At 62.8% G+C, this 107,645-nt stretch carries 93 protein-coding genes and 2 pseudogenes; 33 read left to right on the forward strand and 62 right to left on the reverse strand.

Annotation, left to right across the window (positions count from 1 at the left end):
- From ABDX79_RS15990 to ABDX79_RS16015, 6 genes are all read right to left on the reverse strand, one after another.
- On the reverse strand, positions 1-351 hold a 351-nt coding region (locus ABDX79_RS15990), incomplete at its 3' end, for a GTP-binding protein (protein WP_346221311.1).
- Between the two features lie 57 nt (positions 352-408).
- Positions 409-2,499: an elongation factor G gene (fusA, locus tag ABDX79_RS15995; RefSeq protein WP_346221312.1), complete on the reverse strand. Its 2,091-nt coding sequence runs from the start codon at positions 2,497-2,499 to the stop codon at positions 409-411.
- A gap of 30 nt (positions 2,500-2,529) precedes the next feature.
- Positions 2,530-3,000 (reverse strand): 30S ribosomal protein S7, encoded by a 471-nt coding sequence (rpsG, locus tag ABDX79_RS16000; protein WP_346221313.1) that lies wholly within the window; start codon positions 2,998-3,000, stop codon positions 2,530-2,532.
- Positions 3,001-3,034: 34 nt separating this feature from the next.
- Positions 3,035-3,406, reverse strand: a complete 372-nt coding sequence (gene rpsL, locus ABDX79_RS16005) for a 30S ribosomal protein S12 (protein ID WP_116681349.1) — start codon at positions 3,404-3,406, stop codon at positions 3,035-3,037.
- 793 nt (positions 3,407-4,199) lie between these two features.
- On the reverse strand, positions 4,200-5,555 hold the full coding sequence (locus tag ABDX79_RS16010) for a cation:proton antiporter (protein WP_346221314.1): 1,356 nt from the start codon (positions 5,553-5,555) through the stop codon (positions 4,200-4,202).
- 1,004 nt (positions 5,556-6,559) lie between these two features.
- A complete protein-coding gene (locus ABDX79_RS16015; RefSeq protein WP_346221315.1) occupies positions 6,560-8,782 on the reverse strand; it encodes a methyl-accepting chemotaxis protein in 2,223 nt (740 codons plus the stop codon).
- A 571-nt stretch (positions 8,783-9,353) separates the two neighbouring features.
- Here ABDX79_RS16015 and ABDX79_RS16020 point away from each other — a divergent pair.
- The 9 genes from ABDX79_RS16020 to ABDX79_RS16060 all read left to right on the forward strand — a co-directional run bounded on the left by ABDX79_RS16020 (position 9,354) and on the right by ABDX79_RS16060 (position 19,870).
- Positions 9,354-11,102 carry a methyl-accepting chemotaxis protein gene (locus tag ABDX79_RS16020; protein WP_346221316.1) on the forward strand — a complete coding sequence of 583 codons (1,749 nt, stop codon included), beginning with the start codon at positions 9,354-9,356 and terminating at the stop codon, positions 11,100-11,102.
- A gap of 354 nt (positions 11,103-11,456) precedes the next feature.
- On the forward strand, positions 11,457-12,317 hold the full coding sequence (locus ABDX79_RS16025; protein ID WP_346221317.1) for an STAS domain-containing protein: 861 nt from the start codon (positions 11,457-11,459) through the stop codon (positions 12,315-12,317).
- Between the two features lie 4 nt (positions 12,318-12,321).
- Positions 12,322-12,702 carry an STAS domain-containing protein gene (locus ABDX79_RS16030; protein WP_346221318.1) on the forward strand — a complete coding sequence of 127 codons (381 nt, stop codon included), beginning with the start codon at positions 12,322-12,324 and terminating at the stop codon, positions 12,700-12,702.
- Positions 12,703-12,710: 8 nt separating this feature from the next.
- Positions 12,711-13,103 (forward strand): ATP-binding protein, encoded by a 393-nt coding sequence (locus tag ABDX79_RS16035; protein WP_346221319.1) that lies wholly within the window; start codon positions 12,711-12,713, stop codon positions 13,101-13,103.
- A complete protein-coding gene (locus ABDX79_RS16040; RefSeq protein WP_346221320.1) occupies positions 13,100-14,101 on the forward strand; it encodes an ATP-binding protein in 1,002 nt (333 codons plus the stop codon). The genes ABDX79_RS16035 and ABDX79_RS16040 overlap by 4 nt, the downstream gene beginning before the upstream one ends.
- Positions 14,098-15,240, forward strand: coding sequence for an ATP-binding protein (locus ABDX79_RS16045; protein ID WP_346221321.1), 1,143 nt, complete (start codon positions 14,098-14,100; stop codon positions 15,238-15,240). The genes ABDX79_RS16040 and ABDX79_RS16045 overlap by 4 nt, the downstream gene beginning before the upstream one ends.
- Before the next feature lie 130 nt (positions 15,241-15,370).
- The gene (locus ABDX79_RS16050; RefSeq protein ID WP_346221322.1) at positions 15,371-16,531 is read left to right on the forward strand and encodes a molybdopterin-binding protein; all 1,161 of its coding nucleotides are present in this window, start codon (positions 15,371-15,373) and stop codon (positions 16,529-16,531) included.
- The gene (locus ABDX79_RS16055; protein WP_346221323.1) at positions 16,528-18,474 is read left to right on the forward strand and encodes a molybdopterin biosynthesis protein; all 1,947 of its coding nucleotides are present in this window, start codon (positions 16,528-16,530) and stop codon (positions 18,472-18,474) included. The genes ABDX79_RS16050 and ABDX79_RS16055 overlap by 4 nt, the downstream gene beginning before the upstream one ends.
- Positions 18,475-18,616: 142 nt before the next feature.
- Positions 18,617-19,870: a molybdopterin molybdotransferase MoeA gene (locus tag ABDX79_RS16060; RefSeq protein ID WP_346221324.1), complete on the forward strand. Its 1,254-nt coding sequence runs from the start codon at positions 18,617-18,619 to the stop codon at positions 19,868-19,870.
- A gap of 4 nt (positions 19,871-19,874) precedes the next feature.
- Here the strand turns inward: ABDX79_RS16060 and ABDX79_RS16065 are convergent, their stop codons facing one another.
- Positions 19,875-21,056: an Mrp/NBP35 family ATP-binding protein gene (locus tag ABDX79_RS16065; protein WP_346221325.1), complete on the reverse strand. Its 1,182-nt coding sequence runs from the start codon at positions 21,054-21,056 to the stop codon at positions 19,875-19,877.
- 201 nt (positions 21,057-21,257) lie between these two features.
- Between ABDX79_RS16065 and ABDX79_RS16070 the strand changes: the two genes are divergently transcribed.
- Positions 21,258-21,548: a DUF3144 domain-containing protein gene (locus ABDX79_RS16070; RefSeq protein WP_346221326.1), complete on the forward strand. Its 291-nt coding sequence runs from the start codon at positions 21,258-21,260 to the stop codon at positions 21,546-21,548.
- A 266-nt stretch (positions 21,549-21,814) separates the two neighbouring features.
- On the opposite strand, the gene ABDX79_RS16075 is transcribed toward ABDX79_RS16070, so the two are convergent.
- Positions 21,815-22,573, reverse strand: coding sequence for a DUF3306 domain-containing protein (locus ABDX79_RS16075; RefSeq protein WP_346221327.1), 759 nt, complete (start codon positions 22,571-22,573; stop codon positions 21,815-21,817).
- Complete coding sequence (locus ABDX79_RS16080) at positions 22,566-23,126, reverse strand: DUF3305 domain-containing protein (protein WP_346221328.1); 561 nt, start codon at positions 23,124-23,126, stop codon at positions 22,566-22,568. Before ABDX79_RS16080 ends, ABDX79_RS16075 begins: the two co-directional genes overlap by 8 nt.
- A gap of 163 nt (positions 23,127-23,289) precedes the next feature.
- Here ABDX79_RS16080 and ABDX79_RS16085 point away from each other — a divergent pair, with 163 nt between their 5' ends.
- On the forward strand, positions 23,290-25,329 hold the full coding sequence (locus ABDX79_RS16085) for a 4Fe-4S binding protein (RefSeq protein ID WP_346221329.1): 2,040 nt from the start codon (positions 23,290-23,292) through the stop codon (positions 25,327-25,329).
- 146 nt (positions 25,330-25,475) lie between these two features.
- Here the strand turns inward: ABDX79_RS16085 and ABDX79_RS16090 are convergent, their stop codons facing one another.
- From ABDX79_RS16090 to ABDX79_RS16145, 12 genes are all read right to left on the reverse strand, one after another.
- Positions 25,476-25,823 (reverse strand): hypothetical protein, encoded by a 348-nt coding sequence (locus ABDX79_RS16090; RefSeq protein ID WP_346221330.1) that lies wholly within the window; start codon positions 25,821-25,823, stop codon positions 25,476-25,478.
- Positions 25,824-25,836: 13 nt separating this feature from the next.
- On the reverse strand, positions 25,837-26,895 hold the full coding sequence (locus tag ABDX79_RS16095; RefSeq protein ID WP_346221331.1) for a DUF6352 family protein: 1,059 nt from the start codon (positions 26,893-26,895) through the stop codon (positions 25,837-25,839).
- A complete protein-coding gene (locus ABDX79_RS16100) occupies positions 26,892-27,689 on the reverse strand; it encodes a biotin/lipoate--protein ligase family protein (protein WP_346221332.1) in 798 nt (265 codons plus the stop codon). The genes ABDX79_RS16095 and ABDX79_RS16100 overlap by 4 nt, the downstream gene beginning before the upstream one ends.
- Positions 27,686-27,877, reverse strand: coding sequence for a DUF6494 family protein (locus ABDX79_RS16105; protein ID WP_346221333.1), 192 nt, complete (start codon positions 27,875-27,877; stop codon positions 27,686-27,688). The genes ABDX79_RS16100 and ABDX79_RS16105 overlap by 4 nt, the downstream gene beginning before the upstream one ends.
- Positions 27,874-28,743 carry a S1C family serine protease gene (locus tag ABDX79_RS16110; RefSeq protein ID WP_346221334.1) on the reverse strand — a complete coding sequence of 290 codons (870 nt, stop codon included), beginning with the start codon at positions 28,741-28,743 and terminating at the stop codon, positions 27,874-27,876. The genes ABDX79_RS16105 and ABDX79_RS16110 overlap by 4 nt, the downstream gene beginning before the upstream one ends.
- Positions 28,744-28,835: 92 nt before the next feature.
- Positions 28,836-28,964: a hypothetical protein gene (locus ABDX79_RS16115; RefSeq protein WP_346221335.1), complete on the reverse strand. Its 129-nt coding sequence runs from the start codon at positions 28,962-28,964 to the stop codon at positions 28,836-28,838.
- 2 nt (positions 28,965-28,966) lie between these two features.
- A complete protein-coding gene (locus tag ABDX79_RS16120; RefSeq protein ID WP_346221336.1) occupies positions 28,967-30,403 on the reverse strand; it encodes a c-type cytochrome in 1,437 nt (478 codons plus the stop codon).
- 21 nt (positions 30,404-30,424) lie between these two features.
- Complete coding sequence (locus tag ABDX79_RS16125; protein ID WP_346221337.1) at positions 30,425-31,624, reverse strand: formate dehydrogenase subunit gamma; 1,200 nt, start codon at positions 31,622-31,624, stop codon at positions 30,425-30,427.
- Positions 31,625-31,771: 147 nt separating this feature from the next.
- Entirely contained in the window at positions 31,772-32,368 is a 597-nt protein-coding gene (gene fdh3B / locus ABDX79_RS16130; RefSeq protein WP_346221338.1) for a formate dehydrogenase FDH3 subunit beta, read from the reverse strand.
- A 15-nt stretch (positions 32,369-32,383) separates the two neighbouring features.
- Positions 32,384-35,377 (reverse strand): formate dehydrogenase subunit alpha, encoded by a 2,994-nt coding sequence (locus ABDX79_RS16135; RefSeq protein WP_346221339.1) that lies wholly within the window; start codon positions 35,375-35,377, stop codon positions 32,384-32,386.
- A gap of 62 nt (positions 35,378-35,439) precedes the next feature.
- Positions 35,440-35,646, reverse strand: coding sequence for a twin-arginine translocation signal domain-containing protein (locus tag ABDX79_RS16140; RefSeq protein ID WP_346221340.1), 207 nt, complete (start codon positions 35,644-35,646; stop codon positions 35,440-35,442).
- A 97-nt stretch (positions 35,647-35,743) separates the two neighbouring features.
- Positions 35,744-36,349: a TorD/DmsD family molecular chaperone gene (locus ABDX79_RS16145; protein ID WP_346221341.1), complete on the reverse strand. Its 606-nt coding sequence runs from the start codon at positions 36,347-36,349 to the stop codon at positions 35,744-35,746.
- 217 nt (positions 36,350-36,566) lie between these two features.
- Between ABDX79_RS16145 and ABDX79_RS16150 the strand changes: the two genes are divergently transcribed.
- From ABDX79_RS16150 to ABDX79_RS16160, 3 genes are read left to right on the forward strand one after another with little or no spacing between them, the layout of a single operon-like run.
- Complete coding sequence (locus ABDX79_RS16150) at positions 36,567-37,289, forward strand: ABC transporter permease (protein WP_346221342.1); 723 nt, start codon at positions 36,567-36,569, stop codon at positions 37,287-37,289.
- Entirely contained in the window at positions 37,282-38,070 is a 789-nt protein-coding gene (locus ABDX79_RS16155; protein WP_346221343.1) for an ATP-binding cassette domain-containing protein, read from the forward strand. The genes ABDX79_RS16150 and ABDX79_RS16155 overlap by 8 nt, the downstream gene beginning before the upstream one ends.
- A gap of 46 nt (positions 38,071-38,116) precedes the next feature.
- Positions 38,117-38,956: an ABC transporter substrate-binding protein gene (locus ABDX79_RS16160; RefSeq protein WP_346221344.1), complete on the forward strand. Its 840-nt coding sequence runs from the start codon at positions 38,117-38,119 to the stop codon at positions 38,954-38,956.
- 31 nt (positions 38,957-38,987) lie between these two features.
- Here the strand turns inward: ABDX79_RS16160 and ABDX79_RS16165 are convergent, their stop codons facing one another.
- Positions 38,988-39,878 carry a helix-turn-helix transcriptional regulator gene (locus ABDX79_RS16165; protein ID WP_346221345.1) on the reverse strand — a complete coding sequence of 297 codons (891 nt, stop codon included), beginning with the start codon at positions 39,876-39,878 and terminating at the stop codon, positions 38,988-38,990.
- Between the two features lie 101 nt (positions 39,879-39,979).
- Here ABDX79_RS16165 and mobB point away from each other — a divergent pair, with 101 nt between their 5' ends.
- Both mobB and ABDX79_RS16180 read left to right on the forward strand, forming a co-directional pair.
- Positions 39,980-40,486, forward strand: coding sequence for a molybdopterin-guanine dinucleotide biosynthesis protein B (gene mobB, locus ABDX79_RS16170; RefSeq protein WP_346221346.1), 507 nt, complete (start codon positions 39,980-39,982; stop codon positions 40,484-40,486).
- Between the two features lie 63 nt (positions 40,487-40,549).
- Positions 40,550-40,672: a hypothetical protein gene (locus tag ABDX79_RS16180; RefSeq protein WP_346221347.1), complete on the forward strand. Its 123-nt coding sequence runs from the start codon at positions 40,550-40,552 to the stop codon at positions 40,670-40,672.
- Between the two features lie 128 nt (positions 40,673-40,800).
- Here ABDX79_RS16180 and rfbA read toward each other — a convergent pair whose 3' ends face one another.
- The 12 genes and pseudogenes from rfbA to ABDX79_RS16240 all read right to left on the reverse strand — a co-directional run bounded on the left by rfbA (position 40,801) and on the right by ABDX79_RS16240 (position 55,027).
- Complete coding sequence (gene rfbA / locus ABDX79_RS16185; protein ID WP_346221348.1) at positions 40,801-41,685, reverse strand: glucose-1-phosphate thymidylyltransferase RfbA; 885 nt, start codon at positions 41,683-41,685, stop codon at positions 40,801-40,803.
- A gap of 25 nt (positions 41,686-41,710) precedes the next feature.
- Positions 41,711-42,622: a dTDP-4-dehydrorhamnose reductase gene (rfbD, locus tag ABDX79_RS16190; protein ID WP_346221349.1), complete on the reverse strand. Its 912-nt coding sequence runs from the start codon at positions 42,620-42,622 to the stop codon at positions 41,711-41,713.
- Positions 42,622-43,191 carry a dTDP-4-dehydrorhamnose 3,5-epimerase gene (gene rfbC, locus ABDX79_RS16195; RefSeq protein ID WP_346221350.1) on the reverse strand — a complete coding sequence of 190 codons (570 nt, stop codon included), beginning with the start codon at positions 43,189-43,191 and terminating at the stop codon, positions 42,622-42,624. Before rfbC ends, rfbD begins: the two co-directional genes overlap by 1 nt.
- The gene (gene rfbB / locus ABDX79_RS16200; protein ID WP_346221399.1) at positions 43,188-44,291 is read right to left on the reverse strand and encodes a dTDP-glucose 4,6-dehydratase; all 1,104 of its coding nucleotides are present in this window, start codon (positions 44,289-44,291) and stop codon (positions 43,188-43,190) included. The genes rfbC and rfbB overlap by 4 nt, the downstream gene beginning before the upstream one ends.
- Before the next feature lie 320 nt (positions 44,292-44,611).
- Entirely contained in the window at positions 44,612-45,391 is a 780-nt protein-coding gene (locus tag ABDX79_RS16205) for a glycosyltransferase family 2 protein (protein WP_346221351.1), read from the reverse strand.
- Positions 45,392-46,484: 1,093 nt separating this feature from the next.
- Positions 46,485-46,844: pseudogene (locus ABDX79_RS16210) on the reverse strand (DDE-type integrase/transposase/recombinase); the annotation flags it as partial.
- A 208-nt stretch (positions 46,845-47,052) separates the two neighbouring features.
- On the reverse strand, positions 47,053-47,775 hold the full coding sequence (locus ABDX79_RS16215; protein WP_346221352.1) for a CmcI family methyltransferase: 723 nt from the start codon (positions 47,773-47,775) through the stop codon (positions 47,053-47,055).
- A 136-nt stretch (positions 47,776-47,911) separates the two neighbouring features.
- The gene (locus ABDX79_RS16220) at positions 47,912-49,642 is read right to left on the reverse strand and encodes an SEL1-like repeat protein (protein ID WP_346221353.1); all 1,731 of its coding nucleotides are present in this window, start codon (positions 49,640-49,642) and stop codon (positions 47,912-47,914) included.
- Positions 49,639-50,994, reverse strand: coding sequence for an HlyD family type I secretion periplasmic adaptor subunit (locus tag ABDX79_RS16225; protein ID WP_346221354.1), 1,356 nt, complete (start codon positions 50,992-50,994; stop codon positions 49,639-49,641). The genes ABDX79_RS16220 and ABDX79_RS16225 overlap by 4 nt, the downstream gene beginning before the upstream one ends.
- Positions 50,966-53,227, reverse strand: a complete 2,262-nt coding sequence (locus ABDX79_RS16230; RefSeq protein WP_346221355.1) for a peptidase domain-containing ABC transporter — start codon at positions 53,225-53,227, stop codon at positions 50,966-50,968. The genes ABDX79_RS16225 and ABDX79_RS16230 overlap by 29 nt, the downstream gene beginning before the upstream one ends.
- A 189-nt stretch (positions 53,228-53,416) precedes the next feature.
- Complete coding sequence (locus ABDX79_RS16235; protein ID WP_346221356.1) at positions 53,417-54,172, reverse strand: ABC transporter ATP-binding protein; 756 nt, start codon at positions 54,170-54,172, stop codon at positions 53,417-53,419.
- A 6-nt stretch (positions 54,173-54,178) separates the two neighbouring features.
- The gene (locus ABDX79_RS16240) at positions 54,179-55,027 is read right to left on the reverse strand and encodes an ABC transporter permease (RefSeq protein ID WP_346221357.1); all 849 of its coding nucleotides are present in this window, start codon (positions 55,025-55,027) and stop codon (positions 54,179-54,181) included.
- 453 nt (positions 55,028-55,480) lie between these two features.
- Between ABDX79_RS16240 and ABDX79_RS16245 the strand changes: the two genes are divergently transcribed.
- Entirely contained in the window at positions 55,481-57,601 is a 2,121-nt protein-coding gene (locus ABDX79_RS16245; RefSeq protein ID WP_346221358.1) for a M10 family metallopeptidase, read from the forward strand.
- A 53-nt stretch (positions 57,602-57,654) separates the two neighbouring features.
- On the opposite strand, the gene ABDX79_RS16250 is transcribed toward ABDX79_RS16245, so the two are convergent.
- Complete coding sequence (locus ABDX79_RS16250; protein WP_346221359.1) at positions 57,655-58,803, reverse strand: NAD(P)/FAD-dependent oxidoreductase; 1,149 nt, start codon at positions 58,801-58,803, stop codon at positions 57,655-57,657.
- Positions 58,804-58,966: 163 nt separating this feature from the next.
- Between ABDX79_RS16250 and ABDX79_RS16255 the strand changes: the two genes are divergently transcribed.
- Positions 58,967-59,119 carry a hypothetical protein gene (locus ABDX79_RS16255; protein ID WP_346221360.1) on the forward strand — a complete coding sequence of 51 codons (153 nt, stop codon included), beginning with the start codon at positions 58,967-58,969 and terminating at the stop codon, positions 59,117-59,119.
- A gap of 47 nt (positions 59,120-59,166) precedes the next feature.
- On the opposite strand, the gene ABDX79_RS16260 is transcribed toward ABDX79_RS16255, so the two are convergent.
- From ABDX79_RS16260 to ABDX79_RS16330, 16 genes are all read right to left on the reverse strand, one after another.
- Entirely contained in the window at positions 59,167-60,693 is a 1,527-nt protein-coding gene (locus ABDX79_RS16260) for a class I SAM-dependent methyltransferase (protein ID WP_346221361.1), read from the reverse strand.
- On the reverse strand, positions 60,690-61,913 hold the full coding sequence (locus ABDX79_RS16265; protein WP_346221362.1) for a glycosyltransferase family 4 protein: 1,224 nt from the start codon (positions 61,911-61,913) through the stop codon (positions 60,690-60,692). Before ABDX79_RS16265 ends, ABDX79_RS16260 begins: the two co-directional genes overlap by 4 nt.
- Entirely contained in the window at positions 61,910-62,533 is a 624-nt protein-coding gene (locus tag ABDX79_RS16270; protein ID WP_346221363.1) for a class I SAM-dependent methyltransferase, read from the reverse strand. Before ABDX79_RS16270 ends, ABDX79_RS16265 begins: the two co-directional genes overlap by 4 nt.
- 135 nt (positions 62,534-62,668) lie before the next feature.
- Entirely contained in the window at positions 62,669-63,601 is a 933-nt protein-coding gene (locus ABDX79_RS16275; RefSeq protein WP_346221364.1) for a hypothetical protein, read from the reverse strand.
- A 29-nt stretch (positions 63,602-63,630) separates the two neighbouring features.
- A complete protein-coding gene (locus ABDX79_RS16280; RefSeq protein WP_346221365.1) occupies positions 63,631-66,762 on the reverse strand; it encodes a glycosyltransferase in 3,132 nt (1,043 codons plus the stop codon).
- Positions 66,763-66,825: 63 nt separating this feature from the next.
- On the reverse strand, positions 66,826-67,704 hold the full coding sequence (locus ABDX79_RS16285) for a calcium-binding protein (protein WP_346221366.1): 879 nt from the start codon (positions 67,702-67,704) through the stop codon (positions 66,826-66,828).
- Positions 67,705-68,045: 341 nt separating this feature from the next.
- On the reverse strand, positions 68,046-69,320 hold the full coding sequence (locus ABDX79_RS16290; RefSeq protein ID WP_346221367.1) for a replication initiator protein A: 1,275 nt from the start codon (positions 69,318-69,320) through the stop codon (positions 68,046-68,048).
- 412 nt (positions 69,321-69,732) lie between these two features.
- Positions 69,733-71,139, reverse strand: a complete 1,407-nt coding sequence (locus ABDX79_RS16295; protein WP_346221368.1) for a methyltransferase domain-containing protein — start codon at positions 71,137-71,139, stop codon at positions 69,733-69,735.
- Complete coding sequence (locus ABDX79_RS16300) at positions 71,136-72,113, reverse strand: Rossmann-fold NAD(P)-binding domain-containing protein (RefSeq protein ID WP_346221369.1); 978 nt, start codon at positions 72,111-72,113, stop codon at positions 71,136-71,138. Before ABDX79_RS16300 ends, ABDX79_RS16295 begins: the two co-directional genes overlap by 4 nt.
- Positions 72,114-72,288: 175 nt before the next feature.
- Positions 72,289-73,341, reverse strand: a complete 1,053-nt coding sequence (locus ABDX79_RS16305; protein ID WP_346221370.1) for a rhamnan synthesis F family protein — start codon at positions 73,339-73,341, stop codon at positions 72,289-72,291.
- Positions 73,342-73,351: 10 nt separating this feature from the next.
- Positions 73,352-75,109 carry a class I SAM-dependent methyltransferase gene (locus ABDX79_RS16310; RefSeq protein ID WP_346221371.1) on the reverse strand — a complete coding sequence of 586 codons (1,758 nt, stop codon included), beginning with the start codon at positions 75,107-75,109 and terminating at the stop codon, positions 73,352-73,354.
- Positions 75,096-76,016, reverse strand: coding sequence for a glycosyltransferase family 2 protein (locus ABDX79_RS16315; RefSeq protein ID WP_346221372.1), 921 nt, complete (start codon positions 76,014-76,016; stop codon positions 75,096-75,098). Before ABDX79_RS16315 ends, ABDX79_RS16310 begins: the two co-directional genes overlap by 14 nt.
- 694 nt (positions 76,017-76,710) lie before the next feature.
- On the reverse strand, positions 76,711-77,079 hold the full coding sequence (locus ABDX79_RS16320; protein ID WP_346221373.1) for a hypothetical protein: 369 nt from the start codon (positions 77,077-77,079) through the stop codon (positions 76,711-76,713).
- Positions 76,971-77,219, reverse strand: coding sequence for a hypothetical protein (locus ABDX79_RS19760; protein WP_463671188.1), 249 nt, complete (start codon positions 77,217-77,219; stop codon positions 76,971-76,973). The genes ABDX79_RS16320 and ABDX79_RS19760 overlap by 109 nt, the downstream gene beginning before the upstream one ends.
- Positions 77,220-77,253: 34 nt before the next feature.
- Positions 77,254-79,296, reverse strand: coding sequence for a TonB-dependent receptor domain-containing protein (locus tag ABDX79_RS16325; RefSeq protein WP_346221374.1), 2,043 nt, complete (start codon positions 79,294-79,296; stop codon positions 77,254-77,256).
- Between the two features lie 220 nt (positions 79,297-79,516).
- Positions 79,517-80,362: a sugar phosphate isomerase/epimerase family protein gene (locus ABDX79_RS16330; protein WP_346221375.1), complete on the reverse strand. Its 846-nt coding sequence runs from the start codon at positions 80,360-80,362 to the stop codon at positions 79,517-79,519.
- A gap of 202 nt (positions 80,363-80,564) precedes the next feature.
- Here ABDX79_RS16330 and ABDX79_RS16335 point away from each other — a divergent pair, with 202 nt between their 5' ends.
- The 5 genes from ABDX79_RS16335 to ABDX79_RS16355 all read left to right on the forward strand — a co-directional run bounded on the left by ABDX79_RS16335 (position 80,565) and on the right by ABDX79_RS16355 (position 88,628).
- Positions 80,565-82,463, forward strand: coding sequence for an IucA/IucC family protein (locus ABDX79_RS16335; protein ID WP_346221376.1), 1,899 nt, complete (start codon positions 80,565-80,567; stop codon positions 82,461-82,463).
- Positions 82,460-84,202, forward strand: coding sequence for an IucA/IucC family protein (locus ABDX79_RS16340; protein ID WP_346221377.1), 1,743 nt, complete (start codon positions 82,460-82,462; stop codon positions 84,200-84,202). Before ABDX79_RS16335 ends, ABDX79_RS16340 begins: the two co-directional genes overlap by 4 nt.
- Entirely contained in the window at positions 84,199-85,449 is a 1,251-nt protein-coding gene (locus ABDX79_RS16345; RefSeq protein ID WP_346221378.1) for an AMP-binding protein, read from the forward strand. The genes ABDX79_RS16340 and ABDX79_RS16345 overlap by 4 nt, the downstream gene beginning before the upstream one ends.
- A gap of 11 nt (positions 85,450-85,460) precedes the next feature.
- The gene (locus ABDX79_RS16350; RefSeq protein ID WP_346221379.1) at positions 85,461-86,753 is read left to right on the forward strand and encodes a DUF6005 family protein; all 1,293 of its coding nucleotides are present in this window, start codon (positions 85,461-85,463) and stop codon (positions 86,751-86,753) included.
- A 105-nt stretch (positions 86,754-86,858) separates the two neighbouring features.
- Complete coding sequence (locus ABDX79_RS16355; protein WP_346221380.1) at positions 86,859-88,628, forward strand: ABC transporter ATP-binding protein; 1,770 nt, start codon at positions 86,859-86,861, stop codon at positions 88,626-88,628.
- A 9-nt stretch (positions 88,629-88,637) separates the two neighbouring features.
- On the opposite strand, the gene ABDX79_RS16360 is transcribed toward ABDX79_RS16355, so the two are convergent.
- Genes ABDX79_RS16360 through ABDX79_RS16390 form a run of 7 tightly spaced genes read right to left on the reverse strand, consistent with a single transcriptional unit; the run spans position 88,638 to position 92,845 of the window.
- Entirely contained in the window at positions 88,638-88,943 is a 306-nt protein-coding gene (locus ABDX79_RS16360) for a DUF2218 domain-containing protein (RefSeq protein ID WP_346221381.1), read from the reverse strand.
- Between the two features lie 35 nt (positions 88,944-88,978).
- Positions 88,979-89,752: a (2Fe-2S)-binding protein gene (locus tag ABDX79_RS16365; protein ID WP_346221382.1), complete on the reverse strand. Its 774-nt coding sequence runs from the start codon at positions 89,750-89,752 to the stop codon at positions 88,979-88,981.
- 18 nt (positions 89,753-89,770) lie between these two features.
- The gene (locus ABDX79_RS16370; RefSeq protein WP_346221383.1) at positions 89,771-90,775 is read right to left on the reverse strand and encodes an energy transducer TonB family protein; all 1,005 of its coding nucleotides are present in this window, start codon (positions 90,773-90,775) and stop codon (positions 89,771-89,773) included.
- A 2-nt stretch (positions 90,776-90,777) separates the two neighbouring features.
- Positions 90,778-91,212: an ExbD/TolR family protein gene (locus ABDX79_RS16375; RefSeq protein ID WP_346221384.1), complete on the reverse strand. Its 435-nt coding sequence runs from the start codon at positions 91,210-91,212 to the stop codon at positions 90,778-90,780.
- 24 nt (positions 91,213-91,236) lie between these two features.
- Positions 91,237-91,623, reverse strand: a complete 387-nt coding sequence (locus ABDX79_RS16380; protein ID WP_346221385.1) for an ExbD/TolR family protein — start codon at positions 91,621-91,623, stop codon at positions 91,237-91,239.
- A 4-nt stretch (positions 91,624-91,627) separates the two neighbouring features.
- Complete coding sequence (locus ABDX79_RS16385; protein WP_346221386.1) at positions 91,628-92,350, reverse strand: MotA/TolQ/ExbB proton channel family protein; 723 nt, start codon at positions 92,348-92,350, stop codon at positions 91,628-91,630.
- Positions 92,351-92,377: 27 nt separating this feature from the next.
- Entirely contained in the window at positions 92,378-92,845 is a 468-nt protein-coding gene (locus tag ABDX79_RS16390) for a hypothetical protein (protein ID WP_346221387.1), read from the reverse strand.
- Between the two features lie 309 nt (positions 92,846-93,154).
- On the opposite strand from ABDX79_RS16390, the gene ABDX79_RS16395 reads away from it, so the two are divergent.
- The 4 genes from ABDX79_RS16395 (at position 93,155) to ABDX79_RS16410 (ending at position 96,911) form a co-directional block, all read left to right on the forward strand.
- Positions 93,155-94,111 carry a siderophore ABC transporter substrate-binding protein gene (locus tag ABDX79_RS16395; RefSeq protein WP_346221388.1) on the forward strand — a complete coding sequence of 319 codons (957 nt, stop codon included), beginning with the start codon at positions 93,155-93,157 and terminating at the stop codon, positions 94,109-94,111.
- A gap of 52 nt (positions 94,112-94,163) precedes the next feature.
- Positions 94,164-95,135, forward strand: coding sequence for an ABC transporter permease (locus ABDX79_RS16400; protein WP_346221389.1), 972 nt, complete (start codon positions 94,164-94,166; stop codon positions 95,133-95,135).
- 136 nt (positions 95,136-95,271) lie between these two features.
- Complete coding sequence (locus ABDX79_RS16405; protein WP_346221400.1) at positions 95,272-96,156, forward strand: iron chelate uptake ABC transporter family permease subunit; 885 nt, start codon at positions 95,272-95,274, stop codon at positions 96,154-96,156.
- Positions 96,153-96,911: an iron ABC transporter ATP-binding protein gene (locus ABDX79_RS16410; protein ID WP_346221390.1), complete on the forward strand. Its 759-nt coding sequence runs from the start codon at positions 96,153-96,155 to the stop codon at positions 96,909-96,911. The genes ABDX79_RS16405 and ABDX79_RS16410 overlap by 4 nt, the downstream gene beginning before the upstream one ends.
- Before the next feature lie 13 nt (positions 96,912-96,924).
- Here ABDX79_RS16410 and ABDX79_RS16415 read toward each other — a convergent pair.
- Both ABDX79_RS16415 and ABDX79_RS16420 read right to left on the reverse strand, forming a co-directional pair.
- Positions 96,925-97,062: pseudogene (locus ABDX79_RS16415) on the reverse strand (transposase); the annotation flags it as partial.
- Positions 97,063-97,149: 87 nt separating this feature from the next.
- Positions 97,150-97,827: a GntR family transcriptional regulator gene (locus ABDX79_RS16420; protein WP_346221391.1), complete on the reverse strand. Its 678-nt coding sequence runs from the start codon at positions 97,825-97,827 to the stop codon at positions 97,150-97,152.
- Between the two features lie 157 nt (positions 97,828-97,984).
- Between ABDX79_RS16420 and ABDX79_RS16425 the strand changes: the two genes are divergently transcribed.
- The 6 genes from ABDX79_RS16425 (at position 97,985) to ABDX79_RS16450 (ending at position 105,076) form a co-directional block, all read left to right on the forward strand.
- A complete protein-coding gene (locus ABDX79_RS16425) occupies positions 97,985-99,190 on the forward strand; it encodes a CaiB/BaiF CoA transferase family protein (RefSeq protein ID WP_346221392.1) in 1,206 nt (401 codons plus the stop codon).
- Positions 99,191-99,238: 48 nt separating this feature from the next.
- A complete protein-coding gene (locus ABDX79_RS16430) occupies positions 99,239-100,540 on the forward strand; it encodes a TRAP transporter large permease (RefSeq protein ID WP_346221393.1) in 1,302 nt (433 codons plus the stop codon).
- A gap of 21 nt (positions 100,541-100,561) precedes the next feature.
- Positions 100,562-101,599 carry a TRAP transporter substrate-binding protein gene (locus ABDX79_RS16435; protein WP_346221394.1) on the forward strand — a complete coding sequence of 346 codons (1,038 nt, stop codon included), beginning with the start codon at positions 100,562-100,564 and terminating at the stop codon, positions 101,597-101,599.
- 93 nt (positions 101,600-101,692) lie between these two features.
- Positions 101,693-102,202: a TRAP transporter small permease gene (locus ABDX79_RS16440; protein WP_346221395.1), complete on the forward strand. Its 510-nt coding sequence runs from the start codon at positions 101,693-101,695 to the stop codon at positions 102,200-102,202.
- Positions 102,195-104,159, forward strand: a complete 1,965-nt coding sequence (locus tag ABDX79_RS16445) for an aconitate hydratase (protein ID WP_346221396.1) — start codon at positions 102,195-102,197, stop codon at positions 104,157-104,159. Before ABDX79_RS16440 ends, ABDX79_RS16445 begins: the two co-directional genes overlap by 8 nt.
- Entirely contained in the window at positions 104,156-105,076 is a 921-nt protein-coding gene (locus tag ABDX79_RS16450; protein WP_346221397.1) for a hydroxymethylglutaryl-CoA lyase, read from the forward strand. Before ABDX79_RS16445 ends, ABDX79_RS16450 begins: the two co-directional genes overlap by 4 nt.
- A 463-nt stretch (positions 105,077-105,539) precedes the next feature.
- Here the strand turns inward: ABDX79_RS16450 and ABDX79_RS16455 are convergent, their stop codons facing one another.
- Both ABDX79_RS16455 and ABDX79_RS16460 read right to left on the reverse strand, forming a co-directional pair.
- Positions 105,540-106,982 (reverse strand): mannose-1-phosphate guanylyltransferase/mannose-6-phosphate isomerase, encoded by a 1,443-nt coding sequence (locus ABDX79_RS16455; protein WP_346221398.1) that lies wholly within the window; start codon positions 106,980-106,982, stop codon positions 105,540-105,542.
- Positions 106,983-107,021: 39 nt separating this feature from the next.
- Entirely contained in the window at positions 107,022-107,321 is a 300-nt protein-coding gene (locus ABDX79_RS16460; RefSeq protein WP_463671189.1) for an integrase core domain-containing protein, read from the reverse strand.
- Between the last annotated feature and the right edge of the window lie 324 nt (positions 107,322-107,645).

The raw sequence follows: 107,645 nt of genomic DNA on the forward strand, positions 1-107,645 counted from the left end.
GAGCAGGATGTGCTCACGGGTCTGGGGCATCGGGCCGTCGGCTGCCGAGCAGACGAGGATCGCGCCGTCCATCTGGGCAGCACCGGTGATCATGTTCTTGACGTAGTCGGCGTGGCCCGGGCAGTCGACGTGGGCATAGTGACGGGCTTCCGTCTCGTATTCGACGTGAGCCGTCGAGATCGTGATGCCGCGTGCCTTCTCTTCCGGAGCCGCGTCGATCTGGTCATAGGCGCGGAACTCGCCGAAGAACTTGGTGATCGCAGCCGTCAACGACGTCTTGCCGTGGTCGACGTGACCGATCGTGCCGATGTTCACATGCGGCTTGTTGCGCTCGAATTTGCTCTTGGCCATCCTGGCACTCCATTCACTTAATAACTTGGCTCCTCAGAGCCGGATTGTTTCGCGAGATCAGGCGTATTTCTTCTGGATCTCGTCAGCGACCTGGTTCGGCACCTGCTCGTAGTGATCGAACTGCATGGTGTACTGAGCACGACCCTGCGACATCGAGCGAAGCGTGTTCACATAGCCAAACATGTTGGCCAGCGGCACGAACGCGTTGACGCCCTGAACGATCCCGCGGTTTTCGGTTCCCTGGATCTGGCCGCGCCGCGAATTCAGATCGCCGATGACGTCGCCCATGTATTCTTCAGGCGTGACGACCTCGACCTTCATGATCGGCTCGAGAAGGCGGGGACCTGCCTTCTGGATCGCCTCACGGAAAGCAGCACGCGCTGCAATCTCGAAGGCGAGAACCGAGGAGTCGACGTCGTGGAAAGCGCCGTCCGTCAGCTCGGCCTTGATATCGACCATCGGGAAGCCCGCGATCGGACCGGAGGTCATGACCGAGGAGATACCCTTTTCGACGCCCGGGATGTATTCCTTCGGAACAGCACCACCGACGATCTTGGATTCGAACGAGAAGCCTTCGCCGAGCTCTGCCGGAGCAAAGGAGAGCTTGACGCGAGCGAACTGGCCCGTGCCACCCGTCTGCTTCTTGTGGGTGTAGTCCACATCAGCCGGCCGGGAAATCGTCTCACGATAGGCAACCTGCGGCGCGCCGATATTTGCCTCGACCTTGAACTCACGCTTCATGCGATCGACAAGAATGTCGAGGTGAAGCTCGCCCATGCCGGCGATGATCGTCTGGCCGGACTCTTCGTCGGTCTTGACCCGGAAAGACGGATCTTCAGCCGCGAGACGATTGAGCGCGAGGCCCATCTTTTCCTGGTCGGCCTTGGTCTTCGGCTCGATCGCGATCTCGATGACCGGATCGGGGAATTCCATGCGCTCCAGAATGACCGGCTTCAGCGGATCGCAAAGCGTGTCGCCCGTGGTCGTGTCCTTGAGGCCGGCAAGAGCGACGATGTCGCCTGCATAGGCCTCTTCGATGTCCGACCGGGAATTGGAGTGCATCTGAAGCATACGCCCGATGCGCTCTTTCTTTTCCTTAACGGTGTTCGTCAGGGACGTGCCCTTGGTGAGAACGCCGGAATAGATGCGTGCGAAGGTGAGCGAACCGACGAACGGGTCGTTCATGATCTTGAAGGCCAGCATCGAAAGCGGCTCTTCATCCGACGACTTGCGGATGATCTCCTCGTCGGTCTTCGGGTCGATACCGCGGATTGCCTTCACCTCGATCGGCGACGGCAGGAAGTCGACGACCGCGTCGAGAAGCGGCTGTACGCCCTTGTTCTTGAAGGCAGAGCCACACAGAACAGGCGTGAACCACACATCGCAGGTGCCCTTGCGGATCAGCTTGCGAATTTCGTCGTTCGACGGCATTTCACCTTCGAGATACCGCTCCATCGCGCCTTCGTCCATCTCGACGGCGGCTTCGATCATGGCTTCGCGGTATTCTTCGGCCTGGGCCTGCATATCCTCGGGGATGTCGAGAATGTCCCACTGGGCGCCGAGGGTCTCGTCGCGCCAGACATAGGCCTTCATCTCGATGAGATCGACGACACCCTTGAGCTCGCTCTCGGCACCGATCGGCAGCTGGATAACGACCGGACGCGCACCAAGACGCGACTTGATCATCTCCACGCAGCGGAAGAAATCGGCGCCGATCTTGTCCATCTTGTTGACGAAGATCATCCGCGGGACTTCGTACTTGTCGGCCTGACGCCAGACAGTCTCGGTCTGCGGCTCGACGCCGGCGTTCGCATCAAGAAGAGCGATCGCACCATCGAGAACGCGCAGCGAACGCTCGACTTCGATCGTGAAGTCGACGTGGCCCGGCGTATCGATGATGTTGAAGCGGCGCTTCTTGCCGTCGCGGCCTTCCCAGAACGTGGTGGTCGCAGCGGACGTGATCGTGATGCCGCGCTCCTGCTCCTGCTCCATCCAGTCCATCGTCGCGGCGCCGTCATGGACTTCGCCGATCTTGTGGGACTTGCCGGTGTAGAAGAGAATACGTTCGGTCGTGGTCGTCTTGCCGGCATCGATGTGGGCCATGATGCCGAAGTTACGGTAGTCTTCGATTTTATAATCGCGTGCCATAGGGCTCGTCTCTCGAATTCGAAGCGAAATTTACCAGCGGTAGTGCGAGAAGGCGCGGTTGGCATCGGCCATGCGATGCGTGTCTTCGCGCTTCTTCACGGCGGTACCGCGATTGTTGGCCGCATCCATCAGCTCGCCCGACAGACGATCGACCATGGTGGTCTCGTTGCGATTGCGGGCGGCCGTGATCAGCCAGCGAATTGCAAGGGCCTGACGACGCTCGGGACGAACATCGACCGGAACCTGATAGGTCGCACCACCAACGCGGCGCGAGCGAACTTCCACATGCGGCGCGATGTTCTCGAGCGCCTGATGGAAGATCGCAACCGGCTCCTGCCGGGTCTTTTCCTCGACGGTGTCGAACGCGCCATAGACGATGCGCTCGGCTGTCGACTTCTTGCCGTGATACATGACGGCATTCATGAACTTGGACACGACGAGATCACCGAACTTCGGGTCCGGATTGATCTCTCTCTTTTCGGCGCTATGGCGACGGGACATTTACGAGCTCTTCGTCTTCAATGGTTGCGCGGGATTACTTCGGACGCTTCGCGCCGTACTTGGAGCGACGCTGCTTACGGTTCTTTACACCCTGGGTATCGAGAACACCGCGAATGATGTGGTAACGAACGCCCGGAAGATCCTTCACGCGTCCGCCGCGGATCATGACCACCGAGTGCTCCTGCAGGTTATGCCCCTCACCCGGGATGTAACCAATGACTTCATATCCGTTCACGAGACGGACCTTGGCGACCTTACGAAGCGCCGAGTTCGGCTTCTTCGGGGTCGTGGTGTAGACGCGAGTGCAAACGCCGCGCTTCTGCGGGTTGGCTTCGAGCGCCGGCACCGTGTTTCGCTCGGCAGGCCGTACGCGCGGCTTGCGGATCAGCTGGTTGATGGTCGGCATTTGGGCCTTCCCCTTAACTCTTTCCTCGTTCCCTCACCGGAACGAACCAAATCCTGTGCGACCGACGAGAAGCGATCCAATCGGCCGGTCCATCGTCATGCGCGAAACCGAGCAGCCCGTATTCCGAAAGAATCGGAAAGGCGCTCGGTCGAAAACCAGAGGATCGCCCCGAGAGAAGCGATCGTGTACCAGAGATTTTCGTCTCGTTGATCAAACCTTGTTTGAGGCGCTCAAGGCTCCCGGACGCGTCGTCCAAGGGAAGATTCGGCCTCACATCGGCTTGGTTGCGGCGTACTTAACTAATCCGGGCCCGGGCGTCAACCCAGGAGGTGAGCCCTTTGCAGATCGTTTGATGGCAGCAAAAACCAGCCGGAACCGGCATGGCCGCTGCAACCAATAACATGCGGATATTCAATTTCAAAATTCGACGGAATAAGCCCGGCGGACGCCAATCAATCGTATTTTCGGACGCGTTTAGGTCTGCAATTTTCGGATTGACAGCTAGAATGGATGGCCGGTAGCGGCATTGTTCATACTACTGGCGGCAGGATCTCGACGGTGACCAAGATGGCTTGCGCCAGGCCCACCTCATCCTTGGCTACGCAACGTTTCGCCGATAGCGATGATCCCGCCGGCTGGCGAAGGATTTATAGAAAGCGATTTCACGCTCAAAGTCGGCCCCTGAGTGCTGAAAATCATGCCTTTCGCCTGAACCCCGGACGATATCGTTATGAATGAATGACTTTGACCCGCAGGCTCCTGCACGCCCTGTCACGCCCGGTTGACCAGCCCCTCAGCCTGACCCGTGTTCGACCCGACCGGTTTTAGCAGCCTCGCTTGTCGCTGTATCCCCATCATCCGGATCGGTTTCGTCTGACGGGTCCGCCGGAACGTCTCTCGTCACCACCCGCCGCACAAGGGCGGACAAGGTCATGCCCTGAACAAGAACGGCGAAGACGACGATGGCATAGGTTGCGGTCACGATGATGTCACGCTGGGGTCCGTCGGGAAGCGACAGCGCGAGCGCCACGGAGATTCCGCCGCGAATTCCGCCCCATGTGAGGACCGCGACGATGCCGCGCGAGAACTGCTCGCGGAGGCGGACGATCTGGAAAGGCAGGTAGACCGATACCAGACGCGAAAACAGAAGAAGCGGTATCGCGGCGAGCGCGATGAGAACATGGGTCCAGTCGAAGTCGATCACCAGGAATTCGAGGCCGATCAGCATGAAGAGGACGGCGTTGAGGATGTCGTCGATCAGCGTCCAGAAGCCGTGGAGATAGCGCTGGGTGGTGTCGCTCATGGCGTAGGTGACGCCGCGCTCGCCGATGAGCAGACCTGCGACGACGACGGCGATTGGCCCCGACATGCCAAGCGCATGGGCTGCAGCATAGGTGCCCATGACGAGGCCGATCGAGATCATCACCTCGACGGGATAGTCGTCGATCGCGAGCATCATGCGGTAAGCGACATAACCGGTCACCGCACCAAAGGCCGCGCCACCGAGCGCCTCCGTGGCGAAATCCCCAAAAGCGACCGCGTAGTCGATGCCTTGCGCTCCGGAAGAGCCGGTCGCGGCGGCAAGCAGGATCGTGAAGACGACGACGCCGACGCCGTCGTTGAAAAGGGACTCCCCGGCCATGTCGATCTCAAGGCGCTTGGGCACGCCCTTCATCGTCTTCAGGGTCGCGAGCACCGCCACCGGGTCGGTCGGCGATATCAGGGCGCCGAAGACGAGCGCCCAGCTAAAGGCAAGCTGGATGCCTGCATACTGGCACAGATAGTAAAATCCCGTGCCGCTGATCAGCGTCGAGAGGAGCACGCCCAAAGTCGCCATCAGGCCGACGGACAGGCTGCGGGATTTCAGCGACTGCCAGTCCACATGCAGAGCCCCCGCGAAGAGAAGGAAGCCCAGCATGCCTTCCATCAGGGTCTCGTTGAAATTGATCGAGCCGACGGTCTGGCGAATCTGATTGGTGAAGATGAGGTCCGGTGCGAGGTTTGAGGCGGCGATCACCAGTATCGAGGAGACGAGCGCAAGGACGAGAAGGCCTGCATTGCTCGGCAGGCCGATATAGCGCTTGTTGAGGTATCCGAAGGTCCCCGAGAGCACCATCAGGATCGCCGCGAGATCGAACAGCGTCGGCATGGCGGACGTGCGCTCCTTGAATGAGATGAGATCGGTCGGGGTCCGGGTTTGCCGACGCGTCAAACGGAAACCGGCAGTCCTACGATTCGCAGGCTCTCCCGCGTCATTTGTCTGATCCCGCTGGGCATCACGCAAGAACGCATTTAAAGGATGCGTCTGCGCCGAACCGGCTTAAGGCATCATCGCCGCACCCGCGAATTTCGCCCGCGACGGCTCCAGAGTTGCGGCCACGGACTGTTCCCTTATTTCCTTCGTTGTTGGCCGTGCACTCAAAAACGTGTCCGATTCGGCCAAAGAGGTGCGAAATGATAGAGCGCGGCGGCCGGCAGGACAGTCGCGATGCACCTTTGAACTTTTGCGGAACCGATCGAGAAGGAAGACCGAGTGGGCGCACAGAGCGTGATCGCGGTTCCCGTCATCGACGAGGGCTTCAGCCTGAGGCCTTGAAGCGATACGCGAAATGCTCACGGCCGCTGGCCAGGACACGCCCGTTGCTTTAGTCGTCGTGCAGCATCTCGACCCCGCCCGTGAATGTCTGCTTGCGGAACGGCGCGGCGGGATGCAGGACGATGCCGGTCCGGCAAATCGAGGGTGGAGAATTCGTCCGGCACGGCGAAGCCCACATCAGCCCGCCCGGACGCAAGCGCGAAATCAGGGGCGGTCGCCTCGAACCGACGGACTTATTGCCTCAAGAAATTCTGGGAGCGCGATGGCGCGAAAGGACCGGACAAAGACGCGGCAGCCATATCTGGGTGCCGGGCTGCCCGAGTGGCGAGGTAGCCTGTTCGACGGGCCGCCTGTCGACATTTGTCGAACTTCCGCATTCCCACACGGGGCAGCATTTTCGTGACGTCGGTCGCGCGTACCGGCCTGCACGATATCCTGCCTTGATCAAGGAGCCAGTGAGGTTCTCTCACCTATGGAAAATGTGCCGGCGAAGGGACCAGAGACCGCTGGGGATAACGACGCATCCGAAAGCCGATGGTTGCAAAGGTCAGCCGATATCACGCCGCCTTGCGCCGAGACGGCCTGTCATCACGACGACCGGCACCTTGTGAGCGTGTGGTCTGGAACTGTTCGACCAGCTCCCCGAGGTGGTTGGTCTCGGAGCTGAGGGTTTGAGTCGCAGCCGTGGTTTCCTCGACCATCGCCGCGTTCTGCTGGGTCATCCGGTCCATCTCTTCGGCAGCGGTGGAGACCTCCCGAAGACTGATGGACTGGTCGTGCGCGGTTCTGGCGATGGTCGCGACTTCCTGGGTCATCGCCGAAATCTGCCCGACGATTTCCTCAAGGCTCTTGCCCGATGCCCTCACCAGGGCAACGCCATTGTCCACCTCTTCGCTTGACTGGGAAATCAGCGCCTTGATTTCCTTTGCCGCTTCTGCGGAGCGCTGGGCAAGCCCGCGAACTTCGGAGGCAACGACCGCAAAGCCGCGGCCGGCCTCGCCCGCGCGCGCCGCCTCGACACCTGCGTTGAGAGCGAGAAGATTGGTCTGGAATGCGATCTCGTCGATGACCGCGATAATCTTCCCGATCTCATCAGAGGATCGCTCGATGGCCGCCATCGCCTTGATCGCTTCACCGACCACCTGATTCCCTTTTTCGGCGTCGCCGCAGGCGGTCTCGGCGGAACCGCGTGCGCGTTCCGCGCTTCGGGCCGTGTCATGGATTGCCTGCGCGACCGCAGTCAGTGCAGCCGTCGTTTCCTCGAGCCCTGCAGCCTGCTGCTCGCTGCGCTTGGCGAGATCGTTAGACGCGACCGTGATCTCGTCGAGTCCGCCGCGAATCGAGGAGATTGAGACGACCACGGCACCGATGGCGCCTTCCAGCCTCTCGATGGATTGATTGAACTGGTTCTGGATCGCCTCGTATTCAGGCGCGACGTTTCGCGTCATCCGCACCGTGAGATCGCCCAAGGCGAGCTTGTCGAAAGCGCGACGGATCTCGCCGACAAAATGCTGAAGCTCTTCGGCCTTCGCGCGTTGCTCGTCGGCATTAGCCGCGCGCTCGCGCTCGGTTTCACGGCGCGAGGCCACGGCCGCGCCCTCCGCCGCCTCGCCGGAAGCAAGCGCGTGGCGGAAGCCTTCCAGAGCCTTGGCAAGGGCTCCAACCTCGTCGCCGCGCGCTTGACCTGCCACCGGCGTCGCATAGTCCTTGGCACCGAGCCGTGAGACGGTCTGAAGTAATTGGCCCAGCGGTCGACGCACGAAGCTGACGGAAGCCCCATAGATCGCGCCGAGAGCGACGAGCAGGATCAGGAGACCGCCACCGACCATGGAATAGACTTCGGCGCGAATCGGGGCCGCGATGGTCTCGGTGGGGATGTCGATGATGGTCGCCCAGACCGCGCCGCCTTCCGGCACTGCAAAGGGGAAGATGACGCGCTCCACCGGGACGCCACCGGTTCCGGGAATGGCGTTGAGAACACGCGGGGTGCCGTCGGCAAGGGCTGCCGCCAATTCGCTTGCGCCAACACCCTCGTAAGGCTTCATCATCAGGTCCGGCACCGGCGGGACCAGCCAGTTGCCACCGCCCGACACGAGCAGGACCCGGCCGTCGCCGAAGGGTTGCATGGCCTCGAGCTGCATGCTCAGCGTATCGAGCCTGATATCGACGCCCGCGACCCCGATCTCTCGCCCGTTCACCGAAACGGGAAATGCAATGGAGGTCATGAGCTGCTTGACCTCCGAGGCCATATAGGGCTCCGTTATCGCTCCCCGCCCGCTCTCGGATGCAAGCTTGTACCAAGCGGCGTCGTAGTCGGCTTTGAAGGTGGAGAACTCGATCCCGCCATCAGCGGCACGTGTCCAATAGGGTGCGAAGACGCCATCCTCGTTGGCCCCGGCAAGCGGCTCGACCTCGCCTCCGGCGCTCTTGCCATCGAAAGCGCCGGGACGTTCGGCCATCCAGCTGCCAAAGATGACGTCGTAGTTCTCGACATTGGCGCGCAGCATCGCCATCACGGTCTCGCGCTCACGCATGCCCTGGGCATTCGCTGCGCCAATCGCACCGCTCGTCGCCTTGGCGGCGGACACGGCCATGGCCAGCTGAGTGGAAATGGTATTGGCTACGGCATCGGCCTGCACCTCCGCCTGCTCGAAGACCAGAGCCCGCGTACTTTCGCTCGTATACCAACCCGAAAGCGCAATGGCGCCGACAAGGATCACGGCGACGGACCCACCGGCGACCAACATCAGTTTTGCGGAAAGAGACCGTATGGTAATCAAGGAAGACTTCCCTTCAGGCAGGCGATGAGAGGGCTCGGGCATATGGAGGGCATGGGACGGTAAAGACCTCCCAGACTATAATGAGAAATCTATCTCCATTTCGCTTACATATTATTAGCGAAGCGTGAAGATCCGAGCAGCTGTGAACGTAGCGATGACTGGGGCATGGACGAAGTGATCTGACCAGCCTCGCAAGCCGTGAAACGCTCGGGTCCGAGTTAACGGCTCAGGCGCCGCTTGAGGCTTCGATACGGCCGGACTGAACCAGCCGGACGCGGCATCATTCCCCTTCGGCAGCCTTAGTTTATACAGCCTCGTGCAACGCGCAGCGTTTAGGGTCGCTTAACCGCCGAGCAAGCCCGCGAATTCTGTAGGAAAAAGCAGGAGCGTCCCGAACAAAGCGAGGTGGCTTCTCGCCGAAAGCACAAGGCCACGATTAACCGCTCCTTAAGTCGCTCCATACTATATCTTAAGCAAGCATGATCTTTATATCGACTGCATATCTCAGCCCGCGGACTTTTCACCATTCCAACGGCCGCAGGGCAGTCCGAACGCCAACCTGGACGCCCAAATGAACCCGTTCTCCTCCGATCGCGATATCAAATCCCTTGCTATCGAAGCCTTGCATTCGAACATCATGCTGGCCGACGAGAAGCTCAATATCACCTATCTCAATCCTGAGCTTCATGAGTTCCTGTCGGAGGCTTCCGCAGAGATCCGCGAGCAGCTGCCCAATTTTCACCTCGACAAGCTCGTCGGCAGCAATATCGACATCTTTCATAAAAACCCGTCGCACCAGCGGCGCATGCTTGAAGCGATGAAAGAGCCTCATTCGGCCACCATCAAGGTCGGTACCCGGATTTTCGATCTCCATGTCTCGCCGCTGAGGAAACGCGACAAGATCATCGCCTATGTCGTCGAGTGGTCGGATGCCGCCATTCGCCTCCAGAACGTCGATTTTTCTTTCAAGACGGCTGCCATTCTCCGGTCCCAGGCCGTGATCGAATTCACGACCGATCGGAAGGTGATCTCGGCAAACGAGAACTTCCTCAAGGCAACCGGATATACACTGGACGAGATCGTCGGCCGCGAACATGCATTGTTCCTGGACGCTGCCGAGACCAAGACGCCGGCCTATGAAGAGTTCTGGAAAACGCTCCTCAGTGGCAATTTTCACACCGGCGACTTCCGCCGTATCCGCAAGGACGGCGAAGATGTCTGGCTCCATGCCAGCTACAATCCGATCCGGGACGCGGACGGCAAGATCGTAAAGATCGTGAAATACGCGACCGACGTCACCGGACGGGTGAACGCCGTGTCCGCCATGGGCGCAGCGCTCAGCAATCTGCGCGATGGCGACGTCTCCGCTCGTATCAACGAACGCATGGTCCCGGAACTCGATCAGCTTCGCGTCGATTTCAACGAGGCGATCGAGCGCCTCGACGATGCCCTCGTCAGGGTTGGGAATTCGACGGGCACGATCGGTCGCGGCATGGACGAGATCACGAGCGCTGCTTCAGACCTTTCGCGGCGCACGGAACAACAGGCTGCCAGTCTCGAAGAGACGGTCGCGGCACTTTCGGAGGTCACGCAGGGCGTGACCGAGAACTCGCGGAACGCCCATCAGGCCCAGTCCGCGTCCGAGGATGCCCTGAAGGAAGCGCGAGCCGGCGGTGAGGTCGTTTCCGAGGCGATCCGGGCCATGACAGGCATCGAAGCGTCGTCCCAGAAGATCAGCGGCATCATCGGCGTGATCGACGAGATTGCCTTCCAGACGAACCTCCTCGCTCTCAACGCGGGCGTCGAGGCGGCCCGGGCGGGCGAAGCCGGTCGCGGCTTCGCGGTCGTTGCCTCGGAGGTTCGCGGGCTGGCCCAGCGTTCGGCGGAAGCGGCAAAGGAAATCAAGACGCTCATCAGCTCTTCGACGGAAGAGGTCGAGGACGGCGTGCGTCTTGCCCAGAAGTCCGGCAAGTCGCTGGAGGCCATCGTCGCCCGCGTCGAAGAGGTGAGCGCCCTCGTGAGGCGAATCACGGAAGCCGCGGTCGAGCAGGGCAACACGCTTCGCGAATTGTCCTCGACAGCCGGCGAAATGGATCAGGCAACCCAGCAGAACGCCGCAATGGTCGAAGAGACGACTGCAGCGGCCCAGAACCTGCAGGAGGAGACCGGACGCCTGCGCGAACTGATGGGCGAATTCCGCACAAGCAAGTCAGTCCCATCGCGGACGAATACAGGCCAGAAGTCCGGAACCCATGGCGCGCGGGCGTTGGACGCACGGGTCCGCAACGCTTTCGACGGAGGCGGCAGGAACGTCGCCTGACCCCTGTCCTTTCCGAACGGCCTTTGCGGGAAGAAATGCCGCCGGGTTCGTCCGGCGGCATGATTTCGTGTCCGGCTCCATCAGCCTTGATGCCCCGGCAGTCTCCGTGGCCCAATCGCCGGGTCATCGACATGCCGCGAGCGCGCTCTTAAAAGCGCTGGCCCGATCGTTCGCCGGACATGGGCATCAATAGGATCAGCATCGGCGAACAGGCTGTCGGCAGGTGCGCGACCGCATTCAGGACCAAAAACGGAGCCGCCGGAATTCAAACGCTCAAATGTTCGTCGACATGACGATTTGCCTCTTGCGACAAGACACGTCATAGGCAACCAAACCCTTTGACGAGAGCATGATATGGCGAACGACGTGACGACGGCATCGATCCTGACGGAAAACTATGACAAGGTCCTGTCCGGCTGGTTGAAGGTGCAGGCGAAAGAGGGCGTCAAGCGCACCGATCTCGTCTCCGCGAAAGATTCCGAAAAGCAGAGCCGCGACCTGCTCAATGTTCTGGCGCAGGTCCTGCCAAGTCACACCAGCGCCGAGTTGGCGGAAATGGCGGATCCCAGCTGGGAGCCTGTGCGGGATGTACTGGAAGAGATCGCCGATAACCGCACCCAGCGCGGCGTGTCGACCACCGAAATGGGGTGGTTCATAGCCTCCCTGAAGCAACCGCTGTTCGAAATTCTCCAGTCCGAACTCGCGGACAAGCCACGCGTCCTCATCCGTGAGATCTGGAACACCACGCGGGTGATCGACCAGATCGTCCTTCACGCCATCGAAACCCTCGTCAAGAAGCGCGAAGCGGTCATCGAGCGCCAGCGTGCCGAGATGACCGAGGTCTCGGCACCGGTGGTGAAGATCTGGGATCGCATCGTCACCGTTCCGCTGATCGGAACGCTGGATTCCTTCCGTGCCCAGACCGTGATGGAGAACCTTCTGGAGTCGATCGTCCAGTGGGAGGCCGAAGTCGCCATCATCGACATCACCGGCGTTTCCACCGTCGATACGCTGGTCGCCCAGCATCTTCTCAAGACGGCCTCCGCTGTTCGGCTCATGGGCGCCGAATGCGTCATTTGCGGCATCAGCCCCAAGATCGCCCAGACGGTCGTCAATCTCGGCGTCGATCTTCCCAACATCATTACCCGCATCGACCTGCAAAGCGGCCTCTCCTACGCGTTCGAACGCTCAGGCCAGACACCAGGAAAGCTGTAAGCGCATGAACGCAGGCAGCAACACCACCCCCATGATCACGGTCAGCGGCTGCGTCATCGTCGCAATCCGCGACGATCTCGACGACCAGGACATCGTGACCCTCCAGGACCAGCTCGTGGAAGAGGTCTCGCGCAAAAGCGCCCATGGCGTGATCATCGATATTTCCAGCCTGGAAATCGTCGACACCTTCGCCGGACGCATGCTTGGCGCGATGGCCCAGATGGCCGGCATCATGAATGCCCGCACGATCATCGTCGGCATGCGGCCGGCGGTCGCCATGACGCTCGTGGAACTGGGCATGACGCTCGAAGGGGTGGAGACGGCCCTCAACGCCGACAAGGCCATCGCCATGATCAAGGCCAAGCGGCGGCTCAAGGGCTTGTGAGTACAGATGTGCGATCCGTTACCCTGTCGCAGACGGGGGACGTTGCCTATGCACGGCAGGAGGCCAGCCGGATCATGACACTGATCGGGGCCTCGGCGATCAAAAAGACGAAGTTCGTCACCGCCGTCTCCGAGATCGCTCGAAATGCCGTAATCTACGGCCATGGTGGCGTGATGAGCTTCGAGATTTCCACCGAGGCCGGCCGGCAGAGCGCCATTGCGATCTGCACCGATCGTGGCCCGGGCATCGCCGACGTCAAGACGGCGCTCAGTGACGGCTACAGTACGGGCAAGAGCCTTGGCCTCGGACTGGGTGGAGCCAGACGGCTGGTGGATCGTTTCGACATCCAGTCGGCCGCCGATTCCGGCACCACCGTCACATTGGAATGCAGAGCACGATGATTTCCTTACCCATCCAGGAAGAGAGCCAGGTAGGCGCCGCGCGCCGCACCGCGCTTCAGATCGGCGAAGGCGTCGGGCTTGCGGAGGCCGATCTCGACCGGCTGGCGATCGTCGTGACGGAGGCCTGCACCAATCTCGTCCGCCATGCGAGCGACGGTGAACTTCTCCTCGACGGCATCGGATCTGAAAAGTCGCCCTGCGTGAAAGTCATCGCCGTCGATCAGGGTCCCGGTATCGCGAGCGTGGAAGCGGCGATGGTGGACGGCTTTACAACATCCGGCGAGACCGATCGCGGCATCGGGGGTGGTCTGGGGTCCATGAAGCGCCAGGCCGACCGGTTCGACATCTTCAGCGCCCCTCAGGGCACGACCGTGGTTGCCACCATCGGCGCGCAGAAAAAGGTCCCCGCCAAGACCCTGGATGTCGCTGGCGTGATCGTCCCCAAACCGGGCTTCACCAGCGGCGGGGATGCCTGGGCGATGCGCCGGGAAAAAGATCGCACGGTCATCATGCTGATGGACGTTCTGGGGCACGGTCCGACGGCCGCGCGCGACGGAGAAAGCGGCAGAGAGGCGTTCGAAGAAGCCGGCAAGCGCCCGTTGGAAGAGATCGAGGCCTTCGTATCCGAAGCCATGACCGGATCGCGCGGTGCTGCAGCCCTGTTCGTCGAGATCCCCCATGCGGAGGGACGGTTGCGCGCGCTCGGCCTCGGCAATGTGCGCGGCGACATCGTCATGCCCTCGGGCCAGCGCCACGGCATTGCCTCCCAGCCCGGCATCGTGGGCGCCGGCAGCCGCCGACCCCGGATCGGCGAATATGATTGGACCGAGGACGCGATCCTCATCCTTTCAACCGACGGTCTGAAGACGGCATCGAAGGTGCAAGAGCCTGGCGCGCTCTATTATCGAGGTGCCGACATCATCGCCGCGACGCTCTACAAGCTCAAACGTCGCGGTAGCGACGATGCAGGCATCGTCGTCGCGAGGTCGCGCGCGTGAAGGCCGTGGTCACCTCGATCAGCCTCGCGCAGGACGGCGACGTCTCGCATGCCCGGCGCGCGGCCCGATTGATCGCCAAGGTCGGCGACGCACCGAGCCGTGACCAGATCCGGTTCGCGACCGCCGTCTCGGAGATCGCGCGCAACGCGTTGCAATATGCCGAAGGCGGCGTCGCCGAGTTTTCGTTCCACGAGACCGCCCTCGGTCTTCGGCTGCTCGCCCGCATTCACGACAAGGGCACCGGCATCAGCGATATCGACGGGATGATGCGCGGGCGGCATCAATCCCACAAGGGTCCGGGTCTCGGCCTCAACGGGTCGCGCAAGCTCGTGGACGATTTCGCGATCGAAACCGGCCGCTCGGGCACGCTTATCGATCTGACCCTCAACCTCAAGAGCACGCTCGCGCCGGTCAAGCTGGCCCAGAGCGCGGCGGAAGCTCTGGTTCAGGCCACTCACGGTTCTCCGGTCGAAGAATTGAGCGAACAGAACCGGGCGCTTCGCGATGCGCTGGCGGAGCAGCAGTTCCTGCTTCGCGAGATGCATCACCGCACCAAGAACAATCTCGCGATCATCCAGTCGCTGGCACTCATGCAGGCGCGCCAGTCCGAGCATGCGGAGACGAAGACCGCGCTCACCGAACTGACCGGACGCATTCAGGCCTTCGCCAACGCCCACAATCTACTGCACCAGGCGGACGATGTTTCCCGCGTCGATCTGAAAGCGCATATCGAAACCCTCGCCGATCGCCTGCGCATCGCCTTCGACGAAGGCGGGCTGACGATCGACGTCAATTGCGAACCCCTGACCGTCTCGTTCGACACCGCGACCGAGGTCGGGCTGATCGTCAACGAACTCCTGACCAACGCGCGGAAATATGCCGCAAGCAATGCCGAAGCCGACGGCAGGGTCGAAGTCTCGGCGAAAAAGAGCGATGCGCAGATCCTGTTATGCGTGAAGGACAACGGACCCGGCCTGCCGGGCGGGGCGGCCTCCCTGAAGGAGTCCCGCTCCCTTGGCTGGAGGGTGGTCGAGGGCTGCGTGCGCAAGATCAATGGAACGATCGAGGTGGACGGCTCGGACGGGCTGTCGGTCACGATCGCGTTCCGGGATACCGACGAGGCTGAGGCCGAAGAATAGCCCGCGCCGCCCGACGCCTCCTAAAGGCTGCGCTGTTGCCGCATGAGATCGTCGCGTCCGACAGGCGAGACCGATAGCCACCGGAGCAACCATTGTTGCAGGCGCGCTTTAATGGCATCAGCTTAAAGCGATGAATGAGCTTCCTATTTCACGGTCAGGTCTCTTCCCCTTTGCAGAGACGAGCGAGCGCTGGCTTGCGCGCCTTTCGCTTCTCGCCCCGATAAGGATCGATTTGGGCGGGCCGCCGGGGCGCGGCACCGATATCCGGGCCAATGGTCGAGGCGGTATCGTCGCCGAAGCGGCCGTAAGCCCCCATGCCGTCCCCGAGGTGGATCGCGCCGCGCTCGACGGCTGGGCGATGGCCTCCGCCAGTCTCGTATCGGCCTCTGCCTATGCGCCCGCCATGCTGATGCCGCCGCCGGCCTTTGTCGCCATTGGTGAGGCGATGCCTGAGGGATGCGATTGCGTGGTGGAGAACAAGTTCGTCTCGCTCGACGGCCCGATGTCAGAGGTCCGCGTTTCAGCGGCTCCCGGCGCCGGCGTACTGCGGGTGGGGGATGATGTCTGTGAAGGCGCGCAACTCTTTCGACGCGGCGATCTCGTGGATGCGACAACGATTGCGCTGGCGAAGGCGGCAGGCTTGTCGCAGCTGATGGTGCGACGACCGGCGGTTCGGCTGATCGATGTGTCAGACAGCGCCGAGCCGGGACCGACCACCACCCTTATCGGCGCGCTCATCGAAGAGGCAGGCGCACACCTATCCATCGACCGCGCACCGCGCAAAATCGAAGCCGTCGCCAACGCCTTCCAAGATGCGAAAGCCGACCTGATCGTCACCATCGGCGCAACCGGCGACGGCCCGGACGACGTGATCGCCAATGCTATCCGGCAGGCGGGAACCCTAGAGGCCCATCGCCTCGCCATTCATCCCGGCAGGACGACAGCGCTCGGTACGATCGGCAGAACGCCGGTCCTTGCCATGTCCGGTCGCGCGCCGGACGCATTCGCCATCGCACTCACACTGCTTCTTCCGGCTCTCAGACGATTGTCCGGGTCGCCGGAGCCCGAGACGGGATATCTCTCGCTCACCCGCAAGATCACCTCCCAAATCGGCTTTGCCGAGCTTGCTTTGCTGAGGCGCGAGGGGACATCGTGTATGCCCATTGCCATCGGCACCTTGCCCTTATCGTCGCTGACGCTGTTCGATGCGTGGGCGCTGTTTCCGGCCGCATCGGAAGGCTATGCGGCGGGCACGACGATTACGGCTAACCTCTTCAGGGAACACGCGTGAGCGAAACCTCCAAAACCTCAAGAGCCGCGCCCCAGTCGCAATTCCTCACCATTCTTTCGCGTGAAGAAGCACTTTCGCGGTTCGAAGCCGCCCTGTTCCCGCGCGATCTGCCAACCGAGATCGTCTCGCTCGGTGATGCGCTCAGCCGTGTCCTAGCCGAGGATATCATCTCGCCCAGGGATGTGCCGGGCTTCGATCGCGCGAATGTCGACGGCTTCGCCGTCAGGGCCGAGGATCTGGCGGAGGCCGGCCCAACACGGCCCGTCGCCCTCACGCTCAACGACGAGGTTCTTGCATGCGGCGTTGCGCCTCGGCTCGATGTCTCGCCTGGCACCGCGACGCCAATTTCCACCGGCGGCGTCATCCCCCGCGGTGCTGATGCCGTACTGATGATCGAACACACCGAGCCTTTGGACGGCGTCCGGATCGAGGTCGCGCGCTCGCTCGCGCCCGGCCGCTTCATCGCCTTTGCCGGCTCAGATCTTGCGCGCGGGGAAACCTTCCTGCGGTCCGGCGCACGCATCGGCCCGCCCGAAATCGGCATGATGGCCGCCTGCGGCCTCGATCGCGTCCGGGTCATCCAAAAGCCTTCGGTCGCTGTGCTTTCTACAGGCGACGAACTCGTTCAGCCGGGAGAGACGGCGGGCCCTGCCCAGGTTCATGATGCCAATGGCGCGATCGTCTGCGCGACGATCCGCGAAAACGGCGCGAACGCCCACTTTCTGGGCGCCTTCCCCGACGATGAGGTCCGGCTCGAAGCCGCCATGCGCGACGGGCTGAGAAACCATGACATGCTGGTCCTGTCCGGCGGCACGTCGAAGGGGCACGGAGACGTCACCTATCGTATTCTCGAACGCCTCGGCGAGCCCGGCGTCATCGCCCACGGCGTCGCGCTGAAGCCCGGCAAGCCCCTCTGCCTTGCGGTCGCGGACGGTAAGCCGATCGTGGTCCTGCCCGGGTTCCCCACCTCCGCGATCTTTACCTTCCAGGATATGATCGTGCCGGTGCTCAGGCGTCTCGCAGGCCTGCCGCCGCGTTCCGATGCGTCCGCCTCCGCGCGTGTCGCCGTACAGATCCCCTCCGAACTCGGCCGTGCGGAATTTGCCATGGTCTCGCTGGTCAGCGGCGAAGATGGGCTCGTCGCCTATCCGACCGGCAAGGGCTCCGGCGCGATCACCTCCTTTACCCAGGCCGATGGATTCGTGCGCATCGATCCGCTCGCCGACGAATGGCCGGCCGGCAAGACGGGTGACGTTTCGCTGTTTTCGCCCAATCTCCAGCTGCCCGATCTCGTCGTGATCGGCAGCCACTGCACGGGCCTCGACCGCATTCTCAGCCTGCTTGTCCGAGACAATATCGCCGCCCGGTCGATCGCCATCGGCAGCCTTGGCGGATTACAGGCGGTCAAGCGCGGCGAATGCGATCTCGCACCGATCCATCTTCTCGATGCAAGGACCGGGCGGTACAACTCCCCTTTTCTCGGCGATGACCTGACGTTGATACCCGGCTGGCGTCGCATGCAGGGCCTCGTCTTCCGCAAGGGCGATGTACGGTTCGAAGGAAAAAGCCTGGAGGACGCGCTTCAGGCGGCGCTCGCCGATCCCGAATGCCTGATGGTCAATCGTAATAGCGGTTCGGGCACCCGCATCCTCATCGATGGGCTACTCAAGGGCGCGCACCCGGCCGGCTACTCCAACCAGCCGCGCTCCCATAACGCGGTCGCCGTCGCCGTCGCCCAGCAGCGCGCCGACTGGGGCGTGACGATCGAGCCTGTATCACGAGCCTCCGATCTCGGCTTCATCGCGATCGCCAAGGAGTTTTACGATTTCGCCCTTCGATCGTCGCGGGCCGAACGGCCATCGGTTCGCCGCTTCGTCGAGACCCTCAATTCGGACGAAGGCCGTCAGGCGCTTCGAGACGCCGGTTTTGAACCAGCCTCCTGATCGGGTGCCGCCTCCACTGGTAATGACGCTAACGGATGTTGGAAAATCGGGACTATTTCGCTGACGGAAAGAGGCTGGAGCGACCCGCCATTCTTTGCTAAGGGGCGGATAGAAAACAACATTTTCAGGATATGCCGACCCCATGGCGCAACTTTCCGACGATTGCTTTGCCTTTGGCGGGCCTATGATGTCGGTCGCGGAGGCAGGAGCCCTCATTCGCGAGCGCCTACACGCGGTCGGCTCGAGCGAAACCGTATCCTTGAGCAACGCCGATGGTCGGATCCTTGCCGAGGATGTCGCCGCACCGCTCGACCTGCCGCCCTTCGCCAATTCGGCGGTCGACGGCTACGCGATCTGCGGTGCCTCGATCCCGAGAGAGGGCGAAACCACGCTTTCGGTGTCCGGCCATATCCAGGCCGGCACCGCGCCCAAACGGCTCGTGCCAGGCAGCGCCGCGCGGGTGTTCACCGGCGCGCCGATGCCGGAGAACGCCGATACCGTTTACATGCAGGAAGATGTCCAGCTCGTCGACGACCACCGCGTCAGCCTGCCAGCTGGTCTGAAGCGCGGCGCGAACACCCGTCCGGCCGGCGAAGACGTCTCGAAAGGGCGAACGGTTCTTTATGCGGGCCGGCGACTGCGACCGCAGGATATCGCCCTCGCCGCCGCTTTGGGCCTGACGCAGCTGACCGTGCGTGCCCGCGTGCGGGTCGCGATCTTCTCCACCGGCAACGAATTGACGGAACCGGGCGAAACGCGCGGCCCGGCGCAGCTCTTTGATTCAAACCGCACGATGCTGATCGCCATGGCGCGACGCCTCGGGGCCGCAGTCACGGATCTCGGCATTCTGCGCGACGATCACGCGGCGATCGCTGCCGCGCTTACCGAAGCGGCTCAGGATCACGATCTCATCCTCACCTCTGGCGGCGTCTCCACGGGTGATGCCGATTTTGTCAAGGACGCGCTTCAGGACACCGGATCGCTCGTCCTCTGGCGCATCGCCATCAAGCCGGGGCGTCCGGTCGCCATGGGGATTGTATCCGGTACGCCGCTGATCGGCCTGCCGGGCAATCCAGTCGCAAGCTTCGTCACCTTCGCCCATGTGGCGCGGCCCGCGATCCTCGCACTCGGCGGCGGCACTCCGCCGGCAGCGCATGCTTTGCCGCTTCGCGCCGCCTTCGCTTATCGCAAGAAGAAGGACCGGCGCGAATATGTCCGCGCCAGCCTGCGCACCGGTGAGGATGGCCTGACAGAGGCGGTGAAGTTCCCAAGGGAAGGCGCCGGCCTCATCTCCTCGCTCGTCGGCACCGACGGTCTCGTCGAGCTTCCCGAGGACGTGACCGAGATCGCTGAAGGCGACATGGTCGCCTTCATTCCCTACGAAACGCTTTTCTGATCTCCTACTCGAACACGATCGAGGGGGCGCTCACCATGCCGCGCTCTTCCTCCACACGCTGCCACGCCTTGGAGGCGATGTCGCGGTAGATTGCAGCGTGCGAGCCGTCCTTGTCGGCGACGACGATCGGCGTGCCACCGTCCGAGGTCTCCCGGATGCGCATGTCGAGCGGGATCTCACCCAGGAATGGCACCCCGATCCGCTCGGCCTCGCGTTTCGCGCCGCCATGACCGAAGATATCATGCCGTCCGCCGCAGTCGGGGCAGAGGAAATAGCTCATATTCTCGACGATGCCGAGGATCGGCACGTCCACCTTGCGGAACATGGCAAGCCCCTTGCGGGCATCGATCAGCGCCAGATCCTGCGGCGTCGAGACGATCACCGCGCCGGCGAGCGGCACGTTCTGGGCCATGGTCAGCTGGGCATCGCCAGTCCCCGGCGGCATGTCGACCACCAGAACGTCGAGCTCGCCCCATTCCACCTCGCGCAGCATCTGGGTGATCGCCGAGATCACCATCGGCCCGCGCCAGATCATCGGCGTTTCCTCGTCGACGAGGAAGCCCATGGACATGACCTTGATGTCATAGGCCTCCATCGGCCGGATGATGCGTCCGGACACGGGCTGCGGCCGCCCGGAAATGTGGAGAAGGCGCGGCATGGAAGGGCCGTAGATATCGGCGTCCAGAATGCCGACCTTCAGCCCGTTCGCTGCAAGCCCAAGCGCCAGATTGACCGATGTCGTCGACTTGCCGACGCCGCCCTTGCCCGAGGCAACGGCGATGATCGCATTGATGCCCGGCACGTTCGCCTTTTCCGGAGTCGGTGCCGCGCTCTGGGCGCGTTTTGCCATCGGCGGCGGCACGGCGGCGGCCTGATCGCGCGTCGGAGCCGGTCGCACCGGCTGGGCCGGGGGCCGCGCAGCACCGGAACCCGAGGCCTTGGCCTCGGCGGTAAGCGCCACGACGGCCTTTTCGACGCCTTCAACGGTCATCGCCGCTTTTTCGGCGGCAACGCGCAAGGGTTCCAGCTCTTCGGCCCGGTCGGCCGGAACGGTCAGTGAAAAGAACACCTTGCCATCGCTGGCGAAGATTTCCGAAACAAGACCCAGATCGACGATATTGCCGGTCAGATCAGGGCCTTTCACGCGGCGAAGCTGCTCGCGAATGCTATCCTTGTCGATGGCCAATCTCTATGTCTCGCTGCTCGTCTCGCATCGCGATGTCCTCCGTCACGAAGAAGAGGGGCGCGAATCGAAATGGGGGTTTTTCGGCGCATCGCGGCACTGCCGCTGTCGCCTCGCTCGTGCCGTCTGATAAGGCATTGAAGGCCACGACGCCACGGGTCTCTCGTAAATCCCATGCTGAGCGCCACTGGAGGACAAGAAAACATGACATCCCGTTCCAAGAGCGATCCAGACGCCGGCGCGCCCGCGCCCAGGCCCATCTCCGGTGAAGCCTTCGTGCGGCTCGCGGATCGCTTCATCGATGTTGCGAACCGCGCCAACAAGAAGCAGCCCGCGACCGATATCCATATGGCGTTTCTCTACGGCGCGGCCCGTTACAACGCCTTCGTCGCCCGCAATATCCGCGAGATCGAGGACGACGAGACCTTCGTCGAAGAGATGGCCGGCATTTACAAGGAGATGCTGCGCAATCACCTCGCCGACCCGGACGTGTAAACCCGGCGGATCGATGCCGGTCCGGTGACATCATGGGCAGGCGTATCAGACCGCCGGACAAATGAATTGACCCCGCAGGTCAATTTTCGTCCGACGATTGGCTCAGGCGCCGCTCGGGCTCCCGGCGGCCTTATGAAACCGTTGGCTTCAAAGGCCCCTCGGCATAGGAGCATCAGACCCAATATCCGAATTGGATCTGATATTCCTACCTTGCTGGTTGCGCATCGAATTTCCCGAAAACCGGAAGCGACTTTCGGTCCGGCGTTTTAGCCCGCCAGCCTCCGCCTCAGGGACACGCGTCGGCGAACCGCCGGCTCTTCCTCGTCCGGCTGGGGTTTCTGCTCCGCAGCTTCGGCGATGTCCGGCTCAACCTCTGCGGTGCCGGGCTCTGCCTCCACCTCGGCGATGGATAGAACCGGCTCTGCCCCATCCGCCTCGGCGTGAGCCTCGCCGGTGTTTTCAGCAAGTCCGGCCTCGGCCCTCTGGTCCACCGCTTCGTTCTCGGCGATAACCTCCGGCGGCTCGGACGCAGCAGCCACCCCCGATGCATCGTCCCCGATGCGAAGCCGCCCGGTCAGCTGTTGTGCAGTCTGCTCGGCCTCGCTCAGGAAACCCCGACCTGCCTGCCAGAGCGACTTGTAGACATTATGCGCCGGATTGCGAAAATCCTCGTCATAGTCGTTCAGCCCGTCGAGATTGGCAAAGACCGGATTGGTCGTCCAGAGCTTGCGCATCGCCTGACGCTTCAAGAGCTGCGGCACGCCCTTCTTGAAGAACGCCGAGAAATCGTCGCCCTTTTGCAGGGTCTCGATATCGATCGCTTCCGCAGCCTGACGATTGAGCTCCATCTCGGCAAGCTCTTCGGCCTCGCGGGCAAAACGCGCCTCCGCCTCGGCCAGGGCTTCCGGATCGTCGGCATGGTCTTCAGCCGGAGCAATCTCGGATGCGGCCTCTTCCTCGACCACCGCGCGCTTTCGCCGCGACCAGCGCGACAGGAAGCTGCCTTCGGTCTCGCCCTCAGCCATTGGACTGACCCTCACCGCCCTCACTGCTCAAGGAAGGGCCCGGACGCTCGAAGATCGGTTCCTTGCCGAACAGCTGCTCCTCCATGTCCACCTTGTCGCGGCGGCGCTTCTTGAAGACCTCCTCCGTGTGGTGGCGGTTGCAGAAGTCCTTGAGCACGCTCTCGATCTCGGGCGGCATCGCGACGCGCTCGACGATTTCCTCGCCGCTGTCATCGAGGTCCTGCGCAAGATAGGGCGAGGCCGTCACCACATGGACGAACCACGGCAAGGGATGATCCGGGCTCGTCGTCTTTCGCAGCGCCACGAACAGCGCTGGCACGTGCGCGTTGAAATTATGGACATAGGCTTCGGTCTCGGTCGCGTGGACGGTCAGCTCGTGAACGCCCATGAAATAGCGCGTGCGCTCTTCGTCGCGCATGATTTCGTGGCCGACCACGAAGCCATCCGATGGCGGCATGACACCGACCGGCACCCAGATTTCCTTCACCCAGCGCGATTTGGGCCGGCGCTTTTCGGCGAGAACACCAAGCTTGATCGTCAGTTCGCGGGACAATGGCGGCCATTCCTTTCGGCTGCGACTCTCGAACGTCTTGATCGAAAGCCATTTTTTCCTCGCCATTTCTAGGTTAAATCGGTTCTAAAGTCAGCCGGGGCGGCGCCACTTATCATTTTGCGCGTGTTGCCCGCTCTGGCACGCATAAAGGAAACATCATCATATGGCATCGACCGGTCGCCAGGTTCTCGTCTGCAATTGCGAAAAGTCGATGAGTGTCGACGGCGCCGCCATCGGGCGCGCGCTCGGCGGCGAACCGCTTCCCGTTCACACCCATCTCTGCCGCACCGGCATTGCCGCCTTCGAAAGCGCGATCGCCTCGGGCGACGAGGTGATGGTCGCCTGTACGCAGGAAAGCCCGCTCTTTGCCGAGATCGCGGACGAGCAGGAGCGCAGCGTCGCCCGCTTCTTCAACATTCGCGAAGCAGCCGGCTGGACGGCTGACAAGCGAAATGTCGCGCCCAAGATGGCGGCGCTGACGGCAGCCGCCACCATCGAGGGCAAGCCCGCCCGCCTCAGAACCGTCGAAAGCGACGGTCTCTGTCTACTCATCGGCAAGGGCCAGGCAGCGCTCGATGCGGCGCAGCTCCTCAACCGCGATCTGTCGGTGACGCTTCTCGTCAGTGACGCGGACGATATCATCCTGCCGGAGGTTCTCGACTTCCCGATCTTCAAGGGCAAGGTTACCGCGGCCAGCGGCACCCTCGGCCGCTTCGAAGTGACCGTCGACGATTATGCGGCCATGCTCCCCTCCTCGCGCGGCGAACCCCAGTTCGCCATGCCGCGCAACGGCGCGAAGTCGAGCTGCAGCGTCATCGTCGATTTCAGCGGGGAAACCCCGCTCTTTGCCCGGCCTGCCGGGCGGGACGGCTATATGCGCGCCGATCCGCGCGATCCGGCCGCCGTCATGCGCGCGATCTTCGAGGCCAGCGCCTTCGAGGGCGAGTTCGAAAAGCCGATCTACGTCACCTATGACGCCTCGATCTGCGCCCATGAACGCTCGAAGAAGACAGGCTGCACGAAGTGCATCGACGCCTGCCCGCCCGGTGCCATCACACCGGTCGGCGACGAGGTGCTGATCGACACGGCGATCTGCGGCGGTTGCGGCAATTGCGCGGCCCACTGCCCTACGGGCGCGGTCTCCTACACCTACCCCCAGCGCTCGCAGCTCATCGAACAGGTCCAGACGCTAGCGACCACCTATCTCGCAGAGGGGGGAACCGAGCCGGTTCTTCTCCTTCACGACGAACGCCACGGCCAGGAGCTGATCAACGCCATGGCGCGACTTGGCCGGGGGTTGCCGGCCAATGTGCTTTCCCTGCCCCAGCACTCCACCACCGGGATCGGCCACGACCTGATGGTTGCCGCTCTCGATGCCGGCTTCCGCTCGATCGTTGTGCTCGTCGATCCACGCCGCGGCGACGAAACCGCCGCCATGGGCGAGGAAATCGCACTCGTCGATGCGCTCCTTGCCGGCCTCGGCCATGGGGCTGGACGCGTACGGATCGTCGAGGAGCGCGATCCCGATGCGGTAGAAGCGCTGCTCTATGAAAAGGTCACAGCGGCGGAAATCGCACGCGGTAGCATCCTCGCCAAGGGCTCCAAGCGCGACGTCGCCCGAACCGGCATCCAGCAGCTTGCAGAGGCTGGCTCACGCAGCACTGATCTGATCGACCTTCCGCCAAGCGCGCCCTACGGCACGATCCATGTGGACAAGAGTGCCTGCACGCTTTGCATGGCCTGCGTTTCCGCCTGCCCGGTGGACGCGCTGCGTGCCAATCCCGACAAGCCGGAGCTGCGTTTCGTGGAATCGGCCTGCGTCCAGTGCGGCATCTGCTCGGCGACCTGTCCCGAAAGCGCGATCACGCTGGAAGCGCGCTACAATTTCTCGCCAGAGGTGATGCGGCCCGTCACGCTCAACGAAGACGAGCCCGCCGAATGCATCAGCTGCGGCAAGCCGTTCGTCGCGCGCGGCATGCTGGAGCGAGTCTCGAAGACGCTCGCCGGCAAGCATTGGATGTTCAAGAGCGAGGAGCGTCAACAGCTCCTGCGCATGTGCGACAGCTGCCGACTGGAAGCGCTTGCCGCCGACGGTGGCGATCCCTTTGCCATCGCCCACCGCTCGCGCCCCCGCACGACGGAGGATTACATCGCCGCCGAGAAGAGGGGCCTGACCGTGGAGGATTTCTTCTCAGGCGACTGATACCGTTTTCGGCTAGTTAAGTCGGGGACGATATCAGAGCCCCCGCGGCGGTTAAGTGTTCTTCAAATCCGCTATCGCGAAGCGATCGAACGGATTTCGTATGAGACCGGCGGCGGATGGGACCGATGATTTCAGGTTCGCCGCCGTCACTCCTGAAGCATCTGGTTGCGCGTTCTTTCGCGAAGGTCGCGCGGCTCGCCGCGCGCAGCGCAGGTCGCCTCGATATCCTCGCGCGCATCCCTGCCGGCTTCTGAGGTCATCAGGCCGTCTTCGACCAGCTGCACGATGTTCGCCGAGCGGTTCTCGATGCAGGACTGGACAGCGCTCGACGTTGTGTAAGCCTGAAGCTCCTCGGCCCGCTCCGACACGGTCTGGACCCAGGGCCCGGCATTCAGCCAGATGAAAGCGGCGATCAGCACCAGCACCACGGCAAGCGCCACGGCCACGAGGCGCATCACGCCGGAATTGACGAGTTTCTTGGACGTCGCGGCCATGGGCCCTCCCGGTTCAGTTCCTGACCGCTTTCAGCGGCAGATTGGTCAGTAGGTTTTGTGGCTTGCAGCGCAAAAGGCGATCCGGCGTCATGGCAAGCCCGAGATAGACCGGCTTCCCACGCATCCCGTCGACGACGCGGCTCTGGTCCAGAATTTCCATGCGGAAAAGCGCGACGAAGCGCGAACTGGCGGCCTCGTCCACGCTCTCCCCGTTATAAAGCGCGTTGAGCAGCTGCGTTGACACCGCATCGAGCCCGATATGCCAGGACCACCGGCTGTCGGCGATCGACTGCATGGCCTGAACCCGCACCGGGAGCTGGACGAAATGGGTCACCCAGCGCTCCACGATGCGTGCGAAGGCGTCCTGCCCCGCTTGCGTGAACCGGAAATCGAGCGCGAAGTTGAAATGATCGGCGCGCAGGAGATAGGTCTTCGCGGTCTCTTCGGTGAGTACGTCGAGCGTCACGTCCCGCATGGGCGTGCCGGCTTCGGCGAGCAGCGAGCCGAGCCCGCCCATGCCGCGCGACTGGGAATACATCTCCACAACCTCGGCGTCGGCGAGGGTCAGCTGGCCGTCCTCGGTCATCACGTTCTGGTCGCGAAAAAAGATCTCGCTCGCGCGCAGCACGAAAGGGTCGCTCTCGCCAATCAGAAGCGAGGAAAGGATCACATGGACCAGCTGCTCGTAAAAGACCGGCGGCACGCGCGGAGCACCGTTCTGAAACAGTCCGAGATAGCCGGCTTCCAGCGAACCGGCGGCCAGAAGATGATCACGATAGGCCAGAAGCATGCGGTAATTGTCGGCCGTATCGGCATCGGCGATTTCGGCAATCTCCGCCTCGGTCACCGCCGCGTCAGGGGTTTCCATCAGCTTTTCGAAGAGGTGATGCTCCGCCGGGCAGCTTTCCTCGATCGGGTGGATTTCCGGCCGCGTGTAATAGGCCCGCAGAAAGTTCGGCGAGACGGCGAGAAAGCCGTTCTCCAGGCGGTGGGTGAGATGCAGTCCGGCGGACTTCCAGACCGGCGTGCGGGACGCGCCCTCGCCTGTTGATGCCGTTGTCGTCGCGCTCATCGCCCCACCATGGTTCGCGCAGCGAGGAGCGAGACAAGCTCCGTGCGTCCGTCTGTCTTCACCAGAAGGCCTCCCGCCTCGTCGAGCCCCACCGCCTCGCCTTCGAGCGTTCGTCCGGCAAGACCCAGCGAGACTGTCCGGGTCTCGTCCGCCTTGCTCCACCAGGACTGATGCACCGGCTGAAACCCGTCGTGCAGCCAGCCGTCGAGACCCGCGAGAAAATGCCGTGCAATCGATTCGAGCAGCATGGTGCGGTCGAGATCGCCGCAGCCTTCTTCATAAAGGGCCGTCGTGCGAAGGTCCTCGCCCGGCTCGCGCCATCCGCATTCGGAGGCATCGAGAAGAATTTCGAAGCCGACCACGATGCGATCGGGCACGCTGTCCGCCTCCCATCCCGGAAAGGCGGCAAAGGAGACATGGCCGGTCGCAGCGCCATTCGCCATGATCGTGCCCGGCCAGCGGAACATCAGCGCCAGATTAGGCGGGCCGATCGCGCCCAGCGCATCGCCGATCGCGACCATCATGACCGGAATCATCTGGATCGCCCGGCAAAGCGCGTCCTCAGGCTCCAGCACGAGTGCGGCGGACGCGCGCGTCGCGGAACTGCTCCACAGGAGATCACCGGCCGAAAGCTCGCCGGTTTTCGCGGCGTCACAGGCCTCGGCAAACGGGTCCTTGTCCGCGCTGAGGACACGGGGGTCGAGCGCGGGCGGAAACTCCGGGTCCGCCAGCACGATCGAGACCGTGGAGCCGTTCAACCCGGAGGAGCCTTGAGGGGTCACGGTCGCGGTCACGGCAGCTGGATGTCACCTTCGACGACATGCTTGAGGTCGGCGTTTTCCGCCGTCAGCGTGACGCGCACCTTCAGCGGCCCGTTTTCGATACCGCCGGAGCGGACAAGCTCTTCGATCTCACGCTGGGAGGTTACGCCCACCTGCTTGAGAAATTTGCGCAGCGACATGTTGAAATTCTCTTCGCTCATGGCGACTCCTTAAAATTCGTTTCGACGGTCAGATCGCGAGGTTCTCCGTTCCGCACCAGCTGGAAGGAGATGGTCGGACGATCTGCGAAGAGTGCAAGGGCGGTCAGGTAGTCCGGTTGCCCTTCTATCTCAAGCGTTTCGATGGCGACGAGACGGTCGCCTGTCTCAATCCCGGCCTCAGCCTCCGGCGAGCCGGGCACAACCCGCACCACCTCGGCCTCGGGCGTCCCGATCTTGCCGGGCGCGAGTGTCGGCCGCAGCACCAGCCCCTGCGGCCGACGATCGATCCGGCCATCGCGCATATCCTTGACGACCGCCCTCAGAAGGCGCGTGGAGACGGCGAAGTTCACACCCAGATTTCCGTCGGACCGCTTGGTGAAGATGGCGCTCGCCATCCCGGAAACACCATCCGCCCCGGCAAACAGCGGCGCACCCGACATGCCGGGATTGATTGCCGCATCGGTCTGGATGAAATCCTCGACCCGGTTGAAGCCGACCGAGCGCCGATGGACCGCCGAGACGATGCCGCAGGTGAGGCTCGGGCCGAGACCGAAGGCATTGCCGATGACGCAGATATCTGCCCCCACGTCGGTGTCTTCCGCCAGTTGCAAAGGCGGCAGGGCTTCATCGACCTTGAGATAAGCCATGTCGGTCTCTGGATCGCGGGCCTGGATCTCGGCGGGCACCACCGTCCCGTCTGCAAGCCGCAAGCGCGCTGAATCCGCCCGCCCCAACACATGATCGGCCGTCAGGATATGCCGCCCGTCGCCGATTGCGAAACCGGTGCCTTCTGGCTCTTCCTGATCGATCTCCGTCTTTGGGAGGTCAGGCAGGACCGCGACGATCGAGGGGCCGGCCCGGTCCATCAGCCCACGCCGCCAGGTCTCGTCCGCCACCGTCGCTGAAGGCGTGCAAAGGGTTAAGGTGGCAACCGCGCAGGAAGCCACCGCGAGACACCTCATTGCAGGCGCACATTCTCCGTCGAATAGGCCTGTTGGGCGGAGGTCTGGAGTTCGCCTTTCAGGAGGAAGCCGGCACCAAGGGCCACTCCCAGCATGATCGCGACGCTGAGCAAGAACGCATACATGGCTATTTCGTCTCCCCGCCGGCACCGTCGCGCCGGTCGCTTGTTATGTTTGTGTCACCGACAGGGGCCGTCGCCCGGGCGAGATAGTCGATGAGCGCATCGCGCCGCTCGACACTTTTCAAGCGCTGGATCGGCATCTTCGTGCCGGGCGTCACCACGTCTGGCCCGTCATCAAAGAGGCGTCCGACCGTTTCGGCAGTCCAGACGATATCGGACCGTTTCAGCGCATCGGAATAGTCATAGCCCGCGACGGACCCGGCCGCACGCCCGAAGAGGCCGTAGAGCGTCGGCCCGGCCCTGTTCGCACCATCCGGCGCCAGGGTGTGGCAGACCGAGCATTTGCGCAGGAATTCGCGTTCGCCCGGGTCCTCCACGTCAAAGGCCTGAAAGCGGCGCGGATAGACGGATTGCGTGCGCTTCATCGGTTCCATCGGCGAGACCTGCCAGCGAATGGCGTGGTCGTCGAGCCCTGCCCGATAGAGCTGATCTCCTTGCGGCGTGAAGGAGAGGCCCCAAACCGGGCCGAAGAGATCGCCATAGTCTGCAACCGATGTCCCGGTCTCGATATCGAAGACCTCGATGTCTCCATCGGCCGTTCCCACCGCGAAGGTCCCGGCTCGCGGCGAGGTCGCAAGGGCAAGCACCGGATGCTCCCCATCCTTCAGAATGGCCGTGTCGCCTGCCGCGATATCGACGACCCCGGCCTTGCCGTCGATCGTGCCGAAGGCAAGAAGCGATGCCCCCGGCAGGGCGGCGAGAACGTTGACGCCCCACCCGGCTTCATGAAGAAGCCGCGAAGGCCCGGACACACGCCCTTCGGCGAGCGGCCAGACGAGAATGCGCCCGTCATAGCCGCCGGTGAAAAGGTCGCGCCCATCCTCGGAAAAGGCGACGGCGTTGACATTGCCGGAATGGCCGCTCAGCCGGTCGACCTCGCGTTTGTCCGCAAGATCAAACAGTCGCGCGGTCCCATCCCAGCGGGCGACGGCGGCAAGCTTGCCGTCTGGGCTGACGGCAACGTCGAGCGCCTTTTCGCCGGTATCCTCGATGAGATCGACCAGCGAGCCCCTTTCCAGATCCCAAATCGCGAGCGCGCCATCGTCCCCGACGGAAACGGCTGTCGCAGTTCCAGGCACGAAGGCCACGTCATTGGCCGCCGCCTGGTGTCCGTTGAGCCGGTGGATGATGCGGCCGTCCTCGCCTTCGAGCGCCCAGAGGATCACGGTGTAATCGAAGGATGCGGTCAGCGCCCGGCTGCCGTCATCGGAGAGGACGACCGATTTCACCGGCCCGCCATGGCCGACAAGTCGATCCGGCCACGGGTGATGCCCATCGCTGCTCCGGTCGGAGGACTGCCCACCGTCCTGCGCGATCGCCTGTCCCGGCCCGAAACCAAGGCAGACCGCCAGCGTGGCGCAAGTGATGATCCGGCGAAACATGGCGGTCCGCCCGTCAGGTCGTTATTCGGCAGGCTGCGCTGCGTGCGAGCCGGAGTGCTCACCGCTCTCACCCTTCTTGGCGAGAACCTCGTCCACCCAGATCGAATGGTGCTCACGGGCCCAGTTGAGATCCACATCGCCGCTGCCCATGGCGTCGTAAGCGCCCTCCATACCGATGGAGCCGATATAGATGTGCGCGAAGACGAGACAGGTCAGGAGCACCGCCATGATGGCGTGCCAGAGGGAGTTGGCCTGCTGCTCCTGCATCATCGTGTAGGGCGGCTCCGGCAGGCCGAGCCATGCCGGGATATCGAGCCCGACGGAGCTTAGCATCGTCACCGTATCGGTGAAGAAGCTGTGCTGGAAGGGAAAGAGCAGCGCCCATCCCGAAAGACAAAGCGACAAGCCCCCCAGCATGACCGACCAGAAAATGATCTTCTGGCCCGCGTTGAATTTCTTGGCCGGTATATGCGTGCCCTTGGAAAACAGGCCGCCGCCCTTGGCGAGCCAGACCAGGTCGCGGGGGCCGGGAATGTTGTGAGCAACCCACATGACGAAGGCGGTCGCCAGGCCCAGCATGAAAGCGAAAGCGACGTAATTGTGGGAGAACTTGAGGAAGGACGCGAAGGGGCCGAACGCCTCCTTGCCGATGATCGGCATGATGAGATCGCGGCCATAGGAGATGTTGAGGCCGCTGATCGCCAGCACGATGAAGGAGAGCGCCATCAGCCAGTGCGCCGTCCGCTCGATCAGCGAGAATCGCTCGATTGTTCGGTTGGACTTTCCGCTCTCGATGCGCACCCGGCCGCGAAGCGCGAAGAACACGGCGAGAAGCACAAGGGTCCCGATCATCAGGAGGCCAAGATAGTCGAACAGCGGCCCGTTGCGGATGAGCCGCCAGCTTTCACCGCCCGGCTGCACCATATAGCCCAGCTGCTCATTGGGCTGGGAGACGGTTCCCTGAATTCCGCCCTTCACCTGACGCCACATCTCGGCATCGGATGTATTGCCCAGGGAATTGCCCGGCACTTCCCCGCCCGTTGGATTGGACGGCGCAGCGATGCCGCTGTCCGGCGGGCGAACGGAGCTTTGGGCAGATGAGAGCTGTGTCGCGGCGAACAGGGTCAGCACGGCCAGCGCCACCAGCATCGAGACCTGACGCAGGATCGTCGTCAGTTTCGCAGCGAACGGATGGATGCCCGTCGACCCCATAATCGTCATTCGCGTCACTCCCTCACCCCTGCGCATCATTCCGGTCTGCGACTTTCAGCCAGTCGCTCCTCGACGCGAACCCTTGAGGATCGGCCTCGGTAACAGTCATGGGCGGCGCACGGGACGCCGCCCGATGTTCAAGTCTCAAGGGCTGGATCAGCCGCCGACCTTCTGGTCGTAAGCCGTACCCCAGCCCCAAGCGCCGGCGCCAAAGCCACGGGCGACGACACGCTCGCGGTAGATCTGCGAAACCGTGTCGCCATCGCCGGCCAGAAGCGCCTTGGTCGAGCACATCTCGGCGCAGAGCGGCAACTTGCCTTCCGCGAGGCGGTTCCGGCCGTATTTCTGGAACTCGATGTTCGACATGTCCTCTTCCGGGCCACCGGCGCAGAAGGTGCATTTGTCCATCTTGCCGCGCGTGCCGAAATTGGAGGCCTCGGGATATTGCGGCGCGCCGAACGGGCAGGCGTAGAAGCAATAGCCGCAGCCGATGCACAGATCCTTGGAATGCAGAACCACGCCATCGCTGGTCTGGTAGAAGCAATCCACCGGGCAAACCGCCATGCACGGCGCATCCGAACAGTGCATGCAGGCGACCGAGATCGAACGCTCGCCCGGCTTGCCGTCATTGATGGTGACCACGCGGCGCCGATTGACGCCCCATGGCACTTCGTTCTCGTTCTTGCAGGCCGTGACGCAGGCATTGCACTCGATGCAGCGCTCGGCGTCGCAGAGGAATTTCATTCGTGCCATTGTTGTCTTTCCCCCTTACGCTGCCCGCTCGATCCGGCAGAGCGTCGTCTTTGTTTCCTGCATCTGCGTGACCGAGTCGTAGCCATAGGTCTGCGCCGTGTTGCAGGCCTCGCCGAGAACGTACGGGTCCGCACCGTCAGGATATTTCGACCTGAGATCGTTGCCCTGGAAGTAGCCGCCGAAGTGGAACGGCGTGAAGACGACGCCCTTACCGACGCGCTCCGTCACCATCGCCGCCACGAGGATCTTGCCGCCCTCGGGGCTGTGCAGCCACACATTATCATTGTCGCGCACGCCGAGATTGTTCGCGTCGACCGGATTCATCTCCACGAACATCTGCTGCTGCAGCTCGGCGAGCCACGGATTGGAGCGGGTCTCGTCGCCGCCGCCCTCGTATTCCACCAAACGCCCCGATGTCATGATCATCGGGAAGTCCTTGGAATAGTCATTCTTCTGGATCGAGGCATAGGCCGTCGGCACACGCCAGAAGGTCTTGTCCTCATAGGTCGGATAGTCGGCCACCAGATCGCGGCGCGGCGTATAGAGCGGCTCGCGATGGATCGGCACCGGATCGGGGAAGGTCCACACGACGGCGCGGGCCTTGGCGTTGCCGTAGGGGGCGCAGCCATGCTTGATCGCAACGCGCTGGATACCGCCGGAATAATCCGTCTTCCAGTTCACGGTGCCGAGCTTTTCCTGTTGCTCGGGATTGTTCTCCTCGCCGGAGAACCACGAGCCCTCGATTTCCATGTCCGGTCGCTGGGCATGGACGCTCGCCACATAGGCGATGACCGAACGCTCGTAATCCGTCAGATCCTTGTCCCAGCCGAGCTCCTTGAGCATGGCATAGGTGAATTCGGGATATCCGTCCTCGATCTCCGAGCCGACCGGATAGACGCCCTCGGCAAGGAGGTTGTCGCCGTCGCGCTCCACGCCGAAGCGGGCGCGGAAGCCCATGCCGCCTTCGGCGACAGGGATCGACACATCGTAGAGATTGGCCGAACCCGGATGCTTCATTTCCGGCGTTCCCCATGCCGGCCATGGCAGGCCGTAATAGTCGCCGTCGTTCGGGCCACCCTTCGCCCTGAGGGTTGTCCGGTCGAACGTGCTCTGGTGGGCCATATGCGACTTCATGCGCTCCGGCGACTGGCCGGTATAGCCGATGGTCCACATGCCGCGATTGAACTCGCGCGTCACGTCCTCGATGACCGGTTCGCCGTTTTCGACGGCGATGTTGCGGAACATGCGATCGGCGAAGCCGAACTTTTCCGCGAACTTGTGCATGATCACATGGTCCGGCAGCGACTCGAAGAGCGGCTCCACCACCTTTTCGCGCCACTGCAGGGACCGGTTCGATGCGGTCACCGAGCCGTAGGTCTCGAACTGGGTCGAGGCCGGGAGCAGATAGACGCCATCCGTGCGATCCTGCAGCACCGCCGTCATGGTCGGATAGGGGTCGATCACCACCAGCATTTCGAGCTGGCCCATGGCCTTCTGCATTTCCGGCAGACGGGTCTGGGAGTTCGGCGCATGGCCCCAGAAGACCATGACCTTAGTGTTTTCCGGCTGGGTGAGGTTTTCCTTGTCCTCAAGAACACCGTCGATCCAGCGCGAGACCGGAATGCCGGTCTCGTTCATCATCGGCCGGTCGCCGCCGTCCTCGCCCTTCCCGACCATCACGGGGAAGCGCGCCTTCAGCCAGTCGAGGTCTTCCTGCCAGATGCGTGCCCAGTGAGCCCAGGCCCCGTCGTTGAGGCCGTAATAGCCCGGCAGCGTATCGGCGAGAACGCCGAGATCGGTCGCGCCCTGCACATTGTCATGGCCGCGGAAGATGTTCGTTCCGCCGCCTGCCTTGCCCATGTTCCCGAGCGCAAGCTGCAGGATGCAGTAGGCGCGCGTATTGTTGTTGCCGTTGGTGTGCTGGGTCCCGCCCATGCACCAGATCAGCGTGCCGGGACGGTTTTGCGCAAGGGTCCGCGCGACGCGCTGAAGCTGGGAGCCCGGTACGCCGGTGACGTTCTCGACCTTTTCCGGCGTCCAGTTGGCCACCTCGGCGCGGATCTGATCCATGCCCCAGACCCGGCTTTCGATGAACTGCTTGTCCTCCCAGCCGTTCTCGAAGATATGGTAGAGGAGACCCCAGACGAGCGCGACGTCCGTGCCCGGACGGAAGCGGACAAATTCGTCCGCATGGGCGGCGGTGCGTGTGAAGCGCGGATCGCACACGATCAGCGGCGCATTGTTCTCTTCCTTGGCCTTCAGAAGGTGCAGCAGCGAGACCGGATGGGCTTCGGCCGGGTTGCCACCGATCAGGAAGATCGCCTTGGAGTTGTGGATGTCGTTGTAGGAATTCGTCATCGCGCCGTAGCCCCAGGTGTTCGCGACACCTGCGACAGTGGTGGAGTGACAAATGCGCGCCTGATGGTCGACATTGTTCGTGCCCCAATAGGCCGCGAACTTGCGCAACAGGTAGGCCTGCTCGTTGGAGTGCTTGGCCGAGCCGAGCCAGTAGACCGAATCCGGTCCGGCCGCCTCGCGAACGGCCAGCATCTTATCGCCGACTTCGTTGATGGCCTCGTCCCAGCTAAGGCGCTGCCATTTGCCGCCGACGAGCTTCATCGGATATTTCAGGCGGCGCTCGCCATGGGCGTGCTCGCGAACCGAAGCGCCCTTGGCACAGTGGGCACCGAGGTTGAAGGGCGACTCGAAGCCCGGCTCCTGACCGACCCAGACGCCATTCTGCACTTCAGCGATGACCGTACAGCCGACCGAACAGTGGGTGCAGACGGACTTCTTGACCGACATCTCCCCTGTGCCGGTGTTCTCGCCGGCCGCCTTGGCCTGACGCACCATGCCGCCCGAAAGCGAGGAGACAGCGGCAACCCCGCCGATCGTCAGACCGGACCGTTTCAGGAAGGTTCGCCGATCGACCGCGCCTTGTGTAAATTCCGACAGCGTCGAAGCCAGTCGCGCAGAGCGCGCCGACGTCGCGGCTTTCTTTTTCAGCATTCTCGCCTCCGCTTAATAAGTCCTGCAGTCGCCTGCGAAAGGTTCATTGGTCCGCAGCGCGATCAGAAGCGCGCGGTGTCGTAGAAGGTCTTGACGTGCGCGGTTTCCTTGTAACCGGCATCGCCGCGCTGTTCCTCGTCGAGGCCGGCGGCCTCGGCCGAGCCGAGCGAAGAGGCCAGAGCCGCCGCCCCCGTAGCCACGCCGCCGACGCCGGCGAACTTCAGAAACGAACGACGGTCCGTCTTCCGGTTATCCTTTGATCCGCTCATCGATCTTTTCCTTCCACATTCGTTGCGATCTGGCCGCGCTCTTAAAGACGCTTCCTCGCCATTTCCTTGCCGCACGCGACAGCCGCGCACGTCGCATCTACATCTCGAAGCCCGCGTCCTCGATCTCGGTGAAGAGCACGCCGATCCGCCCGACCGGCGCGTAGAACCGTGCGCCCTTGGCCTTTGCGAGATCGGCGAAGAAGTGCCCGGTCCAGGAGCCGACATGCTTGCGAAAGAAGTCACGCTGCACGGCAAGCGGCTGGCGTTTGCCGAAGGAGCCGTCGATCAGCCCGGCCATCATGTCCATCAGCGCGGCCGCGTGATCCTCGGGCTCCCTGACCTCCGGCGCTCGCTCGATGGCGAGCGGAACCATGTCGGCGCGAAGGCGCGCCAACGGCTTCTCATGAAGAAAACCGGTGAGGTAGTAGGACCCGAACGGCACGAGTTCACCGCGCCCGACCCCGATGAAGAGCCTGATATATTCGTCGGAGACATCCTCCGCACTCATCTCGGCGGCACGGGCCGACAACTCCCCGATCGCGCGACCGAGTTCGGTCTCGTCGCCGGTGAGCCCCGCAAGCGAAGCCAGCAACTCGCGGTCAGGCGAGCGCGCAAGAAGGCCCGCAAGCATCCGATAGAGGTTCACCCTCAGATGCTCGGCTTCGTCCAGAGATGATGAAAAGGCGGCGTTCTGTGTGCGCACGTGAAGTCTCTCCCTGCCATATTAGAACAGTTATCGTCTCGCCCGGCAATCTCTTTCGAACGATTCCAGTCTGGCGAAGCCCTTCATCTGACAGCGATAAATCCGCCCGGCGCTTTCGTTGACCATGGGTCATCGACCAGATTTTCTCTGGACAGAGGTCGGATCAAAGTGCATCCATTGCGCATAATTTCCGCAAGACGGCGTAATCAGCAGAAAAATGCAGGATTTTGCACAATCGCTTCTCCACGCCTTCTCCCTTCTCGTGACGGGCGAGCCCGAGCTGTGGGCGATCGTCATTCTCTCGCTGGAAGTGTCTCTGGCGGCCGTCGCTCTGGCGGCCTGCGTCGGAATGCCCCTCGGGGCGGGTCTCGCGGTCGCACGATTTCCGGGCCGCCGCGTCATCATCGTGATTCTCAACGCCCTGATGGGCCTGCCGCCGGTCGTCGTCGGCCTGTTCGTCTATCTTGCGCTTTCAGCCTCCGGTCCCCTCGGCGTCCTGCAGCTCCTCTACACGCCGACGGCGATGATCATCGCCCAGTTCATTCTGGTCCTCCCGATCATCGCGACCCTGACGCGCCAGACGGTCGAGGACCTCGATGCGGAATATCGTCTCCAGCTGCGCTCCTTCGGCCTCTCCCGAGCGGCCTCCCTGCCGACGCTTCTGTGGGATGCGCGAATCAGCCTGATGACGGCGCTGCTCGCCGGCTTCGGCCGCGCAATCGCCGAAGTCGGCGCGGTGATCATCGTCGGCGGCAACATCAACCATGTGACCCGCGTCATGACGACGACGATCGCGCTCGAGACCTCGAAGGGCAATCTCGCCCTCGCCCTTGCCCTCGGGGTCGTCCTCATCGCGATCGCCATCACTGTGAATGCGGTGGTTTCCGCGCTCGGCAGCGCCTCGACACGCGGCTCGACGACGGGGCTCGCCCATGCCTAGTCTCGCCTTCCTCCCCGCTTTGGGACCTGCACCGCTGTCGCGTACCGACGATCGAACCGCGCGCCATTCGCTGTTTCCACTCAAGGCCGAAGGGCTGACCTTCCAACCGAAAAGCCGCGCGCTCGTCGATGTGCCGGACCTCACCATCGGCCCCAAGGGTGCAACGATTATCCTCGGCCCCAACGGCGCTGGCAAAAGCCTCCTGATCCAGTTGCTCCACGGCCTGATCACCCCGACATCCGGTACGATCAGCTTTGGCGGAAAGCCGATCGATGGGCAGGCCCGCAAGCGTCAGGCCATGGTCTTCCAGCGCCCCGTCATGCTGCGCCGGTCCGTTGCTGCCAATCTCGGATTTGCCATGATGGCGCACGGTGTCGGCCGCACTGATCGGGCTCGGCGGACACAGCAGCTTCTCGCTGAAGGCGGCTTCGCGGCGATGGCCGATCAACCCGCACGCACGCTGTCGGGCGGTGAACAGCAAAGGCTCGCGATGCTGCGCGCCCTCTCCACCGAGCCGGACCTCATCTTCCTCGACGAGCCGACATCGAGCCTCGATCCGCATTCCACCCGTGCGATCGAGGAGATGGTGTCCAGGGCCGTCGAGCGTGGCGTGAAGGTGGTGATGGTGACCCACGACCTTGGTCAGGCAAGACGCATCGGCCACGAACTCATCTTCATGCATGACGGCCGCCTCACCGAACAGACGCCGGCCACAAGCTTTTTCGAGCGCCCGAACAGCGCACCAGCGCGCGCATTTCTCGCCGGCCAGCTGCTCATCTGAGCCGATCCGAATCTTCGACTTGAAACCCCAGGGAGACCCAACGCTCATGTTGAGACGCACATTTCTTTCCGCCGCAGCAGGCCTTGCCGGGCTTCTTCTCGCAAGCGGCGCACAGGCTCAGAGCGACACGTTCATCGTCGTCCAGTCGACGACCTCCACGCAGAATTCCGGGCTCTTTGAAGAGATTCTCCCGAAATTCACGGATAAGACAGGCATCGAGGTGCGTGTCGTCGCGGTTGGTACGGGACAGGCCATCAAGAATGCCGAAAACGGCGACGGAGACGTTCTCTTCGTACACGCGAAGCCAGCGGAGGAAGCCTTTGTCGAAGCCGGCCAGGGCGTCGAGCGTTTCGATGTCATGTACAACGACTTCGTCATCGTCGGCCCGCCGTCGGACCCGGCCGGCATCGCGGACAGCACCGACGTGGTCGCGGCTCTCGACAAGATCGCCGAGACACAGAGCCCGTTCGCCTCGCGCGGGGACGATTCCGGCACCCACAAGGCCGAAATGCGCCTTTGGAAGGAAGCCGGCGAGGATGTCGCGAGCCAATCGGGCGGCTGGTATCGCGAGACCGGCTCGGGCATGGGCGCGACGCTCAACACGGGCGTCGCCATGGGGGCCTACATCCTCACGGACCGCGCGACCTGGATCTCCTTCGGAAACAAGGGCGATTACGAGGTTGCGGTCGAGGGCGATCCGAAGCTCTTCAACCAGTATGGCGTCATTCTGGTGAACCCGGAGAAGCATCCGAACGTCAAGGCCGAGGCCGGGCAAGCCTTCATCGACTGGGTTCTTTCAGACGAAGGGCAAAATGCCATCGCCGCCTATAAGGTGGAGGGCCAGCAGCTGTTCTTCCCCAATGCAAAAGCCGGTGACGACGCCTGATCTCTTCCAGATGACATCGGCAGCGGGGCATTCATCTTCCGCCACCGTTGAAATGGACCTGGCCGATCCGCGATATGTCGTAGCCCGTCATGGCGCGGGCGCGCTCGGTAAAATCCGGCGTTCGGATGAACGCGACGAGCCGCTGGAAGGGCGGCTCGAAATAGGCTTTTCGGCTGACCAGCAGATCGAAGCGATCGCTCGACTGCGGCACGAAACCCAGTCGGAACTGCGCCGCGACCGCGCGAAGACCGAAGGCTGCATCGGCTCGCTCCTCGATCACGAGACGGGCGAGATCGTCTTCCGTCCGCGCCGGGCCATCGGGACTGCGAAGGGCTTGCGGGTCCAGTCCCGCCTCCCTGAGAAGCGCCTCGAAATGAACCGAACCGCCCGCCCCCGCCTGGCGGCGCGCAACGTTCAGCGTTGCAAGGTCGGCCAGGCCTTCGATCGCCTTCGGATTGCCCGCAGCAACGATCAGGCCGCAATCGCGCCGGGCCCATTCGATGAGAACGATGGGGTCACCCGAAAATCGCTGCGCCACGGCCTCGATGTTCCAGTCGCCACGCTTCCCACGCAGGTGCAGCCCGCAGGCCAGCGCCTCGCGGCACGCAAATCGCTCAAGCCCGTCGCCACTGCCGTCGAAGAAGGCGGCAAGGCCGCTGCCCGATTGCCTCAGCGCCCAGTCGAGCAGCGGATCGTGACTGCCCGCCAGAACCAGCGGCCTCTTCTCGCTTTCAACCAGCGGCCCGGATCGCGCGGCGCCCATCCACGCCGCGATTTCGTCCGCCGGAAAGAGCAGCTTGCCGACCGCGCGCACGCAAGGGATCTCGCCGTTGGATGCAAGATCGTAGACCTTGCGCTCCTTGATCCGCAGAAGCTCGGCAAGTTCCTTCGTCGTGAGATAATCGGGACGGGAGGTTTCCATGAGGGGCATCTAGACGGGCATGGGTCACAAGGGCAATCCTGGCGAGCAGATGAGGGCAGGATTACCACTCACCTCGGCGACGAACCAAACAGGATGACACCATGGCTCCCATCGTCTTCGGCATCACAGGCTGGAAGAATTCCGGCAAGACCACGCTGAGCGAGCGCGTGATCGCCGAGCTGACCCGGCGCGGCCACAGGGTCGCCAGTATCAAACACGCCCATCATGCCTTCGACCTCGACCAGAAAGGCACCGATTCCTATCGCCACCGTGCCGCCGGGGCTGCGGAAGTCGCCATCGTCTCCTCGGTCCGCTGGGCGGTGATGCACGAGCTGAAAGGCCAGGACGAACCGACGCTTGAGGAGATGCTCGCCCGGCTGTCCCCCTCCGACTTCGTCATCGTTGAAGGGTTCAAGAAGAGCGGTCACGAGAAGATCGAGTGCCGCCGCGAAGCATCCCTCGACCACACACCCCTCACCGATCGCCTTCCCTGCATCGTCGCCATCGCCTCCGACAAGGCCGTGGATGGCGAAACCCGCCCGGTCTTCGATCTGAACGACGTCGCAGCCATCGCAGACTTTATCGAGAGCCGTCCGAAATCGGGCTGATACCTGCCCCTGAGTTCACGAGGCGATGAACGCGACCCTCTCCATCGTATCGAGCGGTTGCCAATGGCGCATGTTGCCGATGGATTTTCCTCCGCCCTCGACGGGGCGTGCTATTTCTACGACCGGCGTGACAGCGTTCTCTTGGGGGCGATCTACGGCGTTCTCGTCGTTGCGGTCTCGCCATGACGGTGCGCTTTTGCATGGCCACCGTGGGCGTGACCGTGACGCAACGAATCGGCCGCGACCAATCCTGGCATCCCGGTTGGAGCTTTCAAAGGTCCTGGTGATCGAGACGCGGCCGGGCGCGCGCCCGACTAACCGATCTGGTCCTTTGCGAGCGCAAGGAGATACTGGCCGTAGCGGCTCTTGCCGAGCTTTTGGCCAAGCGCCTGCAGCTGATCGGCGTCGATATGGCCGAGCGAATAGGCGATCTCCTCGGGGCAGGCGATCTTGAAGCCCTGGCGATGTTCGAGCGTGCGCACGAATTCGGCCGCCTGCAGAAGCGCGTCGGGCGTTCCCGTATCGAGCCAGGCATAGCCGCGGCCCATCAGGGCAACGTTCAGCGTGCCCTCCTCCAGATAGATCCGGTTGAGATCGGTGATCTCCAGCTCGCCCCGGTCCGACGGCTTCAGCGACCGGGCGAATTGCGAGGCGCGACCATCGTAGAAATAAAGCCCGGTCACCGCCCAGTTGGACTTCGGCTTCTCAGGCTTTTCCTCGATGCTGACCGCCCGCCGGTCATCGTCGAAATCGACGACACCGTAACGCTCGGGATCGGCAACGTGATAGGCAAAGACGCTTGCGCCGTTGCGGGCGAGAGCCTGATCGCGGGCCTGCTTCATGAGCTCGGGAAGGCCGTGGCCGTAGAAAAGGTTGTCGCCGAGAACCAGGGCCGAGGGCTCCCCGGCGACGAAGTCCTCACCGATGATGAAGGCCTGGGCAAGGCCATCCGGGCGGGGCTGTTCGGCATAGCTGAGCGTGAGCCCCCAGGCCGAACCGTCGCCCAGAAGGGCACGAAAGCGCGGAAGATCGTGCGGCGTCGAGATGATCAGGATGTCGGTGATACCCGCCAGCATCAGCGTCGACAGCGGGTAGTAGATCATCGGCTTGTCGTAGACGGGTAGAAGCTGCTTCGACGCGGTCAGCGTCATGGGATGCAGACGCGTGCCGCTGCCGCCCGCGAGGATAATGCCTTTCATGCGCTCTCGCCTACCTTGCCTCTGTTCAATGGTTTTCTCCCGCTTTCTGCCCGATCAGACGATCAAGGACCTCGTCAAGCGAGACCTGCCATGCCGGCAGCCGAAGGCCGTATGTCGTAAAAAGACGTTCGGTGGACAGGACGGAGTTTGCCGGGCGCTTCGCCGGCGTCGGATAGGCGCTGGTCGGGATCGGCGCCACTTCCGGCGCCTTCTGCCCCCGCTTGGCCGCACCCTCGAAGATCGCCCCGGCAAAGCCGGCCCAGCTTGTCTCGCCGCTGCCCGCCAGATGAAAAGTGCCGAGAAGATCGGTGTCGTCGCGGTCTTGCTTGAGCCGATCCGCGATGGCGAGCACAGCCTCGGCAATGTCGAGCGCCGAGGTCGGCGAGCCGCGCTGGTCGGCAACGACGGTCAGCCGGTCGCGCTCGCCGGAAAGGCGCAGCATGGTCTTCACGAAGTTCTGGCCGAAAGGCGAATAGACCCAGGCCGTGCGCAGGATCACATGGCGTGACCATGTTGTACGGATGGCGTTCTCGCCTTCGAGCTTGGACCTGCCATAGACGCCGAGCGGCCCCGTTTGGTCGCTTTCCACCCAGGGACCGGCCTTCGCGCCGTCATAGACGTAATCGGTCGAAAGATGGATGAGCGGGATATCGAGCTGCTTTGCGGCCTCGGCCAACGCCCCTGCCCCGCGTCCGTTGATGGCCATTGCGAGATCCGGTTCGCTCTCGGCCCGGTCGACCGCCGTATAGGCCGCCGCACTGACGATCGCGTCCGCCCCTTCAGCGGCGTTCAGGACGGCCTCGAGGATTGATCGAGGATCTGCCGCGAGGTCGAGATCAGGGCGACCCAGCGTCCTGACCGGAATGTCCCGGGCAGCGCCCTTCTCTTTGAGCGCGGTCACGACCTGACCTTCCTGTCCGGTAACGAGAAGGTTCATCAGAAGGGCGTCTCCAAAGCGGAAAAACGCGGCAGGACGCGATCCTTGTCCGAAAGGATTGCGCTCTCGCGGTCGACGCCCCAGTCGATGCCGAGATCCGGGTCGTCGAAGGCGAGACCTGCATCGCAATCGGGCGCGTAGACATCGGTGACCTTGTAGAACACCATCGTATTCGCCGCCCTCGTCACGAACCCGTGGGCAAATCCCTTCGGCACCAGAAGCTGCAGGCCGTTCTCTGCGGTCAGCTCGACGGCGACATGGCGGCCATAGGTCGGCGAGCCGCCACGCAGGTCGACGGCGACGTCGAGAATGGCGCCGGACAGAACACGCACCAGCTTGTCCTGGGCGGCGGGCGGCGTCTGGAAATGCAGCCCGCGCACCGTCCCGATATCGGCCGAGAAGGACTGATTGTCCTGGACGAAGCGAAGGTCGAGACCCGCCTCACGCATGCGCGCCTCGTTCCAGCTCTCGGTGAACCAGCCGCGTGAATCTCCGAACCGTCGTGGTTTCAGGATGACGACGCCGTCCAAATCGGTCGGCGTCACCTCAAGAAGCGGCCTTGAGCTCATGATCCGATTTTCTCCTTCGCACTGAGGCCAAGCCGTTCGCCCTGATAGCGCCCCGACCGGATGGCGCTCCACCAGGCTTCGTTCTCGAGATACCAGCGAACCGTCTTTTCGAGCCCGCTCTCGAAACTCTCCTCCGGCCGCCAGCCGAGCTCGGCCTCGATCTTGGTGGCGTCGATCGCATAGCGCGCATCATGGCCCGGACGATCGGTCACGAAGGTTATGAGACGCTCATGCGGTCCGTCCCTGTCGGGACGGATCGTGTCGAGAAGGCCACAGATCGTCTTCACGACGTCGATATTCGAGCGTTCGTTGTGGCCGCCGATCGCGTATGTCTCGCCGGTCTCGCCGCGTTCGGCGACGAGGACGAGCGCGCGGGCATGGTCGTCCACATAGAGCCAGTCGCGCACGTTCTCGCCCTTGCCGTAGACGGGAAGCGGCTTTTTCTCCAGCGCGTTGAGGATGACGAGCGGGATCAGCTTTTCGGGGAAATGGTACGGGCCGTAATTGTTCGAGCAGTTGGTCAGGACGATCGGCAGCCCGTAGGTGTGATGCCAGGCGCGAACCAGATGATCGGACGCCGCCTTCGAGGCCGAATAGGGCGAACGCGGGTCGTAAGGGGTCGTCTCGGAGAAATGGCCGATCGCACCGAGGGAGCCGAAGACCTCGTCGGTCGAGATGTGATGGAACCGGAAGCGGGCCTTGCGGTCGTCGTCGAGACTCTGGAAGTGGCGCAGCGCAGCCTGAAGTAGTACCGCCGTTCCGACCACATTGGTGTCGACGAACATCATCGGGCCGTCGATCGAGCGGTCCACATGGCTTTCAGCGGCCAGATGCATGACGATATCGGGATCGAAATCGGCCATGGCCCGGGCCATCGCCTCGCCGTCGCGGATATCCGCCTTCAGGAACCGGTAGCGCGGATTATCCGCGACCGGCTTCAAACTGTCCGGATTGCCCGCATAGGTCAGGGCGTCGACGACGAGAACCTCATGACCGGTGCGCTCGATTAGGTGCCGCACGACGGCCGAACCAATAAAACCAGCTCCGCCGGTCACGAGAAAGCGCCGTGTTTCCTGTCGGGGGGTCTTGCTGGCTGGCATGGTCTTGATCGATCTGGATTTCATGGAACGGGACAGATTGTCATGAGCTGACGGCATGAAGCAGACCCGATCGATGCTGTTCAAGGAACCGCCAGCGCTCTTCGTTCCGCATAATGCGGTCTTTCGGGATGGGCAATGCTTGCTGTTCGCAAAGACCTCTGGCGATCGCCATGGGATCGTCGTTCTCCTTGCCGACGTGTGGTTCGCGCCGCCTGATCCGGCCGGGCGGTCCGGTGTTGATCATGACGCAGCATCCGTTGCTTGTGACGACAGGCTGTGAAGCCTTCGAGCCATCCGGTATGATTGCCGGGAGGGTCCATTCAGGCGCGGCGACGCGCATCTCCCAACTGCCTGAGTTTCAAACGTAACGTTTCGACATGCCCGGCAAGTCTTGCGATATCGAAATGACGACGGGCGCCGATCTGGTTTCCGCCATGCTGGCGATAGAGAACCGTCGCTTGAGGCAGCGTCAGCAGACGACCATGGAGCGCGGCGAGAAGAGCCAGCCAATGGTCATGCATGAGAACGCTCGAGGGAAAGGGAAGCGCCAGCTGAAGAAGACGGCGGTTCATCAGGCAGGTGCAGCCATTCACATTGTTCTGGAGGGCGAGCCTCAGGGCGAACAGGCGCGAAGCCCGCGCGCCGGCGCCATGACTGCTCTTATGGAGGGAGAAGGATGACAGGAAAGAAGCCTCGAGCGGCTTCAGATCCGTGTCCACGACGGTCAGGTCTGTGTGAACGAGAACAGGCCTGTCCGGATAGGCCGCCTCCTCGGCTTCCATGGCAGCGAGGGAAAGCTCCAGCTTGTCGCGATTCCAGACATCGTCCTGGTCGCAAAGGGCCACGTAATCGCCCCGACAAAGACCGATCGCCTTCTCGAAATTCGAGATGACGCCGAGATTGCCTGGATTGCGATAAAGGCGAATGGGAACAGGGCAATCAGCAGCGATCGCCTTGAGGCGTGGGCCCATATCCTCTCGCGAGCCGTCGTCGCAGATGACGATTTCGTCCGGGAGGAGGGTCTGATCGAGGATGCTGCGAAGTTGACTCTCCACATAGGCGCCTCCTTCGTAAAAAGCCATGGCGACGGACATCTTCATGACGGCGGATTCCTGGTTCGTCCGTCGGAGCGATCGGTGAATCGTCTGCCGGGTTCCGGCGGCAAGCCGGAACAGGGAAAGTGCTCGCGGCCGACCTGAATTTGCTTCGCGACGGTAAAGTGCGGATTTCGTTCTAGACGGCCAGGGTCGCGAATTGAAGCGGGCCGATGACGTCGGGCGCCAAATGCACGCCGCGCACAGCGCTTGCCGAAAATCATCGTCCATGCCATTCCATGGCCTGCGCTCACGCGCCAGGTTCGACCATGTCGTCCTCGAACATCTCGGCAGCCTCTCTGGATATTCCGGCAGGCAAACGAGCCAATCCTTAAACCTACCCTCCGATCCGACGGACCCTTCATGCCTCGCGTTCGCAAACCCTTCACAGTCGAAACCAGAAAAAGCCGGCGACCAGGCCGGATTTCCAAAAAACGATCGATCGATGAGCGGAAACCGGACGAGACACCGAAGCGGCAGGGAGCGGCGACACATCATCAACCGGTCGAACGGATCGACGAGACGGACGAGCAGCGAGGCCTGAAGGAGAAGGTCGAGGCGGCGGCTCGATCGGGACGCATCCTCACCGAATATTCGCCTCTTAAAAAGGCTGAAATCGAGGACCAAACCCTGCCGGATTCCCCCCAGCAAGGTGACGAGGATACTTGGCAGCCCCAACGGCGATATCGAAAAAAGCAACCGGTTCGCTCCATCGATCCGAGCGAATATGAAAACAGGATACAGTCAAAGGCAGCTGTTCCGGATGCAATGGTGAGCAGGCAGCGCACAGCCGAACCGGAAAGACAGGTCCAGGCGCCGTCTTTGCGGACCGATCAACCGGACGACAGTGATACACGGATTGGATACCGGGTCCGGCGTGCCTGGAGAACCGGCGGGGTCGCTCTCGGCGATCGCTGGAAAGTCCGATCCGCGACCAGACGGCATATGAACAATCGCCGAAAGACTAACGCCTAAGCCATTCGCTTGTAAGTCACGGATCCCGAGCCAGATCCTGGAAGAACGTGGGGAAAGTGGAGAGCGTTTTCGATTTTCACGCTGCCAGCCTTTCGAACTGAAGCGGGCTGACCAAGTCGAGCGCTCAATGGGGCCGGACTGGATTACAGAAGCCGTCTCTGTACCGACCGATCGCGGCGGTCGCCTCGGTTCGGGTTTGGAAGACATTGCGCCAGACGAGTTCTGTCTTCAGAGTTTTGAAGACGCTTTCGACCATGGCGTTGTCAAAACAATTTCTCTTTCCCCACATCGAGATCAGGATGCAGTGCCGACGCAGTTCGGCCTGATACTCAAGAGAACAGGATTGCGAGCCGCGATCGGCGTGGTGGATCATCCCGGCAGGTGGACGTCGAACGGCGATGGCTCGACGAAGCGCCGAAAGAGCCAGCCCCTTCTTCAGCTGGTCGCTCGTCGCTCAACCGACGACGCGTCGGGCGAACAGATCGATGAGCGTGGTGGTGAACGAAAGCAGGCCCGTGACTGCTTTCCCGCCGAACAGAGAGGTACAGCCATCCCTCGCGGGACCGCCAGCCCCTAGATGCCCTGAAGGTCAATATCATCGACCCCTGGCGGGCCTGATACGTCATCTGGCTGCTTGTCAAAGCCCGCCGTCGGACGACACTGGCCCGATCGCAGACGCTTAAGCTGAAGGCTCAGCTCCGCCGCTTGAGATAGCCTTTCGGATTGAGGGTCATCAGGAACCGCTCACAGGCAGGATCAGAAGCGAAATCATCCGTCTCGGCCAGGAACAGGTCCAGCGCCTCCATCGGACCCGGTCCGAAATCGGGAAGGGCCGGATGGCCGTTCACATTGGTATCCTCGACCACGAGGTAGTCGCCGGATTTTACCATTGGCGCATAGGCGCGCAGTTCGGCGAGCACATGGTCGCAGCGATGGTCGCTGTCGAGAATGACCATACACCGCCCGCCATCGACGATCTCCGAAACACGCGCGAGCAGTGTCTCATCCACGCTCGAGCCGCTGAGATAGGTGATGCGCTCATGGCTCGGACGGATCGAGGCGAGGCTTTCGTCGATGTCGATGCTGACCACGCGGCCGTGGCCGAGCTGGGCGCAGACGCTGGCCATGAAGAGGGCGCTGCCGCCGAAGCGGGTGCCGGTCTCGACGATGACATCAGGGCGACGCGAGACGATCAGCTCCTGATAAAGCCAGAGATCCATCGGGCACTTCAGGGTCTCGTAGCCGAGCCAGCCTATAGAGATGGTCTGGCCGCCCTGGCTCCAGCGCCGGTAATAGAGTTCGTGGAACCGCTCGACGATCTTTTGCTCGTCGTCGCTGAGGGGCGGCCCCTTGGGGGCTGGCCTGAACGATCCGATCTTCGGCGACGGGGTCTTTTTTGTCGAAAAAGGCCACATGTCTTCGAAATCTCCTGATGGAAGGGAAGCCACCAAAAAGCTTCAACAGGGCGCCGGTAGCCGGATTATCGATCGGGCACAAGCAACGGCGCCTCCCTCGAAGGGCTATGCGGGCCTTCGAGGGACGGGAAAAAGATCAGGCGCTGCTCGGCTCATTGCCCTGCGCCTCTTCCTTGGGCCCTTCGTTGGCCTGGGAGGCCTGGGAGGCCTGCGGATCGTGGGTGATCGCGGAGAGAAGGTCGGCTGCCCGCCGGTCGCCGGCGGATGCGCCGCGCGTCAACCAGTGCTTTCCTTCCGACATGTCACGATCCGGTCGCCAATGGGCATAGAGTTCGCCGAGGGCAGTCATCGCCACAGCCTCGCCGGAATCGACGGCCCTGCGCAGCCAGCGTTCGGCCTCGACGAAATCGGGCTTGCAGCCAAGGCCCTGCATCAGGAAGCGGCCGAGATTGACCTGGGCGAGCGCGATGCCGGCTTCCGCCGCCGGTCGCGTCCAGGCAAGGGCCTGCCCGTAGTCCTGCGATACGCCGTCGCCGGCAGCATAGCCAGCGCCAAGGCGAAAGCGCGCCATGGCGCTGCCCTGTTCGGCGGCCTTGCGATACCATTCCATGGCAAGCTTGGAATTGCGTTCGGCTCCCATCCCGGTCTGCGCCATCAGGCCGAGACTATAGACGGCATCGGCAACGCCTTGATCAGCGGCCTTTTGGAAGTGGGATGCGGCGGCCTCGATATCCTTCGGGCCGCCAATGCCTTCCGCCAGAAGCGTGCCGAGCCGGAACTGGGCTTCGCCATCCCCCTGCTCCGCGGCACGGCCGAGCCAGATCCTCGCCTGAACCGGGTCCTTCGGCACACCGACCCCTCCGATATAGAGAAGGCCGTAGATGCGCTGGGATGGCTTGTGGCCGAGTTCGGCGGCCATTCTGTACCAGCTTGCCGCCTCGGTCGGATTGGGCTCCATCAGCCCACCTCCGGTGCGATGAAGGTCGCCGAGGAGCGCCATCGCTTCCGTATCACCCACAAGGGCCGCCCGCCTAAGAAGCGTCTCCCCCCGCACCGCATCCTTTTCCAGGCCCATGCCGTGAATATAAAGCTGGCCAAGAGCTCGCTGGGCGTTGCTGTTGCCGAGTTCCGCCGCTTTTCCGAGCCAGCGGGCAGCCTCCTTCTCATCGCGCTTCGAGGCGAAGCCGTAGAGATATTCGAGGCCAAGATAATAGGCCGCCGTCGCGGTTCCGAGTTCGGCGGCGCGGCGATAGAGCTCCGCGGCCCTTGCATGATCGGGTTCCCCGAGCCATCCTCCGGCGAGCAATGTGCCGAGACCCAAAAGAGCCTGCGCGCTGTCCTCGGCGGCGGCACGCTCATACCATTTCGACGCCTGGGCCGCATCGATATCGCCGCCCCAGCCAGCCGCCAGAAGATAGCCGAGAAGCGCCATGGATTCCGTGTGACCGGCCTCTGCGGCGACAAGGGCCCATCGGCGGGCCTCGGCATGATCCGGCTCGACGCCAATCCCATGGGGAAACAACATCGACATGGACTGCGTGTGATCGGCGACGTCGGCGGGCGGGCGAGCACCATAGGTCAGGACGAGCGCAAGCAGATATTGGGACTCCAGATGATTCTGCTCGGCCGCCTTGCGCAGCCAGTGCACCGCATCGCCCGCGCTGCCCACGACGCCCCGCCCCGTCTGGTAGAGACGGGCAAGTTCGTACTGGGCTTCCGCTTCCCCTTCGCGGGCAAGCTCGACGAACAGTTTGGACGCCTGGCCGTAATTCCCGCGTTCCAGCGCGCGCCGCCCTTTCTCCAAACGGACGGCATGGCTGCCCCCAAGACCAACGGCCTGGGTCAGCCTGCTGAACACGCCGCTCATGGCTCCCTCAGAGCGGACGAGAAGGCATCGGCCAATCCACCGGTCAAAGAGGCCAGGATGCTGTGGTCACCGACGACGATATCGGCCGTCACAGGCATGCCCGGAATGAGCCTGAAATCGGCCGGAACATCGCGCAGATCGGTCTTCTCGATCGAAATACGCGCCCGATAATAGACCTCGCCGGTGCGCGGACCTTCTGTTCGGGTGAAGGAGTCCTGACTGATGTTTCGAACCACGCCCTGGGCCGTACCGTGTTCGTTGAATGGATAGGCGTCGAACTTGATCTCCACTTTGTCGCCCACCGCGATGAACCCCTGGTCGGCACCGTTGATATCGACCTCCAGTTCCAGTTTGGCATCGACCGGAACGAGACGGAACATTTCCCGGGCGCTCTGAATGACCGATCCCACCGAAACCGGCGCGACTTCGAGTACGACTGCGTCGCTGACGGCCTTCAGAGCGACGAGGCTGCGCCGATAGGTCGCCTTGGCGAGCTGCTCCGAAACCTCGTTCTTCGTCTGACGTGCCTGGAGAAGCTGATCGACCGTCGCCGCCCGCCACTTTTCCTCGAATGTCTCACGCTCGGCCTTCAGGGCTTCGAGTTGATGGCTGGCGGTCGTCGCGATGCCCTCGCTCTCGGCGAGCGAACGCTCCACGGACAGCCGGTCGTCAAGCGCCTGGATAGAGTTCAACCGGCTCCCGGCCGCAGACTTTTCAAGCTTGGCCCGCATCGTGACGACCTCTCCGAGCAGATCGTGACGTTCGGACAGGAGATTGCTCTCGTTGCGGCTGCGCTGGAGATCACTGTTGGTTGCCGCGATCTTCTGCTCGTAATTGGCCATCGAGGCCTTGAACTCGGCCGCCCGATGGCGAAAGATCGCCGTCTGGAGCTGGGCGTATTCGTTCGCATCGTCCGGTTCGTAGAGGCTTCCCGCGATCTCGGCATTGAGCCGCTCGATCTCGGCGTCGAGGCTCTGTTCGCGCCGCTCCAGGGAGGCAATGTCGGCGTCCGTGATGGTCGGATCAAGGCGCGCCAAAACGTCGCCCTTCGAGACGACGTCTCCCGGGCTGACCTCGATACTGCTGACCACCGAGGTCTCCAGCGGCTGGACGACGATCGTCGGCGTTTCCGACATGACTGTGCCCCGCGCCACGACCACGCGTTCGAGGCGCAGGATCGCGGCAAGGGCGATCATCGCCACGACCATGACCGCGAAGAGAATAACGGCGCCGCGCGCAAATCCGGGATCCGGTGCCTCGGTGATGGCCGCGGTCTGGGATTGGAAATAGCCGATCGCCTTATCGGACTCGCCGTCGTCGTTCTTAGGCGTCTTGCGATTGATCAATTTCATTCTGTTCTGTCCCGCCGAGATGTCGGTTCTGCTGGAACCAGAGCTGGCGATAGATTTCGGAGTTCGTCAGGAGTTCGCCATGACGACCCGTGTCGACCACGCGGCCCCGTTCCATCACGAGAATCTGGTCGCAGTCTGTCAAAGAGCTGAGGCGATGCGAAATGACGATGACGGTACGACCCTTCGCGATCTTGCGAAGATTCGAATTGACGATCGCTTCACTGTCCGGGTCAAGCGCGCTTGTCGCCTCGTCGAGGATAAGGACGGCCGGGTTGAGGATCAGCGCGCGTGCGATGGCGATGCGCTGCTTCTGGCCGCCGGAGAGATTGGCCGAGCCTTCCGCAATCAGGGTGTCGTAGCCACGCGACAAGCGCTCGATGAACTCCTCGGCGCCAGCCATACGCGCGGCTTCCGTGACTTCTTCAAGGGTCGCGTCCGGCTTGGCGGCCATGATGTTGTCGCGGATCGTACCCTGGAACAGGAAGTTGTCCTGGAGCACCACGCCGAGATTGGACCGCAGGTGGTAGAGATCAATCTCCTTGAGATCGACCCCGTCGATCTTGATGAGCCCATCATAAGTCATGTTCAGGCCCTGAAGCAGGCGCGTCACGGTCGTCTTGCCCGAACCGGACCTACCCATGATGCCGACGACAGAGCCTTGCTTGGCTTCGAAGTCGACGCCATTGAGGGCAAAGCTGGTTGCCCCCGGATACCGGAAACGCACGTCCGAAAACGTTACCTTGCCCTTGATCAACGGCCGGGACCCAACCATCCCCTCGGGCCGCTCGGGCGCCTCGTTGACGACAGACCCGACCATGCTCACTGCACCTTTGACCTCCTGATATTCCTGCAGGAGATTGGCAATCTGAACGAAAGGCGCGACGGCCCGGCCGACCACCATGACGAAGAAGATCAAAGTTCCCGACAGAAAAGGCTCGGTTCCCGTTAGGACGAGAACCGCGCCAAGAAGCAGCGATCCGGCATAGACAAGCTTCTCGAGCGGATTGAGCAGGGTCTGTGGCTGGTTGTTCAGAAGCTGAAAGTCGGTATTGGCCTTCACCGCTTCCGCGACATGCTCGTCCCACTCCTGCCGTTTGCGTCCTTCCAGAGCGAGCGACTTAATCGTGCGCATGCCATGAATGGACTCGATCAGGGTCGTGTTCTTGCGGGTCTCGGCACGAATGACCCGGCCATAAGCCTTGGACATCGCTGGAATGTAGGCCGCTACGATCAGGCACATAATAATTGCGACGCCGACGACCGCGAAAGCCATCCGGGCACTGATCAAGAACAGCGCTGGAAGAAGAAAGATCAGGACGAAGCCATCGAGGAGCGTGTTGAACAGGCTACCCGTAATGAAATTACGGATTCGAAAAACCTGTGTGACCCGATAAGAAAGCTCACCAACGGACATACGCTCGAAGAGATCGATCGGCAGCCGCAAAACTTTGTTCATGATAAAGACGTTGAGGCGGGCGTCGATCTTGGCCGTTCCCCGTGCGATCAGATAGCGCCTCAGATAACCGAATGCAGTATCGAAGAAGAGATAGAAAACGACTAAAGTCGCGAGCACGATAAGCGTCGACATGCGCTGATAGAGCAGCACGTTGTTGAGGATCACCATGAACAAAAGCGGCGGCACGAGTGCGAAAAGCGCCAGAACCAACGCCGACAAGGCGACGCTGCCGAAGATCTTCCGCTCCAGAATGAATTCCCGGATGAGCATTCCCCAGCCGAAGGTCTGGGTCTCCATCGCCCCGGCCTGCTGCCGCTTCAAAAGGATTGCCGAACCGGACCAGACTGCCGCCAAGCGGATTTCGTCGATCGCCAGAGGCTGGGACGAAGGCGCGGTCGGATCCTTGACGATTGCAACGTCCTGTCCGCCGCGTGTCTCGAAGCCGATGACGACGAGGGCCGTCCCGTTCTCGAGCCGCAGGAGAGCCGGTAGGGCCTCCTTCAAACGGCCCAGCTGCTTCCATTTCAGATGAACCTCACGAGCCTCCAGACCATGATCCTTCGCAATGGTCAGAAGGAGATCGTTCGGAGCCTCCGTTTCGCCGACCCGGTAATCGCGGACGAGCTGTTCGCAAGACAGGTGAACCCCACGCTGGCGCGCCGCCAGCACCAGGGCGTGGAGGGCGGTATGACGGCCCGAGCTGCCGTCGAAACGACCGGAGCTACCGGTCCCCTCGTTTGAGGTCTCTTCGACCTCGGCGGGTTCGGTTTGGTCCACGACCTTCAAAACGGAAGACATCGATCGCAATTCGCTTTTCTGTCCCTCAGGCTTCCGCCATTACACCATATAAGGAAGGTTCTCCATTATATTCCAATCTTGTCGCTATTTCGACGCGGCAAGCTGTAGCCCTCGCTGCTTGATCGAGGGTTCTCTCGCCCGGCATCGATCGTCTCTGTTCGTTGGCCTTCAACCTGCGGCTCTGCGATCACGCTCGGCGAGGACCCTATCGACCTCGCCGGTCATGGCGATTGAGCCCCGATCAAGGAGAATGGCCGAACGGCACCAGTGCTCAACGATCCAGTCGACGCTCGATGCAAGGACCAGGATGCCCGCCTGCTTGATGACCGCGTCGAGGCGTGCAAGCGCGCGTTCCGCAAAGCGCTTGTCCCCTGCCAGAACCCATTCGTCCAGGATGAGAATATCGGGTGCCCGGGCGGTTGCGATCGCGAATGCGAGACGCAGTGCCATGCCGCTCGAATAGGTGCGCAAGGGAAGATGGAGATAGGGGCCGAGTTCGGTGAACTCGGCGATATCCTCCATGGCCTCGTGAACCTCGGCGGGCTTGAGGCCGAGATGCATGCCGCGCACCAGTAGGTTCTCGATGCCGGTCAGGTCCGCCTGCATGCCGAGCATGATGTCGAAGACGGTGCCCACGCGCCCGTCGATCGTCACATGCCCCTTCGTCGGTGGATAGATGCCGGCCATCAGGCGCAGAAGCGTCGTCTTGCCCGCCCCGTTTGCCCCGAGTACGGCGAGCCGGTCGCCATTGGCGAGCGACAGGGATACCTCCCGCAGCGCAGAGATATGAGCATGGCCATTGGTTTCGCCGCCAACCTCGCCGAACCGCAAAGCCTTACCCACCAGCGCCGCGCGCAGGGATTTCGGTGACGTATGGGCGATCGGAAAGTCGAGATCGACCGCTTTGAGTTCCAGTCGTGCCATGTCGGTTCAGGTCCACAAAACGAGGGATCGGCGCAGACGTGACGCGACGAACAAGGCAAGGCTCCAGCCGAGGACGGCCATCACCGTGCAGACGAGCCAGGGCAAAGGCGAGATCTCGGCGCCGATCAAGGGGTCCCGCACGACGGCAAGAAGGCTGGCGAAGGGATTGAGATAGACGAGCGGCATCCAAGGACCAAGCAGTGTCGGCTTCCACAGGATCGGCGTCATGAAGAAGAGCAGCTGGAGAAACGCATTCGTCATCTGCGCGACGTCGCGATATTTGGCCGAGGACATGCCCAGAAGCAGCGTCAGCCATATCCCGTTGATGAGAACGAGCGCCATGCCGGGGAGAACGAGAAAGATCGAGGCCGTCGGCATGAGACCGAAGACAAGCGCGACCACCAGAAACACGATCATGTTGTGACCGAGTACGATCATGTTTCGCCAGATTAGCTGGAACACGTAGATGCCGATCGGCGCCGGGCTCTCGCGGATGATCCCCGCATTGGAAATAAAGACCTGGGGTGCCTCGGTCAGAAGAGCCGACAGAAAGCCCCAGAGGATAAGGCCAAGGCATAGGAACGGGATGTACTCCGCCAGCTCCATGCCCAAAAGGAAGCCGTAGAAGAGACCGAGCGCGACGGTGGAGACGGCCATGCTGATGGTGGACCACAGGGGGCCGAGCATCGAGCCGCGATATCGCTGGCGGATATCGTACCAGCCAAGACGTCCCCAGAACCACCATTGGCCGGCGGAACGGACCATCTCGCTCGCGATCCTGCCCATGACCGCTCCAGAGGTCGGCGCAGGACGGTCTGCCCGCCCATTCGATACCGCGCCCGTCTCCTGTGCCAAGACCGTCTCCTGTCTCACCCGCTGCATCTCGTCGCGAGACGCCCGATATCGACCGCCCGTGACGACGCTCGGTTCTTAAAAGACGCTCTGCCCCGTTCCGTCCTCCGTATCATGCAGACCGGATCGGAACAGATCGAACGTCCTGCCGCTCGAAGCGGCCTGAATCTGGCCGTGCTGTAGACCGTTTGGCCGCAAGGTTCCAGCCCGATCCGTTCACCTTGTTGGCTCAAAGGCTGGTGACGCCGGGAAGGTCATCGGCATCAACGGCCGGATCGTTCAAGGCAACGAACAGAAAGAGCCCGGATCTTTCAAGCCGCCTGTTCCCACGCGGTCGCACGAGCCCGAAAAATCACGCAAAAGCCGCCGTTTAGCGCAAAATCATTCAGATAAAATTCATCTGCCCATACGCTTATGGGGGACGATACTTTCAGCGGCATCTTGGGGACCGGTCAAATGATCCTGGACGATCGTGAGCAACTCCAGCACTTTCGCGGCTGTGCCTGTCCGGCCTGCTCGCTGGATATCGATCGGAAGGTCATGGCAGATCCCGATGGCATCTCCGGAACGGCGAATGCCCATGTCGTGGCGTCGCTCGACGAGATGGCGGATTTTCTGCGGATCGGTTACTGGGGCGATGACGGTTCCCGCCACAATCTCGGCTCCACCGGCAACGACCCGAACAATGGCGTTCTCTACTACAATGTCTCGGGGACGGGCGGGTCCCTTGCCTATAGCGGCGCCAGCGATCTCGACGGTGTGAGCGCCGCACGCGCCGAACTCATCCGCGATGCGTTCGACGTTTACGCCTCCGTGCTCGGCATCGAGTTCGTCGAGACGACCAGCACGGATACCGACCTCGTCGACTTCTTCTTCACCGACAATCGCAGCGGCGCCTACGCAGGTTCGGTGACGTACCAAGATGGTTCGGTCTACTATTCCTATGTCAATGTCGCAGCGAGCTGGTCAGGCGGCACCTCCACCTACGACGATTATACGCTGCAGACGATCTTCCACGAGATCGGACACGCGCTCGGCCTCGGGCATCAGGGCAATTACAACGGAAGCGGGGGCTACTCGACCTCCGCGCAGTTCCAGAACGACAGCTGGCAGGCGACGATGATGTCGTATTTCTCGCAGACCGAGAATACGGCCGTCAACGCCAGCTACGAGTTTCTGCAGACGCCGATGGCGGTCGACTGGATCGCCCTCGACGACATCTACGGCCAATACGGATACGGCACGGCCAACGCTTTCACGGGCGATACGGTCTACGGCTTCAACACCACGATTTCCGCTGCAGAGAGCCGGATCTGGAACGCCTATGCGGACTATGCCGACCGAACCGCGTCGACGATCATCGATGCCGGCGGTATCGATACGGTGGATTTCAGCGGCTACAGCGCGAACCAGCGTATTGATCTCACGGTGCAGACGGGCGACCAGACCTCGCAGAATACTTCGAATATCGGTGGCCGGATCGGAAATCTGACCCTTGCGGTCGGCACGGTCATCGAGAATGCGATCGGCGGCTCCGGCAAGGATATCCTCATCGGCAACGGCGCCGACAATCATCTGATTGGCAATGGGGGAGACGATCTCTTCAATGGAAAAGGCGGAAACGATATATTCGACGGCGGCGAAGGCTTTGACCAGGTCGTGTACGACTATGTCTTTTCCTCGTTTACGTTTAGCCTTCTCGACGGAGCCATTCAGGTCGTCGGAGATGGCATCGACCTGATCCTTAACAGCATCGAGAACATCCAGTTTGCCGATATGGCTTACGGGTTCGAAGAGATCGTCGCTTTGTTCGGCTCCACCGATCCGACGGGAGACACATCGGGGGACCCATCAGGCACGGGCACCGGCCCTACCCCCGATGGACCCACCACCCCACCTGCTCCTCCGCCGCCTCCAGCACCCACCGAAGTTGCTCCTCCAGCAACACCGACACCCCCTGAGGTCGCTCCTCCGACAAATCCAACGCCGGTCCCGGTTGCGCCTCCGACGACACCACCCGACACCACCCCTACATTTAGGGTCAACACCGGTGGAGCCGGCGAGAGCGTCCGTGCGACGGCCTATAGCGGTCCGATCAGCGGGATCAATTGGCAATATCTTGGGTCGGGCGCCGCCAAGGAAGAAATTATCGGAACGGGCCAGGCGGACTTCATCAACGGGCTTGCCGGCGACGACGTGATCTTCGGCGGCGAGGGCAACGACATCCTCGATGCCGGGATTGGTTCGGGTTTCCTCAGCGGACAGGGCGGAACCGACACGTTTTTCGTCGACGCGCGCGATGGTCAGGTGGCGTGGTCGACGATCGTCGATTTCATTCCGGGCGCGGAGCAGGTGACGATATGGGGCTTCAAGCCCGGCACCTCGCGGGTTTTTTGGGAAAACAATTACGGCGCGGCCGGTTACGAGGGCGCGACGATCTTCATCGATATCGACGGATCATCCCAGACCGACCGGTCGGGCGTGGACATTGCCGTCACCTTCACCGGACATGGGGTGGGCAGTCTCGGCTCGAGTTACGAGATGGACGGCCTTCTCTGGTTCAGGCCGGCGGTATGAGGCCAGCGGTCTTTTGAAACCAACGGTTTCAGGGGACCGCCGGATATCAGCCATCAGCCGGCGCGCTCGACCCGCTCCACCACGTCGTCTGCGAGCGCCAGCGAGGACGTCAGCCCCGGGGATTCGATCCCGAAGAGGTTGATGAGGCCGGGGACGCCGTGTTCGGCTTCGTCCTGGATGAGAAAGTCGGCCGCCGGCTCGCCGGGACCGCTGAGCTTGGGGCGGATGCCGCTATAGGCCGGAACGAGGCTTTCGTCCGGCAGCGCCGGCCAATAGCGCCGGATACTGGCGTAAAAACCGTCCGAGCGTCGGGGATCGACCCGATAGTCGAACGCTGCGGGTCCGGCTTCCGGCTTGCGCATCGGGGTCTCCGGAAGCCATTCAACATCCGGGCCGAACCGGGCATCGCCCATCAGATCGAGCGTCAGGTGAACGCCGAGACCGCCATCTTCCGGCACCGGATAGATCAGCCGCGAAAACGGCGCGCGCAGACCGGACAGCGCATAATAGTTTCCCTTGGCGAAACGGCATTTCGGCAGAGAGCCGGGCCGCGCGCCCTCGACTGCCCCGGCAACCGCCCAGGCACCGAGCCCGGCTGCGTTGACAAGCGCGCCGCAGGCGATCTGCATCGGCTCGGCCCCGCCGACATCGAGGACGATCTGCCCGTCCTCGGCAAAGGCCGCGCGCACCGGGCTACGGAACGCGATCATCGCACCGTGATCCTCGGCCTCGCCACGCAGTGACAGCATCAGCGCATGGCTGTCGATAATGCCGGTGGAAGGAGACAGGAGCGCGCCCCGGCAGGCGAGCGCCGGTTCCATGGTCTGTGCCTCGGCCTGGCTGACGAAGGCGAGATCGGTAACGCCGTTCGCCTCGGCGCGGCTGCGAATGGTTTCCAGCGCGGAAAGCTGCGCCTCGTCGGTTGCCACGATCAGCTTGCCGAGCCGGCGGTGCGGCACGCCCCGTTCCGCGCAATAGGCATAGAGCCGCTCGCGGCCCGACACGCAGAACCGCGCTTTCAGGGACCCGGCCGGATAATAGATGCCGGCATGGATGACCTCGGAATTGCGCGAGCTCGTCCCCGTGCCGATCGCCGCCTCCGCCTCGATCACCACCACCTCGCGCCCCGTCCTGGCGAGCGCCCTTGCTATGGCAAGACCGACCACACCTGCTCCGACGACCACGCAATCGACACGGTCCATCACCCACTCCTTCGACTGACGAGAGTTCCTCTACACCATCGCCCCGGCGAAGGGATATGCCGTCCGCCCCAAGCCCCGCCTTTAAATCGAGGCCAAACTTATCCCCGGTACACCGGCGTTGATCGACACTGGCGCGTGAGAGAATTCACATGCGAGGACGATAATGACCGACGGCACCCCTTCGATCGGCCTGCCCTACATCATGGCGAGCCAGGCCCAGAAGCACGTGACCCACAATGCACTTATCGAAGCGATGTGGCAGACCGACGCCGATCTGAAGGCACGCGTGACCGCGCTGGAGGGTAAAAGTGGCTGATGCCGAGTTGAACCGAAAATGCTCTCCACTTTTGCAAGACAAGCACCTCACGGCTCGATGCCGAGGCGTCTCCAGAGATCGAGCCTTGCAGCGACGGCGCCGGTATTGGCTCTCGAACCGGTCAGCTGGTCGAGACTGCCGCCCTCGGGCAGAACCGTGAGGACATGGTCGGCGATGGCGTCCGCGAGATGGCGCGCAAACGCCGCCTCGCTCTCGCCGGGCCGCTCTCGCCACGAACGGTAAAGCAGCTGATCGACCGGATCGATCGGCAGCGCTCCGGACAGAAGCGGCGAGGCGAGAAAGGCGGTCTCCACGGGCTTCGGCGTCTCGTCCAGAAGAGCGGCGTTGAGGCGCCGGGTCCGCGCCGTCAGATCGTCGGTAACCGTTTCGGCCCTTCGGCAGGGATGGGCCCTGCCGGAATGGACGAGCAGCGTCAGATAATCGAGCCAGTTCTCCTGTGTGAAAGCAACGCTTCGCCCGATCTCGTCGACGCTCTTCGGTCCCCCGCGCAATGTCGTCCAGACATTGCGGGCCATCTCCTCGGAATAGCGGATCTCGCCGACCGGAATGGAAAAGGCCGTCGGGGGCTGGGGAAAGTCGGCGATGGCGGTGAATTGCGTTCGCGACAGGTGCCGAAGCCGCTCGTCGGGCGAGATCCGCTCGGCGCCACGGCCCCAGACATCGCGCCGAAACACCGTGTTGGTGATGAGATCGCGCACATATTCCTTCAACCGCCAGTCGGAGATCGCCGCGAGCAGGGTCTGCAGCTCGCCCGACATCACGAAGCGGTCGACGTTATTGGAAAACAGGGTCGATCCGACATAGCCGAGCTTGGCCGGCGCGAGCGCATCGGCGACATCCGGAAAGGCGTGCGGCGTCCAGCTCTGATTGAGGTATTCGTGCGCCAGATAGCGCACGTCCTGGCTTCCGATGCGTTTCAGATGAGCGGAAAAGCCCTCATGGGCCGCGAAATAGCCGGCCTTCGCCTCGCTCAGTTGCCGGGCGAACTCGATCGCCTCGCCAATCCTCTGATCGCTGCGCCCCCTGGCTTCCTCGGCCTTCGCGCGCAAAAGCCGCTGGAGCGGCATGAGGGGAGCCCAGCCCGGCATTGCATTATAGCTGAGAAAGACGAGACCACCGGGCGCGACGAATTTCGACAGGATAGAGACGATGTGATCGCGATTGGACGCGCTCACCCAGCTGAAGACACCGTGCAGAGCGACGAAGTCGAAGGGCTCGTGGCGCGCAGTGTCGGCCGAAAAGCTCTCGAAATCGGTTTCGCGCACCTCGACATTGTCGAGACCCGCGGCTTCGATCAGCCGGCGGGCGGAGGCGACGTGTTCGGGATTGAAGTCGATCCCGAGAAAGGTGGAATCGGGATGGGAGGCGGCGGCCGTGATCAGGCTGAGAGCGCGTCCGCAGCCAAGCTCCAGATAACGGAAGGGCCTATCGGGATCAGGCGGCCGAAAGCCCTGAAGAAGCGCCGTCAGCGCCAGATAGCGGGGCGTCAGTTCGCGAAAGTGGGTCCGGGTGTATCCGACATCCGTGATATAGCCTTGTCCCCAATCGCTCATACCGTCTTTCCCTGCCGAACATCGTCGATGAGCTTCAGGTAGCGAGGAAGCGAGACCGTCTCCAGGTCGAAGCTCTCGATGCAACGCTCGCGGGCCTTTCTGCGAAGCGGGGCGTAGGCCTCGGGGTTCGCAAGGACGTCGACGAGACGCTCCGTCAGCCCCTCGATATCGTGAAAATCAAACAGAAGGCCGTTTTCCCCGTCCGTGATCACCTCCTCGACCGGCTGCGTCTTCGAGGCGAGAAGGAGGCATCCGCTGCTCAACGCCTCGAGGCAGGACCAGGAGAGAACGAAGGGAAAGGTGAGATAGACGTGGACGGCCGAGACCTTCAGGATGCCGACATACTGTTCGTAGGGAAGATGGCCGAGAAAATGGACCCGGGACAGATCGAGCCCGGCACCGACCTCGTCGAGAAGGACGTCCTTCCAGGAGCGTCCGCTCTTGTGGTGCGAGCCGTAGCTGACCCCTTCGGCCCCGACGATCAGGACGCGGGCATTGGGGCGGCGGCGCAAGACCTCGGGCAGGGCCCGCATGAAGATATGGAAGCCGCGATAGGGCTCCAGATTGCGCGCCACATAGGTGATGATCTCCTCGCCCGCGTTGAACCGCTCGCCCTTGGCAATCAACAGCGCCTCTGGATCGGGCGCTGCGCGAACGGTGTCGACGCCTTCGTGGAGGACGGTGATGCGCTCCTGCATATAGGCGGGAAAGCCCGATTTCTGCCAGGCCGTCGGCGTCACGCCCCAGTCGGCAGTCTGGAAGGCGAGAAGCGGGATGGCGTTCTTGGCCCTGATTCGCGGCGGATCGTCCTCGTTGACGATCGCATCCCGGTCGAAACCGACATCGGCACCGTCATAGCGGTAGAAGAACTCGAAATAGGCGAGCACCGGCGTCTGCGGCCAGATATCCTTCAGGAAAAGCGTCTCGCCCCATCCGCAGTGGCCGACGACCACATCGGGATGAAAGCCTTCGGCGCGCAGGCTCCGGCAGGCCTCGTAGACGGCCTGTCCGTTGAGGACGCCGAATTCGAGATCCGACAGGTAGTGATGGGTTTCGGGCGAGGGCGAGCGATGGCGCTGATAGACGCGCACATCGACCCCCGGAAGAGGCTTCATGAGAGACTGGGTCAGAAAGACGACGCGGTGTTCCTGCGAAACGAGGCGCAGCGCCACATGGGCGAACTGGGCCGGCGCATTCTGATGCACGAACAGGACATTCATATGCCGGGCGTCTCGCCATAGGTGCGCAGGTCGTCGGACCAGTCGCCGAGAGGCTTGGTCGCCTTGGCCTGGATTTCGAAATGGGTCGTCCGCTGGACGACGACCGGATCGAAGCCCGCCTTGTGCAGGTCCTCCCCGAGGCGGTTGGGCGTGAAACCGCTGCGATGGGCCATGGCCGTGCGCCCGGCCGCGATCGATGCGCCATGGCCGTAAAGAATATCGTGCGGCGTGATGGGACCTGCCGGAGAGGTATAGAGTGGTTCGGTAAGCCCGCCCGCAGCCACCGCGCGGGCGGCGGCCTCCACATCCGGCACGAAGGCGAAGAGCGTGCCCCCGCGTTTCAGGACCCGGAAGATTTCACGGGCGGCCGTCTCCGTTTCATGGGCAAAGAGATGTTCCAGAATATGGGAGCACCAGACGGCGTCGAAGCTGTCGCTCTGCAGGGCGGACAGATCGGTCGCCGTCGCCACCACGTCCGGGGCAACGTTCGGATCGACGTCGGCGCGCACGACCTGCCAATTGCCGCCGCTGACGAACTGGGCCGTGAAGCGATCGTCCGCCCCCGGCGGTCCGCTTCCCACATTGAGCACTTTGGGCAGGGGATGCTCTTCCAGGGTCATGGAGGATCGTTTCCTTGAAAAGGTTGATGGCGCAAAATCCTGCGACGAGGCTTGCGCGTGGCCGAGCCGGGTATGGCGATTCCAAGGCCGCCGTCCTGACCCTACCGCGAGCTCTCACCGCGATCGCAGGTGCGATCAGAAGATCCGTTCGTGATTGTCTTCGGTGCGGCGCTCGACGATAAAGACCCGCAAGGCTTCCAGCGCGTCGCCGATGCGGTCGGACCGCAAGGGCGAACCGTTCTGACCCTTGGCGCTACGCCCACCGCTGACGAAGGTTCCCTCATAGCTGACATCGTAGCGCTGCGCCGCCTCCCCCGTCAGACGGATGGCGATCCCGGTGAGCGCCTGGCCCATGCCCCGACTGCCGCAGATCTCGCCGCTGCGGATCCAGGGCGTCTCGACGCCATTGGCCGTGACGGCCTTATATTCCAGGCTGGCGCGGGAAATGCTTTCGAGCGGGGTGATGGATACGGCCTCGATCCAGTTTCCCTGGCCCTGAAGACCGGCCCAGCCGAGGTCGGAGACACGCATGTCGCCATAGCGCTGTACATGGACGAGAACCTCGCAGCGAAGGACGTTCTGGCCCATCAGGCTGCCGGGGGACTGCGCAGGCGTGCCGTGCCGAGCCGTTTCGTTCCGGGACGTTGCGACCTCAGGACGGCTGGAAAGGCCGGGTGTTGCCTGCGCGCCGGAAAAGGCAAGGGCGGGCTGCGCCGACGCTTTCGGGGCATCCGCGTCGATCCGCTGGAGATTGATGCCGATGGATGCGTCCGGGTGATCGGCCGGCTTCAGGGAGATGAAGGCAAGCGACGCCTCGCCACCTGTGATGCGAACGACAGCCGCCTCGCCGACGCGGGACAGCAAGGGCGAGGTCTTGGAGCCCAGAAGGTCGACATGGCCGTCACCGGCAACCGGAACGATATGCAGCGCCGGAAGTGACATCTTATCCTTCGCGTTCAGGAAACGGTTTTCGGTGATGGTGACCGAATACAGCCCCGGAGAGAAGGCGAAGATCTGCGTCGAGGAGCCGACCTTCTCAGAAGATTTCGCGGGATGACTGGCGTCCATGAAAAGATCCTTTGTCCGATTCCATCACATCAATGACGGCGTTCGAAAGTTTGTTCGGTGGTGTTCTTAGCCTTGACGGCGAAGCCTGTGAAGGCGGGACGCTTCCAGGCAAGCAGAGCATCGTTTACCATGGCGGGCGTCGTTTCGAGCGGCAGAAGTCGGCCGCCTCCATGGTCTTTTATCCGTTCGGCGATCGAGCCGAGATCGAAGGCAAGCACCTCAAGCCCGCTCCGCCAGACATCGCTCAGCGTATAGGACCATGTCTCGGGACAGACCGAGGGGAGAAGCACCAGTTCTGCATGTGAGGCGGCGAGCAGCGTCGGCAACTCATCCGCTTCATAAGTTCCGGTGACGAACACCTTGCGCGTCGCGAACAGGGCATGGTCGTCCTCGCTGTTGCCGAGCAGAACGAAATCGAGCGGCAACCTGCGGGCCTTCGCATCCTCGGCGCAGGCCTTCAGAATCTCGAAACCCTTGTGAAAACCGATGGCGCCCGGCACGGCGACGACAAGCGGCTCGGCCTCCCGGCTTCCCTCCACGTGGGCGATGCGGGAGAGCGGCCGGACCTCGTCCCAGGGGGTCACCGTCATCGTTTTCTTCCCCAGAAACGGTTCGAGCCGGGCGGCGACGTCACGGCAAGGCACGACCACTCGTCCCGCACCCGCAAAGAAGGCTCGACTGCGCTCGCGAAGCTCGGCGACCGAAATCGGTTCATGGGAAATCGAGCCGAACGATGTCACGCACTTGACGCAGACGGCAGCGTCCGGCGCTCCGCAATATCGCCCCGATCCGTCGACCAGGGCCATTCTCGGACAGATCCATGAATAATCGTGGACGACGATCTCGTAGGGCACGTCGAGCAGGGCGGGCAGATCGAAGATCCGGGGATGGTGATGGAGCATGTGGTGAATTTCGAGCCGCTGGATATCGAGGCTGCGCAGGAGGCGAAGCAAGGCGTCGAATTCGTCTTCCGCAAAGACCAGGTCCTCGAGATCGGGTTGATCCTCGAGTGTCAGCTTGCACCGCCCCGGTTGGGTTTGATCGTCTTCCGGAGCAGGCGGCAGGGACCGAAGCGTCAGAACCCGGTGACCCTGCGAGGAAAGCACTTCAGCCCGCTCGCCGACATGGGTCGCAACCCCTCCGCTGAGTCCCATGGTGACCAGAAGAACCGCCGGCGGCCCGGCTTGCAGCCGGGCAAGGTCGATGCGGCGGCGGGCGGGAGCCAGGGGATCGTTTCCGATATGGCGCGCCACCAGCGCATCGTAGCCCGGATACAGCCGCTCGATGAGCAGGCCATTGCGATGGGACAGGATCTTTCGCTGGGGCCCGAAGGACCGCTCTCCCAGATGGCCGACGAAGACGTCGGCCGCGACGACGTTCCGGAAGCCGAGGGCCGAGGCGCGCAGGCAGAAATCGTTCTCCTCGCCATAACCGCGGCCGAAGGAGAGATCGTCGAGACGCCCGACGGCGGACAGGCAATCGGCCCGCACATAGAGGCAGTGGCCGACACCGGTCGGAACGTCGACGACGTCGCCGGGATTGGCCTTCGCGACCACCCTGTCGATCGCCGCGATCGTTTCGGCATTCTGGTCGCGGGTTCCGGCTGCATAACCGGCGATGCTTCCCGAGGGGGCTAGTGCGGTAACGGTGCCGATATCGGGGGCGCGGTGGCAGGCCGCCGTCAGACGGGTTAGCCAGTCGCCGGCGACGATCGAGTCGGCATTGAGAAGAACGATGTCGAAACCCGCAAGCATCTCCAGCCCGCGATTGACCGAGCGAGGATAGCCGAGATTAACGGTGTTGCGCAGGAGTTCAATCCGGCCTTGCCGTTCGAGTTGGGCGAGATCATCCGACAGATCCGGATCGGGCGAGGCGTCGTCGATGACGAGGATGCGAACATCCGATGAAACCGTATCGATCACCGAAGTGAGGCAGGCAAGCGTCTCCTCGCGACCGTCATAGACGGGCACGAGAACAGCCCTCGGCGCGTCAAGAACCGGACCGGACGGGTCACGCTCCCGCAGCCCGCCACGACCAGCCTCGATCGGCGCTTTGGCGATAGCCTCCCAAAGGACGCCGTCGTCGCGCATGCCGGATCGGATGCCGGAGCGTCGAAAGGGAGCGAGCGCAAGAGCTTGCCTCGATCGACCTTCTATCATCTGGGGTGAGCCCGAGAGGGACACGCCCAGTGCTTTGAAGGCGATCCGTCCCGGCTCAAGTTCGTGCCGCTCCAGCTCGAACGTGAAACCACAGGACCAAGACGAACTTCCGAGCGACTGGGCAACATCGCTCCGCTCCTCAGCTGCCAGCGTGAGCGTCCGCCCCTTTGTATCCTCAGCCACGACGTTCAGAGACCGGTCTGGATCACCCGGTGCCCAGGCCCAGCCGCCGATGCCGTTCTTGTCTTCGCCAACCATACCGCGCACGACGGGCCGGGCGGGAAGCGCAATCGGCGAGCCGAGCCATTCGTGATCGGCGCTGAGCAATCGCAGTCGCCCCTCGTCCGGCAGGGCGCGGTGGGATAGACGCAGCCTCAGGATATCGCCAGCGTCTTCGAATTGCGCGACATCCCGAAGAGGCCGCCTTCGCTCCGGTTCACCGGCCTTGCGCCAGGCGATTTCGGCCTCAGGCAGGTTGTCGGGGTGCAGCGCGCCCACAAGGCCGCCCTCCCCCGTGACCGAGATCCAACCTCTGAAGTCCGGTGAACAGCGCAGGACATGATCAAGCTGCGCGATTGCCTCACCCGAGAGCGCTCCCAGCAGAGCCAGGGAATTCCCAAGGTCGTGAAGGGCTTCGGCGTCTTCGAGAGCCTCGGCGGCACGCAGGCCAACCGTCAGGAGGGTCGCGTCCGGGCCGCACGTTGTTCGCGCCTTGCGCAGGATTGCAAGCACGTCTCCGGGGCGTCCGGCAGCCCAGGCGATTGCCGCGTTCAATGTAAGGTAATCCAGGCGTTCCGGCCGCAAGCGCATGAGGCGCATGCCATGGATCCAGCCCGCGCCGTAATCCTGACGAGCCAGATCGATGCGAACGAGACCGGCGACCGCCGTGAGATGGTGCTCGTGAACGGCAAGCAGATCGCGTGCCAGTCGCTCCGCGGACGGGTCGTTCGTGCTGATGAGGCCGGACAGTGCCGCAGCTTTATCGGAAAAGACGAATGCCATAACGTCCCAATAAAAAGGCTCGCACCGAAGTGCGAGCCCACATTGCTGCCACTGCTGGCAAGATTAGCCGAGCAGGATGTTCCCGCGAAGGGCGTCGACAGAGGTGTTCTGGATCGTGACCGAGATACCACCGTTGAAGTTCAGCGTGACAGATCCACCGCTGACCGATGCGTTCTGCAGAAGCGCGTCGACGCTGGTAACGCCAAGGCCCACGAAGGCCAGGGTGTCCGCCGTGCCGCCAGCACCGAAATCGGTGATGACATGCTTGCCACCCGTCGAGTCGAGCTTGGTGAACAGGAAGAGGTCCTTGCCTGCACCACCAGAGATCGTGCTCTGACCCTGCGCCGCGACGATCGTTTCCGCACCAGCGCTACCGAAGTAGACGTTCTGACCGCTGACGAAGCCCGTCGTGGACCCGGCCGAGCCGGCGATCGTGTTCTGACCACCAGCGATGACACCGGTGTCGCCGGTTCCGACGAAGACGTTGTTCTGGCCACCGAAGACGCCGATGACATCGGCACCCGCGCCACCATCGATCGTGGACTGCCCCGAAGCCGCGATGATCGTGTCATTGCCAGCGCCGGTTGCAAGGAAGTACTGCCCGCCGCCACTTGCAGCCGTACCGATGAGGTCGCCGCCTGTCGAACCGACGATCGTACCCGAGCCGGCACCACCGGCGATGGTCGCGGGCTGGTCGGCGACGACGAACGCGTTGGCCTGGCCACCGACCTGAACGACGGAGTTGGGAAGGTCAACGATGGTGACCGAGTTGTCGGGACCGCCGGCCAGGACCGGAGACGATGCCGAGCCTGCGTTCTGCGTCGTGTAGACGCCACCAGTAGCACTCCGGCCGTTGAGGATTGCCTTCGTTGCATCGGTGATGGACGGATTGCTGTTTACTGCAGCGCCGGCATTGGTCGTGCCGCCAGAAACTGTTGCCATAGGAGGCCCCTCGAACAGGTTGAATTGACTGATTGTCGAGTGTGACTTAGCACCAAGAATGCTGCATCGCAATCTATAAAATGCAACGCCGTCTACTTTTGCTGTCGTTTACCAGTCGATCATCACGGCCTTACAGGCGACCAGAGATGAAGTACGCGTTTTTGGCAACTTTTGACAGAATAGAATCGGTGTCGCCATGCGTGACAATCACTGAGACGCAGGATGTGATGTACGAAATCTTGGCATGGTCAATTGGTGAATATTAGCAGGAGGGTCAAAGCGCCCGATGCTTGTTCGACGCCATAGGGAAGGGTCAACGGTCCGCGCGAGCAGCCATTTTGTCAAAAATCCTGGGAATGATGTACTTGATTTTGACAGGATACGGTGACCGATATGTCCGGTGTCTTCGTGTTGCGTTTCTGGAGAATGAGGATTTGCGCCTCGTGCTCTGGTTCAAGACGCAAGTCGTAGTCCGGAAGAAGGTCGGTCTGGCACTCCTCGACAAGACGCTTGATCACACCCCTGAATTTTTGAAATGAAAGGGAGGACCCGCTTCTGCGATGCACATCCTCGAGGCTGTGGATCGCCGTGCCCTCCCCGGCAGACTTGCAGGCAAGCCGGTAAATGAACTTGGCCAGTGGCCTCGTGATCAGAAAATAAGCCGGGTTGAGTGTCAGTACGGACTGCTTTTCGCTCGATGCGGTCACCCCATCGTAGACCCAGCTCGGAATTTCGATCTCGACCCGTTCGACCCGGTTCTGCTGAGTTCTCGAAACGACGCGGAAGCGACCGATCAGGGGAAAGGACTCCGTCTCGCGACGACCGCCGTCCTTCAAATTGGTGATCTTGATGCGCGTCGCCTGAAGGCGATCGAGGGATTTTTCCAGCTCCAGATATTGTTTGCCACCGGAAGACCGCTGGCAGAAGCTCAGAATGTCGCTGAGGGTCGGACGATAGATGCGAGGCGGGAAAGGAAGAGCGAAGCCTTTGCTTCTGGCAGCCTCCATGGCCTGCATTTCCGCTGCGAGATGAGAGACCATGTGAATGAAGATGTCGTAGTCGTAGGCCGTGGCGAGGCCAACTTGACCGCCCCCCTCGATGGTCACCACGCTGTCTTCGAGCTCGTAGCGCAGAACCTTGTCGTTCACGGACTTGGAAAGGGAGAATGGAGCGATGTCCATCAGGTCCAGCTCGTCCTTGACGGACGCGGCATGTCCCAAAGGCACGAAGAACTGAGCGCCGACCTCGACCGGCCCGCTTGCCGCCGTGACGGGGGAACCGCTCGTGGCTTGTGTCTCCGGTTCTGCAGCTGGTTTCGCTCCGACCTCGACCAGGCCCAGTCGAATAGCATCCGCATAGGATCTGAGGGATTCCTCGTCGGGGCTCATGTCTTCGTCGCGAAGCTTCAGGTCAGCAATGCTCCGGCGCAGGTAAAAACGCCTGAGGCGGCTCAGCTGGTCCTTGCCCAACGGACTGCGATGTATCCCGCTGACCGACTGAATCTCTCGGACAAGGGTGTGCAGGTAAGCGTTTTTCTCGTGAAGGGAGAGCTTGGAAAAAGCCTCCCGGTCAAGAAGCTCCAGCTTGTGCTGCCGAGCCGTACCGTCGTCGGACAAAAGACTCTCCTGTTCGATCCGTTGGAGACAGGCGAACACTCGGGTCAGAACCAGAAAGACGGCAAATGCCCGTGCCGCTTCCAAGTCTTTCCTGGCGATTCACTGATCGCTTCCTGACAGCAGGTCAATATCAGCGATCCAGGCGCAGCAATTCCGTTTGCAGATAACGCTTCTTTTTATCATTTACCAAGCGTTATGTGACGTTTTCCGCACAGGTCCCCGTTCGCAAGACACCAATGCGAGACCCGTTACGTTCCCCGCAGCCCGTGCGGCGTCTGAGCATCGCTGAAATCCGTTCTGGCGAAGCGATCAGATTGATTTCGCATGATTACGTGGGGTTGAGACTTGGCCACGGTTCAATTCATTTGCCCCGTGGTATCATCCGTCCGGTCATCCCAGATTGCGGAAACACTCAGGCACCGCTGCGACTGGCACGGTCAGCCTGCGGATAGTTGCGCGCCAGCGTATCGCTCGCCGAGGGGTCGACCGGCCAGCGCACACTGTCCGCCTCGATATGACGCGTCTTGCGGGCGTAGATATAGGCATTGCCGTAGCCATGGTTGAACGGCATGTCGACGAAAGCGCCGCGCCGCTCTTCCGGATAGAGCCAGATCTTGTTGACCATGCCCGCATCGATGATCTCGAAGCCGGTTTCGGGGCCGAAGAGGATTTTCAGCGCCTCGTCGGAGAAGCGCCAGAAATCGTTCGGCGTCTCGTGCAGGGGCCAGGTGTGGGGGGTGCTCTGGAAGACGAGACCGCCGGTCTTGAGCGAGCGGTTGACTGCGGCCGCGAAGAGCCAGGGATAGGCCAGGTGTTCCATGACCGAGAGCGAGAAGATCGCATCGACGCTCTCGGCCCCGAGAAGATCGTCGAGATAGTGGGCATCACCCACGACGTCGACATGGTCGGACGCATGGATGTCGACGCTGAGGAAGCGTCCGGCCTTCGGCATGTAGCGGCGCATCGCCTGGCTCGCATCGCCGACCACACGGCCGCCGACCTCCACCACGGTTTTCTCCGGATCGTCGGCGGTGCGCACGAAATGCTTGAAGGAAACCGCTGCCTGGCTCTCCTCGCCGCCCTCAGCGGCCATCGCCTCGGTCATAGCCTCGTCCCATTCGTCGCGGCCTTTCCATGGGGTCGGCTGAAGGTCGCCGCGCGGCAGAGTGAGGGGGAGAAACATGGTTTCGTCGCCGGTTTGCCAGGAAATCCAGACCGGCGTTCCAACGCGCCAGGAAAGATAGCCGGTGAAGCGCGCGCGATCCTCACTGAGCGATTTGATGTCGAGGCCGGCGCTGTCCTCGCCGCAGATGAGACGCGCGGCGGCGATCTCGGCGGCAGGCCGTGCGATCTCGCCCTCGACGAAAAGCCCGTTCTTGTCGCACCAGAACCGCTTGGCGGTGACGAGAACCTCGCTCGCCGCCCGCTTGGGCAGGCAGGGAATGGATATCGGTTCGCGCTCGGCGCCGGCCAGCCTGTCGAAGGCGTCCCAAAGGGACCGGGCCGAGTGGGCATCCGCATCGAAGGCCACCGCCAGATCGAGGATCGCACCCTTTTCGACCGGCATCGGCGTGAAGGAGACCGGCACGCTTTCGCCAAGGGCTGTTTCCTGAAGCGACCAGGATGCCCGCCGGCTTGCGCTGCTCGCCCTGTCGCGGATCAGAAGGTCGATCTGGCGCGCACCCTCGGGCTTCGTCCCGAGCGGCAGTTCGATTCCGCCGAGCCGCGCGACATCGCACCGGAAGCGTTCTGCGATCGCAAGACGGGGCCCACTGCCGCGACCGAAGGCGGAGCGAAGGGAGGTAACGAGTGAAGTCATAAACGGATCGAACCTGAGTTTGAAGCGGCAGCACCCATGATGCCATCGTCGTTCAGAGACATGCGGGGGGCAGGCGACGAACCTGACCGCGACTCAAGCCCCTCCCGCCTGGGCAAGACATCGTCTCCGCTGTGACCGGGTGGCGGGAAATGCGGACGGAAGGGACGCGGTTCGAAGCCCAGCCGTTGCCAGATCTCGGTCCCGTCATAGGCTTGATCGGCGTTGATGCGGTTCGCGGCACCGACTGTGTAGGTGGATCCAAGAAGGCGGGCTATCCGCAGCCCCGCTTCGATCGCCTTGACGGGGATCGGAATGATCCTCGCCCGGGGTTCGGCCCGCGCCACGATACGCTCGACCATTTCGTGATAGGGCATCGTATCCGTACCGGGAAGATCGTAGGCTGGCTGGTCGGCGACCTTGTCCCAACGGGCGAGAACCGCTTGGACGGCACCGGCGACATCGTCGGCATGTATAGGCTGGCGCAGTCCATTTCCCGGCTTTGCGATCGGAACGATCTTCAAGCGCCGGGCCATGCGGGCGATCGTCGTAATATTGCGGTCTCGCAATCCGTCATAGATGAGGGTCGGACGCAGGACGACGGCACCGCCCGGCCCGCGCGCTTCTGCAAGAACAGCCTCCGCCTCGGCAAACGCCCTGGCTTCCTCGACTTCTCTGGGATCGGACGATCGGATCTTTGAATGAAGACTGGTCGAGCCCAAGGCCACGATTCTGTCGGCACGTTCGAGCCGCGGCAAAAGCGTGACGAAAACGGAAAGGGGAATGAGGGAGATGACGTCGTCACCCTCTTGCGCGAGCGGAGTATCGGCGCCGAAATCCAGATGACGAAAGCCCGTCTTTTCACGGGCCTTCTCAGGGCTGCGCGTCAGACAAACCGGTTCTTCGCCCGCCATGCGAAGCCGCGAAACGACATATGTACCGACAAGGCCCGAAGCACCGAATACGATTGTTGACAAACTACCTGTATCCCTCTCCGGAGACTGGAGCACGAGATGCGATCACTCGAATCGGCACCCACACCCTCGTTTATTGATTGCGCATCGGATTTTCCGAAAGCCGGTGCCCACCTTTCGGCACGGTCTATCAGGATGCGGGGTGCATATGGCCGGCGCAGACCGGCCATATGATCAATCACACTGTCCGGTTTTTCAGCGTCAGTTCAAGATGTTCAAGGATCATATTGGTGTCGTAGTCGGAATTGGCTTCCACCACGGTTTCCCAATAGCTCAGGAGCGGAATGCGAGCCGGGTTCTTCTGAAGGAGTTCGCGCTTGATGAAGGGGAATCCCATCTTCGCGATCAGGTGATCCCAGAAGAAATGCGTGGCGTTGAGGGGAACGCCCGCATCGATGGTCTTGTACATCTGGCGAACGAAAGATTGGCGAACCGGATCGAGCTTTTCGATGGCCCCCCCTTCGACGACGGCGCGCACGAGGCTTTTCGCGCAATCGCGATAGGCGAAGGCGGCCCGGCAGCGCAATCGAGCGCGGATCATGGCCCGGGACAGACCGACCTCGTAGCGGCGCACCACCCAGGTCTTCGACTGGACGTAGCGAACACTTTTCCAGAAGCGTGAGAAAGCCTCGGATCGTATCGCGGCGGCGTGGAAGAGCATGAAATAGCTCTGGAGGTGATAGTTGAAGTCCCAGCTATCGGTCATGCCCCAGACATCGGCGTCCTGAGGGTTCATCCGATCGATGGACGCCCCGATATGGTGGATCGGACCGTAAACGCTGTCATTGACGAGAAGCAGACGATCAAGGGCATGAAGATCGGGAATGAGCTCGATTCCGTCCTTCCAGGCGCCGAAATCATAGCCGACATTGCGGCGCTCCACGATGAGGGCCGAGATTTCCTCGAGCCGCTGAACGTCACTCGCCTCGATCGTCTCGGAATTGCTGACGAAGACGATCTCGAAACCCGACGCATGAAGCTGATAGAGATAGTACATCAGGAATTCGTGCACGTGTCCCCGGCGGTCGAAATGCACGACGACGCAGACATCACGAGCTCCCTCCAGGCTCCGCTCCCCCGGACGGACCTGACGCACGAAGGGCCCGGTCCGCAGGAAGCTGGCCAGATACATGATCCGGGCAAAGCCGAGCCGCACCCAGCCCCAGAAGAGCTGGAGAGGAACGCGTAACTGCAGCGGAAGACGAAGCATGGCGCTCACGATTCTGAACATGAAACGCCCCTCACCGGCTCAGTCCGTAGTCGCGGGCAAGCTTGCGTACGCGCTCGGCGACCTTGGGGTCGGGCGTTCCATAGGCCTCGTCCGGTGTCAGCAGCGGCTCCATGACCTTCTTGCCATGGGCCCGCTCGCGCCCCTTCAGCGCCGCCAAGCTCTCGTTGTAGCGCACGACCCAGACGAAGGAGCCTGCTTCATGGGCGCCCTTTGCCAGGCGATCGAGACGTTCACGGGCCGCGCCAAAATGCTGCATGGCCCGTTTGGGAGAATTGCGATGATTGAGTTCAAGGATTCCCAGGGCAAAACCGGTGGAGACGCCGATGGCGTCTTCCGTCAGATCGGTCTTCTCGATGCCAGCAGCAAGGCGGTCGGCAGCCATGTGGTGGCTGTCGCCGACCAGCGTGACGAAAACGTCGCGGCGCAGATCGGCAAGAATCCGCGCGGGCATACGTTCCCCGAGCTGGTTCGTTTCCTCCGCCAGGCGATCGATGGCACTGACCGCCCGATCGGGATTCTTGCGAGCGCCCAGAGCGACGGTGCGGGCACGGGCCCGCCAGCCCAGCTCCTCGGTCTCGCCGTCGTCGGAGCCGATGTTTCTGAGAACAGAGCGCACGCGATCGGAGGCCTTCGCCGCGGCGGCGAAGCACGCGGCCGCCGCATCGTTTCGCTCGCGTGCGAGCGCCAGCATGCCGGTCATGTAGAGAAGGGTCGCCAGATTGAAGGGATGAACCCGGTAGAGATCGTCCAGCGAACCTGGCAGCGGGCCGTCTAGCGGCATCGTGCCCGGCGCGTCGAGATCGAGCCCCCAGCGTGAGGACAGAGCGGCGCGAAGCGGTTCGAGAACGCTTTCGCACGCATCGAAGTCGCCAGCATTGACGAACTCCTTGAGGAGCCGCCCATACATGCCGAGCGACAGGGCGCTTGCCTTCTCGGCCGAGGAGGCGACGCGCTCGAGATAGTCGCGATAGGCAGTCCGGTCGAGAGGCCGGGTAAAATCTGCGTCGCAGTGCTTGCGTGAGGCGGCCGCGCGCAGGGAATGTCCCCAATCGGCTACCACGACGCCTTCGAACCCAGCTCTTCTCAAAGCTGCCTCGAGCCCTTTCGGCGAGAACAGGATCACGTGATAGCCGGCACTGAGAAGCGGGGCGAGGGTCGCGGGGCTCGTGTCCGGCCGGACCGCGTCGCCATTCGGGGTCGTCAGAAGAACGGTGCCGGTTTCGGTCAGATGGGCGGCGAGAACCGCGAGAAACGGGTCGGGATCGGCAATGTGCTCGATCACTTCGGAACAGAGCATGAGGTCGACAGACTCGCGTTCCTCCGCGTTTTCCAGCGATAGATAGGCCCCGTCGATGGAAGCGCCCAGAAGGTCGCGCCCGAGCCGGGCGGCAGGGCCGGGATCGATGCCATGGGCCTTCCAGCCGAGAACGCGGGCCGCGAAATCGACGGAAAAGCCGAAGCCACACCCGATTTCGAGGAAGCGCTCGATGTTCTCGTGTGGCACGGCATAGAGCGAAGCGAGCATCACATCGATGCCGGCCCCCTGTTCCTGATAGAAGGAGAGAGCGGCGTCTCCGCCCCAGACCGTTTCATAGGCCGGCTCCTCGAAACCGGGAAAGAAGGCGCTGCCGCAGGCTGCGCAACGCTCCAGCGTCAACTCCTCCTGAGGCGGAAGCGCCGAGCGGATCTTCAAGACCCTGTGGGTCTCCCCGGTCGCATGGCAGGCCGGGCAATGTCGTTCCGGTCCACGCCCATCAAGCCATTCCATGACTGCATCCTTTATCCGTCTTGCCAAACATGCGTGCGATCAGCGTCCTTATGAAGCCTCGTGTCAGGAGCGATCCGTAGATAGCAAGCCACACGAGACGCAAAGTCGGCCACGGCCAGGTTTTCGCATAGAATGTTTTGAAATAAATCCATAGCCCTCGACCCTTGAGCCGCTCCACGACCAGCGGCGTGACGCGGCTCGTTCCCCTCACGTGAACGACGTCGACGGATGGGACGAAGACGAGACGCGCTCCCATCTGCCTCAGCCTCAGGCAGAGATCGAGATCCTCGAAATGCAAAAAGTAGCGCTCGTCGAAGCCGCCGACGTCCGCGAAGGTTTCGCGCGGCATCAGCATGAAGGACCCTGAAATCGCGTCGACCTTGATCGGCTCTGTGGGCAGGGGCTCGGCGTTGAGGTTGATCCGAAGATGGGCGGGAACCACGCGATCGGACAGAACGGTCGCAAGGGCCTCGACGATACAGCGCGACGGAGTTGGTTCGTTGCGCCGCGCGCCCACCTGCTCGAGCCCCCGTTCGTCGACCAGCCTCGGGGTTGCGCACCAGTCGCCCCCCTCGGCACCGACGATCTCGGCCACCGCCGCGGCAGCACCCCCAGGCACCACGCAATCGGGATTGACGAAAAGAAGATGACTGCCCGTGGCCGATCGCGCGCCGAGGTTGCAGGCGATGGCAAAGCCGATATTGCCTTGGTGAGAGATCCAGGTCAGGCGATCGTTCAGGCTTTTCTGGCGCTCGATAATATCCCGCTCAAGCGGTCCCGAGCCGTTGTCGACAAGGATAACCTCGCAGATTTCTGGACAGGCATTCAGCGATGCGAGGCAGTCTTCCAGGATTTTCCCGGTAAAATACGTGACAACGATTGCCGAGATGGACAGTGTTTCGGTCATAAGCAATGTCCTGAAACGTCATTTCGGCCAGAAATGCAGCGCCTCATGCGTCGCCGGCCACAAAAGAGATCGCTCGCATTCTTGTAGAATTCCTTCCTTCAAATGCAGATACAGCGCCTTTGAAGACCATTTTCAGGGTCGCATCGGCAACTTAAGCGATCAGGGCCACGCTCGTCGTCTGTGCGATTTGAGCATTCTCCCATGCGGCATGCCATAGATTGAGGCAATAGTTCCAGACCCCATCAGACGTAGCCGCGGATTTTTGAAGATCGGGATCAGCGGAGCACTGCCGGCCTCTGTCCCCCGCCAGCGCCTATCGCACAGATTTGAGGTTGTGATGTGAGCAGGATCTGGGCTTCTTCATCGTGACAAAGAAACGAAGATGACCCAAATGCTTCAATCCAAAATTGGCCGCCGATGGTACCTGCCGAACAGGTGGTAAAAGACGTTCGGCGTCAGACCCACCGGCGCTTCTCTGTAAAAGACGAAATCCGCATAGGTCTCGATGGCCGGAGTGGCGAGGAAGGCGGCTGCCCGGTCGCTGTCCGTCGAAACGGAACAGGCGGCTGGCCCCATCGCGCGGTTTGCATTCGAACAAGACGGGACGCTGGAAGACACATGATTTCAAAAGCACGACGACCGCCGCATCCGGAAGAATGCGGCGGTCGATAGTCGCTGGAGCTTTTGACGGCGATCAGGCCGGGTTGAAGTCGTAGGGATCCTGCTGAACCATCTGGTGGTTCATGGCCATATCGAAGTCGGCGCTCGCGAACTCAAAGAGATCGTTGGCGGACGCTTCGAACTGGGATCCGAAGGAGGAGGAACCCGGGAAGGTATGGGAGAAGACACCGCTGCAATCGGCTGCGTCGGCATCGTCCATCGACACGAAGAGCGCATCGAAGGCTTCGCCGCCATCGGTCAGGTCGACCTCGCGATCGTCGAAGACCACCCTCTTCACACCCCGCAGCTCGACGCTCTGATCCTGGCTCGAGAGTTCGAAGGACCGGAAGCTGCGCGAACCCGTGTAGTCCGTGCTGTTGCCGGCAAGAACGACCGTGTCCATGCCGCGCCTCCGACGATGATGTCGTCAGCCGAACCACCATCCAGCGTTTCGTCACCAGCCGTGCCGAAGAGGATGTCGTTCTCACGCGTGCCTTCCTCGCCGATCAGATAGTCGACGCCGCCAAGGCGAAGCGCTTCCACGCCGGTCAGCGTATCTGAAGAAGACGCTGGCGCGTCAGAAGGTGACGCGGGTCGAGAAGCCGAAGGATCGGCCGGGGCTGAGCAGCGGCTCGACCGTCGAGAACTCCTGCCCGTATGTGCCGCGTTCCGCGTAGGCCTCGTCGAAGACGTTGTCGACTTCGGCGCGGAAGCTCACATTCTCGAACTGCGGAGGGCTGTATTCGAGATAGGCGTTGACGACCGTGTAGCCGCCGAGCGAGCGGTTCGCCAGATCGGGATCCGTCGGATCGAGCGAGGGCGTATCCTCGTCAAGCGCGATCTGGGCATCCGCACCGAGGGTGACGCCGTAGCTGTCGAAACGCTGAACGGCGGAGACGGTGAACAATTCGCCAACCGGTGCCGTGAAATAGGTGCCGAGGAAGGAATCGACCGGAGCCCCGTCGATCTCCGTATCGGTGCTCGTGAACGTGCCGCGTACGTGGCCGGTCAGCCAGTCATAGCCGAGCGCGACGTCGTAGCCGGTGCTGAGGAAGTCCGCCGTCGCGTTCGGATTGCGGAAGCTCGGCACGCGCCCGTTCTCTATTTTCGTTCGGAAGACCTGCGCGTCGAGCGTGAAGCCGAGATGTTCGACGCCGAAGCCCGCGAACGCGTTCTCACCGCGCACCGGATCGATATCGGCATAGATCCAGTTCGGGTTCTGGATGAAGTTCTCGGCGAGCGCGATGCCTCCGAAATTGTTCGAATAGCCGCCCTTCAGGGTGAAGAAATCGGTGAGGTCGTATTCGAGCGAGATATTGCCGCTCGCCCCGGTATTCTCCTGGTCGTTGCCGTTGACGCCGGTGAAGATCTGGTGATCGACGCGGCCGCCGAACGAGACGAGCAGCGGCTCGATGGGGCGGAGTCTCGCCTGGGCGAAGCCGCCGAAATTGTCGGCCGATTCTTCCGTTCTGTACCGATCGACCTCGCTCACGAAGTCGGCCGTGTCCCGATAGGCGTCGACACCAACTTTTACCGTTCCATTCTCCAGATGGAATTCGTTCGCGACCGTTCCGCTGAAGCTGTCCGTCGAAGCGTCGTAGACGATCTCCTGGCGGCTGCGCAGGCTTGTCTCCGTCGTCGACAGATCGGTCTTGGAATAGGCGAGCGTGATCTCCGGATCCCAATAGCCGGTTGCGAACACGTTCTCGTAGGACAGGACCACGTTTTGCCTGTCGATGTCGTAGGTCCGCGACTCCGGCACGGGCCGTCCGCCGAGCACATTGCCGATATTCGCCCGGTATGGCCGGACGCCATCATCCTTCACACGCTCATAGCTCGCTTCGAAACGGTCCCCGGAAAGACTTTCATAGGCCACCTTGCCGAGGCCGCTGAGGAGGTCAACGCCGCTATATTCCACAGTGTCGCCATTGCCGTCCTCATAGTCGTCGCCTTCGGCCCAGTTGAGGAAGCCCAGCGCCTCGAACCCGTTCGCTCGCCCGTAGAGGCTTCCATAGGTATTCACGGTTTCGCTGTTCGTCTCGTAACGTCCTTCGACATAGCCGCCAAAACTGCGACCCTCCTCGAGGAGGTCGTCGACATCGACCGTCTCATAGGCGATGGAGCCCGCGATCGCGCCGGGGCCAGCGTCCGCGGCTGCAACGCCTGCGTCCACGCGTGCCGCCTTCAGGAGGCGCGGATCGATGACGGTGGTCGCATTGTGGTGGAAGATCTTGTTGTTCTGGCGCGCGCCGTCGATCGTCACGGCGAGGTTGGTCTCCTCGACGCCATGGACATAAACCTTCTGGTTGAACGTGTTCGTTCCGCCAACCGTGATGCCGGATTCGCGGCGGAAGAGTTGCTGCACCGAAGTCGGGCTGATCTCCTGAATTTCGGAATAGTCGATCACTGCGATGGTGTTGCCTTCAGAGACATCCGCGATCTCACCGCCCTCGTCGATGCCCTCGCCGCCGGCCTCGACGACCACAGTATCGAGAAGGATTGCGCCTGGATCCCCGGTCGCGGACTGGGCGAGCGCCTGCGAGGTGAAGAGGCCCAGCAGCGGGGCGGCGGTCAGAAGGAAGGTGCGATGCAAGCGTGCCGTCGCCTTTTTCTCGGTCATGGAAATCCTCTCGACTCGAAACTTGAGGTTCGCGCGCTGTCGATCTGATCGATGCGCGACCCGTCTCAAAAACATGACTCAAAAAGTCAGATTCAAGCAAGCCCGAGATGTATCGGAGGCCATGTCCTGTTGCGGCGATACAAGGAAACTGGAAGCCTTCCAGTTTTCAGGCCGGCCCCGACGGGCCGCAGAGCCCCCGGGGCGGCGGGTATTGCCTTTCTCAGGCAACCCGCAGACGCGCGTTTACCTTGTTCGCATCTCCCGATGCCAAAAGCCCTTCCAGCCGACGGTAGCCCTCGACGGCAACGCCTGCGGCCCGCTTCGTCTTCAGCGAATCACTGAAGATCTCGAGCGAGAAGGGCCCCTGGTATCCTGTCGCGAGGACCGCCGCGACGAACGCTTCGAGGTCGAAATCCCCTTGCCCCGGCAGGGAGCGGCTGTGCCGGCTCCACTGAAGATAATCGACGTCGAGCCATGGGGCGTCGGCAATCTGAACGAAAACGATCTTGTCGCCGGGGATGAGCCGAAGGGTCTCGCTGGGGATGCGTCGTGCGAGCGAATGAAAACTGTCGAGAACCAACCCGACGCCGGGGTGGCCGGCCCGCCGCACAATGTCCCAAGCCTGGTTGTGGTCGCTCGTGTGGCGACCCCAGGCCAGCGCCTCGTATCCGATGGAAAGTCCATGTCGCACCGCCCGTTCGCCGAGGTCGTGAAGATCGGCGGCGGCGCGATCCGGATTCGGATCGGTAAGCTCGGAGACATTCGAGCAAACGAGAAGGCGTTTCGCTCCAAGTTCGTTCATGATCTCGAACGCGCGCTCGGCTCTTTCGAAGGCAGCCGATCTGAACGGTTCCGGCATCGCCTCGAATTCGCGAAACGGCTGATACATCGCGATCTCCAGCCCGAGGTCGCGGGCGAGCCTTGCGGCCTCCCGTGGTCCCGGAGCGAAGGCGGCGAGATCGTCCTCGAAGAGCTCAACGAGAGAAAAGCCGGCTTTTGCGATCGCTTCGAACGTCTCGGTGAGGGTCTCGCCGAATGTCACGGTCGCCATTCCTAAAGGCTGCATGGCTTGATCTCCTTATGCGCTCGACGGAAATCGGTCCGGGAAAATGCCCGCCCGACGGCGCGCCAATGACCGATCCGCATGCGCGGCGCAAATAACATGATTGTTTTTATCATATTTATTGCATCACGCTCGAAGTCCGTCTACCCAGCGCGAGCCGGCTGTCACTGCGGCGGGTATGAAACGATCTCCGGGAGAGCTCGAAATGCCATCGCTGTGCGAAACGCTCGTGTCGACACCGAAGCCGGATCATGCGCTCCATCCCGAAGGGCAAGGGGCGGCCGCGCTCGCGGTCTCCAGCACGGCGGTGCATCAGGCCGGCGACTGCCTCGGCGATGCGCCGGACGACGACTGGAATCGGGCGGAGCGGATCGCGTTCCGGGCGTTCGCGAATGGCTACATGCGCGAGATCGATGCCGGCCGTCTTGTCTTCGACGGATTTTCGGAAAGCCCCTTCCTTCTCTTCGACCTGCCGAATCTCGGCCGAACCCTCCGGGCGGAGCTTCGATATCGGTCCCTCTGCGGGACCAACGACTTCGGCTCGGTCGAAATCGCGAATATCGAAGGCCGTTATCGCCCGATCGACCGGATGGCGGCCATACAGGGCCTGATTGCGGAGGCTTCCCACGGGCGCGGCGATGCGGTGACGGCGGCCCGCCGGGCGGCCGAACTCGTCATGCAGGTGGTCGAGAGCACACGCGCGATCGCCAAAAACCTCGAAGGCAAGCGGACGCGGATCAACGGTCGCCAAGCCTTGCCAGCCTTCGTGGAGGCGGAGCAATCCGTTTCGGGCGGTCACTGGTTGCACCCGGCACCGAAGAGCATGGACGGGATCGCGGACTGGCAGCGCGCCATCTATGGTCCGGAGGCCGGACGAAGCTTCAGGCTAGTCGCATTCGCCGCGGATCGAGACCTCGTCCGGGAGGCCGCGGCCTACGGCCCAAAACCGAGCGAACTGGCCCTTGAGATTGCCGGCCGCAAGATCGCATCAGGTCTGTCGGGCCATGAAGCGCTGCTCCTCATGCATCCGCTACAGGCCCAGCACCTCCTTCTGAAGCCGGAGTTGAGCCCAGCACTGGCCGAGGATCGTCTGCGCTGTCTCGGCGAGGCCGGTCCGCCTTTCTTCGCCACATCCTCGATGCGGACCGTCTATTCGCCCGACGCGCGCCACATGCTGAAGTTCTCGCTTCCCGTTCGGATCACCAATTCGATCCGGAAGAACGGACTTGAGGAGATGAGGGCAGGCGCGGCGATGGCGGCCTGGCTTCGCCGCGCCGGGCAAGCGGGGCGGCGCGATCGCCTGACCATCCTTCCCGATCCGGCCTGGACCACCCTGGCTTTCGCGAACGGCGCAGAAAGCGGATTCGAGACGATCTACCGGGACGTGCTCGAAGCAAACCCGGACGGCACATATCCGACCATGATCGCGGCTTTGCTGACCTCGCCGGATGGGCACGGGCGAAGCCGTCTGGCACGAATGATCGCAAAGCTCGCTGGATCGCGCGATCCACGGTCTCTGGAGCGAACCGCGCGCCAATGGTTCGCGGCATATCTCGCCTCCAGCCTCGATCCGCTCGTCTCCTTCTTCGATCAGACCGGCATCGCGCTCGAAGCCCATCAGCAGAACGCCCTTTTAAAGAGCGAGCGGGGCTGGCCTTGCGGCCTCGTTTACCGGGACAATCAGGGCTTCTACCTGACTTGCGAACGCCGGGACGAGATCGCGGCGCAATTTCCCGAGGCCCTCGGCATCGACGGTCTGTTCTTCGGCGAAGCGGAGATCGTCGGCCGCATGTCCTATTATCTCGTCGTGAACCAGATATTCGCGGTGATCGCCCGACTCGGCGAAGAGGGATTGTTGCGGGAGGAAGCAGGTCTTTCCGACCTCCGGGACAGGCTCGAACGCTTGCATGGGGAGACCGTCTCCAGCGGTCGCCGGTTCTGCGACTTCGTGCTCGAATCTCCCGAACTCGTCTCCAAGGCCAATCTCGGCCTGCGCCTCGCCGCGATCGACGAACTTGCGGCGGGAAATGTTTCCGGCATCTACGGGGCGATCGCCAATCCGATCGCGGGTCTCCGTGCTGCCCGCCCGAGGCGCGTGTCGTGACCCTCGTCCTCGACGGACCGGGACCGGACGGCCCGCTGCGCCGGGTTCTCGCGCAGCTTCTCTCGGCCGCGCTCTTCGAGGGCCTCTTGTCCGCAGATATTTTGGCGACCTCGGCGATCGAACGAGCGGTGCCGATGCGCACCCGGATCGGCTATCTCAATGTCGATTTTCGCGTTCTCAAAGGGGCTTTCGGACGTTACCGCATCCTGCCGGAAAGCGTCAGGATCGGCGGCGGAAAGCCGGACAGAAACACGCTTCTCGCCGTTCTCGCCGGGCTTCGCCCCAACCCCGCTCGCCTGGACGATCTCACCCGCGAATTCTCGCGCACCGTGTCCGGCCTTGCGGCCGCGACCGATCGCGCGCCGAAGGATCGTCGGGCCCTCGCCTGCGATCCTCTGGATGCGGCGATCTACGAGGGCCATCCCTACCATCCGGCTTTTCGAGGCCGGCTCGGCTTCAGCGCAGAGGACGATCGGGCCTTCGGGCCTGAGACCTGCGCCGCATTCAAACTCCACTGGTGTCTTGTCCGAAAAGAGCGGCTGTCGGAGGCCGGCACGATCGCAAACAGCCCGGATCGATGGGCCGATTTCGCGGGACAGGAGGTCGCGGCGGCGGCGCAGGCTCAGGCGGGACGCGACACCGCGGACTGGCGGCTGTTGCCGATCCATCCCTGGCAGTGGCACCGGCACGCTCGCGATCTTCTCGCGCCTGCCGCAGCGCTCGGCGATCTGCATCATCTGGGTCAGATCGGCGCGTTTTATGGCGCAGGCCAATCGCTGCGAACGCTCTTCAACCTCGAGCGCCCGCAATCGCCCCACCTGAAATTGCCCCTCGACGTCGTCAACACCTCGGTGCCGCGAACGCTGGAGCCGCACTGGGCGCTGGCCGCGCCCGCTTTGTCGGATTGGTTCGAAAGACTGGTGGGGGGCGATCCCTGGCTATCGGAAAACCGCCGCCTCGTCGCGCTCAAGGAGACCAGCGCCGCTGTCTTCGAACGCCATCTTTCGAGCGCCGAACAGATCGGTCTGATCCGGCGAGAGAACCCGGCAAAGGCGGTGGAGGCCGGCGAGAGCGCCGTTCCGCTCAACGCCCTGATGACGATCGAAAAGGATGGCGATCCCTTCATCCAGCCATGGATCGAGCGTTATGGCGTCAGGGCCTTTGCCGACCGGCTGATCGAGGTGGTGGTCCTGCCCTTCCTGCATCTTCTCGTCGCCCATGGTGTCGCGGCCGAGGCGCATGGCCAGAATGTCGTTCTCGTCCACCGGGACGGCTGGCCTGTGCGGATCGCGCTTCGCGACTTCTCGGACAATCTCGAATGGGTGCCGGACTTCCTGTGGAACGTGCCGCCGCTCCCGGATTTCGAAGCGATCGACCGGGTCTTCGCCGATCCCACACCCAACCGCTTCTACTGGATGGAGACGCTGGAGGACCTGCGCTGGCTTTTCATGGATGCGGTGCTGATCTTCTCGATCAGCGAGATCTCGTTCCTTCTGGAGCGCCGTTACGGGCTTCCCGAGGCCGTCTTCTTCGAGACAATGGCCGTGATGATCAAGGATCATGTCCGCGCCTTCGGTCTCGACGACCGGTTCCTGCGGCTCGGGCTCGATGCCGGGGAGATCGTCACCGATCGCCTGCTTGCCTCGAAACTCGGTCGAGATCCGACCTGGCCATTGCGTGTTGAAAACCCCCTCGCCCGCACGCTGTCGGGCAATCTCGCGAAAGGGGCCGCGGCATGATCCGTTTCGCCGATCGACGTCTCGATGACGAGGCTCTTGCAAACATCGCGTCGAGCATGGTCACGGATGGCCGCATCGGCTTGCCGCTTGCGGCCGCCCATGCCCTGTGCCTTTCCGATCCGGCCGAGATGATCGCCGCCTTTCTGCGCATTCGCAGCGAAGGCGGAAGCGTCATGCCGCTGCATCCCTCGACGCCCGAGCCCGCCGCGCGGCGCCAGGCGCTCAAGGCGGGATGCAGGAGCCTCACCTTCGGAACCGCTGCCGCGATCGCGCTGGAGCCGGACCATCCCCGTGCCGACTTCGATCATCGGCTGATCCAGACGAGTTCCGGCACCACGGGCGAGGCGAAGATCATCTCCCGATCCTTCGCCAGTATCGAGACGGAGATTGCGTCCTATACGCAGGTTTTCGAAGCGGCCCGTGACCTGACGCCGGTGGTCGCCTGTCCGGTCAGCCATTCCTACGGCCTGATCTGCGGCTTGCTCGCCGGTCTCGCGCGCGGCGCCGAGCCGCTGGTGATCCCGCCCGACAATCCGAAATACGTTCTTTCGATGCTCGGCGAGGTCGAGCGTCCGGTGCTTTACGCCGCGCCCGCATTCCTGCATGTGGCAGCGCGCTTCCTGAAGTCCGGCGAGATGCTGCATGCGGCCATGACCTCCGGCACGCTTTTGCCCGCGCCCTGGTTCGAGACGATCCGCGCCAAGACCCACACGCTGTTCCAGCAATATGGCTGTTCGGAAGCCGGCGTCATCGCGGTCAACCAGGACCTTCGCCGGGCCGAGATCATGGGCCGCCCGCTGCCGCATCTGACCGTGACGGCCGGAACGCCGGACAGCCCGGCACCGATCCTCGTCGAGACCGGCACCGAGCGCATCGATACGCGCGACCTCGGGCATTTCGACACCGGCGGTCTTCTTCATTTCGACGCGCGCCTTGACGATACGATCATCGTCTCGGGGCTCAACGTCTATCCCCGCGAGGTGGAGGACGTTGCGCTCTCGATGCCGGGCGTCGGCGATGCCGTCGTCTTCGGGCTCGACGATGCCCTCGCCGGCGGCCGCGTCGCTCTCATTTTCGAGGGCACCACCTCCGTCAGCGAGGCAGCTCTTGGCGCTTGGTGCATTGGGCGTCTCGCGGCCCACCAGCGCCCGCGCGAGATAAGGCGCGTCCCCGAGATCCCGCGCGGCCCCACCGGCAAGATCAGCCGGCGGGAGGTCCGCGCGCGCTATGCCGCCGACACCCTCTGACAGGACCGATCATGGATACGATAAGCCAGCCAACGCTCCTCGACACGATCCGCTGCGTGCTCGCCGAGGAAATCCGTCACCCGAACATGGACCGCTTCGCCATGGCCGCGCGCCTTCGCGAGGATCTCGGCATCGATTCGGTCGTGCTGATGGAGCTTTTCGTGCGGCTCGAAACCGGGCACGGCTACGAGGTTCCCCAGGCGGCGCTCGATGGGGCTCGCCTGATCACCGTCGGCGATCTCCTTCTGCATTTGGGAAGCGGAGCGGCGGCGCTAGACCTTTCGCCGCGGCGCGCGCCGCCGGTCGATCCGGAAAGAGGCCTCACCGAGGCCGCGGGTGAGGACGGCGTCCATGGCGAGATGCCGATGGACATCAAGGTCCATTGCTTCGCGAGTTGCCTGTGCGACGGACTGAAGAAGCGCGGCATCGACCAGCGTCCCTTCTACGCCGCGATCCCCGACGCCGAGATTGCGGTCGATGAGAATGGCCGCCTTCGCTACCATGCCGGTTTCATGGATCACGAGACCTTCCGCAGCGGCTTTCAGGAGCTTTACGGCGGCAGGGTGACCGACATCGTCGAAGCCTCGGCGCTTTTATCCCATCTGGACGCGGGGTCGGCAACGATCGACGTCATGGCGATGGTCGATCTCCATCGCCTTCCGGAACGCGAAAACCCGTTCGATCGTGACCCGTTTCCACATTACGTCCTGATCGAGGCGACCGACGATCCGTCGACCGTCCTCATGCGGGATGTCGATTTTCGTTGGGAGGGTCCGATCGCGAGGGACCGGCTCCGCAGCGCCATGGAGAGCCCGCATGTTTCCGGCGGCTTCCTCATCGATCACACCCAGTCCCGGCAGCCGTCGCCGTCGGAGGGCGGCGCTTTCGTCGCACAACGCCTCGCGGGCGACGGGCTCCAGCTCTCATCCACCTTGCGCACGATTATCGACCGGCATGTGGGGGAAGACCGGCTCGGCGATCTCACCGAGGCGGTCGCCGAACTGGCGATCCTCGTCATCCGAAAATACGCCTATGAGCATGTCTTCGCCTATCTCTGGCGGGGCCTTGGCCGGGACACGGCGGGTTTCGACTTCTGGGCGGACGAGATCGAACGGCTGGTCCAGGGGCTGCGGCTTGTTCAACTGGACATCAGCAAGCTCGCGGTGGACACCAGAGCGGAAACGGTCGGCGCAATCCACGAACGGCTCGACCAGCTCGACGGGATCGAGATCGCCATCCGCGACGAATTGCAGTCAGCGGCCGCTCTCCTTGCCAAAAGAGAGGCCACAGCCGTGGCGCGATGACCTGCCCCATCCATCGCTCGTTCTTGCGAATTCCAACGCCGGTCGCGCTCGGCCTGGAGCGGGCGCCATTCGCCCGATGGCCTCATTTCTTGTACGTCTGATTGAATGCTGAAGCGGTTCTTTTCCTATTATCGGCCCTATAAGGGGCTGTTCATGCTCGATTTCGGCTGCGCGGTGCTCGCCGGGCTTCTCGAACTCGGCTTTCCGATCGCCGTGAAGGTCTTCGTCGACGATCTCCTGCCCGGCAGCGAGTGGGCGCTCATCATCGCGGCGACCGTCGGCCTCTTGGCGATCTATGTCCTCAACACAGGCCTGATGGCGGTGGTGACCTATTGGGGACATATGCTCGGGATCAATATCGAAACCGAGATGCGCCGCCGGGCCTTCGATCATCTGCAAAAGCTCTCCTTCGGCTATTTCGACAACGTCAAGACCGGCCACCTCGTCGGCCGTCTGACGAAGGATCTGGAAGAGATCGGCGAGATCGCCCATCACGGCCCGGAAGATCTCTTCATCGCCGTGATGACCTTTATCGGCGCCTTCGTGCTGATGCTGTTCGTCCATGTGGAACTGGCGCTGATCACCGGCGTCATCGTGCCGGTCGGAGCCTGGCTGACGACACGCTACGGCGCCCGCATGACGGCGACGTGGCGCGCGATCTATGCCTCGGTGGGGGATTTCAACGCCCGGATCGAGGAAAATGTCGGCGGCATCCGCGTCGTCCAGGCCTTTGGCAACGAGCATCACGAGCGCCGGCTGTTCTCGGCCAACAACGCCGAATATCGCCGCCGCAAACTCGACGCCTACAAGATCATGTCCTGGTCCCAGTCGCTGAACTATTTCTCCATGCGCCTCACCCAGGTGATCGTCATGGTGACGGGGACGTATTTCGTCATCGCCGGCGACCTCACCAATGGCGGCTTCGTCGGCTTCCTGCTTCTCGTCGGCGTGTTCTTCCGGCCTGTCGAAAAGATCGCGGCCGTGCTGGAGAGCTATCCGAAGGGCATCGCCGGCTTTCGTCGCTACTGCGAATTTCTCGATACCGAGCCGGATATCGAGGATCGGCCGGGAGCCGTCGTCGTGGAGGATGTCCGGGGCGAGGTCTCGTTCGACCGGGTGCGCTTTGCCTATGGCCGTAACGATCTTCCGGTTCTCGACGATGTCAGTTTCACCGCGAAGCCGGGCGAGACGATCGCCTTTGTCGGCCCGTCCGGGGCCGGCAAGACGACGATTTGCGCATTGTTGCCGCGCTTCTACGACGTCACCGGCGGCGTGATCCGCATCGACGGCCGGGATATCCGCGACATGACGCTCGCCTCGCTGCGCAATCATGTAGGCGTCGTCCAGCAGGACGTCTTCCTCTTCGGCGGAACGGTGCGCGAGAACATCGCCTATGGACGCCTCGATGCAAGCGAGGAGGAGATCGTCTCGGCGATGCGGCGCGCTTCGCTCGCCGAAACGGTCGCGGCGCTGCCGAACGGCCTCGACACCATCGTCGGCGAGCGCGGGGTCAAGCTCTCGGGCGGCCAGAAGCAGCGGCTGTCGATCGCCCGCATGTTCCTGAAGGACCCGGCGATCCTCATCCTCGACGAAGCGACCTCCGCCCTCGATACGGCGACCGAGCGACAGATCCAGGCCTCGCTCGCCGAACTCTCGAAAGGGCGCACCAGCCTCGTCATCGCCCACCGGCTGTCGACGATCCGCCATGCGGATCGGATCTGCTTCGTCGAAGCGGGCCGGATCGTGGAGACCGGCACCCATGACGCGCTCGTTGAGAAAGGCGGCGCCTATGCCCGCCTCGTCGCCGCCCAGCACGGGCATGACGATCGGGCGCCGATCCTCGATGACGAGGACAGCCGGTTCCAGTTCGTCTGACGCCGCCGATCAGCGTCCCGCGTCACCCTCCGTGCGCTGCCAATCGAGCTTGGGGAAGGTCTCGCGAAAGGCGAAGCGTTCGAGATGCCGCTCCAGAACGTCCTCGATCGTGGCGACATCCTCGCCGCTCGAAGCCTGTGCAGAGAGAGACAGCCCGTCCTCGACGATCGCGACGGTTCCGGTTCCCATCTCGAAATTCAGGATGGCCGTCTGTTCGGTCTCCTCGACAGCAATCTTGTGACCGAAATGCTTGGCCATGGCCTGCTTGTAGCGATTGCCATGGGCGGTTTTGAATGCAGCGGACGATATGGTCATGATGCTCTCTCCGATGGTTGAGGGGTGATGGGTGATCAGTCGCGCTTCGGGCAGGTGCCGCAAAAGCGTCGCGCTGCGCAGGTGTATTTCAGGCAGCACGTCACGCGGATGGCTCTGGGCTCAGGAAGATCCGCTCGGGGACTCTCGCCCGGAGCGCCTGGGTCCCGCCAGAAAATCTCGCCGGCGAACCGTGGCGCAACGCTCCCAAGGAAGCGCGCAAGCGCGGGCCTCATGTCGTGGGCCGGACCGCCATGGCGCAGGACAACGAGATAGGGCGCGGCGATCGCGATAGCGCAATTGCTCCGCCGCAGGGCCGGAAGGATTCTCGCCCTCGGGATGCTGACAGCCTCAAGCGCGTGCGTGACGTCTGCGATTGCCGCGCCGAGATCGGCGATGCTCCCGCTGCGAACATCGGCAAAGCCCGCGGCCGCACGCCGGCTGTCCGGCTCCGGCTTCGCAATCCGGACGGTTCGGTTGGCATGGCTGGCCGGAACAAGCTCATGCAGCAGCCAGAGCGTTGCGAGGGTCGACAGGATCGAACGAGACAGGTTCCTGTGGACCTGGGCGTGGGCGATCTTGTTCGACGGGGCGCCGCCTGCGCGCTCCCGGAGGCGGGCCCGTGTAAGCCGCTCAACCGTCAAAAGCGATGCCAGTGGTTCGCCGGTCTCCACCGCCAGGCGTGCATCAAGGAGTTCCGTTTCGAGCTCCATCCGGCAGGCGACGGGCGCCCGGTCGAGGAGACTGAGAAACTCTTCCCTGAGCGCCTTCCCTTTGCTGTCCTCGTCATATCGCTCGTGTCTCGTCTGCATCGGCATTCACCGATCCGTTCAGCGTAGCTGAAAGCGGATCGGGACCGTGAAGCTCATCGATCGCTGGCCGGCTTCGCGCGGGATTGGCGGAAACGGCGAAGCCCGACGAATGGTGTCGATAGCCGCGCGGTCGATGAGCGAATTGCCCGACGAACGGGAAAGCCGGATGCCCGATGCGCCGCCTCTCGCCGATATCGTGAACGAGACGGTTGCCGTACCTTCAGCTCTCTGCCGGCGCGCTGCATTGGGATAACGCTGGGCGCCGCGGATCCGGGAAAGGATCTGACCGGAATAGTTCGACCTCGCCTGGGACGCACTGATGCCCGACCCGCCGCCTCCGCTACGGGCGGCCCGGCCGCTTTCACGCGAACCGCGCCGGGCGTTCGCCTGGTTGCGGCCGCGATTGCCGCTGGCAGCCTCTGTCCGCTCCGCGCGTTGGGCTCGTTCCTGGCGCTGCGGCTGCGCCCTCTTCCGCTGCGGCTTTGCGCGCTCGGGCGGATCTTCGGCGACGCGGCGCGGCGGGGGATTGGGCCTGCGCGTTGGTTGCGGCACGTTGTCGGGCTGCGGGTCCATCGCCTCGACGGTTTCCGTGACGGGCGCGATGGTCGTCGTCTCCGGCTCCACTGCGGCGACCTCGACACGTTCGGCGACCTCCGTCGTCTCCGGCGGAGCCTCGTCCACCGTCTCGGCTCTTTCTGGTTCAATATCGGGATTGACCTCCGCGACGAGGTCTTCCGGCGGCATGTCTGCGGGTGTCTCGACGGGCTCGGCGGTTTCAACCGGTTCGGCTTCGATGGTCTCGACAGTTTCGGCGACCGTGGCGGTTTCGGCCTCGCTCGTTTCCTCGCCGGCGGCAAGCGCATCGAAAGGATCGCCGGAGACCGCCATCTGGAGGCCCGGCCCACCTTCCATCATGGCAGGCTCGTCTTCGCTCGTCGCCGAGGTCGCCCAAACCGCTGCGCCGGCATGGAGCGCGAAGGAAACAACGAGAGCGGATACGGCAGCGCGGCGTGTAAACCCCATGTCTACAGGCTCCCGCCGGATCGGGTGACGATGCGGGCCTCGAACCCGGCCGCGCGCAGGGTTCGCAGGAACCCGATCAGATCGGTTGCCGGCAGGGACTGGTCCGCCGTGATGGAGAGTGGCGTGCCGGCGACGGAAGCCCCGTTCGCAGACGCTGCGACAGGTGCCGCATTGGTTTCGCTGAGGGCTGCGAGCAAGGCGTCTTCGCTCACCGCCTCGCCCTCATAGCGCAGGTCCCCGGCGGCCGTGATGCCAACGGGCCCGGCGGGCGGACGCGTGCGTTCGGCCTCGCTCGTGCGGATCAGTTCGATATCGTTTTCGCTCGTCGCCGCGACCGTGCCGGCGAGCAGAAAGAAGATCAGCATCAGGAAGACGATGTTGATCAGCGCGATCGTCGGGTCCTGGCCACGGCGTCTTTTGGATCGGTCGAGTTTCATGGCTGGCTTCCGGAATCGTTCAGATCAGTCGGCGACGGAAATTGCGGAAAAGCCCGCCCGGCGGGCCGCTTCCACGGCACCGACAAGCGTCTGGCTGTCGGCGCCGTCATCGGCCTTCACGAGAAGCTTCTCGCCGCCGGCTTCGCGCAGGCCCGCGAGCCGTTCGACGAGGGCGATCGTCTCGACCACCTCTCCATTGACCGAGATTGCGCCGTCCGGCTTCGCGCGCAGGAGAATGTCCGGCGTCGAACCGCCGCTCGCGCCCTGTGGTGCAGGTGCCGCGATCTCCACCTGCTGATGGCGGACGAAAGTCGAGGTCAGCATGAAGAACAGGAGCAGGAGGAAGATGACGTCGATCAGAGACGTCATCGAAAGCCCTGCCCGCCGCGCTGGTTTCGCTCCGATGCGCATCGCTTTATTCGCCCGGTGCGAGATTGGCCGGCGCTTCGGGCACGGCACGCAATCCGGGACCGGTCGGGGTCTCGTCCCTGACGCGGCGATCGGTGATCCGGCGCGTGAAGATCGCGGCGACCGCCGTTTCCATGGCGACGCGCTCGTTCTCGATGCGCCCGTCGAACCATGTCGTGAGCAGTTGCGCCGGCATGGCGACGGCGAGGCCGACCGCCGTGGTCAGAAGCGCCACCCAGATGCCGCCGGCAAGCTGCGAGGGATCGATATCCGAGCCCGCGCTCTGCATGGCCTGGAAAGCCTCGATCATGCCGAGAACCGTGCCGAAGAGGCCGAGAAGCGGCGCGATCTGGGCAATGGCTTCAAGAAGCCTGAGGCCCGCCCCGAGCGAATGAAGCCGCTCCGTCGCGATCCGCTGCACGTCCTCCTCGATGGTCTGCCTGGCGGTGCCCGTCGACATCGCGCCACGGATTGAGGAGGCGACGATGGAAGCGACCGGGCCGGACCCGGTTTCGGCAAGCTTCAGCGCTTCGGACGTATCGCCGCGAACCCATGCCTCGACCGCCCGAGCGCCCGCGCGCCTGCGACCGACGCCTTCCGTCGAAAATTGCCAGAGCTTCAAGAGGACGACGGCGACGGCGACGACGGAGAGCATGGCGAGGATGAGGACGACGAAGCCGCCGAGCTCGTAGATATCGATGATCGGCTCGAGAAGGAAAGAAGCGTTCATGGTGATCCAGGCATCCGTTGAGGCAGATTAGAGACCGAAGGTGATGTCGTTCTTCGAGGACGCGGTGAGCGCGGATGCGCAGGCCTCTTCGGCAACGCCTTCGCCCTCACAGGCCGACACGTCGTTGACGAGCACCCTGTCGATCCGATCGCAGGCAGCGCCGGACAGGTTGAACTCGCGCACCTTGGTGCGCCCCTCCGGCATCGCTCCGAAGTCGAGAACCAGGAGCCGCTCGATCAGGCCTTCCGGATTGAAGAGGACGATCTCGAACGCCGCCCTGGTGAGATCGGAGCCGAGGCCGTTCCGCGTCACGAAACCGAGCCGGCATCCGCCTTCGGTCGGCGTTGCGCGGTTGAGTTCGATCGAGAAGCTTTGCTCCGCGCCTGAGGCTTTGGAATCGGACGACTGATCCTGAGCCGTGGCCGGATGCGCGAGGACGGAGACGAAAAGGGTTGCAAAGGCAGCTGCGACGAGACGGTGAGGACAATTCGACATTCGGCATCCTGAAGAACGGGTGGTCGTGAGACCGCCTATCGAAACCAGATATTTGAAGTCAAGTTTATAAGCATCGCTCTGGTGGATTTTGTGCTACCTTTCCAAAGATAAGCCACCTCTTCACCGCGTTTTGATCTTTGAATTATTCTAAAGAAACGCGCCCCTCTTCCTCGCCAAAGCCAACCAAAAGCGATGATTGTCGGATGTCAGCGCTGGCTTGTCGCCGAGCGCATAGAGTTGACAAAATAAATCAAGTTCATGCAGGTCTGGAGGCGACTAGCTTTCGATCGATTTCGCAGAAAGATCTTCATGACCTCGTCGATGAAAACGGGCCTCCGGCTGAGCCGGGCGATGCTCTTATCCCTTCTCGCCTCAAGCCTCATCGCGCTCTCCTCGCCCGCCGCCGAGGCCGGCGATCGGTCGACCGAAATCAGCGTCGAGACGAATCGCGGCGCACAGAGCGTGCCAGCGAACCCGGAAACGCTGATCGTCTTCGATCTCGCCTCTCTCGATACACTGGGTGCGCTCGGTGTCGAGGTGGACGGCGTCCCCGACGCGCCCTATCCGCCAGCGCTCGCCCATTTCGGTGACGGCGGTCCGGAAAAGGTCGGCACCCTTTTCGAGCCCGATTTCGAAGCGGTGAACGCGCTTCAGCCGGACCTTATCATCACCGGCAGCCGTTCGATGGACAAAACCGAAGCCCTCTTTGCGATCGCGCCCACCATCGACATGACGGTGGACCCCGACGATTACCTGGACAGCGCGATCGACCGGATCGAGGCGCTCGCCGCAATCTTCGGCAAGAGCGAGACGGCGGAGACCCGGATCGCCGCCTTGCGCGCCTCGATCGAGACGCTTCGCGGCGAAGCGTCCGAAGCCGGGACCGGCCTCATTCTTCTGACCACCGGCAACAAGGTCAGCGCCTTTGGCCCCGGCTCGCGTTTCGGCCTCTTGCACGACGCGTTCGGGATCGCGCCCGCCGATCGGAATTTGGGCGAAGGCACCCATGGCGAGGCGGTCTCCTTCGAATATATCGCCGAAACGAATCCGGACTGGCTCTTCGTCATCGACCGGGATGCAGCCATCGGCCAGGGTTCGGCGAAGGCTCTTCTCGACAACGAACTCGTCCGTGGAACCACCGCCTGGTCCAAAGGGCAGGTCGTCTATCTCGATCCGGGCGACTGGTATCTCGCCGGATCCGGCTTGCGCGCCCTTCAAAGCGCGGTAGATCAGCTGCAAGCGGCGCTGAAGCGGAAGGGCTCTTGAGGGCGGCGGACTGGAAGTCTGTCGCGGCAAGATGTGGCTGAGGCCCCACTCCATGACCCAGAGATCGACAATTCTTGCCGCTGGTCTCGCGCTCGCCATGCTTGCCATCGCGAGCATCGCCATCGGCGCGGGCGACCTGACGCTCGCGCGTCTCGTCTCGGGCGATCTCTCCGCTGACGAGCTGCAGCTCCTTCTCGTCAGCCGCCTGCCACGAAGCTTCGCCCTTCTGCTGGCGGGCGCCGGGCTCGCCGTCGCCGGGCTGATCATGCAGACGCTCACGTCCAACCGCTTCGTCGAACCCTCGACGGTCGGCGTGACGGAATCGGCGGCGCTTGGAATGCTGGGCACGACGCTGATCGCGCCATCGCTGCCGGTCTTCGGCAAGATGCTCGTCACCGCGGCCGCGGGGCTTGCCGGCGCGGGCCTGTTCATGGCGATCCTCGCCCGCCTGAGACTGCGCTCCGGCCTTCTCGTCCCGCTGGTCGGGCTGATCCTCGCCGGCATTCTCCAGGCCGCCGGGCAGTTCATCGCCTATCGCTTCGATCTCATGCAGTCCCTCGGGGCCTGGCGCCTCGGCGATTTCTCCATGGTGCTCGCCGGTCGCTACGAGCTCCTGTGGATCGCCCTCGTTCTCACACTCCTCGCCATCGTCTTTGCCGATCGCTTCACCCTCGCCGGCATGGGCCGCGATAAGGCCGTGGGGCTTGGCCTGTCCTATGGGCAGACGGTCTTTGTGGGCCTCGTCATCGTCTCCCTCGTCTCCGCCGTGACGATGGTTTCGGTCGGCACGATCCCCTTTGTCGGCCTCGTCGTCCCCAACCTCGTTTCCATGGCGATCGGAGACAATGGACGGCGGACGGTTCCGGTCGTCGCCCTGTCCGGCGCCGGCCTCGTCTGTCTCTGCGACATTCTCGGGCGGATCGTGCGAGCCCCTTACGAGGTTCCGGTCGGCACGACCATGGGCGTCATCGGATCGGTCATCTTTCTCGCGCTCCTCTTCCGGCAGAGGCCCGCCCATGGCTGACGTGATGAGCGATGGCGCGCGCCAGCGCCCGGTCTCGCCTGGCAGGACGAGCCTGCCGGATGCCAGCCCCTTCACCGAGCACGCGCGAACCCTTCTCGTCCTCGCCGCCCTCGCCCTCCTCTCCGCCATCCTCTTCATGACGCTCGGCGCGCGCGGCTCCTGGTCCTTCGTTCTGCCCTTTCGCGGCACGAAACTCGCCGCGATGGTGCTCGTCGGCCATGGGATCGCGGTCTCGACCGTCCTCTTTCAGACGATTTCCGGCAACCACATCCTAACGCCCTCCATCATGGGCTTCGACGCGCTTTACCGGCTGATCCAGACGCTGATCGTCTTCTTCGCCGGCGCCGCCTTCACGGCGCGCATCGATCCGCTCGCTCTCTTTTCGGTGGAGACCGGAATTCTCGTCGGCTTTGCCTTGTTGCTCTACGGCTCGCTCATCTCCACCCATGCCCGCGACATCCACCGCCTGCTGCTGATCGGCTTTGTCATGGGCGTCCTCTTCCGGTCGCTCGACGAGCTGATGCAGCGGCTGATCGACCCCAACGACTTCGTCGTCCTTCAGGACCTGATGTTCGCCAGCTTCAACACGGTAGACGAAACACTTCTGGCCGTCGCCGCCGCCCTGATCGCCGGCGCGACGCTTCTGACGGCGCGTTTGACATCGATCCTCGACGTCATGGCGCTCGGACGCGACACGGCGATCTCGCTCGGCATCGCCCATCGCAAGGTCACGCTTCAGGTTCTGGCGCTCTGCGCCATCTTCGTGGCGGTCTCGACGGCGCTGGTCGGGCCGGTGACGTTTTTCGGGCTCATCGTCGCGAGCCTCGCCCGGACGCTGGTCGGATCGCGCCACCATGCCGTCACGCTTCTGGCCGCCAGCCTACTGGGCGTGATCGCCCTCGCCGGGGGGCAGACCATCCTCGAACATGCGCTCGGCTACAATTCCGCGCTCGGCATGGTCGTCGAATTTCTCGGGGGTCTCGTGTTCCTCGCGCTTCTTCTTAAGAAAGGCACCGCATGATCGAAGCGCAAGGCCTGACCAAACGCTACGGGCATCGGCTCGTCGTCGACGACGTCGACCTCACCTTGCCGCCGTCGGGCCTGACGGCGATCATCGGCCCGAACGGGGCCGGCAAGTCGACGCTTCTTGCGATGATCGCCCGGCTTTTGCCCGCGGATGCCGGACGTGCGCTCGTCGCCGGTCTCGACGTCGCGACAACGCCCGGCGACCAGCTCGCCAGACGCCTCGCGATCCTCAGGCAGGAAAACGCCATTCTCTCCCGCCTGACGGTGCGCGATCTCGTCGGCTTCGGCCGGTTTCCCCATTCGAAGGGACGTCTTTCGGCGTCAGACCGCGCCATCGTCGAAGAGGCGATCGGCTTTCTCGGCCTCGAGGATCTTGCCGAGCGCTTTCTGGACGAACTCTCCGGCGGCCAGCGCCAGCGCGCCTTCGTCGCCATGGCGCTCGCCCAGGACACCGACATCATCCTCCTCGACGAACCGCTCAACAATCTCGACATCCGCCACGCCGTCGAGATCATGCGCCTGATGCGAAAGGCGGCCGACGAGCGCGGCAAGACCGTCGTCGTCGTCATCCACGACATAAACTTCGCGGCCGCCTATGCCGATCGGATCGTCGCCATGAGGAACGGCCGCATCGCGCGGGAAGGACCAGTGCCCGCGGTAATCACCGAGGCCGTCATCGGCGAAATTTTCGGATTGCCGGTCCATGTCCGCGACCTCGATGGGCAGGTCACCTGTCTGTTCCGGCGCTGACAGAGGCCTTCACGCCTTTGGAGATCAGCTGATCGGATCTGGCCTTGAGGTCCGGATTGAACCGGATCGCGACGAGGGCCGGCATATAAAGCGCCTGACGCGCATTCGAGCGGCCGCCCTGAACGAAGGAGCGCCCTCTCCATTTGCCCGATGGCCAATTCTCGTCCGACGCGCGGTTTAAGCGCCGATCGGGCTGCCGACAGGCCTTCGAAAGCGATGCTTTTAAAGTCCGCCGGTATTACACTTCAGCGGCCTGGTTCTTCGTCAAGGCGTTCTTGGCGCCGTGAATATGGCCTCGCATGATCGCCTTCGCCCATTCAGCGTCTCGGGAGGCAATTGCATCGATGAGATTGCGGTGATCGCTCATCGCGCGCGCGATCTCCTCGCTAGAGAGATTGATATAGGTGTTGATGAGGAACCCGATATCCATCAGCCGCGCCGCCGAGTCCGCCAGCGTCGCGTTCTGCGCTGCAACCAGAACGCGTTGGTGGAACGCCTTGTTAAGCGAGGACAGGGTCTCGATCGCGCCGGGGGCCGTTGCGAAATGGTGTTCCATCCGCGCCTGCAGATCCTTCAGATCATTGAGATCGGCCCCGGATCGGGCCTTCGCTGCGAGCCCCGCCGCCGCGCTCTCGAGGATAGCGCGGACGTCGTAGATATCGGCGATGTCACTCTGCGACCGTTGCTTGATGACGGTGCCGGAGCGCGGGGTCATGTCCACGAACCCGTCGGCGGCCAGCCGCACGATGGCCGAGCGCACCGGGGTGCGGCTTGCGCCGAAGCGCTCGGCGAGAAGCTCCTCCGTCACCCGTTCTCCGGGCTTGAGGCTCCCGGCCAGAATCTCCCGGCGAATTTCCTCATACACCCGGTCAGCGGCCCTTAGCCCCGGCTTGGACTGCCCGTTACGAAGCGACATCAGACCCCCTATTGGATACAATATGCGACATTTTCAGGCTATGACCGAGGATTGCTTGACGAATTGGATACATTGGGTATTTTGAAAACGAAAGACAATAATCCGCAGATCAAGCGGAACACGGGATGTGGGAGCGTCTCGTTCAGGGAGGACATCAATGGGGGCACAGCCTCGAAAGCCGCTTGCCGGAATCCGTGTGCTCGAAATGGGCCAGCTGATCGCCGGCCCGTTCTGTGGCCAGTTGCTGGCCGATTTCGGCGCAGAAGTCGTCAAGATCGAACCACCCAAGACCGGCGATGCCATGCGCCAATGGGGCCGCGCGGACGAGAAGGGCCGGCCTCTCTGGTGGCCGGTCATCGCCCGCGGCAAGCAATCGATCACGCTGGATCTTCGCAAAGCCGAGGCGCAGGCTGTCGTCCGTGATCTCGCTGCCAAGACGGACATTCTCATCGAGAATTTCCGGGTCGGCCGCATGGAGGAGTGGGGCCTTGGCTATCACGCTTTGAAAGCGATCAATCCGCGCCTCATCATGGTTCGGGTCACCGGCTTCGGTCAGACGGGCCCCTATGCCGAGCGCGCCGGTTTCGCATCCGTCTGCGAGGCGATGGGCGGCATGCGCTATATTGCCGGCTATCCCGATCGCCCGCCGGTGCGCGCTGGCATATCCATCGGTGACACGCTGGCGGGACAAAGCGGATTTCAGGGTGCGCTCCTTGCGCTCCAGCACCGCAACGCGACCGGGGAAGGCCAGATGGTCGACGCCTCGATCTTCGAGGCCGTGCTCTCGGTCATGGAAAATGTCGTCACCGAATATGACAAGGGTGGCCATGTGCGCGAGCGCTCCGGCAGTTTCCTTCCCGGCATCGCTCCCTCCAACGCCTATCCGACGAAAGACGGCCAGACCGTTATCGTCGGCGCCAATCAGGACAGCCTGTTCCAGCGCCTCTGCAAGGTCATGGGCCGGCCGGAACTCAGCACGGATGAGCGCTACGCCACCCACCGGGCGCGCGGCGAAAATCAGGCCGAGATCGACGCGATCGTCGGCGAGTGGACAGCACGGCATACGGCAAACGATGTGGTGGACCAGCTGTCCGATGCGGGCGTGCCCGCCGGTCTCACCTTTCGCGCCCCCGACATGCTGGACGACCCCCATTATCAGGCGCGCGAGGCGATTACCCGCGTAGACGACCCTGAGCTTGGCGAAACGGCGATGCAGAACGTTTTTCCCAAGCTCTCCGTGTCTCCCGGCGCGATCACCCGTACCGGCCCGAAACTCGGCGAGCATACGGACGCGGTCCTGAAGGACTGGCTCGGCTATGACGACGCCCGCATCGAGCAGCTGAGGTCGGACCATGTCATCTAGGCCTTCGACCCCCATGACGAATATTGCGCCATTAAGGAAGATCGAACGATGATCGAACCCATCATCGTCGTCCTGATCCTGCTCGGGCTAATCACGCTCGGCGCACCGATCTTTCTGGCGCTGGGCGCAGCCGGGCTGACCGGCCTTTACATGGCGCGCGGCTCCATGGCTTTCTTCTTCGGGCCAACATCCCTGTTCGGCCAGCTGAACAGTTTCGAACTTCTGGCCCTGCCGCTCTTCGTTCTCATGGGCGCGTTTCTGGCGGCGACACCGGTCGGCGCGAACCTCTTCAAAGCGGCGGTCATCTGGCTGCAATGGTTGCGGGGCGGACTCGCCATAGCGACCGTCGGTGCGTCCGCCGTGTTCGGTGCGGTGAGCGGCGTCTCGATCGCCGGCGTTGCCGCCGTCGGCTCCATCGCCATTCCGCAAATGCTCGATCGCGGCTATTCGCGCAAGCTCGCCTCGGGAAGCGTGGTCGCATCCGGTGCGCTCGCCATGCTCATCCCGCCGTCCGTGCCGCTCATCATATACGGCGCGGTCTCGTCTGTTTCGGTCGCCGATCTCTTCATTGGCGGCATCGTGCCGGGCATCGCGCTGGCTCTCGCGCTCTGCGTCTACATCTATTTCCGCGCGCTCCTCAATCCGCAGGAAGCTCCGCGCGGCGAGCATGTGAACTATAGCTGGGGTGACCGGTTTCGCGCGCTCGGCGGCATCTGGCACGCCATGCTTTTGATCTTCGTCGTTCTCGGCGCGATCTATTCGGGCATTGCAACACCCAGCGAGGCGGCCGCCTTCGGCGCCGTCGGCGCGTTCCTCGTCGCGGTCGCGATCTTCCGCTGCCTAGATTTCAAGGGCGTGATGAAAGTGGTGGGCCAGAGCGCTCGGATTTCCGGCGCGATCCTCATCATCATGGGCTGCGCGCGCATCTTCGGCGACTATCTGAACCTTGTCCGCGTGCCCGACGCGATCTCCAGCATGTTGATCGGCACGGATCTTCCCCCCGAGGTCATCCTGATGCTGGTCATGGTCGCACTGGTCGGGCTCGGCATGCTGGTGGACGCGGTCTCGCTCATCGTGGTGACGACGCCGATCCTTCTGCCGCTCATCACCTCGCTCGGCTACGACCCCCTCTGGTTCGGCATCATCCTCGTGATGAACCTTGAAATCGCGGTCATCACGCCGCCCGTCGGGCTCAATCTCTACACGCTCAAAGCCGTCGCGCCGATGCTGAAGATCGAGGAGATCGTGCGCTCGGTCGTTCCGTTCGTGATCATCCAGTTCCTGATGCTGGCGCTCTTCGTACTGGTGCCTTCGATCAGCCTCTGGCTGCCGAACCTCATGAGAAACTAGAAACTTGGGAGACTTGTAAATATGACCATTTCCAGACGTTCCGTCCTTGCCGGCACCGCCGCACTTTCCGCAGGCGCCGCCTTCGGCTTTTCCAGCCGCCCGGCTGCGGCGGCCCAGACGCTCACCGGCGTCACCTACCTGCCGCCCTCCTATGCCGATCTCGCTTATGGCTCGCAGGGCTTTGTTGATTTCGTCAACAAGAACCATCCCGACGCGGTCAATATCGACTTCTACGATTCCGGCCGCCTTCTGTCGGCGGACGAACAGCTCCCGGCGCTGCGCTCCGGCACGATCGACTTCATGTTCCACACGACGAGCTACATCACGCGCTCGCTGCCGATCCTCGGCATTACCGGTCTGCCCGGCGTCGTTGGCCCTCTCTATGAGAACCCCGATCGCCTGAAGATGGGCTCGCCGCTGTTCAATCTGATCAATGAGGAGCTGAACAAGCAGGGTCTCACCGCGCTCAGCCTCGGCGGCGGCATCATGGAGCCCGAATATATCTGGTCGGCAGGCGATCCAGGCATTCGCACGCTCGATGCGATCAACGGCAAGAAGATCCGCGTCGTCTCCTTCGAGGCCACCAAGGCGATCGAGGATTTCGGTGGCGCTGCGGTGCGCATCCCCTCCTCCGAGCTTTATCTGGCGCTCCAGCGCGGCACGGTGGATGCAGCCGTCGCCAACATCTCGACGATCAATGGCCGCTCCATCCAGGAACAGGTCAAGCAGGTCTTCAAGGTTCCGGTCACCGCCTTCGGCATCGGCATCTTCGTCCAGACCGATCGCTTCAACGCGATGTCCGACGCGGTCAAGTCGGCCATGATGGACGGTGCCAAATGGTTCGATGAGAACAGCGCCAAGGAAGCGAACGTCGAATATTTCGACAAGCAGTACTGGCCGAAGTTCCGCGAAGGCGGCCTCGAAGTGATCGACCCGGATCAGGCAACGCTTGATCGTTTCGCCGAAGTGTCGGTGAACGTGCGCGATGCTTGGACCAAGGAAGTCGGCGAAGAGGTCGGCAAGAAGGCCATCGCGCTCGCCATGGGCGAAAGCGCCTGATTGCTTTTCCTGACGGATTGAAATGGATCGGGCCGGTCTCGGAATCGGCCCGATCGACGCGACGTTTTACGAAGGCGAGCGGGACATATTCCGATGAAGACGGTTCCAGTGAAATTCATTGACGGGCTCTCCTGGCTGCTGCAGGCCGGCGGTGTCGTGGCGCTCGCCTTCATGGCCGTCACGGTCACCTATGATGCGCTGATGCGCTATGCTCTCGCAGCGCCCACCTCCTGGAGCTTGGAGATCAATTCCTTTCTCGTCGTCTATCTCGCCCTGATGACGGCAGCGGACGTGGAACGGCGCGGAGAGCATATCGGCATCACCCTCGTGAAGGACGCGGCAAGTCCCTTCGGCCAGCGCATCATCACGATCATCATCAGCCTTGTCGGCATCGGCTTCTGTTCGATTCTGGCCTATCGCGGCTGGCTGATGACCCATGACGCCTTCATCTATGGCGAGCGCGTCTCATCCTCGTTCGGAACGCCCAACTGGATCCCCTACGCCATGTTGCCGATCGGCTTTACGACCCTCGGGCTTCAGTTTCTCCTGAACATTTTCAGGCCGAAAAAAATGACGGATGCGGAGGCACAGGCCGTTGTCTGAGACCCTCGCTCACAAGCTTCTCGCCGCCCATCTCGTCTCCGGCACGCTGACACCCGGCGCGGAAATCGGACTGAAGATGGAGCAGGCTCTCCTTCAGGATGTTCTCGGAACTCTCGTCATGCTGGAACTCGAGGCCATGGGCGTTTCCCGTGTCTCGACGAACCCCAGCGTCCAGTATATCGACCACGGCCTCGTCCAGTCGGACGAAATCAATGCGGACGCCCACCTCTTCCTGAAGAGCGCTTGCGAGCGGTTCGGCATCATCTATTCCGGTCCGGGCAACGGCATCAGCCATCCGGTCCATATGGAGCGCTTTGGCGTCCCCGGCGCGTCGCTCATCGGGTCGGACAGTCATACGGTCGCCGCAGGCTCCCTCGGCATGCTGGCCATCGGGGCGGGCGGCGTCGAAGTGGCACTCGCCATGGCCGGCGAGCCCTTCTATATCGCGTGCCCCAAGGTATTCGGCGTCGAGCTCACCGGCGCTTTGCCCGATTGGGTCTCGGCCAAGGACGTGGTTCTGGAAATGCTGCGCCGTCACGGCACGGCGGGCGCCACCAATTGCATCATCGAATATTACGGCCCCGGCCTTGACTGCCTCTCGGCGATGGACCGCCACGTCATCGCCAATATGGGCGCGGAGCTTGGTGCAACGACGAGCGTTTTCCCGAGCGATGCGGCCGTGAAGCGCTTTCTGGAAGCGCGTGGGCGCGGCGCGGATTTCAAGCCGCTATCACGCGATGAAGACTGCACCTACGATCGAACCGATCGCATTGATCTGTCGGCCCTTGTGCCGCTGATCGCCAAGCCGCAAAGTCCCGGCAATGTGGTGCCAGTTTCCGAGATTGCCGGCGAGCCGATCTACCAGGCCTATATCGGCTCCTCGGCCAATCCGGGCTATCGCGATTTTGCCGTTGTTGCGGACATCGTTGCGGACAAACGGGTCGCGGAAGGCGTTTCGCTCGATATCAATCCATCATCGCGCCAGGTGCTGCAGACGCTTGTTTCGCAAGGAAAGCTCGGCAGCCTCATCGCATCCGGCGCGCGGCTTCATCAGGCCGGCTGCAATGGCTGCATCGGCATGGGACAGGCGCCGGCTTCGGGCCGCAACTCCTTGCGCACCGTGCCCCGCAATTTTCCCGGCCGCTCCGGCACGCGCGAAGATTCGGTGTTTCTGGCAAGCCCGGAATCCTGCGCGGCCTCAGCCCTCACCGGCGTCATCACCGATCCACGCACCCTTGGAGGAACCTATCCGCGCATTTCGGAGCCCGACGCCATGCCGATGAACGCGGCGGGTTTTGTGTTTCCCGATGAGGGCAAGCGGTCCGAACTCTACCGCACGCGGCATACGCCGCTGCTGCCCGATTTCGATGCCTATCCTGACCGGATCGAAGTGCCCGTTCTTCTCGCCCTTGGCGATGATGTTTCCACCGATGACATTATTCCGGCGGGCCAGATCCTGCCGATCTGGTCCAACGTCTTTGCCACCGCCGATCATGCCTTCGAACAGGTGGACGACACCTATGCGGCCCGCGCGCGGGAAGAAGCCGCCGCAGACAGCGGGCACGCCATCGTCGCGGGCAAGAACTATGGACAGGGCTCCAGCCGCGAGAACGCGGCGCTCGTGCCGCGTATCATGGGTCTGCGCCTCGTCATCGCGGAAAGCTTTGCCCGCATCCACTGGCAGAATCTGTCGAGCTTCGGTGTTTTGCCTCTGGTCTTCGATGGCGCTCCGCCGAAGCTCAAGATCGGCGATACGATCCTGATCGAGGACATTCGCAGCCAGCTGGAAGCTGGCAGCACCGTCATGGCGCGTGTCCGCCATGGTGACGGGACGGAGGAGGAGATCCGGCTCAGCCACGATCTCAGCGAGCGGCAGGTGGAGATCATGACGGGCGGCGGGGTGATCAACTGGATCGCCAAACGCCACGACAATATCAGTCCAAGAGAGAGCGCATGACCGTTGCGACGCCCACAACCGTCACCCTTCTGGAAGTCGCACCGCGCGACGGATTTCAGTCGATCCATGATCCCCTGCCGACAGGCGAGAAGATCGCGATCATCGAAGATCTGGTGGCCTCCGGCGTCAGCCGTATGGAGCTTGGCTCGTTCGTCAGCCCGAAAGCCATTCCGCAGATGGCCGACATGGGAGAGATCGCAGCCCACTTCAAAGACCGCACGGGCTGCCGCATGTCGGTTCTGGTGCCCAATGCCAAAGGCGCGGGGCTGGCGCTTTCAGCCGGATATCCTGATCTTGTCTTCGTCGTCTCAGTGTCGGAAGCCCACAACAAGGCGAACGTCAACCAGAGTGTTGCCCAGTCCCTCGACCAGCTCCGCGCCATCGTTTCGGAAGCCGGCGATGGGGGCGCGGGCCTGAGGGTCGATTTTGGAACGAGCTTCGACTGCCCGTTTACCGGTACGGTTCCGCTGGAGGATGTCAGGCGCGTCTTCGCCGAAGCGCTGGAGATTGCGCCAAAGGCCGAGTTTGCCCTTTGCGACACCACCGGCCGCGCCGACCCGATGATGGTCGCCCATCGCTTCAAGACCGTCATGGCCGATGGTCCAGCGGACGCGGTCTGGGCCTTTCACGGTCACGATACCTTCGGCATGGGCATTGCGAACGCCCTTTTTGCCCATTCGGTCGGTGTCGAAATCATCGAAGGCGCCGCAGCTGGCCTTGGCGGATGCCCTTTTGCGCCCGGCGCAACGGGAAACACGGCAACGGAAGATCTTCACTTCGCCTTCGAAGAGGGCGGTATTGCCACCGGCATCAATCGCGGCAGATTGCTGGATGCCGCCGACAGGATCGCGGCACTTCCGGGCGCGAAGACGGCAAGCCATCTGCGGATCGTGCCACGCACTCGCGCACTGCGATGAGACAACCCTGCTTTCGTTGAGCCTGTTTCAGCTATGGGTGCATAAAGCGTCGGACCTCGACTGAGAACCGCGCATGCGCAGTTCTCAATGGGCTGATTCAATCCAAACCATCACATGCCGGGACTGAACACCTAGCTGAGAGAACAGGGGCCGTCCTTACAGCTCGATCGGCTATGAAAGCCGATCGAGAGATGCGGAAATGCGCAACAGACTTGGTACCTGCTCGAGCTACATCCCCGGCAATTTTCGAGCCAAGCAGTAATACCGCCGGACGAATGAATTGACCCGTTGGGTCAATCCACGCCCGGCAAACGGCTCAAACGCCGCTCGGGCTGCCGACGACCCATGAAACCGATGGTTTCAAAGGTCCGCCGGTATAAAACACGGAGAGCGCCTCACAAACGGCGCAAACGAATTCTCCGCCGGGTAAGACTTGGGGACGTGTCAGTTCAGGGCCGGATATTTATGTTCCGGCACGTGCGTAGATGTCTTCGTGGCGCACAATATCGTCTTCGCCGAGATAGGATCCGGTCTGCACCTCGATAAGTTCGAGATCGATCTTGCCTGGATTCTCCAGCCGGTGAACCGAACCGAGCGGGATATAGGTGCCCTCGTTCTCGGTCATTCGTGTCACGGTCTTGTCGATGGTGACAAGCGCTGTGCCACGCACCACGATCCAGTGCTCGGAGCGGTGGTGATGGTGCTGCAACGAGAGCTGAGCGCCGGGCTTCACCACGATTCGCTTCACCTGATGCCGGCCACCCTTGTCGAGCGAGCGGTAATTGCCCCAGGGCCGGAAGCTCTGGACGTGCTCTTCCGTGAGGCCGGGCCGTGCCGTTTTCACTTTCGCAACGAGGCTCTTCATCAGGTCGCCTTTCGTGCGATCCGCGACGAGGACCGCATCCTCCGTGACGGCGACAACGAGATTCGAGACGCCTGACAGGGCGACGAAGGTGCCGTTCGACCAGACGACGTTGTTCTCCGCCTCTTCCGTCACCACCATGCCATGGATGGCGTTGCCGGCCTCGTCGTGATCGAGGATCGGGGCGAGCTGATCCCAGCCACCGATATCCGACCAGTCGAAATCGGCGGTTGCGACCGCGACCCGTTCGGACGCTTCCATCACGGCGTAATCGATCGAGCGCTTTGCGGTCTTGCTGAAGCTTTCCGGATCGAGCCGAACGAAGTCGAGGTCCTCGATGGCGCCGTCGACAGCGGACTGCGCGGCAGCCACGGTCGCCGCGTCACGGCTGTCGTATTCCCCTAAAAGGACATCGGTTCGACAGAGGAAGTTCCCGGAATTCCAGAGATAGCCCTCCGATACGTACTGCTCGGCCGTCGCGCGATCAGGCTTTTCGACGAAGCGCCTGGAGCGGCGAACTGTGCCTGCGGCCCCCCCGATCTCGCCGCCCGGTTCGATATAGCCGAAGCCGGTGGCCGGACTATCCGGCTTGACGCCGAAGGTGACGATATGGCCGTCGCGAGCCGCATCCAGCGCGCCCAGGACAGTTCGCTGAAAACCGTCCATGTCCTTGATGCGATGATCTGCGGCGAGCGCGAGGATTGGCGTTTCTGCGCCGTAACGTCCGCTGACGAAGGCTGCGGCCGCCGCGAGGCCGGGACCGGAGTCCCGCGCTTCCGGTTCTAGCAGGATCGTGACCTTGATACCGATCTCCTGTGCCTGCTCGGCGGCAATGAAGCGATGGTCGTTGCTCGCGATAACGACAGGCGCCGCAAATCCCTCTGCATGAACGCGAAGCAGGGTATCCTGGAAAGGCGAGCGGTCACCAAAGAGCGGCAGAAACTGTTTCGGTCGCGTGCGTCGCGAAGCCGGCCAGAGCCTGGTGCCGGCACCGCCGCACAAGATGACCGGTACGATCTCGATTTTGTTCTTTGGTTCAGTCATGATCGCTATTCTTCTGAAAATCGGCATCGGTAAACAAGTTTACGTTGCAAGATCTGCCCCGGTTTCCGGTCCGGATCTCATGAACTTTTCGGGCTGGCTTGAGTAGGCGGCGAAGGCGCTCCGCGTCAAGGTTTCGAGTGCCGAATGCGGCCGTGGTTCGTTGTAATCGGTTCTACATACCTCGATCCGTCGATGGGCATCAGACCTCGACGGGGACCAGGATGCGTTCAGCCACTCCTGACGTAAGCGGTCCTCGAACGCCTCGATATAGGTGTTTTTTGCCGCAGGAATTCCAGCTCGATCTTGTTCGGACCGTTTACGACCTCGTCGGCCCTGCAGTGCTGAGGCTTGTTTTGGGACGGCGTATTAAAGCCCGTACGGTCTCGTGAGCGTCTTCAAAAGCCGTCGCCGCGAGGTTATTGAGCAGGTTTCGCATCATACCCTGCCGGCTTTCTCGAAAGCCGCCTTCCTGTATAGAGGGTTCCGCCATCATCCCTGCAAAGAAGGTAGCGTCCTGCCATGTCGTCCCTGAAATTCGGAACCAGTGGCCTGCGCGGCCTCGTCATCGATCTCGACGGCCCGCCGGCCTATTCCTGGACACGCGGTTTCGTCAGTCATCTGGAGCGGTCCGACCAGACCGGATCGAAGACCGTTCTGATCGGG

The sequence above is a fragment of the Fulvimarina fulva genome (genome assembly GCF_039652615.1).
In the GTDB taxonomy this organism is placed as follows: Bacteria; Pseudomonadota; Alphaproteobacteria; order Rhizobiales; family Rhizobiaceae; genus Fulvimarina.

What these genes read in the sequence shown, in the direction of transcription:
- ABDX79_RS16040 (WP_346221320.1), top strand. Translation starts at nt 13,100, where the DNA reads ATGATTTCCTTACCCATCCAGGAAGAGAGCCAGGTAGGCGCCGCGCGC.
- ABDX79_RS16150 (WP_346221342.1), top strand. Translation starts at nt 36,567, where the DNA reads ATGCAGGATTTTGCACAATCGCTTCTCCACGCCTTCTCCCTTCTCGTG.
- ABDX79_RS16255 (WP_346221360.1), top strand. Translation starts at nt 58,967, where the DNA reads ATGACCGACGGCACCCCTTCGATCGGCCTGCCCTACATCATGGCGAGC.
- ABDX79_RS16075 (WP_346221327.1), bottom strand. Translation starts at nt 22,573, where the DNA reads ATGGCTGAGGGCGAGACCGAAGGCAGCTTCCTGTCGCGCTGGTCGCGG.
- ABDX79_RS16070 (WP_346221326.1), top strand. Translation starts at nt 21,258, where the DNA reads ATGACATCCCGTTCCAAGAGCGATCCAGACGCCGGCGCGCCCGCGCCC.
- ABDX79_RS16400 (WP_346221389.1), top strand. Translation starts at nt 94,164, where the DNA reads ATGACCCAGAGATCGACAATTCTTGCCGCTGGTCTCGCGCTCGCCATG.
- ABDX79_RS16060 (WP_346221324.1), top strand. Translation starts at nt 18,617, where the DNA reads ATGGCGCAACTTTCCGACGATTGCTTTGCCTTTGGCGGGCCTATGATG.
- ABDX79_RS16115 (WP_346221335.1), bottom strand. Translation starts at nt 28,964, where the DNA reads ATGTATGCGTTCTTGCTCAGCGTCGCGATCATGCTGGGAGTGGCCCTT.
- ABDX79_RS16355 (WP_346221380.1), top strand. Translation starts at nt 86,859, where the DNA reads ATGCTGAAGCGGTTCTTTTCCTATTATCGGCCCTATAAGGGGCTGTTC.
- rfbD (WP_346221349.1), bottom strand. Translation starts at nt 42,622, where the DNA reads ATGAACCTTCTCGTTACCGGACAGGAAGGTCAGGTCGTGACCGCGCTC.
- ABDX79_RS16435 (WP_346221394.1), top strand. Translation starts at nt 100,562, where the DNA reads ATGACCATTTCCAGACGTTCCGTCCTTGCCGGCACCGCCGCACTTTCC.
- ABDX79_RS16155 (WP_346221343.1), top strand. Translation starts at nt 37,282, where the DNA reads ATGCCTAGTCTCGCCTTCCTCCCCGCTTTGGGACCTGCACCGCTGTCG.
- ABDX79_RS16260 (WP_346221361.1), bottom strand. Translation starts at nt 60,693, where the DNA reads ATGAGCGATTGGGGACAAGGCTATATCACGGATGTCGGATACACCCGG.
- ABDX79_RS16370 (WP_346221383.1), bottom strand. Translation starts at nt 90,775, where the DNA reads ATGGGGTTTACACGCCGCGCTGCCGTATCCGCTCTCGTTGTTTCCTTC.
- ABDX79_RS16205 (WP_346221351.1), bottom strand. Translation starts at nt 45,391, where the DNA reads ATGAAGATGTCCGTCGCCATGGCTTTTTACGAAGGAGGCGCCTATGTG.
- ABDX79_RS16390 (WP_346221387.1), bottom strand. Translation starts at nt 92,845, where the DNA reads ATGTCGAATTGTCCTCACCGTCTCGTCGCAGCTGCCTTTGCAACCCTT.
- rfbA (WP_346221348.1), bottom strand. Translation starts at nt 41,685, where the DNA reads ATGAAAGGCATTATCCTCGCGGGCGGCAGCGGCACGCGTCTGCATCCC.
- ABDX79_RS16030 (WP_346221318.1), top strand. Translation starts at nt 12,322, where the DNA reads ATGAACGCAGGCAGCAACACCACCCCCATGATCACGGTCAGCGGCTGC.
- ABDX79_RS16215 (WP_346221352.1), bottom strand. Translation starts at nt 47,775, where the DNA reads ATGTGGCCTTTTTCGACAAAAAAGACCCCGTCGCCGAAGATCGGATCG.
- ABDX79_RS16305 (WP_346221370.1), bottom strand. Translation starts at nt 73,341, where the DNA reads ATGTTCAGAATCGTGAGCGCCATGCTTCGTCTTCCGCTGCAGTTACGC.
- ABDX79_RS16295 (WP_346221368.1), bottom strand. Translation starts at nt 71,139, where the DNA reads ATGACTTCACTCGTTACCTCCCTTCGCTCCGCCTTCGGTCGCGGCAGT.
- ABDX79_RS16440 (WP_346221395.1), top strand. Translation starts at nt 101,693, where the DNA reads ATGAAGACGGTTCCAGTGAAATTCATTGACGGGCTCTCCTGGCTGCTG.
- ABDX79_RS16345 (WP_346221378.1), top strand. Translation starts at nt 84,199, where the DNA reads ATGATCCGTTTCGCCGATCGACGTCTCGATGACGAGGCTCTTGCAAAC.
- ABDX79_RS16350 (WP_346221379.1), top strand. Translation starts at nt 85,461, where the DNA reads ATGGATACGATAAGCCAGCCAACGCTCCTCGACACGATCCGCTGCGTG.
- ABDX79_RS16250 (WP_346221359.1), bottom strand. Translation starts at nt 58,803, where the DNA reads ATGGACCGTGTCGATTGCGTGGTCGTCGGAGCAGGTGTGGTCGGTCTT.
- ABDX79_RS16430 (WP_346221393.1), top strand. Translation starts at nt 99,239, where the DNA reads ATGATCGAACCCATCATCGTCGTCCTGATCCTGCTCGGGCTAATCACG.
- ABDX79_RS16450 (WP_346221397.1), top strand. Translation starts at nt 104,156, where the DNA reads ATGACCGTTGCGACGCCCACAACCGTCACCCTTCTGGAAGTCGCACCG.
- ABDX79_RS16025 (WP_346221317.1), top strand. Translation starts at nt 11,457, where the DNA reads ATGGCGAACGACGTGACGACGGCATCGATCCTGACGGAAAACTATGAC.
- ABDX79_RS16120 (WP_346221336.1), bottom strand. Translation starts at nt 30,403, where the DNA reads ATGTTTCGCCGGATCATCACTTGCGCCACGCTGGCGGTCTGCCTTGGT.
- ABDX79_RS16165 (WP_346221345.1), bottom strand. Translation starts at nt 39,878, where the DNA reads ATGGAAACCTCCCGTCCCGATTATCTCACGACGAAGGAACTTGCCGAG.
- ABDX79_RS16010 (WP_346221314.1), bottom strand. Translation starts at nt 5,555, where the DNA reads ATGCCGACGCTGTTCGATCTCGCGGCGATCCTGATGGTGCTCTCGGGG.
- ABDX79_RS16095 (WP_346221331.1), bottom strand. Translation starts at nt 26,895, where the DNA reads ATGAGCGCGACGACAACGGCATCAACAGGCGAGGGCGCGTCCCGCACG.
- ABDX79_RS16320 (WP_346221373.1), bottom strand. Translation starts at nt 77,079, where the DNA reads ATGGACACGGTCGTTCTTGCCGGCAACAGCACGGACTACACGGGTTCG.
- ABDX79_RS16325 (WP_346221374.1), bottom strand. Translation starts at nt 79,296, where the DNA reads ATGACCGAGAAAAAGGCGACGGCACGCTTGCATCGCACCTTCCTTCTG.
- ABDX79_RS16020 (WP_346221316.1), top strand. Translation starts at nt 9,354, where the DNA reads ATGAACCCGTTCTCCTCCGATCGCGATATCAAATCCCTTGCTATCGAA.
- ABDX79_RS16135 (WP_346221339.1), bottom strand. Translation starts at nt 35,377, where the DNA reads ATGCTGAAAAAGAAAGCCGCGACGTCGGCGCGCTCTGCGCGACTGGCT.
- ABDX79_RS16085 (WP_346221329.1), top strand. Translation starts at nt 23,290, where the DNA reads ATGGCATCGACCGGTCGCCAGGTTCTCGTCTGCAATTGCGAAAAGTCG.
- ABDX79_RS16455 (WP_346221398.1), bottom strand. Translation starts at nt 106,982, where the DNA reads ATGACTGAACCAAAGAACAAAATCGAGATCGTACCGGTCATCTTGTGC.
- ABDX79_RS16125 (WP_346221337.1), bottom strand. Translation starts at nt 31,624, where the DNA reads ATGACGATTATGGGGTCGACGGGCATCCATCCGTTCGCTGCGAAACTG.
- ABDX79_RS16425 (WP_346221392.1), top strand. Translation starts at nt 97,985, where the DNA reads ATGGGGGCACAGCCTCGAAAGCCGCTTGCCGGAATCCGTGTGCTCGAA.
- fusA (WP_346221312.1), bottom strand. Translation starts at nt 2,499, where the DNA reads ATGGCACGCGATTATAAAATCGAAGACTACCGTAACTTCGGCATCATG.
- rfbB (WP_346221399.1), bottom strand. Translation starts at nt 44,291, where the DNA reads ATGCCAGCCAGCAAGACCCCCCGACAGGAAACACGGCGCTTTCTCGTG.
- ABDX79_RS16385 (WP_346221386.1), bottom strand. Translation starts at nt 92,350, where the DNA reads ATGAACGCTTCTTTCCTTCTCGAGCCGATCATCGATATCTACGAGCTC.
- ABDX79_RS16235 (WP_346221356.1), bottom strand. Translation starts at nt 54,172, where the DNA reads ATGGCACGACTGGAACTCAAAGCGGTCGATCTCGACTTTCCGATCGCC.
- ABDX79_RS16410 (WP_346221390.1), top strand. Translation starts at nt 96,153, where the DNA reads ATGATCGAAGCGCAAGGCCTGACCAAACGCTACGGGCATCGGCTCGTC.
- ABDX79_RS16395 (WP_346221388.1), top strand. Translation starts at nt 93,155, where the DNA reads ATGACCTCGTCGATGAAAACGGGCCTCCGGCTGAGCCGGGCGATGCTC.
- ABDX79_RS16285 (WP_346221366.1), bottom strand. Translation starts at nt 67,704, where the DNA reads ATGGCAACAGTTTCTGGCGGCACGACCAATGCCGGCGCTGCAGTAAAC.
- ABDX79_RS16405 (WP_346221400.1), top strand. Translation starts at nt 95,272, where the DNA reads ATGACGCTCGGCGCGCGCGGCTCCTGGTCCTTCGTTCTGCCCTTTCGC.
- ABDX79_RS16245 (WP_346221358.1), top strand. Translation starts at nt 55,481, where the DNA reads ATGATCCTGGACGATCGTGAGCAACTCCAGCACTTTCGCGGCTGTGCC.
- ABDX79_RS16280 (WP_346221365.1), bottom strand. Translation starts at nt 66,762, where the DNA reads ATGGCATTCGTCTTTTCCGATAAAGCTGCGGCACTGTCCGGCCTCATC.
- ABDX79_RS16375 (WP_346221384.1), bottom strand. Translation starts at nt 91,212, where the DNA reads ATGAAACTCGACCGATCCAAAAGACGCCGTGGCCAGGACCCGACGATC.
- mobB (WP_346221346.1), top strand. Translation starts at nt 39,980, where the DNA reads ATGGCTCCCATCGTCTTCGGCATCACAGGCTGGAAGAATTCCGGCAAG.
- ABDX79_RS16365 (WP_346221382.1), bottom strand. Translation starts at nt 89,752, where the DNA reads ATGCAGACGAGACACGAGCGATATGACGAGGACAGCAAAGGGAAGGCG.
- rpsL (WP_116681349.1), bottom strand. Translation starts at nt 3,406, where the DNA reads ATGCCGACCATCAACCAGCTGATCCGCAAGCCGCGCGTACGGCCTGCC.
- ABDX79_RS16090 (WP_346221330.1), bottom strand. Translation starts at nt 25,823, where the DNA reads ATGGCCGCGACGTCCAAGAAACTCGTCAATTCCGGCGTGATGCGCCTC.
- ABDX79_RS16380 (WP_346221385.1), bottom strand. Translation starts at nt 91,623, where the DNA reads ATGCGCATCGGAGCGAAACCAGCGCGGCGGGCAGGGCTTTCGATGACG.
- ABDX79_RS16050 (WP_346221322.1), top strand. Translation starts at nt 15,371, where the DNA reads ATGAATGAGCTTCCTATTTCACGGTCAGGTCTCTTCCCCTTTGCAGAG.
- ABDX79_RS16160 (WP_346221344.1), top strand. Translation starts at nt 38,117, where the DNA reads ATGTTGAGACGCACATTTCTTTCCGCCGCAGCAGGCCTTGCCGGGCTT.
- rfbC (WP_346221350.1), bottom strand. Translation starts at nt 43,191, where the DNA reads ATGAGCTCAAGGCCGCTTCTTGAGGTGACGCCGACCGATTTGGACGGC.
- ABDX79_RS16110 (WP_346221334.1), bottom strand. Translation starts at nt 28,743, where the DNA reads ATGGACCGGGCCGGCCCCTCGATCGTCGCGGTCCTGCCTGACCTCCCA.
- ABDX79_RS16225 (WP_346221354.1), bottom strand. Translation starts at nt 50,994, where the DNA reads ATGAAATTGATCAATCGCAAGACGCCTAAGAACGACGACGGCGAGTCC.
- ABDX79_RS16315 (WP_346221372.1), bottom strand. Translation starts at nt 76,016, where the DNA reads ATGACCGAAACACTGTCCATCTCGGCAATCGTTGTCACGTATTTTACC.
- ABDX79_RS16310 (WP_346221371.1), bottom strand. Translation starts at nt 75,109, where the DNA reads ATGGAATGGCTTGATGGGCGTGGACCGGAACGACATTGCCCGGCCTGC.
- rpsG (WP_346221313.1), bottom strand. Translation starts at nt 3,000, where the DNA reads ATGTCCCGTCGCCATAGCGCCGAAAAGAGAGAGATCAATCCGGACCCG.
- ABDX79_RS16420 (WP_346221391.1), bottom strand. Translation starts at nt 97,827, where the DNA reads ATGTCGCTTCGTAACGGGCAGTCCAAGCCGGGGCTAAGGGCCGCTGAC.
- fdh3B (WP_346221338.1), bottom strand. Translation starts at nt 32,368, where the DNA reads ATGGCACGAATGAAATTCCTCTGCGACGCCGAGCGCTGCATCGAGTGC.
- ABDX79_RS16140 (WP_346221340.1), bottom strand. Translation starts at nt 35,646, where the DNA reads ATGAGCGGATCAAAGGATAACCGGAAGACGGACCGTCGTTCGTTTCTG.
- ABDX79_RS16265 (WP_346221362.1), bottom strand. Translation starts at nt 61,913, where the DNA reads ATGAATGTCCTGTTCGTGCATCAGAATGCGCCGGCCCAGTTCGCCCAT.
- ABDX79_RS16335 (WP_346221376.1), top strand. Translation starts at nt 80,565, where the DNA reads ATGCCATCGCTGTGCGAAACGCTCGTGTCGACACCGAAGCCGGATCAT.
- ABDX79_RS16220 (WP_346221353.1), bottom strand. Translation starts at nt 49,642, where the DNA reads ATGAGCGGCGTGTTCAGCAGGCTGACCCAGGCCGTTGGTCTTGGGGGC.
- ABDX79_RS16360 (WP_346221381.1), bottom strand. Translation starts at nt 88,943, where the DNA reads ATGACCATATCGTCCGCTGCATTCAAAACCGCCCATGGCAATCGCTAC.
- ABDX79_RS16275 (WP_346221364.1), bottom strand. Translation starts at nt 63,601, where the DNA reads ATGGACGCCAGTCATCCCGCGAAATCTTCTGAGAAGGTCGGCTCCTCG.
- ABDX79_RS16330 (WP_346221375.1), bottom strand. Translation starts at nt 80,362, where the DNA reads ATGCAGCCTTTAGGAATGGCGACCGTGACATTCGGCGAGACCCTCACC.
- ABDX79_RS16105 (WP_346221333.1), bottom strand. Translation starts at nt 27,877, where the DNA reads ATGAGCGAAGAGAATTTCAACATGTCGCTGCGCAAATTTCTCAAGCAG.
- ABDX79_RS16180 (WP_346221347.1), top strand. Translation starts at nt 40,550, where the DNA reads ATGGCGCATGTTGCCGATGGATTTTCCTCCGCCCTCGACGGGGCGTGC.
- ABDX79_RS16270 (WP_346221363.1), bottom strand. Translation starts at nt 62,533, where the DNA reads ATGACCCTGGAAGAGCATCCCCTGCCCAAAGTGCTCAATGTGGGAAGC.